Here is a 115,343-nt window from a genome sequence, read left to right on the forward strand (position 1 = left end):
CTGCCGGCCGCCCTCCCGCCGCCAGGCCCGGGCGTACAGGTCGTGGGCGAAGGCCGCGGAGGAGGCCAGGGTGAGTCCGGCGACCACCGCCAGGATGGTGGCGAACGCGATCGCCGAGATCACCGCGAACAGCAGCAGGCCCCAGGTGGAGCCGTCGCCGCCGCCGAGGTCCAGGGCGAGCAGCGGCACCGCCGTGTTGCCCGCCGAGTTGGACACCCGGAGGTCGTGCCCGCCGACCACCGCGCCCGCGCCGAGCCCGAGCACGATCGCCATCAGGTAGAAGGAACCGATCAGGCCGATCGCCCACATCGTGGAGCGCCGGGCGGCCCGCGCGGTCGGCACCGTGTAGAACCGGCTGAGGATGTGCGGCAGGCCGCCGGTGCCGAGCACCAGCGCCAGGCCGAGGCTGACGAAGTCCAGCCGGTCGAGGGCGCTGGAGCCGTAGTTGAGGCCCGGCCGCAGGTACGCCTCGCCCGCACCGCTGCGCCGTGCGGCGGTCTCCATCAGCGCGCCCAGGTCGCCGTGGAAGCGGGCCACCACCAGCACCGTGAGCAGCACCGAGCCGCCCACCAGCAGGAAGGCCTTGACGATCTGGATCCAGGTGGTGGCGCGCATCCCGCCGACCGTCACGTAGACGATCATCAGGGCGCCGACCGCGATGATGGTCCATGCCTTGGCGGCACCGCTGTTGGTGCCCAGCAGCAGGGCGACCAGGCTGCCCGCGCCGACCATCTGCGCGATCAGGTACATCAGCGTGACGACCATCGACGACAGACCGGCCGCGGCCCGCACCGGCCGCTGGCGCATCCGCAGCGCCAGCACGTCGGCCAGCGTGTACCGGCCCGCGTTGCGGACCAGTTCGGACACCAGCATCAGCACGACCAGCCAGGCGACCAGGAAGCCGATGCTGTAGAGCACGCCGTCGTAGCCGTACAGCGCGATCAGGCCGGTCACGCCGAGGAAGGAGGCGGCCGACAGGTAGTCGCCGGACAGCGCGAAACCGTTCTGCAACGGGGAGAAGTCGCGTCCGCCGGCGAAGAAGTCCTCGGCGGCGTGGCCGCGGCGGCCGACCCAGACCGTGATGGTCAGCGTCACCGCGACGACGACGGCGAACAGGGCGACGGCGAGGCCGTGGTTGGGGTGGTGAGCAGTCATCGCAGCTGGTCCTGGGTGTCCCAGCGCAGTTCGAGGGCGGCTCGATCGCGCTTGGTGCGGGCATTACGGGCGTAGAGCCAGGTGAGCAGGAAGGTCGAGGCGAACTGGCCGAGGCCGAGCGCCCAGGCCACGTTCAGCGGCCCGGCGATCCGGCGGCCCAGCAGGTCGGGCATGAACGCCTCGGCCGTCACGAACAGCAGGTACCAGGCCAGGAAACCGGCGCAGGCCGGGAACACGAACGAGCGGTAGCCCCGCCGGATCTCCCGGAAGGCCTCGCTCTCCTGGACCTTCCGGTACACCGCGCCGCCGATCCGGTCCTCCGGCGGCGCCGCTTCCGCTTCCACGCTGCGCCGCGGCGCCACCACCCGGGGCTGGGGGGGCGCCCCGACCCACCAGTCGACTCTCTCCTGCTGCGCCACTTTGCCGACACCTCATCATTTCGGTCACTCCGACCGAACCATGATGGAGTGTCACAAACCACACAACGAAACCCGTGGAGAAACGTTCTCCCCAGCAATCAACAGTGCTGTACGCCTACCAACTTTCCGAAATTCCATGCTTGAAGGCGTATGCGACGGCTTGCGCCCGGTCCCTGACCGCCGTCTTGGCAAACAGGTTGTTGATATGGGTTTTCACCGTGGCGGGGCTGACGAACAACCTCTCGGCGATCTCCGCGTTGGACAGCCCGGACGCGATCAGCGCCAGCACCTCGGCCTCCCGCTGGGTCAACCCGTCCGGCAGCGCCGCCCGAACCGGCCGCCCGGCCTCGGGCTTCGCGGGCGCGGCGGCCACCGCCGGCCCCGGTTCCGCGACGGGCTGCGCCGGCTCGGCGGCCGCCGGCGCGCCCGACAGCCGCTCCAGCAGCCGCAGTTGGACCTGCGGGGAGAGCCCGGCCGCACCCGAGCGGACGTCCGCCACCGCGCGGGCGATCTCCTCCGCGCCGGCGTCCTTGGTCAGGAAGCCCCGCGCCCCGGCCTGCAGCGCGGAGAACAGCGAGTCGTCGTCGGCGTACGTGGTGAGCACCACCACCTCGGTGCCCGGGTGCTCGGCACGGACCCGGCGGGTGGCCTCCACCCCGTCGCAGCGCGGCATCCGCAGGTCCATCAGCACCACGTCGGGGGCGTGTTCGGCGACCAGCCGCACCGCCTCCTCGCCGTCCGCCGCCGAGCCGACCACCGTGATGCCCGGCAGCAGGCCGAGCAGCATCACGATGCCTTCGCGGACCACGGTCTGGTCGTCGGCGACCACCACCCGGATCGGCCCGCCCGTCATCTCCGAACCCGTCACGCCGGCACCCGCAGCAGCACGCGCCACCCTCCGTCCTCGGGGCCCGCCAGCAGTTCGCCGCCGAGCAACTCCGCGCGTTCGCGCATCCCGAGCAGACCGTACCCGCTTCCGCTGTCCCCCAGCATCGGGTCCGCCCCGCGCGGGGCGCCCGAGTTGCGCACCGTCAGCTCCACCGCGCCGTCCAGGTAGCCGAGCCGGACCGCGACCCGGCCGCCCGGCGCGTGCTTGCGGGCGTTGGTCAGCGCCTCCTGCGCGGTGCGGCGCACCGCCAGCCCGGCCTCCGCGGGCACCGGCCGGGGCACCCCGTCCACCGTCAGCTCGGCCCCGGACTGGGTGGCCAGCTCGGCCACGAACTCGGCGACGGGGGCGAACTCGCCGCGCAGCGCGGACAGCGCCTGCCGGGTCTCGGCCAGGCCGTCCTGGGCCATCCGCCGGGCGGCGACCACCCGTTCACGGATCTCGGCGCGCTCGGCGCCGGCGTCCAGCATCAGCCGGGCCGCCTCCAGGTGCACCAGCTGCGCGGACAGGCTGTGCGCCAGCACGTCGTGGATCTCCCGGGCGATCCTGGCCCGTTCGGCGAGCGCCGCGGACTCCGCCCGGGCCACCTGCGCGGCCCGCTCCTGCGCCAGCAGGGCGCGCTGCGCGGACCGGGCCTGGCTGTCCAGCCGCAGCAGGTAGCCGAGCAGCCCGAGCCCGCCCGCCACGGCCAGCATCACCAGCAGCGAGTCGCCCGACCGCAGGCCGTAACCGACCAGCGCCGCAGCGGCGGTGGCCAGGCCCGCGGCCAGCGGCAGCCGGATCACCGCGAGCACCGCGAGGCCGCACCAGATCACCGAGGCCAGGGTCCTGGCCCCGCCCTCGTCGGCCAGTTCGGCGAACACCAGCAGCCCGGCCGCGCAGGCCAGTGCGGGCCACAGCCTCCTCGCCCGGCAGGTGACGTACCAGCCGGTGAACAGCCCGGCGGCGGAGGCGATCCAGAGGATCGGCGGCAGCAGCCGCCAGCCCGTGTAGTGCTGTTCGGCGAAGGTGCCGAAGGCCACCGTCGACAGCAGGGCGATCCGGCCGAACAACCACAGCGCCATCCGGGCCCGCGAGCGGCTCTCCCGGATCGGGACGTCTCCGGCCGGCCAACGGGTCCAGCGTTCCAGGGTGCTCACCGGATGATCCTCTCGCAATGCCGGTGCCGCCGGCACCCGATGGGGGTCGGCGGCACGGTGCTGACGCTCCGTCAGGCGGCCAGGGCGTGCTTGTCGTCCAGCCGGTGGGCCCGCCAGCCGACGACCGACGAGCGGACCAGCAGCAGCAGGCCGAGCGACAGCATCAGCACGCTGGTGGACTGGTGGACGTGCAGCGCGGTGCCCAGCGCGTACCAGCCGATCCGGATCGCGATCGCGCCGATCCAGGCGAACACGGTGGCGGTGGAACCCTGGGTCCACAGCGCGCCGTCACCGTCGCGCCAGATCCGCATGGTCCAGCCCCAGGCGCACCCCATGCCGAGCGTGGTGACCAGCGAACCGGCCAGGATCAGCGCGGCGGCGCCCTTGTGGGCCGGGTCGATCAGCACCGGGTCGCGCAGCGCCACCGCGGCGAGGATCACCGGCAGCAGCCAGAACCGACGCTCGGTGTCCAGCCGACGGGCCCGCAGCTGCCGGCCCACCACCAGGACGATCACGGCGACGGCGATCAGGACGTTGGACAGGGCGGTCATTTCGGGTGCCTCCTGGACGGGGTTCTTTCGACACCCCGAACGCTACGGAGAACCGGCCGCCGACTCCTCGGAGCGAGGGTGGAACCCGAAGCCGGAAGGGCTCTCCACCCGTGGGTGGAGAGCCCTTCCGCGCGGCTCGCTCAGGCGTCGATCCGGGAGCGGTCCAGGGTGGCCGCCGAGTCCACGATGAACTCCCGCCGCGGCGCGACGTCGTTGCCCATCAGCAGGTCGAAGGTCTTCTCCGCGGACTCCAGGTCGCCCAGGTTGATCCGGCGCAGGATCCGGTGCCGCGGGTCCACGGTGGTCTCCGCCAACTGGTCGGCGTCCATCTCGCCGAGCCCCTTGTAGCGCTGGATCGGGTCCTTCCAGCGCAGCCCCTTGCCCTGGAACTCCAGCAGGGTGCGCCGCAGTTCGGCGTCCGAGTAGGTGTAGTGGTACTTCTCCTGGCCGCGCTTGGGGTTGGTCAGTTCGATCCGGTGCAGCGGCGGCACCGCGGCGAACACCCGGCCCTGCTCGACCATCGGCCGCATGTAGCGGTGGAACAGCGTCAGCAGCAGGGTGCGGATGTGCGAGCCGTCGACGTCGGCGTCGGCCATGAAGATGACCTTGCCGTACCGGGCCTGGTCGATGTCGAAGGTGCGGCCGGAGCCTGCTCCTATGACCTGGATGATCGCCGCGCACTCGGCGTTCTTGAGCATGTCGCTCACCGAGGCCTTCTGGACGTTCAGGATCTTGCCGCGGATCGGCAGCAGCGCCTGGAACTCGGAGTTGCGGGCCAGCTTGGCGGTGCCCAGCGCCGAGTCGCCCTCGACGATGAACAGTTCGCTGCGGTCCACGTCGTCGCTGCGGCAGTCGGCCAGCTTGGCGGGCAGCGAGGAGGTCTCCAGCGCGGTCTTCCGGCGCTGCGCCTCCTTGTGCTGCCGGGCGGCGACCCGGGTCCGGGCGGCGGCGACGACCTTCTCCAGCACGGCCCGGGCCTGGAGCTTCTCGTCCTTCTTCGCGGAGGTCAGGAAGTTCTTCAACTCCTTGGCCACCACCGCCGCCACGATCCGGTTTGCCGCCGAGGTGCCCAGCACCTCCTTGGTCTGCCCCTCGAACTGCGGCTCGGCCAGCCGGACGGTGACCACCGCGGTCAGGCCCTCCAGCGCGTCGTCCTTGGTGATGTCGTCCTCGGCGACCCGCAGCAGCTTGCTGGACCGCAGCACCTCGTTGACGGTCTTGGCGAGCTGCCGCTCGAAGCCGTTGACGTGGGTGCCGCCCTTCGGGGTGGCGATGATGTTGACGAAGGACCGCAGCGTGCTGTCGTAACCGGCGCCCCAGCGCAGCGCGATGTCCACCCCGAGCTCCCGGGTGACCTCGGTCGGGGTCATGTGCCCGAGCTCGTCGAGCACCGGGACGGTCTCCTTGAAGGTGCCCTCGCCGCGCAGCCGCAGCACGTCGGAGACCGGGCGGTCGGGAGCGAGGAACTCGCAGAACTCGCTGATGCCGCCGTCGAAACGGAAGGTCTCCTCCTGGACCTGCTCGCTCTCGGTCAGCCGCTCGTCACGGACCACGATGGTCAGGCCGGGCACCAGGAAGGCGGTCTGCCGGGCCCGGGCGTGCAGCGACTCCAGCGAGAGCTTGGCGTCCTTGAGGAAGATCTGCCGGTCCGCCCAGTAGCGGATCCGGGTGCCGGTGCGGGTCTTGGCGAACCGGCCCTTCTTGGTCAGGCCGCTGCCGGCCGTGAACTTCCCGTCCGGGCCGTCCTCGGCGAACGCGCCGGGGGTGCCGCGCCGGAAGCTGATCGCGTGCGTGGTGCCGGACCGGTCCACCTCGACGTCCAGCCGGGCGGACAGCGCGTTCACCACCGAGGCGCCGACGCCGTGCAGACCGCCGGAGGCCGCGTACGAGCCGCCGCCGAACTTGCCGCCCGCGTGCAGCTTGGTCATCACCACCTCGACGCCGGACAGCCCGGTCTTGGGCTCCACGTCCACCGGGATGCCGCGGCCGTTGTCCCGCACCTCGACCGAGCCGTCCTGGTGCAGCAGCACATCGATGTGGTCGCAGAAGCCGCCGAGGGCCTCGTCCACCGAGTTGTCGATGATCTCCCACAGGCAGTGCATCAGACCGCGACTGTCGGTCGACCCGATGTACATGCCCGGCCGCTTGCGGACCGCCTCCAGCCCCTCGAGGACGAGCAGATGCCGCGCGGTGTAGTCGGACCCGCCCTCACCGGTCACCAGAGAGGACGGGACGGTCTTTTCTCCACTCACGCTCTGCACTCCTCCATGATGTTGACGGACACCCCGCATGCTCTCAGCAACTGAGACTTCGGCCGCCGAGGCCCGCGCGCCTTGTACGCGCTGCGCGAACACGACTCCCACCGCGGACGCGGCCCCCACCCTGCCATCTCCTGCCGACACCACGGGTCCTGGCGGACCGGGGCGGCCGGAGAGGGCGGCGGAGCTGCTGTGATGCGGTCAAACGGGGTCCGGGACGGGGCTTATGCTCCAACCCAGCGGAGGATTATGCTACGCGGACCTCGCACCCCGGCCCGATCGGGCGTTCGAGGTGATTGGCAGACCATCGGAATCGGTACGCATGAACCACCGGTGCCCGGGGCACGCCCTCATCAACGAGACAGCAGAATCCTCAAAGAGAAAAGCCACGAGCGGGAACGAATTCGACCTGGTTGGATGTTGATCCTGGTACACAGCTCGTCGAGCTAGAGAAGAGGCGACGTGACTACTGTTCTGACCCCTGCGAGCCCGCTCACCGCGGCAGACCGCTGCGACCGTTGCGGCGCTCAGGCCTACCTGCGCGTCGTCCTTTCCAGCGGCGGAGAGCTGCTGTTCTGCGCCCACCACGGGCGTAAGTTCGAGCCCGAGCTCAAGAAGATCGCCGTGGAGATACACGACGAGAGCGACCGCCTCTCCGGCACCGCGGCAACGGCTGCCGAGAGCGAGCGCTGACGCTCCCGCTCGAACCCCGAGCTGCCTGAGCGGCCGGGCGGCCCACCCTTCGGGGTGGGCCGCCCGGCCGTGGCGTTTTCCCGGCCGCCGCGGCAGGTCGTGTCGGGCACGTCACAGCACGTTCTGCACGGACTCCGCCACCGCCGAGATCCGGGTGTACACCCCGGGGTGCTCGGCCTCCGCGCAGCCCGCCCCCCAGGAGACCAGACCGGCCAACCGCCCGCCCACCACCAGTGGGCCGCCGCTGTCGCCCTGGCAGGCGTCCCGGCCGCCGCGCTCCTCCCCCGCGCACACCATGCTGCGCGCGTCGTACGCGCTGTCCCGGCCGCCCGGGTAGGCGTGCCCGCAGTCGGCGTCCGAGATGATCGGCACCGTCACCTGCCGGAGCGTGTTCGAGTAGTTGCCGGTGCCCCGGGTGTCGCCCCAGCCGAACACCGTCGCCGGCGTGCCCGCCGCGTACGGCCGGCTCTCGCCCGGAGCCACCATCTCCAGCACCTGCCGGTCGTTCTGCGGCTCGGCCAGCGTGAGCACCGCCACATCGCGGCTGTTCGCGGCGAAGCTGTAGTTCGGCTCGATCCACACCCCGCTGACCGCCACCTCCCGCCCCGCGCTGCCCCGGAGGTCGTCCCGACCGACGATCACCCGCAGCGAGGGCCGCTGGGTCGGCCGACCGGTGCTCTCGTCGTAGAAGCAGTGCGCGGCCGTCACCACCTTGGTCGGAGTGACCAGCGCCCCACCGCAGAACTGCCCCGAACGGGCCGAGCCGAACTGCGGACGGCTGGACAGCGCCACCATCCACGGATGGTCACCGGTGCTCGCGCCCGTCCCCCCGACGATCCGCCGCTGCGCGACGGCCTGGCCGGCCGCACCCAGCGCGATCAGCGGGACGGGCAGGGCGGCCACGGCGACGAGCGCGACCGCCCGGCGGCGGAGCCGAGGCGCGGACGGGTCCAGGATGGGCACCGGTTCTCCAGGGGTTCGGCGGGCAGGCGTGGGACGTTGCACCGGTCGGAGTGCGACAACCTGCCCAGCGTAGTCATCCGATCACCCAACGTGCCGCGCATGCGCGCACCGGCCACTCCATCGGGCGACGCCCGGACATGCGAACGGGCCCCTCCGCCGGTGGCGAAGGGGCCCGTCCAGGTGACTCGGGCTGACGGAGGATCAGTCCAGGTAGTCGCGCAGCACCTGGGAACGCGACGGGTGGCGCAGCTTCGACATGGTCTTCGACTCGATCTGACGGATGCGCTCGCGCGTCACGCCGTAGACCTTGCCGATCTCGTCCAGCGTCTTCGGCTGACCGTCGGTCAGGCCGAAGCGCATCGAGACCACGCCCGCCTCGCGCTCGGACAGGGTGTCCAGCACCGAGTGCAGCTGCTCCTGGAGCAGGGTGAAGGAGACCGCGTCGGCCGGGACGACCGCCTCGGAGTCCTCGATCAGGTCACCGAACTCGCTGTCGCCGTCCTCGCCGAGCGGGGTGTGCAGCGAGATCGGCTCGCGGCCGTACTTCTGGACCTCGATGACCTTCTCCGGGGTCATGTCGAGTTCCTTGGCCAGCTCCTCCGGGGTGGGCTCGCGGCCCAGGTCCTGGAGCATCTGGCGCTGCACGCGGGCGAGCTTGTTGATGACCTCGACCATGTGCACCGGGATGCGGATGGTGCGGGCCTGGTCGGCCATGGCGCGGGTGATCGCCTGCCGGATCCACCAGGTCGCGTAGGTGGAGAACTTGTAGCCCTTGGTGTAGTCGAACTTCTCGACCGCACGGATCAGACCGAGGTTGCCCTCCTGGATCAGGTCCAGGAACAGCATGCCGCGGCCGGTGTAGCGCTTGGCCAGCGAGACCACCAGGCGGAGGTTGGCCTCCAGCAGGTGGTTCTTGGCGCGGCGGCCGTCCTCGGCGATGATCTCCAGCTCGCGCTTGAGCTTCGGGGCGAGCTTGTCGGCCTGGCTCAGCTTGTCCTCGGCGAACAGGCCGGCCTCGATGCGCTTGGCGAGCTCGACCTCCTGCTCGGCGTTGAGCAGCGGGACCTTGCCGATCTGCTTCAGGTAGTCCTTGACCGGGTCGGCGGTGGCGCCGGCCACCGCGACCTGCTGCGCCGGAGCGTCGTCCTCGTCGTCGTCGGAGAGCACGAAGCCCTGGTCCGACTCCTCCTCGGGGCCCTCTTCCTTGCCGTCGCCGGGCAGGGCCACGTCTTCGAGGAGCTCCTCCTCGCCGACCATGTCCTCGTCGCCCTTGGCGCCGGGCTTGCCGGCCGCGGTCTTCTTGGCGGCGGTCTTCTTCGCGGGAGCGGCGGCCTTCTTGGCCACCGCCTTCTTCGCCGGAGCGGCCTTCTTGGCAGCCGTCCGGGCCTCGGCGAGACCGATGGTCTCGACGACGGTGACCTCACCGGTCGTCACGGCGGCGGCCACGGCCACCGACGGGGACACGGTCGCGTTGGGGGCGATCCGCACCGGGGGCTTGGTCTGGGCGACCGGCGTGCGGGTGGTGACCGCCTTGGTCGCGGTGCGCTTGGTGGTGCTCTTGGCCGCGACGCTCTTGCGCTTGGCGCCGGCCGGCTCGGCCGCGCTGACCATCAGCTCCACCCCCTCCTCAATCAGCACCTGGTTGAGGCTGCGCATGACGTTCTTCCACTTGGTGACCGGGATCTGGTCCGCCTCGAACGCGTGGCGCACGTCGTCACCGGCGATCTGCCCCTGGGCCTTGCCCCGCTCGATGAGCGCCAGCAGTGCCGCGGACTCGGCGATCTCGGGGGGAAGCGAACGGGATGTGCTGGCCGACACGAACAACCTCTCGGACGATGAGTGGACGATCCCGCACCGACCGCCCGAGGAACTCGGGTGGCTGGACGGTGACCGGGGTCTGCAGGACGGCAGCAGCGCCGCGCACCAACACAGCCGTCTGGTCTGTGGTGGTATTCCGGAGCTGCTTCCGCTCCGTACACATCGCTGCCGCCACTCAAGTGTTACGCATGCCCGTCGTGGCGCCCGTCACACCACCCGGCGGCCGGTACGGGCTGCCCCGGGCGGCCTATCGCCGACCGGCTCGCGGGCCGATCTGCCACCGGCCCGCCATCCGCCCGCCATCGGCCTTTCGGGGCCTCTGCGGCCGCTCACTAGCCGGTCCGCGCCCGGCCCGGGCGGGTCCGCTCGGGCCAGCTCGAGCCTCTCCGCTCGGGTCGGCCCGGGTGGGCGACGGGTGTGGCGCGGGCAACTGTGTGGGACGCGACACGCCGATGGCCCCCCGGCTGCGGGTGGAGCAGCAGAAGGGCCATCCGTTCGGAACGGGCTGGGCTGGACCGCTCAGTGCTCCCGCGGGGCGGGGACGGCGTGCTCGACGTCCGGGTGGACGGTGAGCAGCGCGCGGACGGCGGCCTCGGCGGCGGTGCCGTCACCGGTGCCGAGCGCGTCGACCAGCCGGGTGTGCAGGCCGACCGCCGACTCGGACGGGCGCTCGCAGGTGGTGCCGGAACCGCCGGACACCTGGAGCGCGCCGGCCACGATCCCGGACAGGTGCTCCAGCATCCGGTTCCCCGCCATCTGCAGCACCAGGCCGTGCAGCTCGGCGTCGGCGCGGGCGTAGCTGACCAGGTCGCCCTGGCTGCCGGCCTGGCTCATGATCTCGGTCAGCTCGACCAGCCGGTGCTGGACGTCCTCCCGGCCGTGGCCGGCGGCGAGACGGGCGGCCAGCGGCTCGATCGCCCAGCGCAGCTCGAACAGCTCGCGGCGCTGCTCGTCGCGCTGCGGGCCGAAGGCGCGCCACTCGATGATGTCCGGGTCCAGCAGGTTCCAGTCGCTGACCGGACGGACCCGGGTGCCGACGTTCGGCCGGGCCGAGACCAGGCCCTTGGCCTCCAGCACCCGGAGCGACTCGCGCACCACGGTGCGGGAGACCTCGAAGCGCTGGCCGATCTCCTCCGGCACCAGCGGGCGGTCGGCGCCCAGGTCGCCGGAGACGATCATCTGGCCGAGCTGCTGGACCAGCTGGCCGTGCAGGCCGCGGCCGCGGCTGCTGGTGGTCTTCCGACCGGCCCGGGCGAGTTCGTTCTCCGCCCCCTCCCAGCGGGGGGCGGGTGGCATCGGGCGGTCGGCGTACGGGAAGCGGTCCAGCTCGGAGGCGGAGATCGACTCGGCCTGGCGAGCGGCGGTCACGGTGGGGTGCGCAAGGGTACTCACGCCATCCTTTGTCGGCGATCGGCGGAGCCGTCTTGAGCATTCTCCTGAAAAGCACACGAAAGGGTGATCGGCAGTGTCTGGATAATTGACTTCTTATCAGCCAGAAATGCGCATATCGGTCATCCCGGCTTCATCCCGACCCGAATTCGGCGACGGTTCAGGACCGCGCTTCACGGCCCCGGCGTGAGGGTTGACGCCGGGTCGGCGGAGCTTGTCGCACCGTCAGCGCCGGTCACCGAATTCCGCGGTGTGCGAGGCGCCTGGGGGAGGTGCCTGCGGTGCGTGAGGTGCTTGCGGAAGGTGCCTGCGATGCGTGAGGTGCTTGCGGTGCTTGCGGTGCGCAGGCACGCCGGGGTCCGGGGCTGCGGGGATCACTACAGTGCGCGGCGGCGGAGCTGGGCCGCCAGTACGGCCAGCACCAACAGGGCGGCCGGGGCCAGCAGGGCGACGACGACCACTCTGTCCAGTGCCGCCGCCGTCCGGTCGGTGGCCTCGTGGACCAGGTTCAGGCCGTACTGGAAGGGCAGCAACTCCCCCACCCAGAGCGGCCAGTTCCGGCCGAAGTGGTGCAGCAGCAGACCGGCGGTGGGCTCCAGCAGAGCGGGCGTCGCGCAGGTGAGCAGGAACCCCACGACGGCACTGCGCACCAACGCCGCCAGCAGCAGGCCGGCCCAGCCGCCGGCCACCACCAGCGCCAGGTACGCCGGGAGCGGGCGACCGATCCCGCCCACCGCGAACGGACCCGCCGCCGGGGCGGGCGCCAGGCCCGGGAGGGCCGCCAGATCCGCGGGGCGCGGCTGTGCGAACACCGTCGAGGGGTCCACCGTGCCGGGCAGCGCGAACCGGACCAGCAGGGCGTTCACCACCAGCGTCAGCACCGCCAGCAGGACCGCTGCCGCCCCGACCACCACCAGCTTCGCGGCCAGCGCACCGAGCCGGCGTCCCAGGCGCACCCGGGACGCGGCCAGGCCCGGCCAGCGCATCTCGTTGCTGTACGCCAGCGCGCCGAGCGCCGCCGCGGCCAGCGCGGTCAGCGGGAGCGGCAGCCACGGGACCACGCCGGCCATCGCGCGCATCGCCCCCGGCACCGCCAACTTCCCTGCCGGGAAACGCTGGACCGCCACCGCCGCCAGCGCCGCGTTCAGCAGCACCGCCGCCGCGACCACCACCCACGTGGAGCGCACCCCGCGCAGCCGACGCACCTCACAAACCACCAACCGCACGGTCTCACTCACTCCCGTTCTCGTCGCCGACGGCGCGCCTGCGCACCGGACTCGCCCCGCTCTCGCCCGCCACCACCTGCGTCCGACCCACCGCCGGCCCGACCGGCCTGGCCTGGCCCGCCGAACGCAACTCCGCGGCATGGACCGGCCGGAGACGCACATGCGACCGCCCCTGCTCCGGCACCGGCTCCGGCTGCGCCTGCTGCTGCGACTGCGGCTGCGGCTGCGGCTGCGGCTGCGCGGGTGTTCGTCCGGCGGCCCGTCCGGGAGCCGAGGCGTGACCAACTCCGGTGATCCGGGCGGGAGTCAGCAGCTCCGCGTCGGTCGGGTTGGCGGCCAACTGCTCGGCGTCGAGCACGATCGGCGTGGGCGCGACCGGCGCGGGTTCGGCGGGTGCGACCGACCGCTCGAGGGGCACCCGGCGAAGTGGGGAGGCACCCCGAGGCGTCCGGCGGATGAGGTCGACGGGGGCCTCTGCCGGAGCGGACGGGGCGGGTGGCGCGGGCGGGTCGGGGACGAGGGCGGCGGCAGCCCAGCGACCGGTCTGCAGGCCGCGGTGGTCGAGGGTGCGGTGCTCGCCGGTCCGGCGCTCGGCGTCGGGTGCGGCGGCCGGGCGGCCGACGGTGGCGGGCCTCGGGGTGTCGGAGGCCGGGGCCGGGGCTGCTGCCGGGCCGAGGGCGGGAACAGGGCCGGTTCCAGGGGCGGGGGCGATCCGGGGCCGCTCACCGGTGTTCTGACGGACCGTCCGGATCACGACCTCTCCGGAGCGGCCCGAGCCGCTGGGCAGAGCGGCCGGGAACGAGATCGGGCGCTGCACCACCCGGTCGGCCAGCTCGTGCAGCAGGACGCCGTTGCGGTAGGCGAGTTCACCGATCTCGGTGCGGCCGATGCCGCTCACCGCGAGACCGGCTCCGCCCTCCCGCCGGACCTGCGCGCCCTGGGCGACCAGCAGGTCCGCGAGGCGGGCCATCTGCGGGCCGCGGACCAGGACTTCGGGGTGCAGCCGGGTGCGGCGGAACTCCACCACGGGCTGGTCGGCGGCCAGTCGACCGGCGTCCAGGGTGACCACCCGGTCGGCGAGCGCTGCGGCCTCCTCCGGGCTGCGGGTGGACATCAGCACGGTGCCGCCCGTCAGCGCGAAGGACCGCAGGTAGCCGTGCAGCCACTCCTCACTGCGCGGCGAAAGGCCCTCGGTCGGGGCGTCCAGGAGCAGCGTCGTGGGATCGCCGAGCAGGGCGGCGGCCAGGGCGAGCCGACGGTGCATGCCGGGCGAGAAGGTGCCGATCCGGTGGTCGGCGACGGGAGCCAGACGGACCTGCTCCAACAGGTCGTCGGCCCGCCGCACCGGGACGCCGACCGCCCCCGCCAACATCCGCAGGTGCGCCCGGGCCCGCTGGCCGGGGTGCCCGGCCTCCGGCCTGCCGGACGGGACCAGGACGCCGATCTCCCGCTCCGGACGCCGGATCCGCCGGTAGGTGCGGCCGCCGAACAGGGCCAGGCCGCGGCCGCGTTCGAGCTCCACCATCAGCCGGAAGGCAGTGGACTTGCCCGCCCCCTCGTCCCCCAGCAGCGTGGTGACCGTCCCCGGCCGGGCCTCGAAGGTCAGGTCCAGCACCGCCGGGGGATGGCCCCTTCGGTACGTCTTGGTCAGTCCGGTGATTTGGATCATCGCCGCCCGCTCCCTCGCCCGCCGACAGACCGGGGTTCGTCCGCCAGGCCTGAGCCTGCACAGTAGGACGCGGAAGCGTTGAAACCAGGCATTCCGGATGCATCGTGGACGGTGTTAGCGCCTAGCTCACCCGAACAGGGGACAGTGATCTCACGCCACTGACGCCTCCCCCATGAGCCGTCGCCGTCCCGCCCGCACGGAACCGGCCCATCTCATCTCACGAGCAACTCGTCCTCGGCGACGGCGGGTACGGCCCCGCCGAACTCGGGCGTCAGGCCTCGGGGCGGAGCATCGGCGGGTTGAGCACCGTCGCCCCGCCGGCGGTGAACAGCTGGGCGGGACGGCCGCCCTGACGGGTCGTCGTGTCGCCGGAGGGCAGCAGGAAGCCCGGGGTGCCGGTGACCTTGCGGTGGAAGTTCCGCGGGTCCAACACCACGCCCCAGACGGCCTCGTACACCCGGCGCAGCTCGCCGACGGTGAACTCCGGCGGGCAGAAGGCCGTCGCCAGCGAGGAGTACTCGATCTTCGACCTGGCCCGCTCCACGCCGTCCGCGAGGATCTGGCCGTGGTCGAAAGCCAGCAACTCGCCGTCGTTCCGGTCCACACCGAACAGCTCGCTGACCGGCGCCCAACGGGCACTGCTGGCGTCACCGCCCGCACGGGGCGAGGGCAGGTCCGGGGCGAGCACCAGGTACGCGACGCTCACCACCCGCATCCGGGGGTCACGCTGCGGGTGGCCGTACGTGGCCAGCTGTTCCAGGTGCGCACCGAACGGATTCTGCCCGGCCAGCACTTGGCCCGGCGCGGACTGTGCCCGCAGCCCGGTCTCCTCCGCCAACTCCCGGGACGCCGCCTCGGCCAGACCCTCGTCCGGCCGCACGAACCCACCGGGCAGCGCCCAGTAGCCCTGGAACGGCGCCTCGCCACGCTTCACCAGCAGGGCGCACAGCTCATGGTCGCGCACCGTCAGCACCACGAGGTCAACCGTGACTGCGAACGGGGGGAAGGCCGACGGGTCATAACGCGACATGCCGCCGATCTTAGTCGTCTCTCTGACGATAAACACAGACCACAGCCCTGCTCCCGTCTCCTCCGGCGTTCCTTCCCGTCCCCATTCCCGCCCGCCGGACCGTCCGTAGACCGTCCGCAGACTGCCCGTAGACCGCCCGCAGACCGTCCGCAGACTGCCCGTAGACCGCGTCCGTAGACCGCCCGCAGACTGCCCGTAGACCGCGTCCGTAGACCGCCCGCAGATCGTCAGCTGGCGGCCAGTTGCAGGAACGACGGAGCCTCCTCCACCACTGCGACACCGATCCGGCTGACCCGGACCGAGAACGGCTCGCCGGCCACCCGCAGGCCGGTCAGTTCCAGTGCACCCAGGGGTGCGGTGCTCGCCGGGCGGGTGGCCACCCGCCCGGACGGGACGTCGGGCCGGACACCGGCCAGCGAGAGCACCAGGTGAACGGCGGCGGCCGCCGACATGGCGGCCGGACGGCAGGCCGCCGGGTGCGGCACCGGTGGGCAGTCGGCGACCTTCTGCTCACCCGCGTACATCTCCGGCAGCCGGTACTCGAAGTGCGCGGACGCCTCCAGCAGGCCTTCCAGGAGGATCTCGGCCTCCCGCTCGAAGCCCGCGTCCACCAGCCCGCTCACCGCGAGCGCGGTCTCCTGCACCCGCACCACACCGCTGCGGTGGCCGAGCGGGTTGAACCGTGGGGACTTCGCGCTCAACGTCCGCAGGCCCCACCCGCAGTCGAGCTCGGGTGCCACCAGCCGCTGTGCGAGCAGCCTGGTCTGCTCCCGGTCGAGCAGGCCCTCGTGCAACTCGCCCTCGGCGGCCAGACCGACGTCGAACAGGTGCACCAGGGTGGAGGCGAGGGCCGGCACCGGCCGGTCCGACGCCAGCAGCGCGGCCGCCGGGCGGCCTCCTGACAGGTCGTCGATCCAGAACTGCGCGCGGAACCGTTCCCTCAACTCGGCCGCCCAGGCCCGCCACTCCGCCGCTCCGGGACGGTCGAACGCCTCCAGCAGGTCCGCACCCTGAAGCGCCGCGCGGTGCGCCTGCGCCTGAACTTCGCACCTGGCCGGACCGGGCCGCGCGGCCCGCTCCTCCGCCGAACGGCCGAGGTCGGTGACGAACCCGACCGGTCCGTCCGGCCCCTCCGCCACCGCCGCGCGCAGCGCCCCGAGGGCGCGCTCCGCGGCCGGCAGCAGCTCGGCGACCTCGGCCCGGGGCAGTCCCCAACGCCAGGCCTCCGCCAGCACGGTGACGAACAGCAGGGTCGCCTCCGTGGCCGTGCAACTCGCCGGCAGCTCGGGACCGCCGTGCCGCAGCGGCCCAGGGATCACACCGTCCATCGTCTGCGCCGCCGTGCCGCTCTCCGCACCGGGAGCGGGCGAACTGCCCGCTCCCTGGGCCGAGCCGGGCTGCGCTGCCGAAACGCCGCCCGAGCCGCCGGACGACCCACCGGCTCCCGCCGGGCTCCCGGCCTGGGACGGGCCGACCGGCGACAGACTTGACGCACCATCAGCAATGGCGCCCTCGGTCGTCCGGGCGGCACCCGCCGACTGCTGGGGTGCGAGGTGCTGGCGACGAGCCGTTGCGCGGAGCGTTCCGGCGGCGAGCCGGGTGCCGAGCGGCAGCGTCATCCGGGCCGCCCAGAGCGCATCCGCGGCGGTGAGGCCGAAACGCCATGGTGCGCCCGAGGCGGTGTAGAGATCGGTCGGACGGTCCGCGTCCGCGAGCAGCAGCCCGCTCAGTGTGTCCAGGGCACGGCCGACCAGGCGGGCGGCGCGACGGTCGTCTGCCCGGACCTCGGGCTCCGACCAGGGCAGCGGCACACCCGGGCCGCGCCCCGTCGGTGGACGACCCGTCGACGGGCTCTCCAGCTCCACCTGCAGGTCCACGGACCAGCGGGCCCCGGGCTGAACCTCCAAGTCCCACCGGAGCACGCCCGCGCCGGCCAGCACCGCGTGCGGCGACGGGCGAGCGCTGACGGTGGCCGCGCGACCCTGCCCGGCCCAACGCAGGCCCGAGGACTGGACCTGGCCCGGCAGGTCGGCCGAACGTCGGCCCGCCGCGATGTCGGTGAGCTGGCCCAGGTCGGTGCCCAGGGCGATCTCCAGCGGGATCCGGGCCGGCCGGGCACCGGTGTTCCGAACCGTCACTGTCTCCGCACCGTCCGCGTGCCGCAGCCGTTCGACCGTCAGCGCCGGATCCGGATCGAGGTCGCCCGGCACCCGGACCGAGCCGAGGAAGCGCGCCGCCGCCGCGGACGTCAAGGTGCCCTGGAGCGGAACCGGTTCCATGCCACCGAGCCGCAATTCCATCCTGGCCAGAGTCCGCACTCCGTGCCGGAAGAAGCCGTGGAGGTTCTGGCCCCGCAGCTGCCCGTCCGGGCCGGACGCCGCCATGCCCGGGGCGTTGACGCACAGGATGTCGTGCGCCGCCGAGGGCTGCGGCCGCGGCACCGCCGCCGGAGCCGCTTGACGGGCCGTCACCGGCGCGGCCGCACCGGCCACCTGCTCCGACCGAGCACCCGGCCCACCGGGCGACGCTCCGGGGGGAGCTGACGGGTGGTCGGCGCGTGGCGCTGCTCCGCCCCGCCCCGGAGCCGGCGCCCCTGGGCCCGGCCTGGTCGGGGTTCCGTAGGGCGGCGTGGCAGTCCCGTACGGCGGGGTCGGGGTGCCGTACGGCGGAGTCGCGGCACCGTGGGACGGAGCAGCCCCTGGGGCATACGGCGTGGGCGTGGTGAGGGTGCCGTACGGCGGGGTGGCCCCCGGCGCGTACGGCGTGGGCGCGGTGGGCGTGCCGTACGGAGGTGTGCCGAGCAGCACTCCCTGCGGCTGGGCAACGGCGCCCGCAAGTGGTGTGCCGTACGCCGGGGTTCCGGGCCCATGGATGCCGGGGGCAGCGGCACCGGGAACCACCGGGCCCGCGCCGGGCGCCCCAGGGGCGTAGCCGGTGGGTGTCGGCGCACCGGTGGGGGTGCCGTACGGGGGCGTGGCCTGACGGGGGTTCGATGGGCCGGCCGGGTGTGGGGGAACAGGGGGAGCCGATGCTCCGGCGGGTGCCGGAGTGCCGCCCGGTGCGGGCGGGTTGGTGGGCGGCAGCGGGTGGGACGCTGCGTGGGGTGGCCTTGAATCGGTCACCAGGCTCTCCTCCCCTCGGTCGGCCGACGGCTGCGTGCCCGGCCGGCCGCGAGCGTGCTCGATCGCGGACTGTGCTGCTCTGCCGCCGGAACACGCGGCTCTGACCTGGGCAGGACCCGACTGCTGGTGCCCCGCCCCGGCCGGGGTGGTGTCCCGGCCCGGACGCCAAGGTCGCCCGTGGCCCGGTCGCGCCGGGTCGAGCGACACGTGACCGGTGCCCGACACGGTCGCCCTGGCCGCTACTGGCCCGGCGGTGCCGGTTCGAATGGCGGCGTTCCGCAAGTTGAACGCAGCACACCTGTCCCAGGTCACGCCTGTCCGGCGGACCTCCGGTCGAATGCGGCCACGCACCGCCGTCCCTTCGGCGGTCTGCGGCCGACACCCGGGGTGCCCGCTGTGTCGTGGCGCCGTTCGGGGTTCTCCGCATGTGACGGACGGCCCCCGGCGGCTCCTGTCCGCCGTCAGGATACGGTGCGAGCACGACGACGGAACCACCGGTGACCTCGGTGATCTGCGCCGCAACCAGCCTGTGACCAGCTCACACCTAGGAGTTGCATGTCCTCCCTCAGCCGCATCCCCGGGATCGTCACCACGGACCATGTCTTCCGGGTGCCGCTGGACCACGGCACTCCGAGTGGCGAGGCGATCAAGGTCTACGCCCGCGAGGTGGTCGCAGCCGGACGCGAGCACGACGACCTTCCGTGGCTGCTGTACCTGCAGGGCGGACCGGGTGGCAAGGCCAACCGGCCGCTCGGCCGGGACGGTTGGCTGGACCGGGCGCTCGACGACCACCGGGTGCTGCTGCTGGACCAGCGCGGTACCGGCCGCTCCACCCCCGCCAACCGGCAGACGCTCGCCCGGCGCGGCGACGCCCGCCGGCAGGCCGACTACCTGGCGCACTTCCGCGCCGACTCCATCGTCCGGGACGCCGAGCTGATCCGCCGCCAACTGCTGGGCGAGGACGGCCGGTGGAGCCTGCTGGGACAGAGCTTCGGCGGCTTCTGCACCCTCACCTACCTCTCGCTGGCCCCGGAGGGCCTGCGCGAGGCGTTCGTCACCGGTGGCCTCGCCGGTCTCCGGCGCTCGGCGGACGAGGTCTACCGCGCGGCGTACCCGCGGGTCGCCCGCAAGAACGCCGGACACTACGCGCGATTCCCCCAGGACGTGGCGGCGGTACGGCGAATCGCGGCGCACCTGATCGAGCAGCCCGCGACCCTTCCGGACGGCGGGGTGCTCACCGTCCAGGCCTTCCAGGCGCTGGGCATGATGCTGGGCAGCGGCACCGGCTCCTACGTCCTGCACTACCTGCTGGAGGAAGCCTGGGTGGAGGGGCCGGACGGGTCGGAACTCTCCGACACCTTCCTGGCGGGGGCGCAGACGCACCTGTCCTTCGCCCAGGGGCCGCTGTACGCCGTGCTGCACGAGTCGATCTACGGGCAGCGCTCGGTCGATTCCGGCGCCACCGACTGGTCGGCGGAGCGGGTGCGCAAGGAGTTTCCCGAGTTCGACGCCGAGGCGGCGCTGGCTGCGGACCGACCGGTGCTGCTCACCGGCGAGATGATCTACCCCTGGATGTTCGAGACCGACCCGTCGCTGCAGCCGCTGCGCGAGACGGCTCAGCTGCTGGCCGAGCGCACCGACTGGCCCGACCTGTACGACCCGCAGCGCCTGGCTACGAACCAGGTACCGGTGTACGCGGCGGTGTACCACGACGACATGTACGTGGACACGGCACATTCGCTGGAAACCGCGGACGCGGTGGCCGGTGTGCGGACGTGGATCACCAACGAGTGGGAGCACGACGGGGTGCGGGTGAGCGGCCGCCGGGTGCTGGACCGTCTGATGCGAATGGCGCGGGGCGAGATCTAGCCGCTCGCCGCGCGGGCGGGGGATGAACGTACGCATGTCAGCCTCCGAGGAACTGCTGGTGTCGGGGTGCTCTGCTGCGGGCCCTGGGGATTCGTGGCGGTGCGGCCCCGAGCGCGCGCCGTCGGTGCTCACCGCCCGGTCGGCCGAAAGCGGCTGACGCTGCGTCGGGCGCGGAGGTCGGCTGACCGCCGCCTGGGCTGCCGTCCTCACCGGGCTCGGAACTGCCCGGCCCGGGCTCGGAGCACTCCCGGCCCGGCCCGGGTTCGCCCGGCCCCGCCTCGGCGGCTCGCACCGGCTCGATACTGTCGCGGGGTGTGGGCCCGGGCCGGACGGCGGGTGCTCCCGAGGGGCCGCCGGGCCGTTCGGCTCCTGTCCGCCCGCCGGGCGGCGGGAGTTCGGGGGCCGACGGGAGCCCCGCCCCGCGCAACCGGGTGGTGCGTTCGCTCCGGACCACCCGGAGCAGAGCCTCCGGGGCGATTCCGGAGTTCAGCGATTCGTAGAGCAGCTGGGCCAGGGTGTAACCGGGATCCAGTTCCAGTGCTCTGGCCAGCACGACCCTTGCCGTGGCGGGGTCGCCGGCCAACCAGGACGTCCAGGCCAGCAACGTCATCGGCGGGGCGGCCAGGTGCTCGAACGGGTCGACGCAGCGTTGGATGAGATAGCGCCACAGTTTCTGAGCGGTGGCGAGTTCGTGCGGTTCGGCGTATTCGGCGGCGCGATCGCGGCCCAGTTTGTCCTGCAGGCCGATCAGGAGACGGGCCGTGCGCTTGGTGTCGAGCTCCCGGGCGCCGTTGCGGAACTCGGCCATCGCGCTGGCCAGCAGCTCGTCCGTACGCTCTACCGCCGCATGGCGGCCGTCGGGGCCGGCCAGCTCACGGATGAACGGCGGCCCGGCGTCCTCCAAGGCGCGACGCTGCACCTCTCGGAGCGGCGGGCCCACCGGTGCCAGGCCGGCCACGATCGCCTTGCGGCTGCCCCGTGGGGCCAGGCCCGCGAAGGTGGCCGCGACGGCGAGCGAGCTGGGCTGGTGGGCAGCGCGGACCGGAGTGCCGTCCGGCGGACAGCAGTCGACTCCGGTGCACAGGAAGGACCACCAGCGGCTCGCGGAGACGCACAGCGCCTCCTTGACGATCACCTGCTCGTTCTGGAAGGCCTGAGTGAGTGCGGCCGCCAGTGGGCGGAGCTCCGCCAGTACGGCCTGAGCGCCCTCGGGCGCGGGCGTGCCGTCGGCGGGATCCCGGCACAGGTAGAGCAGGACTTGAACGGGGCGGCGGTCGCGCTGTTCGGACAGCTCGACCAGTAGCCGGGCGGATTCCTCGGCGGTGCGCTCCCAGGACTCCGGATCGGTCGGAATGTCGATCCGGATCACCCCGCCCTGGTCGAGCGAGGGGCCCTGCAGGCCCACCGCGACGATGCTGTCGTCGGGGAAGAAGCCCAGCAGGTAGGGGAGCATCTCCGCCATGTCGGCGGGGCCGCGCAGCCGGACCGGGAGGTGGCCGGGGAGCGGGGAGTGCTTGGTGGTGCGGTCGTCTGCGGTCATGGCGGAAAGCCTGGACCCGATTCCGCCACCACTGCGGATATTTCGTCTGCCCTGTGGATAAACCGGGGGGTTCAGCATCAGCTCCCCCGAATGGCGGACAATTCTGGCCCGAACAGCGCGATCCGGAGGCATATCACCGGATAAAAGCCAGGTTGTCCACAGCCTGGCATTCGCGGTCCGTCCGTGGAGCACGGTATCCATGACCTCATGCAGACGCGCGAACTCCACCTGACCACTCCAGCCGACCGCGACGCCGTCCGGGCCGCCGCGGAAGCGGTGCTGCACGACCTCGCCGGGCCCGCCGCGAGGCTGCGCGAGGACCAGTGGAAGGCGATCGAGGCCCTGGTGGTGGACAGTCGCCGCGCCCTGGTGGTGCAGCGCACCGGCTGGGGCAAGTCCGCCGTCTACTTCATCGCCACGGCACTGCTCCGCGCGCGCGGCGCCGGCCCGACGGTGATCGTCTCGCCCCTGTTGGCGCTGATGCGCAACCAGGTCGAATCGGCCGCCCGGGCGGGCATCCACGCCCGAACGATCAACTCGGCCAACCCGGAGGAGTGGGAGGAGATCCAGCAGGAGGTCGCCGACAGCCGCGTCGATGTCCTGCTGGTCAGCCCGGAGCGGCTCAACAACCCCGACTTCCGCGACCACGTGCTGCCCAAACTGGCCGCCTCCACCGGCCTGCTGGTGGTGGACGAGGCGCACTGCATCTCCGACTGGGGCCACGACTTCCGGCCCGACTACCGACGGCTGCGCACCATGCTCGCCGAGCTCTCCCCCGGCGTCCCGGTGCTGGCGACCACGGCGACCGCGAACGCCCGGGTCACCGCGGACGTCGCGGATCAGCTCGGCACCGGCGTCGGCGACGCGCAGGCCCTGGTGCTGCGCGGCCCGCTGGACCGGGAGAGCCTCAGCCTCTCGGTGCTGTCGCTGCCCGACCCGGCGCAGCGCCTGGCCTGGCTGGCCGACCATCTGGCCGATCTCCCCGGATCCGGCATCATCTACACCCTGACGGTCGCCGCCGCCGAGGAGGTCACCGAGTTCCTGCGCGAGCGCGGCTATCCGGTCGCCTCCTACTCCGGCCGGACCGAGGACGCCGAACGCCGCGAGGCCGAGGCCGCCCTGCTGGGCAACCGGGTCAAGGCCTTGGTCGCCACCTCCGCGCTCGGCATGGGCTTCGACAAGCCGGATCTCGGCTTCGTGGTCCACCTCGGCTCGCCGAGCTCCCCGATCGCCTACTACCAGCAGGTTGGCCGTGCCGGCCGTGGCGTCGACCGCGCCGAGGTGCTGCTGCTCCCGGGCCGGGAGGACGAGGCGATCTGGCGGTACTTCGCCTCGGTCGGCTTCCCCGCCGAGGAGCAGGTCCGTCGCACTCTGACCGCACTGGCCGAGGCCGGCCGCCCGCTCTCCACGGCGGCGCTGGAGACCTCGGTCGACCTCCGCCGCACCCGGCTGGAGACCATGCTCAAGGTGCTCGACGTGGACGGCGCGGTCCGCCGCGTGCGCGGTGGCTGGGAGTCCACCGGCCAGCCATGGCGATACGACGCCGAGCGGTACGCCAAGGTCGCCCGGGCCCGCGAGGCCGAGCAGCAGGCGATGCGGGAGTACGTCGCGACCGAGGGCTGCCGGATGGAGTTCCTGCGCCGCCAGCTCGACGACCCGGAGGCGGCCCCGTGCGGCCGTTGCGACCGGTGCACCCATGCCCGGCACTCGACCGAGGTGTCGGCCGAAGCCACCGGTGCGGCCCGCGCCGCCCTCGGCCGCCCCGGAGTCTCCTTCGAGACCAGGCGGATGTGGCCGACCGGCATGGAGTCCCTCGGCATCCCATTGAGGGGACGCATCCCTGCCACCCAGCAGGCCGAGCCGGGGCGCGCGTTGGGCCGGCTCTCCGACATCGGCTGGGGCAGCCGGCTGCGCACCCTCTTCGACGAACGCTCCCCGGACGGCCCGCTGCCGCGCGAGGTACTGGACGCCGTGGTCGGCGTGGTGGCGGACTGGGCACGCGGCCCGGGCGGCTGGGCCGGGCCGGCCGGTCCGGACGGCACCCGGTTGGAGCGCCCGGTCGGCGTGGTCGCCCTCGAGTCCTCCACCCGCCCACAGCTGCTGTCCGACCTCGCCGGCGGCCTCGCCTCGATCGGCCGGATGCCGCTGCTCGGCCGGGTCCAGTACGCCACCGGGGAGCCCCCGCACGGGCCGCGCAGCAACAGCGCCCAGCGACTGCGCTCGGTCGCCGGTGCGCTCGTGCTCTCCCCAGGGCTGGCCGACGCGCTGGCCGCAGCCCCCGGCCCGGTCCTCCTGGTCGACGACCTGGTGGATTCGGGCTGGACGCTGACGGTCGCGGCCCACCTGCTCCGTCAGGCCGGTGCCACCGCCGTGCTCCCCCTCGTCCTGGCCGTCCGGGGGTGAGGGCGATTCGGTCGAGCTCAGTGCCAGGCGCGGCGCACAGGCAGGCCTGGACGCCAGGTTCCGTTCACCGGACGGTTTCTGCCCGTACATGCCACGTACACCGCAAGGTCAGCCGGATGGCTCCACCTCAAGGTCGGGACATATCCGGCAGTTAGGCGGGTTCCGGGCGGCGTTTGTCACTTCATCATTGCCGCTCGGCCGCTCGCGCCCGAGAATTGGAAGGTATCCAGCGCCCGGTCCGTCGGACCCGGCCTTCGGCGTACGCCCGCACACCTTCGGGAGCGCGGGCACGGGAAGGAGGATCGTGATCAACGGCATCGACCGAGGTCCTTCCCACTACGACGGCCACCGGACCATCACGTTGCAGGAGTGGGAGCGCCTCGGCGTACCCCTCCTTCGCGCACCGCGAGAGTTCGTCACCGAACTTCACCAGCGGCACCTCCCGCAACCGGGCACCACCGTGGTCGCGGTGCTCGACCCCGAGCACCGGGTGGTGGCTTCCGCCTCCTTCGGCGTCCGCCCGCAGTTCAGCGACGGCTGGGACCACCGCAACGCCCTGCTCGGCCACCTCCGCCGGGTCACCCCGCACGACCTGAAGCGCATATCGCCGAGTCGCACCGCCGTCCTGCTGCGCTGCCGGGAAGGCGGGCCGGACTGGACCGAACAGGACGGGGCCTGGATGTGGGCCCTGCGCGCCGCCGCCGAACTGCACGGGCTGCGCTGCGGCTCCTACCTGACGCTGACTCCCGCCGGTTGGCGGTCCCTCGGCGACGGCCGACGCGGGCGCAACCCGCACTCCGGGTCGTGGGCGCTCGGCCCGGTCCACACCGTCACCGAACTGCCGCCGCGCGTCCCGTCCGACACCGACTCCGAGTCCGAGCGATCCGCATCGTCGCTCGCGGCGATACCGTCAGCGCCATCGGCACCGTCGGAGCCGCCGGTCGCCCCGGTCACGTCTCTGGAGGCGATCCGCGCCCTGGAGGCCGCCCGCGACAACCGGGCGATCCGCCGAACCGCCGCCCGCTGAGCAGTCGTTCGTCCACAGCGACCACTCGCCGAACCGGACGGCCGGGCCTCCAGGCCCGCGACACGAACACCCCAGCGCCCCGTAGGCGCCAAGGCACTCCGACGCCGCGGCACGACGACATCAGGACACGGCTACGCCCCGGCCCCGCCCGTAGGCGGAGCCGGACCGGTACGACGGGCGGACGGTCAGGCGAACAGCGGGGCGACGGTGTCCGTCTCTCCGCAGACCACCAGCAGCTTCGCGGCCCGCTCCAGCGCCTTGCGCGCCGCAGCGGTCACCCGCCCTGTGTGGTTCTCGTTGACCACCAGCACCACCACGTCCCGGCGCAACGTCCGGGTGGTGGCGGCGTCGGCGTAGAACACGTCTCCGCCGTCGGCGAGTTGAGCCCAGTAGCTCTCCTCGCCGAAGCTCAGCTCGTGTTCCTGCCAGGGGTGCGCGGCACCGACCGTCAGGACCAGCACGTCGCCGGGGCGGCGGCCGGACTCCAGCAGCGCGTCGACCGCTTCGTCGGCACGGTCCAGTGCCTCGGTCACGGCGACGGACAGGAGTTGGACGGTCGGCCGGCCCGGGCGCGACGCGGGGCCGGGCTTGGGTCGGGGTGCGGGCCGCTGACCGGGAATCGGGCGGTCCGCACGGGGCGGCGTGGGGCGCGGCGGACCGGGGCGAGGGCCCGGGACCGGAGCGGCGACGGCGGTGGAGGAAGGCATACGGGGGGCAGGTGCGTCCGACTTGTGGGGAAGGGGAACGCCGGGGCCCGGGATCGTCTCGTGAATCTCCGGCTCCTCGGGGAAGACAGGCATACCCGGATTCCTATCAAATGCCGGTCGGATGCGCACGGGCACCCCACCACTTGGAAGTCTGGCCCTCCGCACGCGGGCACACGACAACGTTCGAGTGACGGATGGATGAATGTTGACGAACCGTCAGAAACTGCAGAGGAGGCTACCCTCACGAGCCCCAGGAGGCCCGTGGGGGACTCCCGAGAATCACGGCGAACCATCGGATTGTTCGACCGCGCGAGGGCGCGTTGGGCCGCCGGAGTGCACGGCGCGCAGAGACGCCCGGGCCGCAGTACGGGGCCGATGGTGCAGGCGCGAAACCGAGGGCGCGCCGCGAGCGACACCGAAAGCGGTCAGAAGCCGAGCGAGAGCTGCTCGCCGGTATCGACCGGGACCCGCTGCCGCTTGAGGTGGCTCCAGCGCGGCAGGGCATCCATGTAGGCCCAGGAGAGGCGGTGGTGCTCGGTGGGACCGAGCTCCTCCAGTGCGGCACGGTGGGTCGGCGAGGGGTAGCCGGCGTTCTCCTCGAACGCGAACGCCGGGTGGTCCACCCCGAGTTCGGCCATCAGCGCGTCCCGCCGGACCTTGGCCAGCACCGAGGCGGCGGACACGCAGACGCACGACTGGTCGCCCTTGATCACCGTGCGAACCCGCCACGGGCCGCCCAGGTAGTCGTGCTTGCCGTCCAGGATCACCGCGTCGGGCTGCACCGGCAGCGCCTCCAGGGCGCGGACGGCGGCCAGCCGCAGCGCGGCCGTCATGCCGAGGTCGTCGCACTCCCGGGGCGAGGCGGCGCCGATCGCGTAGGCGGTCACCCAGTCCTCCAGGATCGGGACGAGCGCCTCCCGACGCCGCTCGGTGAGCAGCTTGGAGTCGGTGAGCCCCTCCGGCGGGCGGCGCAGCCCGGTGACGGCGGCACCGACCATGACCGGCCCGGCCCAGGCACCACGGCCCACCTCGTCCAGCCCGACGACCAGGCCGGCTCCGGCCCGGCGCAGGGAACGCTCGACCGAGTGCGTCGGAGGGTCGTACGGCATCGAAGGTTCCTTCACTGGACAGATCGACAGCCGGGCCCGCGCACGAGCACGCCCCGACTGCTTTCAGCCTACGCCGCCGCCCGGACAGCCTGGCCGCCCCGACCTGCCCGAGCAGGGCCCACACACGGCCCGCGAAGAGCCAGAACGCGCAGGACCCGAGCCACAACCCGGGCAGGGCCCGCGCAAGCCCCACACAGGCCCCAGAGCCGGTGCCGACCGACCCGAGGCTCACCGCCCGGCCGCGCCCGCGCTGCTCCACCCCGTGCGCGCTACGGTCTGACCATCGGCAGCAGCACCTGCCCGAGCAGCTCCTCGCCGAACTCCTCGTCGCACACCCCACCACAGAACTTGGCCCGGTACAGCAGCATCGCCGGCATCACGTCGGCGACCGTCGACACCGCGGCGCCCTTGCGGACATCGCCCCGGGCCTCGCCGCGGCGCAGGATGCCGAGGATGCCTGCGGCAGTCGGTTCGACCACCCGCTCGTGCAGGAAGCCCTTGAAGAACTCGGCGCGCTCGTGGTCGAGTTCACCCATCAGGGTGCGAACGGCCGCACCGAGTCGGGAGTTCAGCACCACGATGTAGCCCTGGACGACGTGCCGCAGCTCGGCCTCCGCGGAGCCGAGGTCGGGGATGCCGGTGGGGGGCGGCATGGCGGCGACCAGCGCGTCCATCACCAAGTCCGCCTTGGAGGCCCAGCGCCGGTAGAGCGCGGCCTTGCCGGTCTGCGCGGCGCCGGCCACCCCTTCCATGGTCATCCGGGCGAACCCGCCGGACGTGAGCTGGTCGAGCGCGGCCTCGAAGATCGCGGCCTCCAGCGCCTTGCCGCGCCTGCGCAGCGGAGCTCCCCCCGCGGGGCCGTCGGCCGACTGTCGCCGGTCCGGCTGATCCATCGTCATCCACCCTAAAAGACGGTTGCGTTCACTATCGGTGCCGACTAATGTCCCCCGCAGTGAACGAGACCGTTCACTATCTGCATCGCCGAGCACCTTACCGAAACAGCAACCGATAGCAGTAGCCAGCAGGGGGCACAACAGTGGCTATCTCCGACACGCTCAGCAAGTCGGCTCCGCCGGGGGCCGGTCGCGACCAACGCAAGGGCATCACGCTCACGGTCATCGCGGCCACTCAGCTCATGGTCGTCCTCGACGCGACCATCGTGAATATCGCGCTTCCCCACATCCAGGACGCGCTGAAGTTCTCCACCACGGACCTGTCCTGGGTGATCAACGCCTACACGCTGACGTTCGGCGGCCTGCTGCTGCTCGGCGGCCGGGCCGGTGACATCCTCGGCCGTCGGCGGGTGTTCGTCGTGGGCGTGGTGCTGTTCGGCCTGGCCTCGCTGCTCGGCGGTTTCGCACAGAACGGCGGCATGCTGCTGGCCGCCCGCGCACTGCAGGGCATCGGCGGTGCGATCTGTTCACCCACGGCGTTCGCGCTGATCGCCACCAACTTCAAGGAGGGGCCGGAGCGGAACCGAGCCTTCGGTGTCTTCTCGGCGGTGGCCGGTTCGGGTGCCGCGATAGGTCTGCTGGCCGGCGGTGTGCTCACGGAGTACATGAACTGGCGCTGGGTGTTCTTCGTGAACGTGCCGATCGCCGTGCTGATCGCCATCGCCGCACCGCGCTACATCAACGAGTCCGAGCGGCACCCGGGCACGTTCGACCTGCCCGGCGCCCTCACCTCCACCCTCGGTCTGGTCAGCCTGGTCTACGGGTTCATCCACGCCGCAGACCCGAAGGCCGGCTGGGGTGACAGCGTGACGATCGGCTCGTTCGCCGTCGGTGCCGTCCTGCTGGTCGCGTTCGCGGTGATCGAACAGCGCACCGCCCAACCGATCACCCCGCTGCGGCTGCTGCGGAACCGGAACCGCACCGGCGGCCTGATCATGATGCTCTGCCTGGCCGCGGCCATGTTCGGCATCTTCTTCTACGTCACGCTCTTCGTTCAGCGCGTCCTCGGCTACAGCGCGCTCAAGGCGGGTGTGGCCTTCCTCCCGATCAGCGTCGCGATCATCGTCGCCGCGCAACTCGCCTCGGTCTTCCAGGCGAGGCTCGGGCCCAAGCCGTTCCTGGCCACCGGCAGCGTTCTGGTGACGATCGGGCTGAGCTGGCTGACGCAGACCGACGTGAGCAGCAGCTACCTGCTCGGCGTCCTCGGCCCGACGGTCACCTTCGGCTTCGGCATGGGTCTGATCTTCGTCCCGGTGATGCTGATGGCGGTCTCCGGGGTCGCCGCCCACGAGACGGGCGCCGCCTCGGGCCTGCTCAACTCGGTGCAGCAGATCGGTGGTTCGGTCGGCCTGTCGATACTCACCACGGTCTTCGCCAAGGCCGCCACCTCCGAGGGCAACCGCCAACAGCCGGACTTCCTCGCCCACGCCACCCCGACCGACCTGCAGTACGCCCAGCAGCACCAGACCTTCCCGCCCGGCAGCAAGTGGGCCAACGAAGTGCTGGCCTACGCCGTCTCGCACGCCTTCGTGGTGGGTGTGGCGTTCGCAGCCGTCGCGCTGCTGTCCGCGCTGTTCGTGGTCAAGGCGAAGGCCTCCGACCTGCCCGCCGAAACCCCGGCCGGAATAGCGATATGACGCCGCGCCGATCAGGCTGACGCCCCGGAGGGTGGGGGCGGAGCTCAGCCCCTCCCCCGCCCTCGCTCGGCACCCGCAACCGCACCCGGCACCCGCGCCCGGCACCGGCAGTCAGCGCCCGCGCCCGGCACCGGCAGTCAGCACCCGCCAAGCAGCGGCCACCAACCGCCAAGCCGAGCCAGCCGACCAACCGGCCCCCACCCTCCCACCGCCACCGACCGTCAGCGGTACTCGCTCCCCGCCTCGACCAGCCCGACCCGTCGGCAGGCCTGGCCGCGGTCCCAGACCACGGGGTGCGCCGCGAGGATCTCGCGGGCGCGGGCCTCGGCCCGGCTCATGGCGTACCAGGAGGGCGCGGGCTCGTCGGCCAGCTCGGCGGCGATCGGCTGGAGCGCGCAGGTGCGCAGGTCGTCGGGCAGTTGGTCCAGCACGGGCACGGCATCGACGGAGAGGCCGCGCAGGTAGGCGAGGTCGAGGCGGGCCGCCGAGGTGCGGTAGCGGTCGACGTTCTGCTCGGCGATCAGGCCGTCGGTCCGCAGCAGGCCGAACAGCGCCACGGCCAGCGCCGCGCTGAGCACGACCGCACGGGGCAGCCAACGGCGGGAGGAGAGCACCGAGCCGCACAGCACCATCAGGAAGACCAGGCCGAGCCAGATCTCCACCGCGGCGACGTTCACCCGCAGGCGGGTGAGTCCGAAGGCGTCCATGTACAGGCTCATCCGGACCAGCGCGGTGCCGACCACGACCAGGGTGAGTGTGCAGAGCAGTCCGAGCATCACCTTCACCAGCCGCCGGTCGCCCGCGTTGCTGCGCGGCGCCCAGTACTTGGCGAGCGCGACCACCACGAGGGTGAGCACGGCGATCCAGAGCAGTTGCCAGAAACCCTGGCGGGCGTACGCGGCAGGGGTCATCCCGGTGCGGCGCATGATCGAGCCGTAGCCGCCGATCAGGACCACCAGCTGCACCACCACGAAGGTGCCGAACAGCAGGTTCATCACCGCCAGCGGCATCGCCCACTCCAGCCGTCCGCGTTCCTTGCCGGCGCGGATCTCGGTCCGGTCCCAGCGGCGCGGGGCGGCGGCGGCGTGCGCGGCGCCCAGGGCCAGCAGCACTCCGCCGGCGAAGAACACGAAGCGCAGCGGGGTCTCCCCGGGCTCCACCGAGGGGACGAGGTGCGCGAGCAGGTCGGCGACGGTGGAGTCGGCGCCGGCGAACAGCGTGCCGAAGACCACCAGCAGCAGCAGCGAGACGCCGACGGCCTTGACCACCTGCCCGACGCGGGCCCTGGCCGGGAAGCGGCGCTCCTTCAGCGTCCGGAGTCCCCAGGCGAGCCCGGGCATGAAGTGCGCCCAGAGTCCGATGGATCCCATCGCCACCCCGATCCAGCGGGCGCCGCCGTGCAGGGTGAGCGAGCCGAGGCAGATCGCGGAGAGCACGGCGAGCATCACCGCCCCGTCCGCACCGCTGACGGCCGGCACCACGCAGAGCAGCAGCGCCGCCACGGCGAACACCAGGTGCCACGGCTTGATCCGCCGTCCGGTGCCCAGTGCGGTCATCCCGGCGCCGGCCGCGCCCGCAGCGGCGCAGAGCAGCAGGTTGATGCCGAGTCCGTCGCCGAGCACCAGCGCGCTGACCAGACCGGACACCGCGGCCGCGATCAGTACCCGCAGACGGGCGGGCGCAGCGGCCCGGGGCTTGCTGGGCCGCAGCCACTCCGGTTCGGGCAGCGGATCCACCGGCCGGTACTGGTACGGGTTGCCGCCTGTCACAGGCCCGGCAGCAGCCCCGACCGGTGCTCCCTTCGCGAACGCCCCGGGCCGCGGCACCGCTCCCACTCCGGCTGTCGGGGGCGGCGCGAACGGGTCGAACGGCCGCGGCCCCCCGCTCGCCCCCGCCCCGGACTGCGGCCGGCCACCGGAACCGCCAGAGCTGCCGGAGCTGCCTACACCGGCGGAACCACCGGAGCCGCCGACACCGGCAGTGCCGCCAGGGCCACCAACACCGGCAGTGCCGCCAGGGCCACCAACGCCGGCGGTGCCGCCCGATCCTCCGGAACCGGTGCTGTCGCTGGAGTCGGACGACTGCGACATGAAACCCCCTCAGAATGCGGGCGCGCGCCGACCTTCGGCCAGCCGCACGCCTGTTCGTGCCGGTGACTCTAGGACCCGGGCACCACTTCTGAACAGGTTCAAAAAGCCGCCGGAGCGGCTTGGTCACAGAGTTGTGACACAAACCGCCCCGGCAGCGGGAGTACAGCCAGGGACAACGGTCCCGCTCAGCAGGTCCCGCTCAGCAGGTCCCGCTCAGCAAGCGCCGATCAGCAAGCGCCGATCAACAGCTGCCGATCAGTAGGTGCCGTACAGCGAGTACACGAGGTTGTCCTTCACGGCGGTTCCGAAGCTCGCCGGGAAGGTCCCGAACGGGACGCTCGCGCTGCTGTAGACGCCGGACCCGGCGGGGCCGGAGCTGTAGTGCATGTTGTTGACGGTGGAGCTGGTGCCGTTGGAGTTGTAGACCAGCCAGTAGGTCGTGTTGGCGGCCAGGGTGTAGCTGATGGTCGCGCTGTTCCAGGCGTTGGAGCTCAGCACGCCGACCGAGCTGGTGGCCAGCAGGGCGTCCGGCGAGCCGCCGTTGTCGCTGTAGACGGCGATCTGGAACTGGTTGTTGGGCGAGGCGCTGGTCTGGCCGATGTGCGCGTTCAGCGAGGTGAGCGCGATCGGCGCGGCGCCGGTGGTGATCTTCGAGCCGTTGAGGTGGTTGGAGTTGGTGTCGTCGAGCTGGGTGCCGATGGCGTTGTTGCCGATGGTCTGCGGCGGGGCGCCGGCGGTGGTGAAGGCCGCGGAGTAGGCGGCGGCCTGGGTGTTGCCCGCCAGGTCCTTCACGTTGGCGATGCCCAGCGTGTAGCCGGTGTTGAGCGCGAGGGCCGCGGTCGGGGTGAAGGTGACGGTGTTGGTCGCGGCGTCCAGCGCGACGGTGCCGGCCACCGCGGTACCACCGGTGGTGGTCTTCAGGGTGACGTTGGCGGAGGTGACGGTCGCGGCCTGGACCGGCTCGCTGAAGGAGGCCTTCACCGGGGCGGTGGCGGCGACGCCGGTCGCGCCGTTGGCCGGGACGGAGCCGGTGACCGTCGGCGGGACGGTGTCGGTGCCGTAGGTCGCGGTGTAGGAGCCCACGTTGCCGTCGAAGAAGGCGTACGTGATGCCGTGGATGGTCTCGATCCGGTAGTTGACGGCCGTGGTGCCCTGCTTGATGCCGGTGAGGGTGCCGCCCGCCGAGTTGACCGGGACCATGGCCCGCAGGCCGTTCGCGCCGCCGGTGATGCTGAAGCTCAGCGTGTTCGCGTTCCACGCCATCCCGGAGAACGCGGAGCCGTTGCGGAAGTCCAGCCAGTTCAGCAGCTGCCGGCCGGAGACCACGGGGGTTCCGTGCGCCTTGGCCGCGGCGATGACCTGGTCGGACGCGGTGGAGGCGGCGTAGTCGGTGTGGATGTTGGCGGTCAGGACGGTGTAGTAGCCCTTGGCGTTGTAGGCGTTGTCCAGCAGCGTGTTGACGGTGCCCGGCATGGACTGCCCGGACTCGTCGGTGAGCTGGGTGGTGGCCTGGTACTCGTTGATGGTGGCGCCGTTGGTGTCCGCGTACTTCATCGGCAGGCCGGTGCCGTTGAAGTAGCCGGGCCGGTCCTGCACGAAGCTGCCCGGGTAGTAGTAGTAATCGGTGTCCAGCCGGATGCCGTTGGCGAGCTTGGTCTTGGCCTGGCTGGCCCAGTCGTCCCACTCGACGCAGTGGGTGCGGGTGCTGTCCGGGTTGGGCAGCGAGGGGAACTTGGCCTTCCAGGCGGCGATCTGGGTGGTGTAGACGTTCGCCAGGTCGGTGGGCGTGCCCCACGGGGTGCAGCTGGTGGTGATGTGCGTGCCGATCTCGAAGCCCTGGTCGGAGTAGGCCTTGGCCTGGGCGTCGGTCATCGGTCCGCTGGCGTAGACGTTGGACGAGGCGCGCACGCACTCCCAGTTGGCGACGTTGCAGCCGACCGGGCTCTGCGCGATGTAGCCGTCGAAGCGTCCGGTGGTGCCGCCGATGCCGTGGTCGTCACCGGTCATCACCACGACGGCCTTGACGTCGCGGGGGAAGTACCAGAACTTCGGCAGCGGCTTCTTGGCGGCGTCCATGGTGGTGATCAGGTTGGCGAGCAGGCGCTGCTGCTCGTCGGCGATCGGGATCTGCGCCTTGTCGAGGTTGTTCCAGTTGAGCTGTCCCCCGGTGCCGAAGAACATCTCGCTGGCCTCGATGCCGTCCACGTTGTCGCGCTGCTGGCCGCCCCAGGCGATGTTGCCCTGGCGGGTCTGCACCACGGACTTGGCGAGGTCGAAGGTGAACGCGGCGGCCTGGCCGGTGCCGGCGGTGCGCAGCGTGACGGCCGGGTTGGTGGTGGCCACGGCGGTGTCGCTGTACAGGGTGGCGACGGCGGTGGCGCCGTTCAGCGTGTACTTGTCGGCGGTGCCGTGGTAGCCGATGGTGTCGGAGGTCAGTCCGAGGCCGGGCGCGGCAGTGGTGTCGATCTTCAGGTAGGAGTCGGCCAGCGTGTCGGTGGTGGCGGTGAGGCCGAGCAGCCCGGCGAGCTGCTTGTCGGGCCGCATCGCGACCAGCCGTCCGCCGCCGTTCACCCAGGTGGTGAACATGGTGGTCTGGGCGGCCGTCAGCTGGTTCTCCGCCAGCAGCACCACGTCGTAGGAGGCGAGGGTGGCGGCGGTGACGGTACCGATGTCGGCGGTCTTGTAGTAGTTCAGGCCCTCGGCCTTGAGGATCTCGCCGTAGTACGAGGTGTACGGGTTGGCGGGGTCGGTGACCAGCAGGATCGGGCCCTCGTTGCCGGGGCCGCTGCCGGGCGTGGTGCTGCCGCCGCCGGACGGGGTGTAGGTGGCGTAGATCGAGTAGTTGAGGTTGCCGGTGGAGACGGCGCCGAAGCTGCTGGGCCAGGTTCCGAAGGCCTGGCCGCCGGTGGAGTAGCCGCTCTGGCCGCCGGTGGCGTAGTTGAGGTTGTTGACCGCGGCGGAGACGCCGTTGGAGTTGTACGCCAGCCAGTAGGGCGTGTTGGGCGCCAGGGTGGCGGCGACCGGCAGGGTGTTCCAGGTGTGCGCGGTGAGCGTGCCGGAGGTGGAGGCGCCGAGCAGCGGGCCGGGCTTGCCGGCGACGTCGCCGTACACCGCGACCTGGTACTGGTCGTTCGGCGTGGCGCCGACGGCGCCCACGTACACGCTGACGCTGTTGACCGTTCCGCCGCCGGCGCCGGTCACGAAGCGCGAGGTGTTGATGTAGTTGGAGTCGCCGGAGTCGGTGGCGGTGCCGGTGGCGTTGTTGCCGAGGACGGCGGTGGTGTCCGCGTGTGCCGCGGGCCCCGCCATCAGTCCGGTGGATGCGAGCAGGGCCACGAGCAGCCCGGCGAGCCGTTTTCTGAACCTCACGCCAACCCCCCAAGGTCGGATGACCGGATGAACGGCAGAAGTGCCGTCCTCCGTCCTATCGGCTCCAACCCCGGCGCGTCCGCAGAACCCTCACATCACAGCCACGACTTCCGGCCAACTCGAACGCGAACGCTCCGCATCCGACCAGTATGTCTGCACACCTTCAACACAGCTCAATGTGTTCAACACCTGAATGAACGGCTCAGCCCTTCACCGACCCGGCCAGCAGCCCGCGGACGAAGTAGCGCTGGAGCGCGAAGAACACCGCCAGCGGCACCACCATCGACAGGAAGGCGCCCGCCGACAGCAGTTCCCAGCGGCTGCCGTTCGAGCCGGACAACTGGGCCAGCCGGGAGGTCATCGGTGCGACGGTCGGATTGCCGCCGGCAAAAGTGAGCGCCACCAGCAGGTCGTTCCACACCCACAGGAACTGGAAGATGGCGAACGAGGCCAGCGCGGGGGCGCTCAGCGGCAGCACGATCGAGCGGAAGATCTTGAAGTGCGAGGCCCCGTCCACCACGGCGGCCTCCATCAGGTCGCGGGGCAGCTGGGCGATGAAGTTGTGCAGCAGGAAGATCGCCAGCGGCAGCGCGAACATCGTGTGGGTCAGCCACACCGGCAGGTACGTGTCCTTCAGGTTGAGTGCCGGGATCACCGTCACCGACCCGAGGTGGGCGCCGCCGGAGAACAGCCGCAGCAGCGGGATCAGCGCCATCTGCAACGGCACGATCTGCAGCGCGAAGATCACGAAGAACAGGGTGTCGCTCCCCTTGAACCGCACCCAGGCCAGCGCGTACGCCGCCATCGCGGCCAGCACCAGTGGGAAGACGGTGGCGGGGATGCTGATCGCCACCGAGTTGACCAGGTACGGCATCAGGCCGCCGGAGGTGCCGAAGGAGTTGTCGAACAGCACCGACCGGTAGTTCTCCAGGCCGAGGTCGGGGTGGACGAACGCCTCCCACCAACCGGTGGCGGCGACGTCGCCCTTGGGGCGCAGCGAGGTGACCAGCAGGCCGACGGTCGGGATGGTCCACAGGGCGGTCACGGCGACCACCAGGGCGCTCGCCAGCGGGCTGCTGAAGGACCGTCGGACGGCCTTCGCGGGCGGCAGTTCGGGCTTCGCGGCCTCGGTGGGGGCCAGGGCGGGCTGGGCGCTCATCTGGTCGCACGCTCCTTGCGCAGCAGGGCGATGTTGTAGACCACCAGCGGGGCCACCGCGAGGAAGAGGATCACCGCGAGGGCGCTGCCGCGGCCGTAGTTGTACTGCTCGAAGCTCTGCGAGTACATCTCGTTGGCGAGCACCTGGGTGCCGAAGTTGCCGCCGGTCATGGTGCGGACGATGTCGAAGGCCTTCAGCGTGATGATCATGATGGTGGTGAGCACCACCACCAGCGTGGTGCGGATCATCGGCACGGTGACGTGTCGGAACAGCCGCAGCCCGGTGGCCCCGTCGAGCCGGGCGGCCTCGGTGATCTCGTCCGGGATGGCCTTGATCGCGGCGGACAGCACCACCATGGCGAAGCCGGTCTGCACCCAGACCAGGACGGCCATCAGCAGGAAGTTGTTCAGCGGCTGGGACAGGATCCAGTTCGGCGGGTCGTCCCAGCCGAGCGCGACGGCGAGTTGGCTGAGCAGGCCGACCTGGTTCTGGCCGGCGCCGCGCGACTCGTACACCAGCTTGAAGACGATCGAGGCGGCCACCAGGGAGACCGCCATCGGCATGAAGATCAGCGACTTGTAGATCGCCTGCCCGCGCATCCGGTCCACCATCAGGGCCAGCGCGAGGCCGAGCCCGGTGGCCGCGAGGGGGGCGATCACCAGCCACAGCAGGGTGTTCAGCAGCACCCCGTGGATGGGTGAACTGGTCAGCGCCCAGCCGTAGTTCTTCCCGCCGACGAACTTCGCACTGTCGGCGTCCAGGAAGCTCAACGCGACGGTGCGCAGCAGCGGCACCACCAGGCCGGTGAGCAGCAGCACGATCGCCGGGCCGAGCATCAGCACGATCGCCAGCGGCCGGGAGAACCGTCCGGTGGCGCGGCCGGCGGCGAAGAAGACGGCCAGCAGGAGGCCGGCGAAGCCCAGTACGGCGCCGGCGGTGTTGCCGAACTTGACTGCCGCGTCCTGCCAGAGCGAGTCCGCGAGGTGGAGCGCCGGCCCGGCGAGCCGGGTGTCGGTGGGCATGCGCGGGGTCCTTCCTCAAGACCTGGTGATCTCAGGGCGTTCGGGTGGCCGCAGGGCGTGGGGAGGGCAGCGCGGGCGGACGGCTCCGCCCGCGCTGCCCGGGGTTCCCGGGCTACTGCGGCCAGGCGGCGTCGATGTCGGCGGCCGTCTTCTGGATCGACTGGCCCTCGGCGAACCAGGCGGTGAGCGCCTTCCACTCGGCGCCGGCGCCGATGGCGGCGGGCATCAGGTCGGAGGCGTCGAAGCGGAAGGTGGCCGCCGGGTCGGTGAGCGCGTCGGCGGACAGCTTGTCGATCGGGTCGGTGTAGAGGCTCTTGTCGACGCCCTGGTTGGCGGACACCCATCCGGGCGAGACCTTCACCCGGCTGCTCGCCCAGTCGGAGCTGGACAGGTAGTTCTGCACGGCCTGCACCTCGGGCCGGTCGGAGAACGCGGCGGCGAACTCTCCGCCGCCCTCGACCGGGCTGGTGACCTGCGGGTTCACCGCCGGCAGGCGGAAGGCGAAGATGTCGCCGTCGGGGCTGATGTCGGTGCCCTTGGGCCACTGCGCCCGGTAGAAGGACGCCTGCTGGAGCATCCCGCACTTGTTCTGCAGGATCGGGGTGCCGGCGTCCTGGAAGGTGGTGGTGGCGATCGACTTGACGTCGCCGAAGCCGGCGTTGACCCAGGCCGGGTTCTGCATCCAGTCGGCGACGGTCTTCATCGCGGTGGTGATCTTCTCGTCGGAGAACTTCACCTTGTGGCTGACCCACTGGTCGTAGACGTCGCCGCCGTAGCTGCCGAGGACGACCTCCTCCAGCCAGTCGGTGGCCGGCCAGCCGGTGGCGGTGCCGGAGCCGATGCCGCCGCACCAGGGCTTCATGGCCCCGGCCCTGGCGATCTTGTCGCTGAGCGCCATCAGGTCGGCCCAGGTCTTCGGGACCTCGTACCCGGCGGCCTTGAACGCCTTCGGGGAGTACCAGACCAGGGACTTCATGTTGGCGCTCATCGGCGCCGCGTAGAACGTGCCGTTGACCGACCCGTAGGTCTTCCAGATCGGCGACCACTTGTTCTCCTGGTCGACGGTCTGCTGCGGGGGCTTGACCACCTTGCCGCTCTTCACCATCTGGGCGAGCAGTCCGGGCTGCGGGATGATCGCCAGGTCGGGGGCGTTGCCGCCGGCCACCCGGACCGGCAGCTGCGACTCGAAGTCGTTGGAGCCCTCGTAGACGATCTTGATGCCGGTGCACGAGCTGAAGTCGGCCCAGGACTTCTCCAGCGAGTCCGACTCCGGCGCCAGGATCGACGCGTACATCGACACCTTGGTGCCCGAATGGCCCGCGTACGCCTGGTACTTGGCGCAGTCACCGGTGAGCGCGGCGGCCGACGAGCCGCTCCCGCCGCCGGACGAGGAGCTGTTGGAGCAGGCGGCTGTCAGTGCCAGTGCCAGAACGGCCGGGACAGCCAGTAGCCGCCGGCGTCCAGTGGTCACAGGGGTGGTCAATGCGGTCCTCCTTGCCAGGGCATGGACATGCCAGCCGTAAGACGAACACAACACTGCGCTGTACCGGAGATGTGGGTGTACCCAGCTGATCGCTGGCTCAAAGACGTTAACCCACGGGTCACCCCACGCCAAGGAGCGCGTTCGACCTTCATCGACCGGCGCCCCACTTGTGACCGCGCTGTGCTACGAGGCCTCGGCCCGACCGTCCGCCGCCATCGCCTCGGCCTCCCGCTCCAGGTCCGCCAGGTCCACACCCCGCTCGCGCAGCAGCCGCACGGCCATGCCGCCGCCCTCGCGGATCAGGCCGAGCAGCAGATGGCCGGTCTCGATCCGCCGCACCCGCCCGTCGGCCGCGGCCCGCATCGACAGCGCCATCACCCGCTTGGCCCGGTCGGTGAACCGCGGCCCGCTCCACCGCGAGCGCCCGCCGGCCGGCGGGGCGTCCAGCGCGCCCGGGCCGAACGTCGACTCGACGGCCTCGCGCACCGCCGCCAGGTCGATGCCGATCGTCGCCAGCGCGGCGCCGTCGCGCTCGGGGTCCGGGCCGCCCAGCGCGCGGGCCACCGCGAGCCGGCCGGCGTCCAGGTCCAGGCCGAAGCGGCCGAGCAGCCGGGCGGTCGGATCCTGCGGCTGGGCCAGCAGGCCGAGCAGCAGGTGCTCGGTGCCCAGGTGGCGGTGGCCCAGCCGCTGCGCCTCGTCGCCCGCCAGCGTCACCGTGCGACGGGCCTCCGTCGCGAACCGTTCGAACATCTCAGTCCCCTCCGCGTTCCGTCGTCCGCTTGGCGTACTTCTTGTGCACCGCCTGCCTGGTGACGCCCAGGCAGACCGCGATGTCGTGCCAGGACCAGCCCTTGCCCCGGGCGTTGCCGACCTGGAGTTCCTCCAGCCGGTCGGCCAGGTCGCGCAGGGCCCGGACGGCGCGCAGGCCGATCGCCGGGTCGCCGCTGCTCGCGTCGGCCGCGAGCTGTCTCGTCTCGCTCATGGTGTCAACATAGGTTGACACCGATCGGTGCGTCAACCCTGGTTGACGGAAATCAGTACCGCTCCGCCAGGTACTCCGCGAAGGTGATCCGCCCGTCCGCGTGCTCCGGAGCCAGGTTCCCGCCCGCCCGCAGCGCCTTCACCGCCCCGCCCGGCATCGGCACCCGCAGCACCGGCCGCCGACGGCCCCTGGCCTGCAGGAACTCCTCCGCCAGCGACTCCACCGGACGCACCTGCGGGCCGCCGAAGTCCGCCACCCGCCCGGCCGGGGCGGCCTCCGCCAGGTCCGCCAGCCGCTCGGCGACGTCCCGCACGTCCACCGGCTGGAACGCCACGCCGCGCGGCAGCAGCAGCACCGGCGCCTTCGACAGCCCGTCCAGCATCCGCACCAGCAGGTCGTGGAACTGGGTGGCGCGCAGCACCGTCCAGCCGAGACCGGACTCGGCGACCAGCCGCTCGCACTCCGCCTTCGCCCGGTAGTAGCCGAGCGGCACCGCGTCCACACCGACGATCGACACGTACACCAGGTGCGGGACGCCGGCCTCGCGGGCGGCCCGGACCAGCCGCCGGGTGGCGTCCACGTCCCGCCTGCCGTTGGTGGTCGCGCAGTGCACCACCGTGCCGGCGCCCGTCAACGCCGCGCCCAGCCCGCGCCCGGTCACCAGGTCGGCGACCGCCCAGCCGTGCTCCCCCGGCGTGTGCGCCTGCCGGCTCACCACCCGCACCGGGCACCCGCGCGCCAGCAGCCGGCGCACCAGGACCCGGCCCAGCGTCCCCGTCCCGCCCGTCACCACGATCTGCCGCATCGCGTCACCCCTCTCCTCCCCCAGCCTGCCCGCGCCACCCGCCTCCGGCAGCCCGGCCCACGCACCCGGGGGAACGGGGTCGGACCCCGGCGTCCGGCGCCGGCTCCCCGCACCTCCGGCCACCCGAGCGGCGGCGGCAGGTGCAGGAGGGCGAACTGATCGTCCCGGCAAGCGAGTTCGCCCCGGCAAGGGCGACGGCGGCGCTGTGGGCGCGGCCGCATAGAGTGCCCGCCGGTACGGACGAGCAGCTGCGGAAGGACTCCCATGGCCAGAACCACTCCGCCCCGGCCGGTCGACATCGCGGCCCTGTTCCCGGAGTTGGCGCCGCTGGCCCGGCAGGCGGTGCGCCTGCACCCGCGGCCGGGCGAGCCGGGCGTCCACGAGAGTTCGGTGGGCGGCCCGCTGCTGTGGCCGGCCGACGAACAGTGGCCGGTCTGCACGCGGCCGCACGACCACTGGAGCCCGCCCGTCTCGCTCGACGACGTCCGCCGGAGCCGGGCCGTGCTGGAGGCGCAGTGGCTGCGCCCGCGCGAGGCCGGGGAGAACCTGCTCGACCCGGCGCAGCGGGACCTGCTCGACCGGCTCCGGGCCGGGCACCCGCCCCACGCCGGGCCCAATCCGCTGCTTCCCGTCGCCCAGTTGTACCTGCGCGACGTCCCCGGGCTCACCGGCCCCGAGGGGGCGGACCTGCTGCAGGTGCTGTGTGCCCGCTGGACCACGACGACGCGCTGCCCGCCGCCCACCTGGTCTGGCGCGACTCCACGGGCGTCGGCGCGCTGCTCGCCGATCCACCGGCGCCCCTGGACGTCGACCACTACGGCCACTACGTGCCCGAGCCGTGCGCGCTGCACCCGGAGGCGGTGACGGAGTACCCGGCGCCGCTCGAACTGCCCAAGGAACTCGCGGACCGCCTGTACGCGTGGGGCGAGGCCGCGCAGCACCCGGAGGGCGACCGGGGCCCGGGCGGCGCGTACTACCAGTACGAGCTGTCGGTCGCGCCGGGCTGGAAGGTCGGCGGCTGGGGCCCGTGGAGTTTCTGCGACCCCTGGCCGATGGAGTGCGCGGACTGCGGGGCCGCGTACCGGCCGCTGTTCACCGTCGACTCCGGGGAGTGGGACGGCGGGAGCGGCAGCTGGATCCCGCTGGAGGACCGCCGGCCCCCGCCGGACCCGGTCGGGCACCGCCGGCCGTCGGACCCGCCGATGGTGCAGATCGGCCGCGGCTACACCCTGCAGCTCTACGTCTGCCCCACCTCGTTCGACCACCCGCACCACGCCGCCATGCAGTGAGCGGTCCGCCGCAGCACGAACAGGGCGCCCCTCCGGAGGATCCGGGGGGACGCCCTGTCAGGTCAGCTGCTCAGGACGGTTCCTGAGCGACCGTCAGCTGCAGCCGCTGGTGGAGCCGCAGCCCTCGCAGAGGTAGCAGCTGCCGGCGCGACGCATCTTGGTGCCGCAGGAGAAGCAGAGCGGCGCGTCGGCGTTCAGGCCGAGGCGGATCTCGGCGAGCTCCGTGGAGTTGTGCGCGGCGGGCGCCGGCTTGGGCTGCTCGACGACCGGGAGGGCGACGTGCGGCTTCTCGGCGGCGAGCGGCGCGGACTGGGCGAGCGACTCGACGTCGAGCTCCTCCTCGATCGGCTCGTAGGAGCCGGTCTCCAGGTGCCGGGTGCGCTCCTCGACGGAGTGGATGCCGAGCGCGGAGCGGGTCTCGAACGGCAGGAAGTCGAGGGCCAGGCGGCGGAAGATGTAGTCCACGATGGACTGCGCCATCCGCACGTCCGGGTCGTCGGTCAGGCCGGCCGGCTCGAAGCGCATGTTGGTGAACTTGGCGACGTACGTCTCCAGCGGGACGCCGTACTGCAGGCCGACCGAGACGGCGATGGAGAAGGCGTCCATCATGCCCGCGAGGGTCGAACCCTGCTTGGACATCTTCAGGAAGACCTCGCCGAGACCGTCGTCCGGGTAGGAGTTGGCGGTCATGTAGCCCTCGGCGCCACCGACCGTGAAGGAGGTGGTGATGCCGGGACGGCCCTTGGGCAGGCGCTTGCGGGTCGGACGGTACTCGACGACCTTCTCGACCGCGGGGGCCGCGGCCGGGGCCGGGGTGGCGACCGCCGCCGGGGCCTTGGTCTTGGCCGAGAGCGGCTGGCCGACCTTGCAGTTGTCGCGGTAGATGGCGAGCGCCTTGACGCCGAGCTTCCAGGCCTGGAAGTAGATCTCCTCGACCTCCTCGACGGTGGCGTTCTCCGGCATGTTGACGGTCTTGGAGATCGCGCCGGAGATCCACGGCTGGATCGCGGCCATCATCCGCACGTGGCCCATCGGGGAGATCGACCGCTCGCCCATGGCGCAGTCGAACACCTCGTAGTGGGCGGCCTTCAGGCCGGGCGCGTCGATGACGTTCCCGGTCTCGGCGATGTGCGCGACGATCGCCTCGATCTGCTCGTCCTGGTAGCCGAGGCGCTTCAGGGCGCGCGGCACGGTGCCGTTGACGATCTGCATCGAGCCGCCGCCGACCAGCTTCTTGAACTTGACCAGGGCCAGGTCGGGTTCGACGCCGGTGGTGTCGCAGTCCATCATCAGGCCGATGGTGCCGGTCGGGGCGAGCACCGAGGCCTGCGCGTTGCGGAAGCCGTTCTGCGCGCCGAGCCGGACCACGTCGGCCCAGGCGGTGTTGGCGGCGGCCCACACCGGCGCGTCCAGGTCGTCCAGCGGGGCGACCGCGACGGAGGCGTCCGCGTGCTGCTTCATCACCCGCTGGTGCGGGGCGGCGTTGCGGGCGTAGCCGTCGTACGGGCCGACCACGCCGGCCAGTTCGGCGGAGCGGCGGTAGGCGGTGCCGGTCATCAGCGAGGTGATGGCGCCGGCCAGCGCGCGGCCGCCCTCGGAGTCGTAGGCGTGGCCGGTGGCCATCAGCAGCGCGCCGAGGTTGGCGTAGCCGATGCCGAGCTGGCGGTAGGCGCGGGTGGTCTCGCCGATCTTCTCGGTCGGGAAGTCGGCGAAGCAGATGGAGATGTCCATCGCGGTGATGACCAGCTCGACGACCTTGGCGAAGGTCTGCGCGTCGAAGCTGTCGTCGTCGCGGAGGAACTTCATCAGGTTCAGCGAGGCCAGGTTGCAGCTGGAGTTGTCCAGGTGCATGTACTCGGAACACGGGTTGGAGGCGTTGATCCGGCCCGACTCGGGGCAGGTGTGCCAGTGGTTGATCACCGAGTCGTACTGGATGCCCGGGTCGGCGCAGGCCCACGCGGCCTCGGCCATCTTGCGGAACAGGCCCTTGGCGTCGACGGTCTCGATGACCTCGCCGGTCATCCGGCCGCGCAGGCCGAAGCCGGTGCCGTTCTCGACCGCGGTCATGAACTCGTCGTTCACCCGGACCGAGTTGTTGGCGTTCTGGTACTGGACGGAGGCGATGTCGTCGCCGCCGAGGTCCATGTCGAACCCGGCGTCGCGCAGGGCGCGGATCTTCTCCTCCTCCTTCACCTTGGTCTCGATGAAGGCCTCGACGTCCGGGTGGTCGACGTCCAGCACGACCATCTTGGCGGCCCGGCGGGTCGCGCCGCCGGACTTGATGGTGCCGGCCGAGGCGTCGGCGCCGCGCATGAAGGAGACCGGGCCGGAGGCGTTGCCGCCGGAGGAGAGCAGTTCCTTGGAGGAGCGGATCCGGGACAGGTTCAGGCCGGCGCCCGAGCCGCCCTTGAAGATCATGCCCTCTTCCTTGTACCAGTCGAGGATCGACTCCATGGAGTCGTCGACGGACAGGATGAAGCAGGCGGAGACCTGCTGCGGCTGCTGGGTGCCGACGTTGAACCAGACCGGCGAGTTGAAGCTGAACACCTGGTGGAGGAGGGCGTGCGTCAGCTCGTGCTCGAAGATCTCGGCGTCGTCCGGGGACGCGAAGTAGCCGTGCTTCTCGCCGGCGGCGCGGTAGGTGAGCACCACCCGGTCGATGATCTGCTTCAGGCTCCACTCGCGCTGCGGGGTGCCGACCGCGCCGCGGAAGTACTTGCTGGTGACGATGTTCACGGCGTTCACCGACCAGAAGTCGGGGAACTCGACGCCGCGCTGCTCGAAGTTGATGGACCCGTCGCGCCAGTTGGTCATCACGACGTCGCGGCGCTCCCAGGTGACCGCGTCGTACGGGTGGACCCCAGGGGTGGTGTAGATCCGCTCCAGCCGCAGACCGGTCTTGGGGGCCTTGGCGCCCTTCCCGGCCTTCTCCGACTTCGACCCGCGCGCGGAACCGCTCGTGGTGTCTGTCATGCCTTGCTCCTCCTCCTGGGCAAACGCCCGAAGTGCCCTGAAAAGTCCGGGCACGACTGGTTCGTTCTCCTGGTGCGCGGGCAGGCGGAAGCCCGGCCACGGCACACGGGTACTGCGGTGACTTGAATGAAAAAAGTGAAAGGGACCCGGCCGTTACGGCACGGGCACCGGAACCGGGGCCGCGGGCCGCTCGGAGCGCAGCTCCGCGATCGCGGCCTCGAAGTCCTCGAGGTTGTCGAACGCCCGGTAGACAGAGGCGAACCTCAGGTACGCCACCACGTCCAGCTCCTTCAGCGGGCCGAGTATCGCCAGGCCCACGTCGTGGGTGGAGAGCTCGGCGCTGCCGCTGGCCCGCACGCACTCCTCGACCCGCTGCCCGAGCTGGGCCAGCGCGTCCTCGGTGACCGGGCGGCCCTGGCAGGCCTTGCGGACGCCGGAGATCACCTTCTCGCGGGAGAAGGGCTCGGTGACGCCACTGCGCTTGATCACCATCAGAGTGGCGGTCTCGACGGTGGTGAACCGGCGACTGCAGTCCGGGCACTGCCGGCGACGGCGGATCGAGCAACCGTCGTCACTGGCCCGACTGTCCACGACTCGGCTGTCCGGATGCCGGCAGAAGGGGCAGTGCACCTGGAACTCCCTCCCTGCGACCGACGGCGAACGACTCGAACCACTCTACCCGACTCGAAACACAAGACCTGTGCCCGATCGAGGACACTAGCCACTAGATCTAGTGGCGGACGCCGCGCCACGCCGGGCGAACGGGTGAGAGCCGAGGACATCGCAGGCCGGGACCCCATAGACTGTTCGAGTCGAACATGCAATCGACTTACACCCGGAGGCTTGATCACGTCCGGCAACCTCGAATAAATTCACTCGAACGTGTGTTTGGCGCAACCTTTCGATAGAGGCGCCAGTTGAGCTGGACAGTTGGAGCACCAGTCGAGAGGGTCGCCCGCGATGTCCACCCCCAGCACCGCAAGCGTCATGCACACCGTAGAAGCCAAGACCGCCATCCCGGTGCAGGAGCGTTCCGCGCGCACCACTGACCAGGAGAGCATGGATCAGACCATGAGCCGTAGTCAGCCGATCGAGGAGTCCCCGCTCGGTGTGCCCACCCCCGTCGTCCGCGCCCTCCCCGGCCGACCGCCAGGCATCCGCACCGACGAAGCCGGTCTGACGGAGCGCCAGCGCCGCGTCATCGAGGTCATCCGCGATTCCGTGCAGCGCCGGGGCTACCCGCCGTCCATGCGCGAGATCGGCCAGGCCGTCGGCCTGTCCTCCACCTCCTCGGTCGCCCACCAGCTGATGGCCCTGGAACGCAAGGGCTTCCTGCGCCGCGACCCGCACCGCCCGCGCGCCTACGAGGTCCGCGGCGTCGAGGTCGCCCGCCCCGCCGCGGCCGAGACCTCCGGCCGGCCCTCCACCTCCTACGTGCCGCTGGTCGGCCGGATCGCCGCCGGCGGCCCGATCCTCGCCGAACAGACCGTCGAGGACGTCTTCCCGCTGCCCCGTCAGCTGGTCGGCGAGGGCGAGCTGTTCGCTCTGACGGTCAAGGGCGACTCGATGATCGACGCCGCGATCTGCGACGGCGACTGGGTGACGGTCCGCCGGCAGCCGGTCGCCGAGAACGGGGACATCGTCGCGGCCATGATCGACGGCGAGGCGACGGTGAAGCGCCTGAAGCGCGAGGACGGGAAGATCTGGCTGATGCCGCACAACGTGGCGTACGAGCCGATTCCCGGCGACAACGCGACCATCCTCGGCAAGGTCGTGGCGGTCCTGCGCCGGCTGTAGGACGAAGGCAGGCGAGCGCGAAACCGGGGGCGCGAGCAAGGCGACGCACAGCAAGGTCCGGCTGAAGACGGGAGTCCCGTCCTCGGCCGGACCTTGCTGTTGGATGCCCGCTGCCTACCGGGGACGGACCGGCGGCGCCGACTCGTCGATCGAGGCGAGGGACCGGCGGACCTGGTTGCGGTCGGTGGTGTACCAGAAGTCCGGCATGGAGGAGCGGAAGAAGCTCCCGTACCGGGCGGTCGCGAGTCGCGGGTCGAGGACGGCGACGATGCCGCGGTCGTCCGCCGCACGTACCAGGCGGCCGGCGCCCTGGGCCATCAGGAGGGCGGCGTGGGTCGCGGCGACCGCCATGAAGCCGTTGCCGCCGCGGGATTCGACGTCCTTCTGGCGGGCGCTCATCAGCGGGTCGTCGGGGCGCGGGAACGGGATCCGGTCCATGACGACGAGCTGGCAGGCCGAGCCGGGGACGTCGACGCCCTGCCAGAGCGAGAGCGTGCCGAACAGGCAGGTCTGCGCGTCGGAGGCGAAGGTGCGGATGAGCTCGCCGAGGGTGTCCTCGCCCTGCAGCAGGATCGGCACGTCCAGGCGCTCGCGCAGCGCCTCCGCCGCGGCCTGCGCCGCCCGCATCGAGGAGAACAGGCCGAGGGTCCGGCCGCCGGCGGCGCCGATCAGCTCGGTGAGTTCGTCGAGCATCTCCGGCCGGTCGGGTTCCCGGCCGGGCGGCGGCAGGTGCTTGGCGACGTAGAGGATGCCCTGCTTGGGGTAGGTGAACGGGGAGCCGACGTCCAGGCCGCGCCAGTACGGCGGGGCGTCCTCGCCGGTCTCGGCGCTCGGCCCGTCGGGCGTGCGGTGGTCGGGCAGCCTGGTCTCGCCGGGCAGGCCGAGGGACGCGGCGACGCCGAGAAAGTCACCGCCGAGCTTGAGCGTGGCGGAGGTGAGGACGACCGAGCGGTCCTTGTACAGGTTCTCCCGCAGCAGCCCGGAGACGGACAGCGGGGCCACCCGCAGCGATGCGGTGCCCAGGCCGAAGCGGTCGCTGCGCTCGATCCAGACGACGTCGTACTCGGAGCCGGTGAGCAGCCGGTCCGCCGTCTCGTGCAGGGTCTCCGCGGAGGCCATCGCCTGCTTGCGGACGGCGTCCTCGTCGCTGAGGCCCTTGTCGCGGGTCTCGCCGAGCGAGGTGATGACCTGGCGGCAGGCGTCCCGGATGCCGGCCACGGCGTAGCCCAGGTACTCGGGGAGCTCCTCGACCTGGCCGGGCTGCGCGGTCTCCATCAGGCCGTGGAAGTTCTCCGCGGCGGCCTGCAGCGCGTCCACCGCCTTCTCGTTGGCGAGTTTCGCCGCCCGCTTGACGGCCCGGTTGACGGCGCCGACGGTGAGTTCGGCGGTGGCGGCGCCGGTGACCCGGTTCACCAGCTCGTGCGCCTCGTCGATGATCAGCAGGCCGTGTTCGGGGAGGACGGGCGCGCCCTCGATCGCGTCGATCGCCAGCATCGCGTGGTTGGTGACCACCACGTCCGCCAACTTGGCGCGCTCGCGGGCCTGTTCGGCGAAGCACTCCTGGCCGTAGGCGCACCGGGAGGCGCCCAGGCACTCCTTGGAGGTGACGGAGAGCTGGGCCCAGGCCTTGTCGGAGACGCCGGGGGTGAGGTCGTCGCGGTCGCCGGTCTCGGTCTCGTCGGCCCAGTCGCGCAGCCGCAGCACGTCCTGGCCGAGCTTGCCGGTGGGGCCGCCGAGCGCGTCGACCGGGTCGAACAGGCCCTCGCCCTCGTCGCTCGGGGTGCCCTCGTTGGCGCGGTGCAGGCACAGGTAGTTCGAGCGGCCCTTGAGCATCGCGTACAGCGGGCGGCGGCGCAGCGTCGGGTGCAGGGCGTCGACGGTGCGCGGCAGGTCGCGTTCGACGAGCTGGCGCTGGAGGGCGAGCGTCGCGGTGGCGATCACCACGTTGTCGCCGTGGGCGAGGGCGGGCACCAGGTAGGCGAGGGACTTTCCGGTGCCGGTGCCGGCCTGGACGAGGAGGTGTTCGCCCTCGTCGACGGCGGAGGCGACCGCCTCGGCCATCCGGACCTGCCCGGGCCGCTCCACGCCGCCGACGGCGTCGACGGCGGCGTGCAGCAGTTCCGGGATACGGGAGGCGGGGACGGGAGGCGCCGACGCGTCCGGGCCGCCGGGCAGGGGTGCGGTGTCGTTCGTCATGACATTCCCAGCCTACGGGGCCGGGGTGACAATCCGGTGCTGTCGGGTCGGGAGGTGCGCGGTGCTGTGCAGCGGATTGTCGACCTGGCCGTGGACGGCGGCGTGCGGACGGTCCGGGCGGTCGCGGTAGCCGTCGAGCAGCAGCCGGTTGCGGTTCAGGCAGAGCCGGTCGATCCGCGGCGTGAACAGGTCGAACAGCCGGTGCCGGTCGGCGAGTTCCGGGAAGCGCCGCTGGCAGTCCCGGATCCGCTCGGCCAGCAGGTCCCAGAACTCGGTCTCGGGGAGGCCGAGTTGCTCCTCCAGCAGGGGCGCCAGGTAGCGGTAGACGCCGATGAACAGCCCGGAGTGCAGGAACTGGCACAGGTAGTCGGGGTTCTCCCGCAGCAGCACCTCGCCGATCCCGTCGGGCAGGTCGGCGAGTTCCGGCAGCGGCCGGTCGCTGATGTTGACGTCGTCGACGAAGTCCTTGACGGCGAGCCGGACCGGGACGTCCCGCTGGTCGAAGACGATGATCGCGTTCTCGCCGTGCGGGGAGAACACCAGGCCGTAGCGGTACAGGAAGTGCAGCAGCGGCGGCAGCATCACCGCGAACAACCGGTCGACCCAGCTGCGGACGTCCAGCCCGGAGCGGGCGACCAGCTCGGCGGCCAGCGCACGGCCGTCGGAGCCGGTCTGCAGCAGCGCGGCCAGGGTGCGGCCGCGTTCGCCGTCGTCGAGGTGCCGGCCGAGGGGTTCGCGCCAGATCGCGCCGAGCAGTTCCTTGTACTGGTAGGGAGCGTCGGGCAGGTCCCGGTACAGCGGGTGCTCGACGGTGACGGAGGCGATCTCGCCGAGCAGGATCACCCGGCACTCGTCGCGCAGGTACGGGTCCTGGTCGCGCAGCCGCTGGATCCAGGCGGTGACGGCGGGCGCGGCGAGCGCGCGTTCGGTGGGCAGGCCGCGCCAGACCAGGGTGTTGAGGATGGCGAGCGGCAGTTTGACGGTGCACCGGTCGGGTCTGCTCAGGTTGAAGAACGACCGGATGGACTGCTGGGGCAGCCGCAGGTCGCCGTCGCTGGGCAGCGGAATGATCTCGCCGCTGGCGATCCACGGCGCGAACAGGCCGACCACGGTCTCGTCCCACTGCCAGGGGTGCACCGGCAGCAGCCAGAACTCGGCGGCGCGCTCGCCGAGTTGGGCGCGGAACGCGGGGTCGAGCTCGGTGTCGTAGATGGTCTCGTCGCCGCGGAAGGCGGCCAGGTTCTTGTGCACGGCGAGCCACGGCAGGGTGCGCGGCAGCCGGGCCTCGGGGGCCCAGCCGGCCGCGTCGGTGGCGGAGAAGCCGAGCCGGCCCTTGTTGGCCACGATCCACGGGTGGCCGGTCTGTCTGCCCTCCAGCGCGACGTGGTCGAGGTCCGCGAGTTCGGCCGCGCTCAGCGCGGTGGCCCGCAGGTGGGCGTCGGCGATCAGCGTGGCGGTGAGCTCGCGGACCAGGTGGCCGGTGGTGTCGCCGTTCAACTTCAGTGTGTGTCGGGCCTGTTGGAGGAACCGCAGCGGATCGTCGCCGCCCGCTATCGACCCCGGGTCGACCCGCCAGCTGCCGTAGGCGCCCCGGCGGGCGGTGAACCGGTAGTCGGCGTCCGGGAGTTCGAGCAGGTAGTGGTCGCCCTCCGGCCGGGGGTGCAGCAGTTCCTCGTAGGCGAACTCGCCGAGCAGTTTGGCCAGCATGGCGCGTGCGGCGGCCCGCCAGTGCCCGGTGGTGAGCTGGGGCGGCAGGTGGAGTGCGGTGTCAACGGCCGGCTGCGGCACGCTCGTTCCCTTCCTGGGGTCGCGGGAGCACCGGGGCCGTGGCGGGCTCCGGGGCGAAGGTGGTCCAGGCGGTGCGGTGGGGCAGCGGGTGCAGGGTCTTGCCCGCGACGGCGTTCAGGATCACGGCGGCGCGGTGCGCACCGAGCCCGAGGTCCGGGGTGCCGACTCCGTGAGTGTGCAACTCGGCGTTCTGGACGTACAGCCCCCCGGTGAGTTCCGGCCGGGTGGCGACCCGGTGGTCGAGGTCGACCCGGAAGCGGCCCTGTTCGTCCCAGTCGATCAGCTCGGCGATCGGGTCGAGCAGCGCGGGCCGGACCGCCCGGTAGCCGGTGGCGAGCACCACGGCGTCGGTGCGGACCGAGTGGCGGCGGCCGGAGTCGGCGTGCCGGCAGTGCAGTTCGATGCCGCCGCCGGGGCCGGGGGCGGTCTCGGTGACGGCGGTGCCGGGGAGGATCTCCACCGGTTCGGCGTCGATCGGGCGACCCACGGTGCGCTCGTACAGGTGGTCGTGGATCTCGGCGAGGGTCTCCGCGCTGGCCGCCTTGTGCAACTGCCACTGCGCGGGCACCAGGGCGTCCCGGACCGGCTCGGGCAGGCCGTGGAAGTAGCGGGTGTAGTCGGGGGTGAACTGCTCCAGGCCGAGCTTGGAGTACTCCATCGGGGCGAGCGCCCTGGTCCGGGTGAGCCAGCGCACCCGGGTGCCGTCGCCGGCGTGCCGCCGCAGCAGGTCGAGGAACACCTCGGCGCCGGACTGGCCGGATCCGACCACGGTGATGTCCCGTGCCCCGTCGAGCTTCTGCCGCAGCGTCAGGTAGTCGGCCGAGTGCAGCACCGCCGGGTGGTCGCGCAGCGCCGCGAACGCCGCGGGGCGGGCCGGCTCGGTGCCGACGCCGAGCACCAGGTTCCGGGCCGGGTACGTCCGGCCGGCCGCGTGCACCCGGTACTGCCGCCGGTCGGCGTCCCAGTGGACGGCGTCGACGGGGCTGTCGAAGCGGCAGTTGGGGAGCCGGTCGGCGGCCCAACGGCAGTAGTGCTCGTACTCGCGCCGCGGGAGCTGGAAGCGTTCGCTGAAGTAGAACGGGAACAGCCGTTGCTGCTCGCGCAGGTAGTTGAGGAACGACCACGGGTTGGTGGGGTCGACCAGCGAGACCAGGTCGGCGAGGAACGGGACCTGCATGCGGGCGCCGTCCACGAGCATGCCGGGGTGCCAGCGGAACTCGGGTCGGGCGTCGAGGAACAGCGCGCCGACGGTGTCGGCCCGGTCGGCGAGCGCGGCCAGCGACAGGTTGAACGGGCCGATGCCGACGCCGATCAGGTCGTACGGCTCGGGCTGCCGGCCTGTCGTGTCGTCGTGGGGAGTCATGGCGTCCTAGGTCTCGGGCCGCGGGCGGATCATCAGGGCGGCGCGCTTGTCGGGGAGGTCGAGATCGGCGGCCCGGGTGAATCCGGCGGCGGTGAACGCCCGGACGGAGGGCGTGTTGCGGACGTCGGGTTCGGCGAGCACCCGGGTGCAGCGGGGTTCGTCCCGCAGCAGCCGGGCGGCGATCGCGTCGAGCAGCAGGGCGGCCAGCCCCCGGCCGCGGGCGGCGGGGGCGAGCAGCAGGTGCACGCCCAGGTCGTACGGGCGGGCGGGGTAGTGCGCCGCCAGCGGGTCGAGGTCGGCGCGGTACAGCTCGAAGTAGCCGGTGGGTTCGCCGTCGAGCAGGGCGAGGACGGGGCGGCTGCGGCCGTCGCCGTCGAGCTGCCCGGCGAGGTGCGCGGCGGTGGTCTCCGGCGGGCCCGCGAGGGCCCACCAGCGGTCGGTCTCCGGGTCGTTCATCCAGTCGGTGAGCAGCTCCAGGTCGGTGCTGGGCCGGACGGTGCGCAGCACGAGTCCGCCGGCCGCCGTGGGGATGCGGAGCTCGGGTGTCACGCCCCGGCCACCGGGTTGGCGATCTCCACGTACACCGACTGGGTCTCCACCGGCCCGACCAGCTCGTCCAGGCCGTGCAGCCGGGTCAGCAGGTTGGCCTTGCACCGCAGGGTGGGGGTGTCCAGCAGGAGGGCGGGCAGCGCGGAGCCGGTGGCGGTCGCGGCGGGGCCGGCCAGGAAGCGCCGCAGGGCGGCCAGCAGCAGCTGTTCGTCGGCGAGTTGCTGGGAGCCGAAGGCGCCGATCAGGCCGAGCACGTGGTTGATGCCGAGGTAGTAGGCGAAGCGCTCGTCGGCGACCGCGTCGGGGACGAAGGTGTCGCTGTGCGCCCCGAGTCCGGGCAGCATCCGGTGCAGCCGGTCGGCGTGCGAGGTGCGGAAGTAGTAGCCCTGGTTGTCGCGGTAGCGGCCGCCGGTGGGCCAGCCCTGCGCGTCGAGCAGGACCAGGCTGTTCTGCTGGTGGGCCTCCAGCGCGATGCCGGCCTGCCCGTCCAGCCAGAGGGTCGGCAGCACCACGGCGTCCAGGTAGCGCAGGAACCACTCGGTGGCGACGGTCGCCGCGGGGCGGCCGGTGCGGGCGGCGAGTTCGCCGAGCACTTGGGCGAGTTGCGAGCCCGCCGGGTCGACGGGCTGTTCGGCGACCAGGCCGGCCACGCACAGCGCCCGGTCGGCGGGGCCGAACGGCAGCTGCCGGAGCACGGTGTCCAGGCCGTTCGGGTCGCCCAGCGCGGGGTGGTCGACGCCGATCCAGGCCGGGTCGCGGACGATGTCGAAGCCGGGGTGGGCGGCCTGCCACCGCCGGGCCAGCCCGGCCTCCAGCAGGCGGTGCACCTCGACGCCGCGGTGGAGCTCCTTGCGCAGGTTCTCCCGGCGGGAGTTGGTGATCCGCAGGCCCAGCGACAGTTTGAGCATCCACGGGGTGCCGGGCCGGCAGACGGTGCGCACCGAGCTGGTGGGGTGCCAGGGCTCGCCGTGCTGGCCGAGGTCGGTGAGCAGGCCCCGCTCCAGCAGCTCGGCGACGGCCGGACGGAGCGTCAGCTCCCGGGCCTGCCAGGGGTGCAGTGGCAGCGCGGCGGCGCCGTCGGGCAGCGGGCGGCCGTACAGCTTGGCGGTGAGCCGTTCGGCGGGGGCGCCGACGGCGGAGTCCGCGGCGAGCAGGCTGCGGTCGACGGCCCACCAGTGCAGCCGGAACGAGCCGTGCAGTTCGGGCGAGTAGGCGGCGGACTGGGCGGGGCCGAGACCGTCGCGGCTCTTCGGGGTGGGGTGCAGCGGGTGGCCGAGCAGCAGCGACTGCTCGGCGCGCAGGAACGGGTCGCTGGGGGCCGCGGGGGTCCGGCGGCGGTGCGCGAGGATCTCCGCGGTGCGGCCGACCGAGTCGGCCACCCGGGAGGTGAGGTCGGCGAGTTGGCCGGGCTCGGGGCGGCCGGTGGCGCCGGCCACCAGGGCGGCGACCGTCACGGCGTCCACCGGGTGCTCGGCGGCGCCGGTGGAGACGGTGGCGGGGCCGAACCGGTGCCAGCCGCAGGCCGACCAGTGACGGACCGGCGCGGAGAGCTGGGCGGCGCCGCCGAGCACCGGGATGCGCAGCAGGTCGCCGTCGGGGCGTGCGGCGGCGGTCTCCCGGGCCCAGCAGCGCAACAGGCTCTCGGTGGCGGCGTGTTCGGCGGCGACGGCCGGGTCGGGGTGGAGCAGCGGGTCCGTACTGAGGTGTCCGGCCGACGGCCGGGCGACCGGGAGAACGTCGGTGAGGATGGTGGCCAAATCCGCTCCTTGAGCCGCGCGATTGCCTTCGGGTAAGGGTTACCTATCCCTTCGGTGCGGACACAAGATCGGCTCACTCGTTCCGGTGAGCTTCTGCCGATCGTCCCCGTACCGGCGGGCCGGCTGGGATCCTGACGGACCGTCACCATCACGGTTCGATGACCGGACGCCAACAGGACCGCACCGCCCGCCGGTGGCCCGGGCCCGGATGAAAGACTGTCCCCGGGGGAACGGACTGTTTCAGGGGGGTTGAGGGTGAGGGCACGGGGGGTACTGGCCGCGCTGACCGCGGCCGTGCTGCTGGGCGGGGTGTCCGCCTGCGGGTCGACCGGCGACCCGGGCGGGGACGGGAACCCGCACAGCTTCGCCGAGTTGAAGCACTGGGGGTTCGCCGAGTGGGACCGCTGGGCGAAGCGGCACGACTTCCGCAATCCCGCGGTGGCGGGCGTGTGGAGCGCCGAGACGATGGACCAGGCGCCGCCGCAGCAGCCCGCGCCGGCGCCCGACTCGTCGTCGGCGTCGACACCGGCCGCGCCGTCGCCGGCCGCCGGTGAGCCGTCCGCGAGCGGCGCACCGTCCACCACGAGCGCTCCGCCCGCGGTGGCCGCGCAGCCGGTGCCGCGTCCGTACACCAGCTATCCGGCGTCCGGGAAGGTCTTCATGACCGCCCCGAACGGCGGTACCGGCCAGTGCTCGGCCACCGTGGTCGCCGACCCGGCGAACCCGGGCCGCAGCAACCTGGTGTGGACGGCCGCGCACTGCGTCCACGAGGGCAAGGGCGGCGACTGGTACAAGAACCTGGTCTTCGTGCCCGCGTACAACAGCTCGGGCGCGGCCAGCGACCACCAGCGGGCGAAGCTCGCCGAGGTCGCCCCGCTCGGGCAGTGGTGGGCGGACAAGGTGATCACCTCGCCGCTGTGGACCACCGAGGGCACCAGGGGCGGGGACGCCGCGAACCAGTACGACTTCGCGGTGATCAAGGTGCGCGGCCCGGAGGGCGAGAGCCGCTCGCTGGAAGAGGTGATCGGCACTGCCGTGCCGGTCTGGTTCGACGCGCCGCGCGAGCAGCTCGCGATCCAGGCGTGGGGCTATCCGGCCGTCGCGCCGTTCGACGGGCAGGAGTTGGAGCGCTGCGACTCCGGCCGCCCGGGCTCCCGGAGCTTCGACGCGGCCCGCCCGTCGATGCTGGTGATCGGCTGCACCATGACGGCCGGCGCCTCCGGCGGCGGCTGGTTCGCGGACGGCCCGGACGGCCGCCAGCGGCTGGTCAGCAACACCTCGATCGGCACCCAGGCGCACACCGCCCTGAACGGGCCCTACCTGGAGGGCGTGGCCCGCCAGGCCCTCGACTACATCTCGCGGAAGTGACCGCCCGTCACCTCCCGCGACTCTCCATTCGACCGACGACCACGGGGGAACTGCCCATGACCACCCAGCACCGGACGGCGCGCCGCGTACGCTCCGCCGCCGCGGCCGCCCTGGTGACGGTGCTCGCCGTCACCACCGCCGCCTGCCAGAGCCAGAGCCCGAAGCCGAACCCGGCGCCGCCGGGCAGTAGCGGCGCCGCGAAGCCGGGCGTGGACGTGAAGGACATCCAGAGCGCGCTCGCCAAGGTCTCCAGCTGGACCGCCGACGACTGGGCCGACTGGGCCGAGAAGAACGGCTTCAAGCCGGAGGACCTGCAGGCGATCAAGGCGTTCTGGGACCGGGGCAGGCTCTCCGGCGCGAAGGGCGTCGACATCGAGAAGCCGGACACCAAGAAGTGGCCGTCAATGGCGGACGTGAACTTCCCGAAGGCCATCGCGGCCAAGCCCCAGCCGCACCCGTACTCCGCGGACACCGCGGTGGTCGGCAAGATCTTCATCCAGACCCCGGAGGGCGAGGGCCAGTGCTCGGGCACCGTGGTGAGCGACCCGGCCCACCCCGGTAAGAGCAACCTGGTGTGGACGGCCGCGCACTGCGCCCACGGGGGCAAGGGCAAGGACTACTTCCAGAAGATGGCGTTCGTCCCCGCCTACAACAAGAGCGGCGCGTCCAGCAAGGGCAAGGACGCCACCCTCGAACAGGTCGCGCCGCTCGGCGTCTGGGCGGCCCGCGGGATGCTGGTGATGCCGCAGTGGCTCCAGAAGGAGGGCGAGCACGGCAGCTCGGCCAGCCAGTTCGACTTCGCGGTGGTCCGGGTGGCCGCGTCGGACGGCTCCAAGCGTTCGCTGGAGGAGACCGTGGGCGGGTCGATGCCGATCTGGTTCGGCGCCCAGCCGGGCGACATCACCTCGCCCTCCTCGTACGGCTACCCGGCCGCGGATCCGTTCGACGGCGAGGAGCTGGAGCACTGCGACTCCGCCCTGAAGCCGACCCCGTTCGTCTTCGACGCCTCCCGGCCGCCGATGCTCGCCATCGGGTGCACCATGACCGGCGGCTCCTCCGGCGGCGGCTGGTTCACCAAGCACGACGGCAAGACCGTGCTGTTCTCCGACAACTCGATCGGCAACGACTCCTGGATGGCCGGCCCCAACCTCGGCCCGGACGCCAAGCGGATGTTCGACGCCTTCGTCCAGGGCAAGGGCGGGCAGCAGTAGTCCGGACGTGCGAACGGCCCGAGGAGGTCTCCCTCCTCGGGCCGTTCGGCGTTCTGCGCGGTGCCGCGGGCGGCTACGCGGTGACGACCGCGTACCGCTCCAGCTCGGCCGCCAGCACCGCCGCCACCTTGGCGTGCAGCAGCGTGCCCTCCGCGGTGTGCTCGGCGGAGAGCAGCTCGCCCTCCGCGTGCACCCGGGAGACCAGGTCGCCGCGGGTGTAGGGCACCAGGGCCCGGACCTCCACGGCGGGGCGCGGCAGCTCCTCGTCGATCAGGGCGAGCAGCTCGTCGATGCCCAGGCCGCTGCGGGCGGAGACCACGATGGCGTGCGGCTCGCGGCGCAGCAGGCGCTGGAGCACCGCCGGGTCCGCGGCGTCCGCCTTGTTGATCACCACGATCTCGGGCACGTTCTGCGCCTCGACCGAGACGATCACCTCGCGCACCGAGGCGAGCTGCGTCTCCGGCTCCGGGTGGGAGCCGTCCACCACGTGCAGGATCAGGTCGGCGTCGGCGACCTCCTCCATGGTGGAGCGGAACGCCTCGACCAGGTGGTGCGGCAGGTGCCGGACGAAGCCGACGGTGTCGGCCAGCGTGTACAGCCGGCCGCTCGGGGTCTGCGCCCGGCGGACCGTCGGGTCCAGGGTGGCGAACAGGGCGTTCTCCACCAGGACACCGGCGCCGGTGAGCCGGTTGAGCAGCGAGGACTTGCCGGCGTTGGTGTACCCGGCGATGGCCACCGAGGGCACCTGGTGGCGCCGCCGCTCCTGCCGCTTGGTGTCGCGGCCCTTCTTCATCTCGGCGATCTCCTTGCGGAGCTTCGCCATCTTCTCGCGGATCCGCCGCCGGTCGGTCTCGATCTTGGTCTCACCGGGACCACGGGTGGCCATGCCGCCGCCCGAGGTGCCGGAGCCACCGCCACCCATCTGCCGGGACAGCGACTGACCCCAGCCGCGCAGGCGCGGCAGCATGTACTGCATCTGCGCGAGCGAGACCTGCGCCTTGCCCTCACGGGACTTGGCGTGCTGGGCGAAGATGTCCAGGATCAGCGCGGTGCGGTCGACGACCTTGACCTTCACCACGTCTTCCAGGTGGATCAGCTGACCGGGCGTCAGCTCGCCGTCGCAGACCACGGTGTCGGCGCCGGTGGAGGCGACCAGGTCGCGCAGCTCCTGGGCCTTGCCGGAGCCGATGTAGGTGGCCGCGTCGGGCTTGTCACGGCGCTGGATCACACCGTCCAGGACTTCGGAGCCGGCCGTCTCGGCGAGCGCGGCGAGCTCGGCCATCGAGTTCTCCGCCTCCTCCAGCGTGCCGTCCGTCCACACGCCGACGAGCACCACGCGCTCCAGGCGGAGCTGGCGGTACTCGACTTCGGTGACGTCCTGGAGTTCGGTGGAGAGGCCGGCCACGCGTCGGAGCGCGGCGCGCTCGGAGCGGTCGTACTGCTCTCCGTCGTAGTTTCCGAGGCCCTCGTCGATCGCCGCGAGGTCCTCGTCCATCAGGGCTTCCGCCTTGAGGTCGGCGAGGCGGTTGGCCGACTCGCTCGATCGGGTGCGGCTGTCGAACGTGGAGGTCATTTCATCCTTGGATAGATCGGGTGGTGCTCTCGGACAACACGGCGGAGCCGCCGTGAATTCCCCACGATGGTCGCACGCCCGCTGTGCCCGAGTCATCCCTTTTACCAGCCGCCCCGGCGGCCCCCGTCACCGGCCCCGGCACGGCCGGCTCCGCCCCGGTCGGCGCGGCCGCCGCCCGGACCGGCACTTCCTCGGGCCCGCCCGGCCGGTACACGTCGTACACGCCCGAGACCCGGAGCATCGCCCGCATCACCGCGGGCAGCGCGGCGGCGTCGGCGAGTTCCAGGGTGTAGCTGTGCCGCACCCGCAGCTGGCGGGGCGGCTCGACGTCGGCGGAGAAGATCGACACGCCCTCGCCGGAGATCGCGGCGGTCAGATCGGCCAGCAGCCGGGGCCGGTTCAGCGCCTCGGCGTGCAGGGTGGCCCGGTAGCCCCACTGCGGGGCGCCGCCGGGTAGCCAGCGGACCGCGACCGCCCGGCGGCCGCCGCGCAGCATCCGGGTGCCGGTCGGACAGCCCGCCCGGTGCACCGCGACGACCTCGCCGCGCAGCACGATGCCGGTCACCTCGTCGGGCGGCACCGGCGTGCAGCAGCGCGCCAACCGGACGGCGGCGCCCGGCAGTTCCGGTGCGTCGGCGGGCGCGGCGGCGGGTGGCGCGGGCGGTGCTGCGGGCACCGGGGCGCCGGCCGCGGGCAGGCGTTCGGCGGCGGGCGCGGGCAGCGGGCCGGCCGCCAGCCGGCGCTCGATGGCGAGCCGGGCGGCGGGCGTGCGGACGTACTCCAGCCACTCCGGGTCGGGGCCGCTGTCCTCGCCGACGGGGGCGGTGAGCAGGCCGAGCACGTCGCCGTCGCGCAGTTCGGTGGAGAGCGCGGTGAGCCGGCCGTTGATCCGGGCGCCGATGCACCGGTGGCCGGTCTCCTCGCCGATCAGGTAGGCGGCGTCCAGACAGCTGGCCCCGGCGGGCAGGTGCAGGGTGGTGCCGTCCTCGGTGACGGCGGTGATCTCGCGGTCGTCCCGCAGGTCCGCGGTGAGCGCGGACCAGAAGGCGTCCGGGTCGGGGGTGTCCTGCTGCCACTCCAGCAGCCGGGCCAGCCAGCCGGGGCGGGCCGGGTCGGTGCGGTCCTCCGGGTCCTCGGCGGCGCCCTGCCGGTCGGTGCGCGGGTCGCCGAGCGCGACCACCCCGGTCTCGGCCACCTCGTGCATCCGCCGGGTGCGCACCAGGACCTCGACCACCTCGCCGCCGGGCAGCGCCACCGCGGTGTGCAGCGACTGGTACAGGTTGAACTTGGGGGCGGCCACGAAGTCCTTGAACTCGCCGGGCAGCGGCGTCCAGCAGGTGTGCAGTTCGCCGAGCACCGCGTAGCAGTCGGCGTTCTCCTCGACCACCACCAGCAGCCGCCCGAAGTCGGCGGGCCGCAGCCCCGCGCCGTCCGGGCCGGCCCCGCGTTTGATCATCACCCGGTGCAGCGAGACCAGGTGCCGGGGGCGGACGGTGACGGCGGAGGAGATCCCGGCCTCGGCGAGCTGGCGGCCGAGCTCGGCGGCGAACGGGGCGAGCACGCCGTCCGTCCAGCCGCCGGCCACCGCGCCGGTGCGCTCGTACTCCTCGGGGTGCAGGGTGGCGAAGACGATGTCCTCCAGCTCCGCCTTCACCACCTGGATGCCGAGCCGTTCGGCGAGCGGGATCAGCACGTCCCGGGTGACGTTGGCGATCCGCACCTGGCTGGCCGGCTTCATGTGCCGGATGGTGCGCATGTTGTGCAGCCGGTCGGCGAGCTTGATCACCATCACCCGGACGTCGTCGCCGGTGGCGACCAGCATCTTGCGGAAGGTCTCGGGTTCGGCCGCCGCCCCGAAGTCGACCTTCTCCAACTTGGTGACGCCGTCCACCAGGTACGCGACCTCCGGACCGAAGTCCTCGGCGACCTGATCGAGCGTCACTTCGGTGTCCTCGACGGTGTCGTGCAGCAGCGAGGCGACCAGCGTGGTGGTGTCCGCGCCGAGCTGGGCGAGGATCATGGTGACCGCGAGCGGGTGGGTGATGTACGGCTCGCCGCTCTTGCGGGTCTGCCCGCGGTGGCTCTCCTCGGCGACCCGGTAGGCGCGGGCCAGCAGCGCCAGGTCAGCCTGCGGGTGGTGCACCCGGTGCGCCTGCACGATCGGTTCGATGGCGTCGGGGACGGGCGTCCGCCCGGTGGCGAGCAGCGCCGCCCGGCCGGCCCGGCCGAGCGCCGCACGGCTGAAGCGGCTCGCCTGCTGCTTGGACGGCGAGCCCGCCAACTCGGAGCGGATGGTCATCTGCACCTCCGGCAGCAACACCGGAGCGACGGCCGACCCGGTGGTCCATGCTACCGAGCACAGCACGTTCGGCGAGCCCCCACTTCGGCTCTGCCATCGGCATCACCCGAACGGGGGGATTAGCCGGACAGCGGGCTGGGAAGCGGGAGCTGACGATTCGTCGGGCTGACCAGCCGTTACACCAGCACGCCCTCGGCGACGATCACCGCGGGGCCGGTCATCTCGATCCGGCCGTCGGGGAACTCCTCGATCACCAGCCGCCCGCCGGGCAGGTCCACCGTCCAGCTGACGGCCCGTCCGGTGTCCGCCGGGTCCAGTCCGGCCCGCCGGATCGCGGCCACCGCGACCGCGCAGGCGCCCGTCCCGCACGAGCGGGTCTCGCCGGAGCCGCGCTCGTGCACCCGCATCGCCACGTGCCGCTCGCCCCGGTCCACCACGAACTCCACGTTCACGCCCTGCGGGTACACGCCCGCCGGCGCGGTGGCCGGCGCGTCGTACAGGTGCCCGGCGTGCGCGAGGTCCGCAACGAACGCGACCGCGTGCGGATTGCCCATGTTGACGTTCAGCGCGGGCCAGCTGCGTTCGTCGACGGTGACGGTGACGTCGTCCGGGCCGGGCAGCAGCGCGCGGCCCATGTCCACGGTGATCCCGCCCGGGGTGCCGTCGGCGGCGTCCTCGGCGATCCGCACCCGCTTCACCCCGGCCCGGGTGGCGACCGACAGCTCGCCCGGCTTCGCGTGCCCGGCGTGCACCAGGTAGCGGGCGAAGACCCGCACGCCGTTGCCGCACATCTCGGCGATCGAGCCGTCCGCGTTGCGGTAGTCCATGAACCACTCGGCCTGCTCGGCCATCCCCGCCGCCACCGGGTCGGCCGCCGAGCGCACCACCCGCAGCACGCCGTCCGCGCCGATCCCGGCCCGCCGGTCGCACAGGGCGGCGACGGTGGCCGCCGACAGCTCCAGTTCGCCGTCCGGGTCGGGGACGATCACGAAGTCGTTCTGGGTGCCGTGCCCCTTGAGGAAGGCCGTTCCGCTGATTCCGCTGCGCTCGCTCACACCGCCGATGGTAGTGGCCGGCGAGGGCTAACCGCGCAGGTGGACGACCCGCCAGACGGCCAGCGCCAGGACGGCGGCCACCACCAGGGTGTAGAGCACGATGGCCTTCCAGCCGGCCCGCTCGGAGCTGCCCCGGCGCGGCACGCCCGGCCACTTGTAACCGGCCCGGCGGGCGGCCATCGCGCCCCAGCCGACCGAGGCGGCGGTGATCAGCAGGCCGAGCATCCCGATCATCGCGGTCGCGCCCTCGCTGCCGAAGGCCAGCGGGAAGGCGAACATCAGCGAGCCGAACATCACCGACGCGGCGATCGGCAGGATCTGCCACCAGCGCAGCCGACGGCGCGGCCGGATGTCCCGCTCGTGCACCACGCCGGGTGCGGCGGCCAGATCGTCGATCGCGGGCAGCGCCACCGCGTACGAGGTGGTGGGGACGGCCAGTTCGGGCAGCGTCTCGGAACCGTCGGACACGTCGCCCAGCAGCTCATCGGTTTCGGGGCCGGTACCCGTTGACACGCGGCCTCCCCTGATGGCTCGACACGAGCTCCGGAGCTCGCGGGCGGTGAGGCCGGCCCGCGTGCCGGGCCTCGGTGCTACCGATGATGGCACGTGGCAAGACCCGGACAGGGCGTCCCACGGGGTGATCGGGTGATCCGATGCCAGGACGTGATCCGGTCGTGACCGCCGGTACCTCCTGCACCTGCGTCTGCCGGTGCAGCTGCCCGGGCGGCTGGCCGGATCACGCCCCCGGGCAGCCGAAATCCGCCGGTCAGCCGGTGTCGCCGGGACGTTCCGGGCGATTGATCAGTTCCATTGCGCGGCCCAGGAGTTCGACCGGATCGGCCCCCTCGGGACGGTCCAGCCAGTGGATCCGCGCGTCCCGCCGGAACCACGACTCCTGGCGCCGGGCGAACCGCCGGGTGGCCCGCACGGTCTCCTCCCGCGCCTCGTCCTCGGTGCACTCCCCGGCGAAGAACGCCAGCACCTGCTGGTAGCCCAGCGCCCGGCTCGCGGTCAGGCCCTCGCGCAGGCCGACCCGCTCCAGCGCCCGCACCTCGTCCAGCAGGCCGGCCTCCCACATCCGGTCCACCCGCAGCTCGATCCGCCGGTCCAGCTCCGGCCGCGGCACCTGCACGCCGATCTGCACCGCCTCGTACACCGCGCGCTGCGTCGGCAGGTTCGCGGTGAACGGCTGTCCGGTGATCTCGATGACCTCCAGCGCCCGGACGATCCGCCGCCCGTTGCTGGTCAGGATCGCCTCCGCGGCCGCCGGGTCCAGCTCCGCCAGCCGCCGGTGCAGCACCCCCGGGCCGACCTGCTCCAGCTCCTCCTCCAGCCGGGCCCGCACCTCGGGGTCCGTGCCGGGGAACTCCATCTCGTCGATCGCCGCCCGCACGTACAGCCCCGAGCCACCCACCAGCACCGGCACCCGGCCCGCCGCCAGCAGCCGGTCCATCTCGGCCCGGGCGAGGCGCTGGTACTCGGCCACCGAGGCGGCCTCGGTCACCTCCCAGATGTCCATCAGATGGTGCGGGATGCCGCCGCGCTCCGCCTCGGTCAGCTTGGCGGTGCCGATGTCCATGCCCTTGTACAGCTGCATCGAGTCGGTGTTCACCACCTCCCCGCCGAGCTCACGGGCGATCGCCACCGCCAGATCGGACTTGCCGGCCGCCGTCGAACCGACCACCGACACCACCCGGCGCGGACGTACAGAAGAAGAAGAGGAGGAACCGCTCACCCCACCAGTCTCGCAAAACCCGGGCACCTCTCGTGTCGCGGCCTCGTTCACCGGGGAAGATCAGCTATGTCTGGTACCGATCTGACGGGAAAAGCGAGGAATGCACCCCATGAGCCTGATGGACAACCTCAAGGGCAAGGCCGAGGAACTCAAGGACAAGGCCAGCGAACTGGCCGGAAAGCACGGCGACAAGATCGACAACCTGGTGGACAAGGCCGGCGAGACCATCGACAACGTCACCAAGCACAAGTACAGCGACAAGATCGAGAAGGGCGCCTCGGCCGCCAAGCACGCCCGCGACGACTTCGCCGCGAAGCCGAAGGACGACTGACCGCGACCACCGGCCCGGTGGTCTGCTGGCGCACTCAGCGCCAGGAGGCCACCAGGTAGCCGACGCCGTACGGGGCGTCCTCGTACCGCAGCTCGCCACCGAGCGTCGCGCCCTCCGCCGCACCCGCGAGCACCTGCCAGGGGGCCCGGCCCTCCACCAGCAGCTCCGCCGAGAGGTCCGCGTCCAACGCGGCCAGCGCCGACGCGTCCGCGGCGGCCAGCGCCCCCGCCACCGCACGGTCGTAGCCCTCGGCCCGCCCGTCCAGGTACCCAGGGGCCTTCACCGAACGCCGGGCACTGCCGTCGCCCATCACCAGCAGGCCCACCCGATCGGCGACTTCGGCCAACCCCCGGCCCAGGCCCAGCAACCGCTCGGCGGCCGTGTCCGGCCGCACCGCGACGGCGTGCGTCGGCACCCGGACGCCCGCCTCCTCCAGCAGCCACGCCCCCACCGTCAACGCCGGCGACAGCTCCGGGCCGTCCACCCCGCCCAGCGGCAGCTTCACCGCCTTCTGCACCCCGTACCGGCGGAACGACCCCGCCCCGCCCTCCGTCCACACCCCGGCGCGATCGCCCGTCCCCACCACCACGACGAGCTCCACGTCCGCGAGCCCCCGCACCGCGTCCAGACACGCCCCCCGCAACGCCTCCGCCTCCCCCGCGGCCCCCACCGCGACCTCGGGCACGAGCAACGGCGGACAGGGGCACACGGCGGCGGCAACAAGCATGTCGATCACTCTACGCGGTGCGAAAACAGGGGCGTGGGGAACTGCGCGGAGCGGAAGGGCCTAACAGCAAGGTCGCGACGAAGGCAATGACTTGCACTTGATCGCGACCTTGCGGACGTTCACTAGTTGCTCGCGCAGTTCCCCGCGCCCCCGGTCTCGCACCCCACAGCGCTCGGCAGGGGTGCCGGGACGCCGATCGACGGAAGCCCGAGCATGACGCCCGCCGGCTTCGTCTCGGGCGCGGCCTGCCGCTTCTCCCAGGCGTCGCCCGCCCGGGTGCGGCGGACGCCGAGGGCGGGGCCCTCCGCGAGGAGGTGGTGCGGGGCGGCGTAGGTGATCTCGACGGTCACCACGTCGCCGGGGCGCACGCCCGTCTCGGGGCGACTGAAGTGGACGAGCCGGTTGTCCGGGGCGCGGCCGGAGAGACGGTCGGTGCGGTCGTCCTTCTTGCCTTCGCCCTCGGCGACGAGGATCTCCAGCCTGCGGCCGACCTGCTTCTTGTTCTCCTCCCAGGAGATCTCCTCCTGGAGGGCGATCAGCCGGTCGTAGCGCTCCTGCACCACGGCCTTGGGGATCTGGTTGTCCATCTCCGCGGCGGGCGTCCCGGGCCGCTTCGAGTACTGGAAGGTGAACGCGTTGGCGAACCGGGCCTCCCGGACGACGTGCAGGGTCTGCTCGAAGTCCTCGTCGGTCTCGCCGGGGAAGCCGACGATGATGTCGGTGGAGATGGCGGCGTCGGGCATCGCGGCGCGGACCTTCTCGATGATCCCGAGGAAGCGTTCCTGCCGGTAGGAGCGTCGCATCGCGCGCAGCACGGTGTCGGAGCCGGACTGCAGCGGCATGTGCAGCTGGTGCATCACGTTCGGCGTCTCGGCCATCGCGGCGATCACGTCGTCGGTGAAGTCCTTCGGGTGCGGCGAGGTGAAGCGGACCCGCTCCAGCCCCTCGATCTCCCCGCACGCCCGCAGCAGCTTGGAGAACGCCTGCCGGTCGCCCAGGTCGGAGCCGTAGGCGTTGACGTTCTGGCCGAGCAGGGTGACCTCGACGACGCCCTCGGCGACCAGTGCCTCGACCTCGGCGAGGATGTCGCCGGGGCGGCGGTCCTCCTCCTTGCCGCGCAGGGCGGGGACGATGCAGAAGGTGCAGGTGTTGTTGCAGCCGACCGAGATGGCGACCCAGGCCGCGTACGCGGACTCGCGCCGGGTGGGCAGGGTGGAGGGGAAGGTCTCCAGCGAGTCCAGGATCTCGACCTGCGCGGTCCGCTCGATCGCGGCACGCTCCAGCAGCGCGGGCAGGTGGCCGATGTTGTGGGTGCCGAAGACGACGTCGACCCAGGGGGCCTTGCGGACGATGGTCTCGCGGTCCTTCTGGGCGAGGCAGCCGCCGACGGCGATCTGCATGCCGCTGTTGGCCTGCTTGGCGGGGGCGAGCCGGCCGAGGTTGCCGTACAGCTTGTTGTCGGCGTTCTCGCGGACCGCGCAGGTGTTGAAGACCACCAGGTCGGGGTCGGCCTCGGCGGCGGCCTTGGTGTAGCCGGCCTCCTCCAGCAGCCCGGACAGGCGCTCGGAGTCGTGGACGTTCATCTGGCAGCCGTACGTGACGACCTTGTAAGTTCGCAAGCTCTCCTCCATACCCACAGGGCACAAGGGTACGGGCAGCGGCAGGGGCCTCCCGCCGGGCGGTCGGGGCTGGCAGTATCCCTGCCATGGCTGCTTCGAGCGATCCGCCCCGTGCCGGTGCCGTGCTGCGTTCCGCGGTGCGCAGTCCGCTGGTGCGGGTGGTCGTGGTACTGCTGCTGGTGGCGGGGGGCACGGGCGGCTGGTGGGCGTCCTCGGCGCGGGCCGGGTCGGGGCTGCGCGGGGAGGCGGCGTTCGCGACGGGGGTGTCGCGCGGGGTGTACGACCGGTACGGGGTGCTGCTGAAGGACTCGATGCGGTCGGCGATGCCCGGGGTGAAGGTCCGGCTGGACAACTCGGAGGGTTCGTTCGACAACCTGGAGCGGGTGCTGTCGGGCCGGGACGACTTCGCGATAGCGACGGCGGACTCGGTGGCCAGCTTCAAGAATCCGCAGAAGTCGGAGCTGCGGGCGATCGCCCGGCTGTACGACGACTACATGCAGCTGGTGGTGCCCGCGGATTCGCCGGTGCACAAGGTGTCCGACCTGCGCGGCCTGCGGGTGGGGATGGGGCTGGGGAAGTCGGGCGTGAACCTGGTGTCCCGGCGGCTGCTGGAGGCGGCCGGCCTGGACCCGGACAAGGACGTGCGTCCGGTGCCGCTGGGGGTGCTGGAGGCGACGAACGGGTTGCGCGACAAGCAGTTGGACGCGTTCTTCTGGTCCGGCGGCCTGCCGACGGCGGCGCTGACCGACCTGTCGGAGCACACCCCGATCCGGATCGTGCCGATGGGCGACCTGTCGGACCCGCTGCACCAGTTGGAGGGCGGCGGGATGGACGCCTACCGGGCGGCGACCATCCCGGCGGACGCGTACCCGCTGGTGGAGCCGGAGCGGACGGCGGTGGCGACGGTGGCGGTGCCGAACCTGCTGGTGACCCGGGCGAACGTGGACCCGGCGCTGGTGGAGGCGCTGACCCGGGTGGTGATCGACAGCCGGGACCGGATCGGCGGCGAGGTCCACGCGGCGCAGCTGGTGGACCTGCGGACCGCGGTGTACACCGATCCGCTGCCGCTGCACGAGGGCGCGAAGCGCTACTACCAGTCGGTCAAGCCCTGACGTCAGTTCCGCTTCCGGCGGGGCACCGTGAGCAGCACCCGCAGCCCGTGCGGTTCGGCGGGCGCGAAGCGGAGGTCGCCGCCGCCGGCCAGCAGCAGGGTGCGGGCGATGGAGAGGCCGAGGCCGGAGCCGTCGACGTTCTGGTGCCGGGAGGAGCGCCAGAACCGGTCGCCGACCCGGGCGAGCTCCTCCTCGGTGAGGCCCGGTCCGGCGTCGGTGACGATGGCGGTGACCTCGTCCTTGGTGATGGTCAGGCCGACCCGCACGGTGCTGTCGGCCGGTGAGAACTTGAGGGCGTTGTCGAGGACGGCGTCCAGCGCGCTGCCGAAGCCGATCGGGTCGGCCCAGGCGTGCGCCATCGGCGGTCCCTGCCAGTGGAGCCGGACCTGGCGCCGGTCGGCGAGCGGCTGCCAGGCGTCGGTCCGGGTGCGGACCAGCGCCGCCAGGTCGACGGGTTCGGGTTCGGGCCGGGAGCCTTCGGCGGTGGCCAGGCCGAGCAGGTCGTCCAGGACACGGGCGAGCCGGGCGCCCTCCTCGCGGACGGCGGCGATCTCCTCCTCGCTGCCCTCGGGGAGCGCCATCCCGATCAGCTCGACCCGCAGCAGCAGCGCGGCCAGCGGGTTGCGCAGCTGGTGGGAGGCGTCGGCGACGAAGGCCCGCTGCTGGTCGATGGCGAGCACCACGTGGTCGGCCATGTCGTTGAACGAGCGCGCCAGGCGGCGCAGTTCGGGCGGTCCGCCGCTGGGCGCGACCCGGGCGTTGAGTCGACCGGTGGCGATGTCGTGGGTGGCCCGGTCGAGGGTGCGGACGGGGCGCAGCACCCAGCCGGTGAGGCGGACGGCGAGCAGGATGGCGACCATCATGGCGAGCGCCTCGCCGCCGGCCAGCACCAGCCAGCGGTGCAGGATCCGGGCGCGCAGCGGCCCGGTGGGCGATTCGGTGAGCACCACGGCGACCACGTCGCCGTCGCGGACCACGGGCAGGGCGACGGTGAGGGTGCGGTCGGCGGTCCACGGCCACACCTGGGGCGGGTTGTGGCTGCGGCGTCCGGCCAGCGCCTCCCGGTAGGCCTGGCCGCCGGGGCCCTCGGCGGGGGCGCGCCAGTCGTCGGGGGCGACGGCGACGGCGCTGCCGTCGCGCTGGAAGACGCCGATCCGGGCGCCGTACAGCTCGCGGTAGCGGGCGGCCTCGCTGGACAGGGCGTGCAGCCGGCCGCCGTCGCCGGGGCCGGGTTCCGGTTCGCCCTTGACGGCGGTGGCGCTGGCACGGCCCTGGGTGGGCAGGTCCTGGGCGAACCGGGCGGCGTCGTCGATCCGGTCGACGACCACCTTGGACTGCTCGGACGAGGCGATCAGGTAGGCCAGCGGCACTCCGAGGGCGGCGAGCACGCAGGCCATCAGGGCGATCAGGATGCCGAGCAGGCGGTTGCGCACGGGCGGTCAGCGCTCCGCGGCGTCGTCGGCGGACGGGTTGTCGGGGATGAGCCGGTAGCCGACGCCGCGGACGGCCTCGACCAGGCCGGGCAGGCCGAGCTTGGTGCGCAGCGAGCCGATGTGGACCTCCAGGGTGCGGCCGTTGCCCTCCCAGCCGGAGCGCCAGACCTCGCTGAAGATCTGCTCGCGGCGGTAGACCACGCCGGGGCTCTGGGCGAGCAGCGCCAGCAGGTCGAACTCCTTGCGGGTGAGCGGCACATCGCGTCCGTTGACGCTGACCCGGCGGCGTTCGCGGTCGATCTCGACGCCGCGGGAGGCGAGCGGGCCGTCCGGCTCGGGGCTGCCGCCGTCCTCGCCGGCCCTGGGGGTGCCGCGGCGGGCCACCGCGTGGATGCGGGCCAGGAGTTCGCCCATGTCGTACGGCTTGACCACGTAGTCGTCGGCGCCGAGGTTGAGGCCGTGGATCCGGGAGCGGATGTCGGCGCGGGCGGTCACCATGATGACCGGGACGCCGCTGCCGGCCCGGATCCGGCTGCACACCTCGAAGCCGTCGCGGTCGGGCAGTCCGAGGTCGAGCAGCACCACCCGGTAGGGCTCGCTGCCGTCCGGGACGAGCGCGTCCAGGGCTTCGTGGCCGCTGCGGGCGTGCCGGACCTGGAAGCCGTGCCGGCCCAGCACCGCGACCAGGGCGGCGGCGACGCGGTCGTCGTCCTCGACCAGGAGCAGGCGCATCGGGCTCCTTCCTGCGGTGTTCGTCGGGATGCGTACGGGCCGGTGGCGCGGTCGCCGTCGGCGGGTGGTCGGCATGGCGCGGGTCCGACGCGGAACCGGGCCATCCTGGCATCCACTCCCATCCGACGGCTCCAGGTCAACCGCATCGGCCGGTCCGTTACCGCTCCGGTATTCGCGGTGCACGACTACCCGGCGTAGCCGAACCGTGATGCTCAAGTTCAGCTCAGATCGGCTGACGGGGCGGCGTGTACCTGCCTAAAGTCGCCCCGTTCGGGGGCCGAGGGCTCCGCCGGCTCCGGCCCCCGAGCATGAGACGGACCATCACCGGCTCTGCGGACCAAGCGAGTTGGCCCCGGGTTCGGAGGACGAGGGAGCGGACGGCGATGACCGAGAACAGTGCCGAGCTGCGCGACACCGCGCCGCTGGTGGCCCTGCGCGGGGTGAACAAGCACTACGGCGCCCTGCACGTGCTGCAGGACATCGACCTGGAGATCGCCCAGGGTGAGGTCGTGGTGCTGATCGGCCCGTCCGGCTCCGGCAAGTCGACGCTGTGCCGCACCATCAACCGGCTGGAGACCATCGACTCCGGGACCATCGAGGTGGACGGCAGGCCGCTGCCGGCCGAGGGCCGCGAACTGGCCCGGCTGCGTGCCCAGGTGGGCATGGTGTTTCAGTCCTTCAACCTGTTCTCGCACAAGACCGTGCTGGAGAACGTGGTGCTCGCCCAGGTGAAGGTGGGCAAGGTCGCCAAGGCCGAGGCCGAGCGGACGGCCCGTGAGCTGCTGGAGCGGGTGGGCGTCGGCGCACAGGCCGACAAGTACCCGTCGCAGCTGTCCGGCGGCCAGCAGCAGCGCGTGGCGATCGCCCGTGCGCTGGCGATGGACCCGAAGGTGATGCTCTTCGACGAGCCCACCTCCGCCCTCGACCCGGAGATGGTCAACGAGGTGCTGGAGGTGATGCGTTCGCTCGCCGCGCGGGGCATGACCATGGTCGTGGTCACCCACGAGATGGGCTTCGCCCGCTCCGCGGCCAACCGCGTGCTGTTCATGGCGGACGGCCGGATCGTCGAGGAGAACACCCCCGACGCCTTCTTCACCGCGCCGCGCTCCGACCGCGCCAAGGATTTCCTGTCCAAGATCCTGCAGCACTGACTCCCCCAGCCGATCAAGCGTCAGTAGCGTCAATTCGCAGTGGCCCGGAGCCTGCCGTGGCCCCCACCTGAGGAGAAGAACGACCGCATGAAGGCCCGTCGCACTGTTGCCGCTGCCCTGTCCGTGCTCGCCCTGACGGCCGTCGCCGCCTGCGGCAAGGACGGCTCCCCGGCCGAGACCGCCCCCAACGGCTCGGCCGCCCCGCAGCTGCCGACCTACACCGTCAAGACCGACGTCAAGCTGGACGGTTCGCCGGCGTGGACCGAGGCCAAGAAGCGCGGCAAGCTGAAGATCGGCGCCAAGGCCGACCAGCCGTACCTCGGCTTCGAGGACGTGCAGACCACCAAGCGCAGCGGCTTCGACATCGAGATCGCCAAGATGATCGCCGCCGACCTCGGCTTCTCGGCCGACCAGATCGAGTTCTCCACCATCGCGTCCGCCAACCGTGAGACCGCGATCACCGGCGGCCAGGTCGACTACTACGTCGGCACCTACTCGATCACCCAGGGCCGCAAGGACAAGGGCGTCGCGTTCGGTGGCCCGTACTACATCGCCGGCCAGTCGCTGCTGGTGAACAAGGACAACACCGACATCACCGGTTCCGACACCGTCAAGGACAAGTCGGTCTGCACCGCCACCGGCTCGACCTCGATCGCCAACATCCAGAAGTACGGCGCCAAGGTCACCCAGTTCGACACCTACTCGCTGTGCGTGGAGAAGCTGCTGACCAAGGAGGTCGACGCGGTCACCACCGACGACTCGATCCTCAAGGGCTACGCCGCGAAGAACCAGGGCAAGCTCAAGGTCGTCGGCAACCCCTTCTCCGAGGAGCGCTACGGCGTCGGCCTGAACAAGGGCGACGCGGTGCTGCAGAAGGCGATCAACGACGCCCTGAAGGCGCACGAGGACAACGGCGACTGGAAGAAGGCGTACGACGCCACCCTCGGCCTGTCCGGCTCCGCCGCGCCGAGCATCCCCGCCCTGGACCCGATCGCCGGCTGACGCCCGGTCACACCCACTACTGAGAAAGGAGGGCCGCCGGCATGGGACTGATATTCGAGGACGGCAACTTCTCCGCGTTCGCCGAAGGGTTCCTGCGGACGATCGAACTGAGCGCGCTCAGCGCCCTGTTCGCGCTGCTGCTGGGCTTCGTGCTGGCGGCCTTCCGGGTCTCGCCCGTCCCCGTCCTGCGGTGGTTCGGCACCGCCTGGGTGACGGTCTTCCGCAACACCCCGCTGACCCTGCTGTTCTTCGCGGTGACCTTCATCCTGCCGTCGCTGGACGTGCACTTCGAAAGCTTCACGCTCGCGGTGATGGCGCTCAGCGCCTACACCGGCAGCTTCGTCTGCGAGGTGCTGCGGGCCGGCATCAACACCGTGCCGATGGGCCAGGCCGAGGCGGCCCGCTCGCTCGGCATGGGCTTCGGCCAGACCCTGAGCCTGGTGGTGCTGCCGCAGGCCGCACGCTCGGTGATCTCCCCGATGAGCTCGGTGTTCATCGCCCTGCCCCGCAACTCGGCCATCGCAGGCGCCTTCAACGTGCCCGAGCTGTTCAGCTTCCAGAAGGTCCTGAGCGAAAAGGCCTACGACATCTTCGCCATCTTCTTCTGGATCGCGCTCGCCTACCTGGCGATCAGCTTCACCATCAACGCGGCTTTCTCCGCCCTGGAGCGTCGCGTGGCGGTGGCCCGATGAGCATGCGTACCGCCTCCGTCCTGTACGACGTCCCCGGCCCCCGGGCCCGGACCCGCAACCTGATCCTCGGCGTGGCAGGCCTGATCGGCATCGCCGGACTGTTCTGGTTCATCATCAGCAGCCTCTCCGACGCCGGACAGTTCGAGGCCGCGCTCTGGTCGCCGTTCGAGTACACGGCCGTGCAGCAGCGGATCCTCGACGGCGTGCTGTCCACTCTGGAGGCCTTCGGGCTGGCCGCGGCCGGCTCGCTGGTGCTCGGCTCGCTGCTCGCCGCCGGACGGCTCTCCGACCACTTCCCGGTGCGCATCGTCAGCACCGTGGTGGTCCAGTTCTTCCGGGCCATGCCGCTGATCATCATGATCTTCGCGCTGTACCGTGCGGCGTTCGGCGCCCAGCCGATGTGGGCCCTGGTGATCGGCCTGGCCCTGTACAACGGGGCCGTGCAGGCCGAGATCATCCGCTCCGGCATCAACGCCGTCCCGCGCGGCCAGTCCGAGGCCGCCTACGCCCTGGGCATGCGCAAGACCCAGGTGATGGGCATCGTGCTGGTGCCGCAGGCCGTCCGCTCGATGCTCCCGGCGATCATCGGCCAGCTGGTGGTCACCCTCAAGGACACCTCGCTCGGCTACATCATCACCTACCCGGAACTGCTCTGGGAGATGAAGCTGATCGCCTCCAACGCGGACGGCTACCCGTACATCCCGGTGGTCCTGGTCGGCACCCCGATCTACATCGCGCTGTGCCTCGCCCTCGGCGGCCTCGCCCGCTGGATCGAGTCCCGGGGCCGCCGCGGCGCGACCCGGCGCAGCACAACCGCTGCTTGACGGACACCCAGGTGATCTGTTGCATTGCTCTTCGTGACACCACCTGGGAGCTCCCACCCGGCAGCTGACGCAACGGCCGACGATCCCGGCTCGAAGGCCCCGACATGGATCCAGTGATCATCGTCGGGGCCGGGCCGGTCGGCCTCGCCCTCGCCCTCGCCCTGGCCCGCAACGAAGTCCCCAGCGTGGTCCTCGACGAGGGCGCCGGCGTCTGCCCCGAGAGCCCCCGCACCGTCGTCCTCGGCGCCGACACCGCCGCCTTCCTCGCCCGCATCGGCTACACCCGGGTCGGCTCCGACGCCGCCCGCTGGGACGCCTTCACCATCTGGCGCCGCCGCGCCGAGGTGCTGCGCCTGCCGCTGGACGACGAGCCGGTCCTGCACCTCGCCCAGCACCGCCTCCAGCGCGGCCTGCGCGACGCCGCCACCGCCACCCCGCTGATCCGCCTCACTCCGCGGCACCGGGTGGTCGAGCTCACCCAGGACCCCGACGGCGTGACCGTCCGCACCACCTCCCCCGACGGCGAGAACCGCTGGCACGGCAGCCACCTGGTCGGCTGCGACGGCGCCCGCTCCACCGTCCGCAAACTCCTCAGGATCCGCTTCCCCGGCCGACCCGCCGTCGACCGGCACGCCGTCGCCACCGTCCGCGTCGACCTGCCCTTCCCCGGCGAGGCCCGACTGCACCGCGAACCCCCGTGGCGCGGCGACCGCGAAGCCTCCGCCCGCCCGCTGCCCGACGGCCTGTGGCGGCTCGACTGGCGGCTGCCCCCCGGCCGCCCCCAACCCACCGAACCGGTCGACCCGCACGCCACCTGGCCGGGCATCGTCACCGGCGACACCCTGCTCACCCGGGTCACCTCCGCGCTCACCGGCTGGTGCGGCGAACTCCCGCCCCACCAGCTGCTCGCCGCCGCCGACCACACCTACCAGCAGCGCCTCGCCGGACGCTTCCGCACCGGCCGCTGCTTCCTGGCCGGCGACGCCGCCCACCTGCACGGCGCCCTCGGCATGCAGAACCTCGCCGACGGCCTGCGCGACGCCGACAACCTCGCCTGGCGGCTCGCCCTCGCCTGGCACCTGCCGCCCGGCGGCGCCCCCGCCGAGAGCGCCCTGCTCGACGGCTACGAGAGCGAACGCCGCGGCGCGGTCGGCGCCCGACTGCGCGCCGTCGACCAGACCATGCCGCTGCTCCGCCCCCTGCGCGGCTGGGCCCAGACCCGGCGCTCGCTCGTCTCCGGCTCCTTCCGCAAGCACGCCCCGCTGCTCGCCGACGGCCAACTCGGCACCGGCCGCTTCGGCGGCGCCCCCGCCTACCCGGCGACGCCCGCCGGCGTCGCCGTCCGGGTCCCCGAGCAACGCGGCACCGGCCGCGGCACCTCACTCACCGAACAGCTCACCCCCACCACCCCCGGCGTCCAGGTCCCCGACCTGCCGGTGGTCACCGCCGACGGCACCGCCGACACCCTCCGCGCCCGCCTCGGCACCGTCTTCCTGCTCGTCCTGGTCGCCCCCGGCACCACCGTCTGGTCCGCCGAGCACTGGCTCGGCGCCGGCCTGATGCCCCGCCTCACCGAACTCGCCGACGCCCTCCCCGTCCCCACCGAAGTCCTGGTCACCGACGCCTACCCCGGCGCCACCCCCCACACCGTCCTCCTCGTCCGCCCCGACGGCCACCTCCTCGGCACCACCCCGGGCCTCCACCCGGAAACCCTCCACACCCTCACGGCCCCGCTGTCGGCCGCGCCGGGCCTGGAACAGGGAGCCGCAGGCTGAATCAGGCGCGAGCGGAGGGGCGCCGACCAGAGAGCAGGGAGAGCACAACCAGGGGCGCGGGCCCGCTCGCCTGCTACCGCGCGAACTCCGTCGCGCGCGACTCCCGCACCACCGTGATCCGGATCTGCCCCGGGTACGTCAGTTCCTCGCGGACCTGCCGGGCCACCTCCCGGGCGATCTCCTGGGCGCGGAGGTCGTCGACCTTCTCCGGTTGCACCATCACCCGGACTTCGCGTCCGGCCTGCATGGCGTAGACCTTGGTGACTCCGTCGTGGGCCCGGGCGATCTCCTCCAGGCGTTCGAGCCGGCGGACGTACGCCTCCACGGATTCCTTGCGTGCGCCGGGCCGGCCGGCCGAGCAGGCGTCCGCGGCCTGGGTGAGGACGGCCTCGACGGTCTTCGCCTCGATCTCGCCGTGGTGGGCGCCTATTGCGTGGACGACCTCCGCGGACTCCCCGTGCCGGCGGGCGAACTCCGCGCCGGTCAGGGCGTGACTGCCCGCCACTTCGTGGCTGAGCGCCTTGCCGATGTCGTGCAGCAGCGCGGCGCGGCGCACCGGCTCCGGGTCGACGCCCAGTTCCGCGGCCATCATTGCGGCGAGGTGAGCGGACTCCACCAGGTGGCCGAGCACGTTCTGCCCGTAGGAGGTGCGGTAGCGCAACGTGCCGAGGGTGCGGACCAGTTCGGGCGCCATCCCGTCCGCGGTGCCGATGCCGACGGTGAGCAGGGCGTCCTCCCCGGCCCGGACGCAGAGCCGTTCGACCTCGCTGCGGCTGCGCTCGTGCGCCTCCTCGATCCGGGCGGGATGGATCCGCCCGTCGGTGAGCAGCGATTCGAGGGTGAGTCGGGCGCTCTCCCGCCGGACGGGGTCGAAGCAGGAGAGTTGGACCAGCCCGGGGGTGTCGTCGACGATCAGGTTGACGCCGGTGACGGCCTCGAAGGCGCGGATGTTGCGGCCTTCCCGGCCGATCACCCGGCCCTTCATGTCCTCGCTGGGCAGCCGGAGCGTGGTGACCACGGTCTCGGCGGTGTGTTCGGCGGCCAGTCGCTGGACGGACGAGGCGATGATCTCGCGGGCCCGGCCCTCGCCTTCGACGACCGCGCGCCGTTCGATCTCCCGGACGGTCAGCGCGGCTTCGCGGCGGGCCTCGGCCTCAGCGGCACGGACCACTTCGTCCCGGGCCTGGGCGGACGTCAGCCCGGCGGTGCGTTCCAGCAGCAGTCGGCTCTCGGCGCTCTGTTCGGCGAGTTCGCCGCGGATCCGCTCGGATTCGGCGGCGCGGGCGGCGAGTTCGTCCTCGTGCAGGTGCAGGCGCTGGAGCTCGGCGGTCAACCGCTCCTCGCGGCGGTCGAGTTCGGCGCGGCGTTGACGGAGCATCCGGAGCGCGGCGACCAGCACCAGGCCGAGGGCGGCGATCAGGATGCCGGCGGCCAGCAGCAGGGAGGAACCCGTTCCGGTGTTCTGAGCGATCCCCATCCGGGCACTCCCCGTCCTGCGCACGCTGCCGCCGAGGTGACCTCCGCGATCGTCCAGCCACTGAGTGCGAGGCTAGGCGGAGGTTACGAAACGGTCAAGATGCGATCGAGAATTGGCTCCGATGATCCGATCAGCAGTCATCGCCCGCCGTCAGTTCACCTACCAGTCGTCGCCCTCCTCCTGCGGTTCCGCGTCCAGCGCCTCCCGGACCACCCGGAACGCCAGGCCCTCCGAGTAGCCGCGCCGGGCCAGCACTCCGACCAGTCGGCGCATCCGTACGTCCCGGTCCAGCCCTGCGGTGGAGCGCAACTTCCGTTCCACCAGGGCCCGGGCGGCGTCCGTCTCGTCGTCGGCGTCGACCTGGAGCAGGGCGCGTTCCGCGGTCTCCCCGGTGACGCCCTTGGTGCGCAGCTCCTGGGCCAGCGCCCGCCGGGACAGTCCGCGCACCGCGTGTCGGGACTCCACCCACGCCTCGGCGAAGGCGGCGTCGTCGATCAGCCCGACCTCCTCCAGCCGGGACAGCACCTGCTCGGCGACCTCGTCGGGAATCTCCTTGCGGCGCAGCGCATCGGCCAGCTGCTTGCGGGACTTGGCGGCGCCGGTGAGCAGCCGCAGGCAGATGTCCCGGGCCCGGTCCGCCGGGTCCCCCTGCTCGGCGGCGGCCCCCTGCCCGCGCCGCTTGCCCCGCGCCCCGGGCTCGGCCGTCCGCTCCGGCTCGCCCGCCGGCCGCTCGGCCTTCGCCCGCCGCTTCGGCCGGGGCTTCTCCTCGGCCGGTGCCGCGACCGGAAGTTCACCGAGCGCGCTGCGCCGCCGGCGCCGCCCCCCGGCCAGTTCGGACGCCCGCATCAGCCCGGGCAGCTCCTCCACCGGGAGCTCTGCGGACGGCTCCTCGGCCACCGCCGCGAACCAGTCCGGCGGGCCCGGGGCGTCGTCCTCCTCCGCGACGGCCGCGAACCAGTCCGGCGGGCCGAAGGCGTCGTGCTGTTCTTCTCCCGATACGCCCACACCGGGCCCGTCCTCGGACGGACCCGGTGCCGGGTGGTCGATGTGGTGCCGGTGAGTCAACGGATCAGCCCTTGGCGGCGGCCGCCGTCTTCTTGGCGGCGGCCTTGGCGGGGGCGGCCGCGGCCGGGATCTCCACCGCAGGGGCGCCGCCCTCGGCCTCGGCCGGCTTCGGGCCGATGCCCAGCTTGCCCTTGATCTTGGCCTCGATCTCGTCGGCCAGCTGCGGGTTGTCGCGCAGGAAGTTGCGGGCGTTCTCCTTGCCCTGGCCGAGCTGGTCGCCCTCGTAGGTGTACCAGGCGCCGGACTTGCGGATGAAGCCGTGCTCCACGCCCATGTCGATCAGGCCGCCCTCGCGGCTGATGCCCACGCCGTAGAGGATGTCGAACTCGGCCTGCTTGAACGGCGCGGCGACCTTGTTCTTGACCACCTTGACGCGGGTGCGGTTGCCGACCGCCTCGGTGCCGTCCTTCAGCGTCTCGATGCGCCGGATGTCGAGGCGGACCGAGGCGTAGAACTTCAGCGCCCGACCACCGGTGGTGGTCTCGGGGGAGCCGAACATCACACCGATCTTCTCGCGCAGCTGGTTGATGAAGATCGCGGTGGTGTTCGACTGGTTCAGCGCACCGGCGATCTTGCGCAGCGCCTGGCTCATCAGGCGGGCCTGCAGACCGACGTGCGAGTCGCCCATCTCGCCCTCGATCTCGGCGCGCGGCACCAGCGCGGCCACCGAGTCGATGATCACCAGGTCGATCGCGCCGGAGCGGATCAGCATGTCGGTGATCTCCAGCGCCTGCTCACCGGTGTCCGGCTGGCTGACCAGCAGGGCGTCGGTGTCCACACCGAGCTTCTTGGCGTACTCGGGGTCGAGCGCGTGCTCGGCGTCGACGAAGGCGACGGTGCCGCCGGCCTTCTGGGCGTTGGCGGCGAGGTGCAGGGTCAGGGTGGTCTTGCCGGAGGACTCCGGGCCGTAGATCTCGATCACTCGGCCGCGCGGGATGCCGCCCACGCCCAGCGCCACGTCGAGGGCGGTGGACCCGGTGGAGATCACCTCGATCGGCTCGTTCGCCTTCTCGCCGAGGCGCATCACCGAGCCTTTGCCGAACTGCCGTTCGATCTGGGCGAGTGCGGCCTCCAGGGCCTTCTCGCGATCCGTTCCTGCCATGGCTTCCACCCTCGGGTTCTGTGCGTTGCGCTTCATCGTCATCGACGCTAGCGCGTCCCACCGACAATCGGCCCCGGACGGGCTCGGCCTGTGGAAAACTCTGCGCCGAAGCGTACAAAGAACACACGTTCGAATCCAGTCGAAGGCCACCCGACACGCCGCGGCCCCGCCCCCGGAGGACCGGGAACGGGGCCGCGGGAACCGCTTCGGGCGCCTACTCGCTCAGCAGCCTGGTGCCGGCGTCCGGCAGCGCGACGCCGTTCTTGTCGAAGAAGTGCCAGGCGGCGACCTTGAGGCCGGCCCGCTCCGGAACCACCACCATGCGGTACGGGGAGTCCTCGACGACGACCGGCTTCGGCTCGGCGACACCGCCGTCCGACCAGTTCACCACCACCTTGCCGACGTCCGGGCCGATGGCCAGCACCGCGAGCCTGATCGGCAGCGGGCCGGGCGTGCCGGACTTGGCGGAGGGCCCGAGGACGCCGCCGCTGAAGGTGTTCGCCATCCGCGGGTCGAGGTGCCCGGGCGCCGGGTAGCTGCCCTGCCTGTCGTACTTCTGCCGGGCCCCGTCCAGGGTGGCGTAGGTGTTGACGACGTCCTCGGTGGGCTGCCAGTACTGCTGGACGAACGCCTCCGTCGGCTTCTCGATCGACGGGTCGACCGCGTGGCGCTCCTCCCAGACCGCCAGGGCCTGCGCGTACGCCTGCTCCTTCGGGGCGACCGGCCAGAGCGCCTCCCAGAGCTGCCACTCCTTGCCGTCGACGGTGCCCTGTCCGATCACCACCCGGACCGGCTTGAGCGGGTCCCGCACGCCGGTCGCCGTCGTCGTCGCCGCGGCGCCCGGGGCGGCCGACGCCTCCGCGCCCGGCACCAGCGGGAGGGCCCCGCCGCTGCCGCCGGCCTGCAGGGCCTGCGCGGTCGAGCCGCTCCCGGCGAAGCCGTTCAGGCCCGCCACGGTGCCGCCGCCCAGGGCCACCACCGAGGCCAGCGCGAGCGCGCCGACCACCGTGCGGCGGCGGTTCCGGATCCGCCGCCCGCCGGCCAGGATGCCCTCGACCGGCACCGAGCCGATCTTCACGTCCGCCGCCGCTGCCGCGAGCCCGAGCTCGACCGCCATGTCCCCGCCCGGCATCTCGTTGTTCCCCGCGGTCATACCGCACCCCCCACATGTGTCATGTCCGTCAGTTCCTTCAGCCCCGCGGTGTGCCGCAGTCTCGCTATCCCCTTGGCCGCGTGGCTGCGCACGGCCCCGGTCGAGCAGGCCATCGCGGCGGCCGCCTGGCTGTCGGTCAGGTCCTCCCAGTGCCGCAGCACCACGGCCTGACGCTGCCGGGGCGGCAGTGTCGCAAGCGCCGCCATCAGCACCCGGCGCTGGTCGGAGCGGGCGTACCCGTCCTCCCGCCCGGCCGTGTCCGGCACGGACTCCACCAGCACCTCGGGGGCCCGGCGCCGCCAGCGGCGGGCGTGCTGGTTGATCATGATGCGGCGCACGTAGCTGTGCGGGTCGTCGGCGCGGCGCACCTTCGACCAGGCCGCGCAGGTCCGCTCCGCCGCCGATTGGGCCAGGTCCTCGGCCGCGTGCTGGTCGCCGGTCAGCAGGTACGCCGTGCGCAGCAGCCAGGGCCAGGCGCCGACGATGAACGCCCGGAACTCGTCGTCCGGGCCGAGCTGTTTGTCACCCATGAACACCTCCTCGCCCATCAAGAGCCCGGCGGTGGGGCAAACCGCTTACTCCCGCCGCCGGTGGGGCCGGCGGCGGGGTCGCGGCCGTCAGTCCTCGGCCCGCTGCTCCTCCCGTCCGGCCTGCGCCCCGGCCGGGTCGGTCGAACCGCCGGCCACCATCCGGCGCAGTCGCCGCACGGCGTCCCGCCGCCGGGCCCGGCGCTCCTCGCCGCGGTCGATCCGCGGGTCGTCCTCGACCTCGTAGCGGCGCACGTAGGTGCCGACGAAGCCCTGCAGGGTGGCGGCGGCCGGGATGGCGATCAGCGCGCCGACCGCGCCGAGCAGCGCGGCGCCGGCGATCACCGCGCCGAAGGCGACGGCGGGGTGCACGTCGACGGTCTTGGCGGTGATCCGCGGGTGCAGCAGGTAGTTCTCGATCTGCTGGTAGACGATCACGAAGCCGAGCACCCACACCGCGTCCACCGGTCGGCCGGTGAGCGCGACCAGGACGGGCAGCGCGCCCGCCAGGTAGGTGCCGATGGTGGGCACGAACTGCGACATGACGCCGACCCAGACGCTGAGCGCGGCCGCGTACGGCAGTCCGATGATCGTGAAGAACGCCCAGTGTCCGAGCGAGGAGACCAGCGCCAGCACGGCCCGCGAGTACAGGTAGCCGCCGGTCTTGGCGAGCGCGATCTCCCAGGCGCGCAGCACCTCGGCCTGCTTGGAGGGCGGCAGCATCGAGCAGACGGTGCGCCGGACCCGGGGGCCCTCGGCGGTGAAGTAGAAGGTGAACAGGCCGACGGTGAAGGCCTGGAAGAGCCCGCCGACGACGGTGCCGGTGACGCCCCAGACGTTGTCGGCGGCCTGCTGGGCGTACTTCTCGATGGTGCCGGAGTCCTTGAGCACCTGGTGCTGGAGCTGGTCGAGCGACAGCTCGGTGTGGAAGGTGCGGTTGACCCAGTCGATCAGGTCGTGGAGCATCTGCGGCAGTTTCCCGGCGACCTGGGTGACCTGGTCGACCATCAGGGTGCCGAGCGCGGTGAGGAAGGCGGCGACCGCCAGGCCGACACCGATGAACACCAGGAAGGTGCCGAGCCCGCGGCGCACGCCGCGGGCGGCCATCCGGTCGACGGCGGGTTCCATCGCGAGCGACAGGAAGAACGCGACCAGCAGCATCACGAACAGGTCGATCAGCTGGTGGAAGGCCCAGTCGGCGAGCTGGAAGAGGCCGACGCCGACCAGCGCGAGCAGCATCGCCTTGGGCAGCCAGCGCGGCATCGCGCCGCTGCCGGCGGCGCTGCGGCGCAGCTGGCGGGCGCCGGGGTCGGCGGTGTCGCCGCCGCTCTGCCGGCCCGGTTCGGGGCTCGTGGGGAGGTGTTCTTCGGACAGTCGGTCGGGGGTTTCTGCACTGCTGGACACCGGCCAAGTCTCACCCACCGGCTGGCGAATCGGGTCACCTCAGCCGATCTGACACTCCCTGGGTGACGCAGACCACGCGCCACACGTCCTTGGCCTCCCAGCCGGCGTCCAGCGCCTGGCGGACGGTGCGGCCGCCGAGGTCGGCCATCACGTGGTCCTGGGCGAAGGACTCCGCGTAGGTCTCGCCGAAGTGCAGGTACATCCGTCGCCAGAACTCGGTCAGCCTCATGCGCCCCAGTATCGGGCACCGGCGGATCAGCGCGGCAGTGCGAGGATGCCCGCGCCGTAGTAGTCGCGGTCCTGGCAGCCGATCGGGAGGGTCTGGACGCAGTTGCCGTCGGCGGCCTTGGCGAGGGCGGCGGCGATCCGGTCCGGGTCCCAGTCGGGGTGCTGGGCGGCGACCACGGCGACGGCGCCGGTGACGTGGGCGGCGGACATCGAGGTGCCGGCCAGGGCGGCGTACTTGCCGCCGGGCCAGTCGGAGACGACGGCACCGTCGGCGCCGCCGTCGGGGTCGCCGCCGGGTGCGCTGAGGGAGATCCGGCCGCGGCCGTAGTTGCTGTAGGAGGCGGGCAGGCCGTTGCGGTCGACGGCGCCGACGGTGACCACGCCGGGCAGCTCGCCGGGCAGCCGGATGCACTCGGTGCCGAGCTCGCGGTCCTGCGGGGGGCCGCTGGTGCGGTCGTTGGGGCTGCGGTGGTCGGGGCGGGCGCCGGTGAGGTCCTGGGCGTCGTTGCCGGCCGAGGCGACCACCACGGCGCCCTTGCGCTGGGCGTAGGCGACGGCGCGGCCGACGGCGGCGATCAGCGCGGCCTGGTCGGCGTCCTCGGGGCAGTTGTACTTCCACGGGTCGGCGAAGTAGCTGTCGTTGATGGCGCGGGCGCCGTGGTCGGCGGCCCAGAGCATGCCGCAGACGATGTTCTCCGCGTAGTACTGGCCGAGCGGGCCGAGCAGCCGGACGGCGGCGATCCGCACGCCGGGGGCGACGCCGGTGACGCCGTGGCCGTCGCGGGCGGCGCCGACGATGCCGGCGACGTGGGTGCCGTGGCCGCTCTCGTTGACGGCCTCGTCGGGCCGCCAGGCACCGCTGCGGGCATCGGGGCGGCCGTCGGCGCAGGAGGCGGAGGCGGCGGGGTCGACGGCGGCGCGCAGGTCGGGGTGGGTGTCGTCGACGCCGGAGTCGAGCACCGCGACGGTGACCTGGGACAGCTGCTGGGCGGTGGGCAGCGCGCCGGTGCGGTCGGCGGAGCGGTCGGCCGGGCGGTCCAGCGGCGGGTGCAGCAGGGCGGCGCGGCCGGGCGGGCGTTCGACGGCGCCGATCATGGCGAGGTTCCAGTCGTTGTGCTCGCCGGGGTCGGGGACGGTGGCGGTGCTGTCCTCCTGTCCCTCGGCGACGTCGGCGGCCGGGGCCCCGGGGCCGAACGCCGCGCCGGCCAGCGGCCGGGGCGGGGAGGGCACGGGGACGGTGCGGGTGGCGCCGACCGCGGCGGTCCCGGGCCGGCCGCGCAGCTTCTCGGCGAACCGGCCGCCGGCGTAGGCGAGCACGGCGCCGATCTGCGGATAGGCCTGGACGACCTGCCCGCCGGCCGCCCGGACCTGCTCGGCGGCGTGGTCGGCGCCCTGGGCGTCGGCGCGCTCGTCCAGCACCAGGTAGCTGAGGTAGGTGCCGTCGGTGCCGGTGACGTAGGGGACGGCTCCGCCGAGCAGCAGTCCGCAGAGCAGGGTCGCGCCGAACACGCGGACGCTGCGGCGCCGGGGGGCGCTGTCGGGGGCCTGGCTCACCTGCTCCATCGCGTGTTCTCCGCTCGTCGGCCGGGCCGGAGTCCCGTGGTGGGTGGGTCCGATTCCTCACCATATGAGCGATTTGTACGATTTGCTGTGCGGGTTGCGGCAGACGGTGACCGTCCCCCGGCCTGTCAGCCCGTCGGGGCACCATGGGTGCATGGCCACCTCCACCCCCGACGCGCCCGGCAGCCCCAACCCGCTGGACGGCTTCGCCCCGGCCACCCGGTCCTGGTTCACCGGCGCGTTCGCCGCCCCCACCGAGGCCCAGTCCCGGGCCTGGTCGGCGATCCGGTTGGAGACCGACGTGCTGGTGGTCGCCCCGACCGGCTCCGGCAAGACCCTGGCGGCCTTCCTGTCCGCCCTGGACCGGCTGAGCTCCACCCCGCCCCCGGCCGACCCCAAGCGCCGCTGCCGGGTGCTCTACATCTCCCCGCTGAAGGCCCTCGCGGTGGACGTCGAGCGCAACCTGCGCGCCCCGCTCGCGGGCCTGCGGCAGGCCAGCGTCCGGCTCGGCCTGCCCGAGCCCGAGGTGCAGGTCGGCATCCGCTCCGGCGACACCTCCGCCGCCGACCGCCGCAAGTTCGCCACCCACCCGCCGGACATCCTGATCACCACCCCCGAGTCGCTGTTCCTGCTGCTCACCTCCGCCTCCCGGGAGGCCCTGCGCGGCATCGACACGGTGATCCTGGACGAGGTGCACGCGGTGGCCGGCACCAAGCGCGGCGCGCACCTGGCGCTCAGCCTGGAGCGGCTGGACGAACTGCTGGACCGCCCGGCCCGCCGGATCGGCCTGTCCGCCACCGTCCGCCCGGTCGAGGAGGTCGCCCGCTACCTCAGCCCGCAGCGCGGTGCGGCGATCGTCCAGCCCGGCAGCGACAAGCGCTTCGACCTGTCCGTGGTGGTGCCCGTCCCCGACCTCGCCGACCTGCCCGCCACCCCCGCCGAGGAGAGCGACCCGCAGCGGCAGTCCTCGATCTGGCCGCACGTCGAGGAACGGATCGTCGACCTGGTGCAGGCGCACCGCTCGACCATCGTGTTCGCCAACTCCCGCCGCCTCGCCGAGCGGCTGTGCAACCGGCTGAACGAGATCGCCTACGAGCGGGCCACCGGCGCCCCGCTGCCCGAGTCGCACGCCCCCGCCGAACTGATGGGCGGCTCCGGCGCGGCCGCCGGCGCCCCGCCGCTGCTGGCCCGGGCGCACCACGGGTCGGTGTCCAAGGAGCAGCGCTCCCTGGTCGAGGAGGAGCTGAAGGCCGGCCGGCTGCCCGCCGTGGTCGCCACCTCCAGCCTGGAACTGGGCATCGACATGGGCGCCGTCGACCTGGTGGTGCAGGTCGAGTCACCGCCGTCGGTGGCCTCCGGCCTGCAGCGGGTCGGCCGGGCCGGGCACCAGGTCGGCGCGGTCTCCACCGGCGTGGTCTTCCCCAAGTACCGGGGCGACCTGGTGCAGTCCGCCGTGGTCACCGAGCGGATGCGCACCGGCGGCATCGAGGCCCTGCGCGTCCCCCGCAACCCGCTGGACGTCCTCGCCCAGCAGCTGGTCGCTATGACCGCCCTGGACACCTGGGAGGTCGACGAGCTGCTCGCCGTCTGCCGCCGCGCCGCACCGTTCGCCACCCTGCCGCAGTCCGCGTTCGACGGCGTCCTCGACATGCTGGCCGGCCGCTACCCGTCCGACGCCTTCGCCGAGCTGCGCCCCCGGGTGGTCTGGGACCGCGTCGCCGGCACCGTCGCCGGCCGCCCCGGCGCCCAGCGCCTCGCCGTCACCTCCGGCGGCACCATCCCCGACCGCGGCCTGTTCGGCGTCTTCATCGTCGGCGCCACTGGATCCGATTCAAAAACGGGGAAAAAGGGCGGCGGCCGGGTGGGCGAGCTGGACGAGGAGATGGTCTACGAGTCGCGGGTCGGCGACGTGTTCACCCTCGGCACCACCTCCTGGCGGATCGAGGAGATCACCCACGACAAGGTGCTGGTCACCCCCGCCCCCGGCATCCCCGGCCGGCTGCCGTTCTGGAAGGGCGACTCGCTCGGCCGCCCGCTCGAACTCGGCCGCGCGGTCGGCGCGTTCGTCCGCGAGGTCGGCGCGATGGAGCCCGCCGCCGCCACCGCCAGGCTCCGCCAGGCCGGCCTGGACGACTGGGCGTCCGGCAACCTGCTCGCCTACCTCGCCGAGCAGCGCGAGGCCTGCGGCCACCTGCCCGACGACCGCACCATCGTGGTCGAACGCTTCCGCGACGAACTCGGCGACTGGCGGATCGTCGTCCACTCCCCGTTCGGCGCGCAGGTGCACGCCCCGTGGGCACTGGCCATCGGCGCCCGACTGCGCGAGAAGCACGGCCTCGACCCGCAGGTGATGCACGCCGACGACGGCATCGTGCTGCGCCTGCCCGACGCCGACCTGCTGGCCGACTTCCCCTCCGGCATCACCGCCCCGCCCCCGGAGGAGGCCCCGGTCGGCGCCGACGCCGCCGTCTTCGACTCCGGCGACATCGAACAGCTCGTCACCGACCAGGTCGGCGGCTCCGCCCTGTTCGCCGCCCGCTTCCGCGAGTGCGCCGGCCGCGCCCTGCTGCTGCCCCGCCGCAACCCCGGCAGGCGCACCCCGCTCTGGCAGCAGCGCCAGCGCGCCTCCCAACTCCTGGAGGTCGCCGCCGAGTACGGCTCCTTCCCGATCGTGCTGGAAGCCGTCCGCGAATGCCTGCAGGACGTCTTCGACGTGCCCGGCCTGGTCGAGCTGATGCGCGACCTGGAGACCCGCGCCGTCCGCCTGGTCGAGGTCACCACCCCCGAGCCGTCCCCGTTCGCCCGCTCCCTGCTGTTCGGCTACGTCGCCCAGTTCCTGTACGAGGGCGACTCCCCGATCGCCGAACGCCGCGCCGCCGCCCTCTCGCTGGACTCCCAGCTGCTGTCCGAACTGCTCGGCCAGGCCGAACTGCGCGAACTGCTCGACCCCGCGGTGCTCGCCGACCTGGAGGCCGAACTCCAGCGCCGCACCCCCGAGCGCCGCATCAAGGACGCCGAGGGCGTCGCCGACGCGCTGCGCCTGCTCGGCCCGCTCAGCGAGGGCGAACTCACCGACCGCGGCGCCGAAGCGCTGTGGGCCCTGGAACTCGAAGCGGCCCGCCGGATCATCCAGGTCCGGATCGGCGGCGAACTGCGCTGGTCCGCCATCGAGGACGCCGGCCGGCTCCGCGACGCCCTCGGCACCCCGCTGCCGGTCGGCGTCCCCGAAGCCTTCACCGAACCCGTCAAGGACCCGCTCGGCGACCTGCTGGCCCGCTACGCCCGCACCCACGGCCCGTTCACCGCCCACGCCGCCGCCGAACGCTTCGGCCTCGGCACCGCCGTGGTCACCGGCACCCTGCACCGCCTCACCGCCGCCGGCCGCCTGGTCCAGGGCGAGTTCCGGCCCGAGGCCACCGGCACCACCCCCGAATGGTGCGACGCCGACGTCCTGCGCCGCCTGCGCCGCCGCTCCCTCGCCGCCCTGCGCCACGAGGTCGAAGCCGTCCCGCCGAAGGCCCTGGCCGCGTTCCTCCCGCAGTGGCAGCACCTCGCCGGACACCGCCTGCGCGGCGCCGACGGCCTCTACCGGGTGGTCGAACAACTCCAGGGCACCGCCCTGCCCGCCTCCGCCCTCGAAAAACTGGTCCTGCCGGCCCGGCTCACCGACTACTCCCCCGGCCTGCTGGACGAACTGATGGCCGCCGGCGAGATCGGCTGGTCCGGCGCGGGCGCACTGCCGGGCAAGGACGGCTGGATCAGCCTCCACCTGCCGGAGAACGCCCACCTGCTGCGCCCCGAACCGCTGCCGCTCACCCCCGGCCCGATCCACACCGCCCTGTTGGAGGCCCTCACCGGCGGCTACGGCGCGTTCTTCCGCCAGCTCGCCGAACGGGTCCCCGACACCCCGGACGCCGAGATCGTCGAAGCCCTGTGGGACTTGGTCTGGGCGGGCTACGTCACCAACGACACCCTCGCCCCGCTGCGCAACCTCCTCGGCTCCGGCCGCACCGCCGGCGCGACCGCCCACCGGGCGCCGCGCTCCACCCCGCGCGGCCGCTACGGCGGCGCAGCCCGCGGCCTGGCCCGCCCCAGCTCCCGCTCCGGCCCGCCGACGGCGGCCGGCCGCTGGTCGCTGCTGCCCGCCTTCGGCGGCGAACCGACCGTACGCGCCGCAGCCCAGGCACAGGCCCTGCTGGACCGGCACGGCATCCTCACCCGCGGCACCGTCTCCGCCGAACGGATCCCCGGCGGCTTCGCCGGCGTCTACCGCGTCCTGGCCGCCTTCGAGGAACGCGGCAAGGCCCGCCGCGGCTACTTCGTGGAAGGCCTCGGCGGCGCCCAGTTCGCCATGGAGGGCGCCGCGGACCGCCTCCGCTCGGTCAACTCCCGCCTGGAGCGGGCGAACGGCGACTGGTCGGCGACCTCTCCTGCGGAGAGCCCGCAGGCCGTCGTACTGGCCGCCGCCGACCCCGCCAACGCGTACGGCGCGGCGCTGCCCTGGCCGGAGCCCCCGGAGGACACCACCGCCGCCCACCGCCCGGCCCGCAAGGCCGGCTCACTGGTCGCACTGGTCGACGGCGAGTTGGTCCTCTACCTCGAACGCGGCGGCAAGTCCCTGCTCACCTGGTCCACCGAAGGCCCCGCCGTCACCGCAGCCCTCGCCGCCCTGGCCCAACCCCTCACCATCGAACGCGTCAACGGCCACCCGGCCCTCACCAGTCCCCTGGGCCCCCACCTGGAAGCGGCCGGATTCCACGCCACCCCGAAGGGCTACCGGATCAGGTAGAACGAGAGCAGGCAAGCACGAGAACAGGGGCGCGTGGGGGTACCTCCCGGCCCGCCAGGGCTGGGGGAGAACTGCGCGACCAGCGCAAAAGCACGTCCGCAAGGTCGCGATCAAGTGCAGGTCATTCTCCTGCGTCGCGATCTTGCGGTGGGGTGCCTTCCGCTGCGCGCAGTTCCCCGCGCCCCTGTTCTCGTGTCCGCCCCTCGATACGTGCGTGCACGGGAATCAGCCCCATCCCCCACCAGCCCGCCGCGAGCATGCCGAGGGCGGCACCGCCGGAAATCGCGGTGCCGCCCGTGAGCAGCAGTATCAGACCCAGGCCGACCAGTGCCGTCGTGCCCAGCAGCAGCGCACTGCGCATCGCGCGCATTGCGACCCTCCTTCGCCCGGCGCCCCCCGGGAACGGGAGGCGGGTCGAGGTCCGGTCAGGCCGCCACCACGTCCATCGCCGCCTTGGGCGAGATGGATCCGGACCGGTCGACACCGGGGGCCGGCAGCGGAACCGGTTCGAGCACCGGCCTCAGCAGATCACCCTCGGAGAGGGTGGCCATCGCCGCAAGTTCGGCGAGCGCCAGTTCGTCGCTGACCTCGCGCATGACCTCGGACATCCGCACGTCGAGCGCGTCGCAGATGGCGGAGAGCAACTCGGAGGACGCCTCCTTCTGACCCCGCTCGACCTCGGAGAGGTACCCGAGCGAAACCCTGGCGGCTGCCGACACCTCGCGGAGTGTGCGGCCCTGGCGCTGGCGCTGCCGACGCAGCACATCGCCCAGCAGGCGACGGAGCAGAATCATCGGTGCCTCCCTCCTCGGACTGCGGATCGAGATGTCACGACCCCACCGTACCGCCTTGTCCGTGTCCCGTGCGGGGACCGGGGTCGTGTTCACTCTGGGCTGCAAGGCGTCCCCTCCCCTGTTCTTCCCGTTCCGGGCCGTCGAACCACCCGTGACGGGCAGATGTCCGGCTCCGGACGCCCGGTCGACTCCCGGTCGACGCGGGGGCGGTCCGACCGGGGTCGTCCCGGCCGGAGCATCCGGTCTAACACGTTCCTCCATCGGGTGCGGCGGGTTCGCGGGTTTCGGCCCGCGGCCGCCGGCGCTCGGTGATGCTCAGCGGTCGGTGTCCGGTCCGGTCAGCCGGCGCAGCAGCAGGTCGAGCGCGGCTTCCACGGACTGGTGTCGGATCCTGTCACGCCCACCGGACAACCGGAGCGGGAGGGCTTCTGTTCCCCGTACCCCGGCGAGGCCCACGTACACGGTGCCGACGGGCTGTCCGTCCTGCGGGTCGGGCCCGGCGACGCCGGTGGTGGCCAGCGCCCAGTCGGCGCCGAGCAGGTTCCGGACGCCCTCGGCCATCTGCCGGGCCACCACGGGGTGGACCGGTCCGCGGACGTCCAGCAGGCCCTCGTCGACGCCGAGCACGGACGCCTTGAGGTCGGTGGCGTACGCGGTGACCGAGCCCCGGAACACCGCGGAGGCGCCGGGGACGTCGACCAGGGTGGCGGCCAGCAGGCCGCCGGTGAGCGACTCGGCGACGGCCAGCGTGGCGCCGTCGGCCTCGAGCGCCGCGAGCAGGCGGGCGGCGAGCTCACTCACCGCGGCGCTCCCGGGCGATGCCCTCGCGGCGCAGCCGGATCGCCTGGACCACGTAGTCGAGGCCGGTGGCGACGGTGAGGACGACCGCGATCGCCATCATCACGGCGCGGCCGGTGGCCAGCGGGCCGGTGAGCACCAGGACGTACATGCCGACCGCGATGCCCTGGGTGAGGGTCTTCAGCTTGCCGCCGCGGCTGGCCGGGATCACGGCGTAGCGGATCACCCAGAACCGCATCAGGGTGATGCCGAGTTCGCGGGCCAGGATGACCGCGGTGACCCACCAGGGCAGGTCGCCGAGGATCGACAGGCTGATCAGGCCGGCGCCCATGATCGCCTTGTCGGCGATCGGGTCGGCGATCCGGCCGAAGTCGGTGATCAGGCCCTTGCTGCGGGCCAGGGCCCCGTCGAAGACGTCGGTGATCATGGCGACGGCGAACGCCGCCCAGGCGAACGCCCGCCACTTGGGGTCGTGCCCGCCGTCGGCGAACAGCAGGGCGACGAAGACCGGCACCAGCAGCAGCCGGAACATCGTCAGCACGTTGGCGATGTTCCACAGACCGGGCTGCGGCGGGACGGCGGCCGGGGTCGGCCGGGTCTCGGCCGGGGCCCCCGGCCCCTTGGTCATACGTCGGCTCCGAGCAGCGTGATCGCCTCGGCGACCAGGTCGACGCCCTCGGTGCCGACCACGGTGGCCCGGTAGAACTGGCCGATCTCGGCGTCGTCGGCGCCGAGCAGGGTGGTCAGGCCGTCGGTCTCGGGGGCCTGGTGGGCGGCGCGGCCCTCGATCACGCCGTCCTCGATCGACTCGACCAACACGGTGACCTCGCTGCCGACGCGCTGTTCGGCGCGCTGCGCGGTGAGCTCCTCCGCGAGCTTGGAGAGCCGGGTGACGCGGTCGTCGACCACGTCCTGGTCGAGCTTGCCGTCGTAGCCGGCGGCCTCGGTGCCGTCCTCGTCGGAGTAGCCGAAGACGCCGATGGCGTCCAGGCCGGCGTGCGTGATGAACCGTTCCAGCTCCGCGAAGTCCTCCTCGGTCTCACCGGGGAAGCCGACGATGAAGTTGGAGCGGGCGCCGGCCTCGGGGGCCTTGGCGCGGATCGACTCCAGCAGGCCGAGGAACTGCTCGGTGGAGCCGAAGCGGCGCATCCGGCGCAGTACGGCGGGCGCCGAGTGCTGGAAGGACAGGTCGAAGTAGGGCATGACCTTCGTGGTGCCGGTCATCACGTCGATCAGACCGGGGCGCATCTCGGCGGGCTGCAGGTAGCTGACCCGGACCCGCTCGATGCCCTCGACGGCGGCGATCTCGCTGAGCAGGGTCTCCAGCAGCCGGATGTCGCCGAGGTCCTTGCCGTAGGACGTGTTGTTCTCGGAGACCAGCACGACCTCGCGCACGCCCTGGCCGGCCAGCCAGACGGCCTCGTTCAGCACGTCGCTGGGGCGGCGGGAGATGAAGGAGCCGCGGAAGGCGGGGATGGCGCAGAACGAGCAGCGGCGGTCGCAGCCGGAGGCCAGCTTGATCGAGGCGACGGGGGCGTCGTCGAGACGCTTGCGCAGGGTGCGCGGGCCGGAGGCGGGGGCGAGGCCCTCGGGGAGGTCCTCGGGGGTGCCGTGGCCGGGCAGGGCGACCTCGGCCGCGGCGGCCTGCCGTTCGACGGGGGTGAGCGGGAGCAACTTGCGGCGGTCACGGGGCGTGTGGGCCTCGACGTGGCCGCCGGAGAGGATGGTGTTCAGGCGGGTGGAGATGTCGGCGTAGTCGTCGAAGCCGAGGACGCCGTCGGCCTCGGGGAGGGCGTCGGCGAGTTCCTTGCCGTAGCGCTCGGCCATGCAGCCGACCGCGACCACGGCCTGGGTACGGCCGTGGCCCTTGAGGTCGTTGGCCTCCAGCAGGGCGTCGACGGAGTCCTTCTTGGCGGCCTCGACGAACCCGCAGGTGTTGACGACGGCGACATCGGCTTCGCTGGCGTCGTCGACCAGCCGCCAGCCATCGGCCTCCAGTCGCCCGGCGAGTTCCTCGGAGTCGACCTCGTTGCGGGCGCATCCGAGCGTGACCAGGGCGACAGTGCGGGGTTCAGGCATGACGCCAAGATTAACGCGCGCCCCCCGGTGGAGTTCCCCCCGGAGGGCGCGCGGTTCGATCGAGCGGCCGGATCAGCCCGCCTGCGGGTCGCCCGGGGTGTAGGTGAGGTGCACCACCTGGCCGTCCTGACCGGCCGGACCGAGGTCCTTGCCGTTGACGAACAGGTGCACGGCCCCGGCGTTGCCGATCACCAGAGTGATCTTCTTCGGGTCGGTGAAGGTCTGGTCCTGGCCGGCTTCCAGGTTGTTGGAGAACAGCGACTTCCCGCTGCCGTCCTTGGCGGTGACCCAGCTCTTGTCCTGCCCGGCGACCAGCTTGACGGTGACCTTGTCGGCGGGGGCGCCGGCCACCGCCCCGGCGCCCGCCTCGGGGGCGGGCGGCTGCGCGGAGGCCTCCAGGGTGGCCGGGGCGGAGACGCCGGAGGGCAGCGGGGCGCTGGCCGCGCCGGGCCCGTTGCCGGCGGGGGACGAGGAGCCGACCAGGTTGTAGCCGATCAGCACGACCACCGCGACGATCGCGGCGACCATCGCGCCGGTCCAGTTCGGGCGGCGGTGGTCCTTGACCGTGACCGGCCCGACGTCGAACAGCCGGGTGGCGGACGCGCCGCCCCCGCCGTGCTCGGCGTCGTAGCGGGCGACCAGCGCCTCGCCGTCCAGGCCGACCTCGCGGGCCAGCAGCCGCAGGTGGCCGCGGGCGTAGAAGGCGCCGCCGCAGCGGTCGAAGTCGTCGTCCTCGACGGCGTGCACGATCGGCACCCGGATCCGGGTGCGGGTGCTGACCTGGTCGACCGTCAGGCCGGCGTCGATCCGGGCCCTGGCGAGCAGCCGCCCGATGCTCGGCCCGTCGGCGGCGTGACGCTGCTCCGCAGGGTGCTCCGGAGCGGCGGAGCCGGGCGCGGAAGGGCCGGGGGCGGAACGGCGGGGGGACTTGCCGATGGTCACTGGGCACGCCTTTCGAGCGGAGGCCACCTGCTGAGGAACCAGTCTAGGGGTGGTGCCGTAACGTTTCTCAACCGGAGGGGGCCCGAACGTGCCACAGTTCTGCTACTGAAGTTGACGGGTGGTCACCTCGCTCTCCGGCCATCGGGACCACCCGTCGCTCACCCCCGCAGAGTGATCAGCACGCCGTCCAGTTCGTCCGGTTTGACCAGCACGTCGCGGGCCTTGGAGCCCTCGCTGGGGCCGACGATGCCGCGCGACTCCATCAGGTCCATCAGTCGGCCGGCCTTGGCGAAGCCGACCCGGAGTTTGCGCTGGAGCATCGAGGTGGAGCCGAACTGGGTGGTGACGACCAGTTCGACGGCCTGCACCAGCAGGTCGAGGTCGTCACCGATCTCCTCGTCGATCTCCTTCTTCGGGCCGGACCCGACCACCACGTCGTCCCGGTAGCGGGCCGCCAGCTGGTCCTTGCAGTGCTGGACGATCTTGGCGATCTCCGCCTCGGTGACGAACGCGCCCTGCATGCGGACCGGCTTGGAGGCGCCCATCGGCAGGAACAGCGCGTCGCCCTTGCCGATCAGCTTCTCCGCGCCGGGCTGGTCGAGGATGACCCGGGAGTCGGCCATCGCCGAGGTGGCGAAGGCCAGCCGGGACGGCACGTTGGCCTTGATCAGGCCGGTGACCACGTCCACCGAGGGGCGCTGGGTGGCCAGCACCAGGTGGATGCCGGCGGCGCGGGCCAGCTGGGTGATCCGGACCACCGAGTCCTCGACGTCGCGCGGGGCGACCATCATCAGGTCGGCCAGCTCGTCGACGATCACCAGCAGGTACGGGTAGGGGGTCAGCTCGCGTTCGCTGCCCAGCGGCGGCTGCACGGTGCCGGCCCGCACCGCGGCGTTGAAGTCGTCGACGTGCCGGAAGCCGTAGGCTGCCAGGTCGTCGTAGCGCATGTCCATCTCGCGCACCACCCACTGGAGGGCCTCGGCGGCCTTCTTCGGGTTGGTGATGATCGGCGTGATCAGGTGCGGGATGCCCTCGTAGGCGGTCAGCTCGACCCGCTTGGGGTCGACCAGCACCATCCGGACCTCGTCGGGGGTGGCGCGCACCAGCACCGAGGTGATCAGGCAGTTGATGCAGGACGACTTGCCCGCGCCGGTGGCGCCGGCCACCAGCACGTGCGGCATCTTCGCCAGGTTGGCCATCACGGTGTGGCCCTCGACGTCCTTGCCCATGCCGACCACCATCGGGTGGGTGTCCTCGGCGGCACTGCGCGAGCGCAGCAGGTCGCCGAGGGTGACCATCTCGCGGTCCCGGTTGGGGATCTCCACGCCGACGGCGGACTTGCCGGGGATCGGCGAGATGATCCGCACGTCGGGGGTGGCCACCGCGTAGGCGATGTTCTTCGCCAGCGCGGTGATCCGCTCGACCTTGACGGCGGGGCCGAGCTCGACCTCGTAGCGGGTGACCGTCGGGCCGCGGCTGAAGCCGGTGACCTTGGCGTCCACCTTGAACTCGGCGAACACGCCGGTGAGCTGGGCGACGATGTCGTCGTTGACCTGCGAGCGGGCCTTGGCGGGCGCGCCGCGCTCCAGCAGGTCCAGCGACGGCAGGGCGTAGGTGATGTCGCCGGCCAGCTGGAGCTGTTCCATCCGGGCCGGGGCCTCGCCGTGGCCGTCGGGGGCCCGGTCGGCGGGCGCCTCGGACGGCCAGGGCTCCTCGGGCGGCACCGTGTTGTCCTTGACCTGCCCGACCACGCTGGCCACCGCCGGCGAGCCGGCCACCCCGAACAGCAGCGCGCCGTCCACCAGGTCGGCGGCGACGCCGGCGGCCAGGTCGCGGGTCTGGTACGGGTCCTTCTCGAAGGAGACCGGCGCGGACTCCGCCGCGTCCGACTCGGCCTGCTTGCGGCGGCGGCGCCTGGGGCGGGCGTCGTCGTCCTCGATGGTGATCGGCAGCGCGTCCGGGTCGGCGTCCTCCGGCGGGGCGGTGGAGTACTCCCGGTCGTCGGCGCCCGGCTCGGCGTCCTCGAACTCGCCGGGCAGCGGCTCGGCGACGCCCAGGCGGACACCCAGCAGGCGCAGGCGCTGCGGGATGCGCTTGATGGGGGTGGCGGTGACCACCAGCAGGCCGAAGACGGCGAGCAGCAGCAGCAGCGGAACGGCCAGCAGCGGGCCGGCGGCGGCCATCATCGGGGTGGATCCGGCCCAGCCGATCAGGCCGCCGGCCTGCCGGATCCGGGTGGCGCCGGAGCCCATGGCGGGCGCGCCGCAGCCGATGTGCACCAGGCCGAGCACGGCGACCACCAGCGCGGTGAGGCCGATCACTATCCGGCCGTTGGCCTCGGGCATGTCGGGGTGGCGCATCAGCCGCAGCGTCATGGCGCCCAGCAGGAACGGCACCAGCACGTCGAGGCGGCCGAACAGGCCGGAGACCACGGCGGTGGCGGCCTCGCCGAACCAGCCCTGCGGGGTGAACCAGGTGCCGGCGGCGGTCACCAGGGTGAGCGCCAGCAGCAGCAGCGCCACGCCGTCCCTGCGGTGCTCCGGGTGCAGGTTGCGGGCGCCGTGCCCATAACTTCGGAAGACCGCGCCGATGGCGTTGGCCAGGCCCAGCCAGATCCGTCGGACGGCCCGGAAGAGTATCGGCCGGGGCGGCGGCGCGGGTGCCGCGGCCGCCTTCTTGGCCGGGGACTTCTTCGCCGGGGCCTTCTTGGCGGCCGGTTTGGCCGCGGCGGCCTTCTTCGCCGGTGTCTTCTTGGCCGGCCCGGGCTTGCTGGTGCGTGCGGCGGCGCTTCCGGGCGTTCGTGTGGCCATGGAGGGCAGCCTACCGGCGCAACCCGGCCCCGGACATGCGCGGGAGCACTTCGGCGGGTTGCGCCGTCGACGCGCCGTCAGCGGCCCGTGAACCACCCGGACGAGTGACGCTGACGGCCGCTCAGTTCGCGCCGGGGCGCAGTGCGTCCAGGGCCCGGCGCAGGCCGACCAGTTTGCGCTCCAGGTGGGCGGCGGTCGCGGCGGCTCCGGCGCTGTCGGCGGTGGCGTCGAGCTGCTTGGTGAGCGCCTCGGCCTGTTCCTCGACGGCGGCCAGCCGGGCCGACAGCTCGCCGAGCAGCGCCCCGCCGATGGCCGGTTCCTCGTCCGTCTCCAGTTGCAGGCGCAGCAGCGCGGCCTGCTCCTTGAGCTGGGTGTTCTTCTGGTAGAGGTCGACGAAGACGGACACCTTGGCGCGCAGCACCCACGGGTCGAAGGGCTTCGAGATGTAGTCGACCGCACCGGCCGCGTAGCCGCGGAAGGTGTGGTGCGGACCGTGGTTGATCGCGGTCAGGAAGATGATCGGAATGTCCCTGGTCCGCTCGCGACGCTTGATGTGCGCGGCGGTCTCGAAGCCGTCCATGCCCGGCATCTGGACGTCCAGCAGGATGACCGCGAAATCGTCGGTGAGAAGTGCCTTGAGCGCCTCCTCGCCGGAGGAGGCGCGCACCAGTGTCTGGTCGAGCGCGGAGAGGATCGCCTCCAGGGCGAGCAGGTTCTCCGGACGGTCGTCGACCAGGAGGATCTTCGCCTTCTGCACCAGGACCCGCCCTCCTGCCGGTTGTTTCCCCAGAGCGGGCACCTTCGTGCCGCCCATCACTGCCCCGGTCATGCTAGCCGTACCCCCTTGCCCGCCACAGGCCCGGTGCCGGGCGTCACCGTCCGGTCACTGTTGGCAACGACGGGTGACCTTACCGGGTTCCCGGCCGGGGCCGCCAGCGCGGGCGGCCCCGTCGGGCGGCGGTTACCTGACGGGCAGGTGCTGGCGCATCACCGCCAGCAGGTGGTCGGTCTCCACGGGTTTGGTGATGTGGTCCGTGGCGCCGGCCTGCAGGCTCTTCTCCTTGTCGCCCTTCATCGCCTTGGCGGTCAGCGCGATGATCGGCAGCCCGGCGAACCGGGGCATCCGGCGGATCTGCTCGGTGGTCGCGTAGCCGTCCAGCTCCGGCATCATGATGTCCATCAGCACCAGGGCGACGTCCTCGTGCTGTTCGAGCATCTCGATGCCCTCCCGGCCGTTCTCGGCGTACAGCACGGTCAGGCCGTACTGCTCCAGCACGCTGGTGAGGGCGAACACGTTGCGGATGTCGTCGTCGACGATCAGCACCCGCTCGCCGTCGAAGCGGATCGGGGCGCCGGTGTTGGTGCGGACCGGCTCGCCCTGGCGCGGGATGGTCTCCTCGGCCGGGCGCGGGGCCTCCTCGGGGCGCGCGGCGCGGCGGCGCTCCAGGGTGGAGCGGCGGCGCTCCTCGACCAGCCCGCGGGCCTCCTGGGTCCACTGTTCGGCGGGCGTGCGGGAGGGCTCCAGGGCGCGCGGCACGGCGCCGCGCTCCAGGGCCACCGGCTCCGGGCCCTCGCTGCGCAGCGGCAGGTAGAGGGTGAAGGTGGAGCCGCCGCCGAGTTCGCTGGCCACGTGGATCTCGCCGCCCAGCAGCCGGGCGATCTCCCGGCTGATGGACAGGCCGAGGCCGGTGCCGCCGTACTTGCGGCTGGTGCCGCCGTCGGCCTGCTTGAAGGCCTCGAAGATCTCCCGCAGCTTGTTGCCGGGGATGCCGATGCCGGTGTCGGAGACCGAGAAGGCGATCAGCTGCTCGTCGGGGTCGCCGATGGTGCCGGTCTCCAGCAGTTGCTCGCGCACGTGCTGGGGGGTGTCCGGGCCGGACACCGGGCGGATCATCAGCTCGACCGCGCCGGCGTCGGTGAACTTCACCGCGTTGGACAGCAGGTTGCGCAGCACCTGCTGGAGGCGCTGCTCGTCGGTGTGCAGGGTGATCGGCAGGTCCGGGGAGACCCGGACCGCGAAGTCCAGGTTCTTCTCGGCGGTGAGCGGCCGGAACGCGGCCTCCACGTAGTCGACCAGCTGGACCAGGGCGATCCGGGCCGGGCGGACGTCCATCTTGCCGGCCTCGACCTTGGACAGGTCGAGGATGTCGTTGATCAGCTGGAGCAGGTCGCTGCCCGCGCCGTGGATGGTCTCGGCGAACTCGACCTGCTTGGCGGACAGGTTGCCCTCGTTGTTGTCGGAGAGCAGCTTGGCCAGGATCAGCAGCGAGTTGAGCGGGGTGCGCAGCTCGTGCGACATGTTGGCGAGGAACTCGCTCTTGTAGCGGGAGGCCAGCGCGAGCTGTTCGGCGCGCTCCTCGAGGATCTGCCGGGCCTCCTCGATCTCGCCGTTCTTGATCTCGATGTCGCGGTTCTGCTGGGCGAGTTGCTCGGCCTTCTCCTGCAACTCCTCGTTGGTGCGCTCCAGTTCCTCCTGCCGGGCCTCCAGTTCGGCGGAGCGCATCGACAGTTCGGCGGTGAGTCGCTGGGATTCCAGCAGCAGGCCCTCGGTCTTGGTGTTGACCGAGATGGTGTTGACGGTGACGCCGATCTGGTCGGCGATCTGGTTCAGGAAGTCCAGCGCGACGGTGGTGAAGCTGGAGAAGGTGGCGAGTTCGATGACGCCGAGCAGCCGGTCCTCGAACAGCACCGGCATCACCACCACGTGCGCCGGGGAGGACTCGCCGAGGCCGGAGGAGATCTTCAGGTACCCGGGCGGGGTCTCCTTCAGCACGATCGGCCGCTTCTCCACCGCGGCCTGCCCGATCAGGCCCTCGCCGAGCCGGAAGGTGGTGGGCATGGTGCGCCGGTGGTAGCCGTAGGAGCCGATCAGGCGCAGCACGATGTCGTTCTCGTCGTCGTCCTCGGTGACGAGTTCGGCGGTGCGGCCGGCGGGCTGGGCGAGGAAGAACGCGCCGTGCTGGGCGGAGACCACCGGGGTGAGCTCGCTCATGATCAGCGAGGCGACGGCGGACAGGTCCCGACGGCCCTGCAGCAGGCCGGACATCCGGGCCAGGTTGGACTTCAGCCAGTCCTGTTCCTTGTTGGTCCGGGTGGTCTCGCGCAGGTTGGCGATCATCTGGTTGATGTTGTCCTTGAGCTCGTCGAGCTCGCCGGACGCGTCCACGTTGATCCGCAGCGACAGGTCGCCCCTGGTGACGGCGGTGGCGACCTGGGCGATCGCGCGCACCTGCCGGGTCAGGTTGTTGGCGAGTTCGTTCACCGACTCGGTGAGGTCCTGCCAGGTGCCGGCCACGCCGGGGACGCGGGCCTGGCCGCCGAGCCGGCCGTCGGTGCCCACCTCGCGGGCGACCCGGGTGACCTCGTCGGCGAACGCGGACAGCTGGTCGACCATGGTGTTGATGCTGGTCTTGAGCTCCAGGATCTCGCCCCGGGCGTCCACGTCGATCTTCTGCGAGAGGTCGCCGCGGGCCACCGCGGTGATGACGAGCGCGATGTTGCGGACCTGGCCGGTGAGGTTGTTGGCCATCAGGTTGACGTTCTCGGTCAGGTCCTTCCAGATGCCGGCCACGCCCGGCACTCCGGCCTGGCCGCCCAGCATGCCGTCGGTGCCCACCTCGCGGGCGACGCGGGTCACCTCGAAGGCGAACGCCGAGAGCTGGTCGACCATGGTGTTCAGGGTGTCGGCGAGCGCCGCGACCTCGCCGGCCGCGTCGACGGCGATCTTCTTGGACAGGTCGCCGCGGGCCACCGCGGACGCCACCTCGGCGATGTTTCGCACCTGGGAGGTGAGGTTGGACGCCATCAGGTTGACGTTGTCGGTCAGGTCGCGCCAGATGCCGGACACGCCGGAGACCCGGGCCTGACCGCCCAGCATGCCGTCGGTGCCGACCTCGCGGGCGACGCGGGTGACTTCGTCGGCGAACGCGGACAGCTGCTCGACCATGGTGTTGACGGTGGTGACGAGCTCGCGGATCTCGCCCTTGGCGTCGACGGTGATCTTCTTGGAGACGTCGCCGCGGGCCACCGCGGTGGTCACCTCGGCGATCGAACGCACCTGGCTGGTCAGGTTGTTGGCCATCAGGTTCACCGAGTTGGTGAGGTCCTTCCAGGTGCCGGAGACCCCGGGCACGCTGGCCTGGCCGCCGAGGATGCCCTCGGTGCCGACGTCCCGGGCGACCCGGGTGACCTCGTCGGCGAACGCCGAGAGCTGGTCGACCATGGTGTTGATGGTGTTCTTGAGCTCCAGGATCTCGCCGCGCGCGTCCACCTGGATCTTCTGCGACAGGTCGCCCTTGGCCACCGCGGTGGTCACCTGCGCGATGCCGCGGACCTGCGAGGTGAGGTTGTTCGCCATCGAATTGACGTTCTCGGTCAGGTCCTTCCAGACGCCGGCCACGCCCGGCACCTGCGCCTGCCCGCCGAGGATGCCCTCGGTGCCGACCGCCCGCGCCACCCTGGTCACCTGCTCGGCGAAGCCGGACAGCTGGTCGACCATGGTGTTGATGGTGTTCTTGAGTTCGAGGATCTCGCCGCGCGCGTCGACCTCGATCTTGCGCGACAGGTCGCCCTTGGCGACCGCGGTGGTCACTTCCGCGATGTTGCGGACCTGCGCGGTCAGGTTGGCGGCCATGAAGTTCACCGAGTCGGTCAGGTCGCGCCACACGCCGGCGACCCCCGACACCTGCGCCTGACCGCCCAGCCGGCCCTCGGTGCCCACGTCGCGGGCCACCGTGGTGACCTGCGCGGCGAAGGAGTTGAGCTGGTCCACCATGGTGTTGACGGTGTTCTTCAGCTCCAGCATCTCGCCGTCGACGTCGACGGTGACCTTGCGCGACAGGTCGCCGCGGGCCACCGCGGTGGTCACCTCGGCGATGTTGCGCACCTGCGCGGTCAGCCGACCGGCCATGGTGTTGACGGAGTCGGCGAGGTCCTTCCAGGAGCCGGAGACGCTGCGCACCCGGGCCTGCCCGCCGAGCTTGCCCTCGGTGCCGACCTCGATCGCCACCCGGGTCACCTGCTCGGTGAACTCGCTGAGCTGGTCGACCAGTCCGTTCACGGTCCGGCCGACCTTCAGGAACTCGCCGCGCAGCGGGTAGCTCGCGCCGGTGGTGTGCACCGAGCGCAGCTCCATGGTCTGCGTCAGGTCGCCCTCGGCGATCGACGACAGCACCCGGCCGACCTCGGCCATCGGCCGGGCCAGGTCGTCGATCAGCGCGTTGCAGTTGTCGACGGCCGCCATCCAGGCGCCTTCGCCGACGCCGGTCTCCAGCCGCTCCGACAGCCGGCCCTCGCGGCCCACCGCGCGCCGCACCCGGGCCAGTTCACCGGTCAGGTGCTGGTTGCGTTCGGCGACCTCGTTGAACACCGCGGCGATCTCGGCCAGCAGGCCGTCACCGGGAAAGGTCAGCCGGCGGCGGAAGTTGCCGTCGCGCATCGCGGTGAGCGCGGCCAGCAGCTTGCGCAGCTCCGCGGGCTCCGCGCCGCGCCCGGGGCCCTGGCGCCGGCCGCCGGCCCGCGAGGGGGGCGCCGACCGCGTGCCGCGCGCAGCGGCCGTCGTGGTACCGGACACGTCCTTGGTCGCCGAACTCAACGGGGCCCTCCCAGGTCCTCACTGTCACCGCGGCGGAAGGGCCGGCGAACGGCCCGTCGATTCCCCGCCGTCCCCTCGACCGTACTGCGGTGGGCGACGGCACACGGACCCCCCAGTGTGACAGCACTGGCACCCGGTGTCGGACCGGTTGCGGAGGGTTTCCCCGGGCGACCAGGGGAACGACCGGGGAAAGTCGTGAAGGAAATCACCCCCAGGGGCTTGTTTCAGCGCCCCGCCCCCGCGGGGTACCAACCGGAAAGTAGGGTGGAGGGCCGCACCGTGCCGAGGCGACCCCCGCCCCGGCCCGCCGCAGGACCTCATCCACCCGCCGTACCAGCAGCAGAGGAGACGTGGCCGTGGTCACCGCGCGCGCAGCCGCCACCTTCGAACCGGTCGACCGGTCGGCCGCCGCGGCCCGCGGCTTCGTCCGGGACGCCCTGCTCGGGTGGGACCTGCCCGAGGTGGTGGACGACGCCGTGGTGCTGGTCAGCGAACTCGTCACGAACGCCGTGGTGCACGCCGGGACGGCCGCCGAGGTGGCCTGCCTGCGCGAGGAGGAGACCGTCCGGATCGAGGTCAGCGACCGGCACCCGGAGCGCGGCCAGGACTCCTTCGCCAATGTGACGCTCAACTCGGACCGGTACGCCGACCCGGACGGCGAGGGCGGCCGCGGTCTGCTGATGTGCTCGGCGCTGTCCAGCAGCTGGGGCGTCGAGTACGCGGCCGGCCGGAAGACCGTGTGGTTCCGCCTCACCCTGCCCGAGCAGCAGCCCGGCACCCGGTACGCGCTGCCCAGCCTGCCCGGCGGCGAACTGCCCGCCGCGGACGGGCCGGTGCGGGTCGCCGTCGTCCAGCTCGACGACCACGGCCGGATCCGGCACTGGAACGCCGACGCCGAATCGCTCTTCCACCGCCCCGCCGACGCCGTGTTCGGCCGCCCCTGGGCGGAGCTCGCCGTCTGGCCGCAGACCCCCGGCCTCGGGCTCGGCGACACCCTGCGGCTGGCCCGCTGGGAGGGCAGCTACACGGTGCGCGGCGGCGACGGCTCCGCCCGCGAGGTGTACGGCACCCACGTCCGGCTGCGCGACAGCGAGGGCGCGCCGATCGTGCTGTGCCTGCTGGTGCGCGAGTCCGACCGGGCGGTGCTGCGCACCCCGGGCACCGCCACCGCGTCCACCGAGGCCGTCACCACCGCCGTCGAACCGCTCGACCTGCTGGTCGGCCCGGTCTCCCCCGACGACCTGTCCAGCCTGCTGCAGCGGATCGTCGAACGCGCCCGCGACCTGCTCGACGCCGACGCCGCCTACCTGATGCTCACCAGCGAGGACGAGACCGAGTTCGAACTGCGCGCCGCCACCGGCCTGGCCGGCCCGGCCCGCCGCTTCGCCCGGCTGCCCATCGACGGCGGCGGCGGCCGCTTCGACTCGGCCCGGCTCCCGGCCGTCCACGAGGACCTGGCGGTGCGGCCCGGCGCCGCGCCGCTGCTGGCCGGCACCGACCTGCGCTCGCTGATCACCGTCCCACTGAAGGTCGAGGGCCGGCTGACCGGCTCGCTCGGGGTGGCCGCCGCCCCGCCCGGCCGCTACGACAACGAGGACGCGCTGCGCCTGCAGTTCGCCGCCGACCGGATCGCGCTGGCCCTGGAGAGCGCCCGGCTCGGCGAGTTGGAGCGGCTGCGGCGCGGCTCGCTGTCCTTCCTGGTGGAGGCCTCCGACCTGCTCGCGGGCACCCTGGAGCACGAACAGACGCTCGCCCTGATGGCGCAGATGGCGATCCCCACCCTGGCGTCCTGGTGCGCCGTCTACACCACCGCGGACGCCGCCGCGGGCGCCGAACTCGCCTTCGTGCTGCACGAGGACGAGGACCGGATCGACGCGCTGCGCGCCCTGCTCGACAAGTCCCCCGCCCCGGAGGCGGAGTTCAGCCCCGGGGCCTGCCCGTGGACGGCGCCGGCCGACACCGCCCGCGCCCTGGGCCTGGCCGACAGCCCCGAACTGGCCGGCCTGCTCGGCGAGACGGTGGTGCTGCCGCTGTCCGCCCGCAACCGGGTGATCGGCCTGCTGGTGCTCGGCACCCGGCGCGGCGTCCGGTTCCGCCAGGAGATCCTGGAACTCGGCGAGGACCTGTCCCGCCGGGCTGCCCTGGCGCTCGACAACTCCCGCCTCTACTCGGAGCGCACCGCCACCTCGCAGGCCTTCCAGCGCGCCCTGCTGCCGCCGGAGCTGCCGAAGATCCCCGGCGTCGAGGTCGAGGTGTTCTACCAGGCCGCGGGCGAGGGCAACGAGGTCGGCGGCGACTTCTACGACCTGTTCCCGATCCGCGAGGGCACCTACGGCTTCGCCATCGGCGACGTCTGCGGCACCGGCCCCGAGGCCGCCTCGGTCACCGGCCTGGCCCGCAACTCGCTGCGCCTGCTGGCCCGCGAGGGCCTGAGCGCCCCGCAGGTCCTCACCCGACTGAACGCGGCGATCCTCGACGAGGGCAGCCGGGCCCGCTTCCTCACCCTGCTCTACGGCGAGTTGACGCCCCGCGAGGACGGCTCGACCGCGCTGTCGCTGGTCTGCGCCGGCCACCCACTGCCGCTGCGGCTGCGTACCGACGGGCAGGTCGACCAGGCCGCCTCGCCGCAGCCGCTGCTCGGCGTGATGGACGAACTCGATCTGACCGCCGAGGAGTTGGTGCTCGCCCCGGGCGAGGTGCTGCTGTGCGTGACGGACGGCGTCACCGAACGCCGGGAGGGCCGCCGGATGCTCGGCGACGACGGCCTGATCGAGGTGCTGACCGGCTGCGCGGGCCTCACCGCAGGCGCCGTCGCCGCCCGCGTGCACCGCGCGGTGGAGCGCTTCGCACCCGAGCCGCCGTCCGACGACATGGCGATCCTGACCTTGCGCATTCCGACCCAGCGGCTCAACTAGTCACGGTTTGCTCACACTTGCTCGCTCAGGGCGGTTCACAAGGGTACAAGTCCCGGGGGCCGGGTAGACCGTAGGCGCCGGGGGCTTCCACCCCGGAGGGCACCGACCGGTGGCTGAGCCGCCGGTTCTCTCATCTCGCCGCAGCCGCCGCACCCTTCTTCGGTGCGCCCACGACCCGGCACCCGGCACCACCTCGCACACCCCACCCTTCACCGCGATCTCGCCATGCCCTGGCGCAGAGTGAAAGGAGCCTCCGGTGAGCAATGACGCCTCCGGGGCGAACGCCCGATCCGCTGACGCGGGTCCGCTCGGTTACCTGGCCCTCGGTCTCACCCTCCTCGCGTACGGCCTGCTCGGCACCGGTGTCCTCAGCGGCACCACCACCGGCAGCGCCGCCACGCTGGCCCACCTGGTCGGCGGGGTGACGCTGTTCGTCGCCGGCCTGTGGCAGTTCCGCGGCGGCGACCGCTTCAGCGGCACCGCTTTCACCGCCCTCGGCGCCTTCTGGGCGACCTGGGCGGCGGCCGGCCCGGCGGGCCGGCACACCGCGGGCCTGTTCCTGCTGCTGTGGGCGCTGCTCGCGCTCACCCTGACCGCCGCCGCCTGGGGCTCCGGCCTGCTCGCCCGTGCGGTGTACGGCCTGCTGACCCTCGCCCTGGTGCTCAACGCCGTCGGCGTCCTCAGCGGCTCCGGCGGCTGGGGCAAGGTCGGCAGCTGGTTCGCCGCCCTGGCCGGCCTGGCCGCCTGGTACTGGGCCACCGCCACCCTCACCGGCGGACGCTGGGGCCGGGTGGCACTCCCGGTCAAGTAACCGCCGCAGTCCCCGAGGCCCGGACGCCACCCCCACGGCGCCCGGGCCTCGGCATGTCTGCGCCCGTTCGCGTCTCTGCTGGTCAACGCCCTTGCGCAATCCTTTACTTGACGGTCCGTCGGATCATCAGTTCTATAGTGCTAGGAAGCTAGATAAATGAGGTTGCGGTGATCGAGTTCCACATCGAGCCCCGGTCCGGTGTCGCCCCCTACCTGCAACTGGTCCACCAAGTGCGGCAGGCCCTCCGACTGGGCCTGCTGCACCAGGGCGACCGGCTGCCGAAGGTCAAGGACGTCGCGGCGAAGGTCGCGATCAACCCCAACACCGTGCTCAAGGCTTACCGCCAACTGGAGAACGAGGGCCTGGTCTCCCCCAAGCCCGGCGTCGGCACCTTCGTCACCGGCACCCTCGGCGACCCCGCCACGTCCGAACACGAGCCGCTGCGGCAGGAGTTGCGCCGCTGGCTGGCCTCGGCGCGGGCCGCCGGACTGGACCAGGAGTCCATCGAGGCCCTCTTCCAGCAGACCTTCCGAACCACCGTCGAAGAGGAGCGATGACCGCGATCGTCGAAACCCGGGCGCTGACCAAGCGCTACGGCCGCCGCACCGCGCTGGCCGACTGCACCCTGACCGTCCCCGCCGGACGCGTCGTCGGGCTGGTCGGCCCCAACGGCGCCGGCAAGTCCACCCTGCTGCAGCTCGCCTGCGGCCTGCTCACCCCCACCAGCGGCGCCGTCGAGGTGTTCGGCCGGCCCCCGGCCGCCGACAGCGCCCAACTCGCCCGGGTCGGCTTCGTCGCCCAGGACACCCCGACCTACGCCACCCTGACCGTCGCCGACCACCTGCGCCTCGGCGCCCGCCTCAACCCCGACTGGGACGCCGCACTCGCCGACCGCCGCATCCGGCAGCTCGGCCTCGACCCCGCCCAGCGGGCCGGGCGCCTCTCCGGCGGCCAACGCGCCCAACTCGCCCTCACCCTCGCCGTCGCCAAACGGCCCGAACTGCTGCTGCTGGACGAGCCGGTGGCCGCCCTCGACCCACTGGCCCGACGCGCCTTCCTGCAGAGCCTGATGGAGTTCGTCGCCGAATCCGAGTCGCAGGCCACCGTGGTGCTCTCCTCCCACCTGGTCTCCGACCTGGAACGGGTCTGCGACCACCTGATCGTGCTGGCCGACTCCCGCGTCCGGGCCGACGGCGAGATCGACGATCTGCTCGCCACCCACTTCCGGCTCACCACCGCCCGCCGCGACGCCGACACCCTGCCGGCCGGCATGCGGGTCGTGCACGCCGAACACACCGAACGCCAGAGCACCTTCGTGGTCCGCGCCGACGCCGCCGTCGACGACCCGTCCTGGGTGATGGACCCGATCGGCCTGGAGGACCTCGTCCTCGCCCACCTCGAACCCTCCGCCGACTCCCGACCCGCCCTGGAGCCCCAGCGATGACCTGGCTGACCTGGCGTCAGTTCCGCGCCCAGTTCCTGGTGGCCGCGGCCGTACTCGTCGCCGCCACCGCCTACCTGCTGATCTCCGGCCTGGACCTGCGGGACAAGTACCAGGACCTGACGGCCGGCTGCCCCGACGGCGGCTGCGCCGACGGCAGCCAACTGCTCGACATCTACGCCTTCCCCTACTGGACCGGCAGCGCCCTGGTCCTGCTGGTGCCCGCCCTGATCGGGGCGTTCTGGGGCGCGCCGCTGATCGCCCGCGAACTGGAGACCGGCACCTACCGGCTGATCTGGAACCAGGGCATCGGCCGCGGCCGCTGGCTGACCGTCAAACTGCTGCTGGTCGGCGTCACCGCGGTGACCGTCACCGGGCTGCTCAGCCTGCTGGTGACCTGGTTCGCCTCCCCGCTGGACCACCTCAACCGCGACCGCTTCACCCCGCTGCTGTTCGCCTCCCGCGGCATCGTCCCGCTCGGCTACGCCGCGTTCGCGGTCGCCCTCGGCACCTGCCTCGGCCTGTTCCTGCGCCGCACCGTCGCCGCGATGGCCGTCACCCTGGCCGTCTTCGCCGCCGTCCAGGTGCTCGTCCCGCTCGCCGTCCGCCCGCACCTCGAACAGCCCGTGCACAGCGTGGTCGCACTGGACGCCGCCACCCTGAGGTCCACCAAGATGCTCGGCTTCACCGGCTCCCACGGGCCGTCCGCCACCTTCGTCGCCGGCCTCGCCGTGCCCGACGCGTGGATGCTCTCCGACAGTTCGCCGATCCGCGACAGCTCCGAACGCGTCCTCACCTTCGGCACCCAGCCGTGCGCGAACAACAGCCACGACGTCCCGTCCGAGGACTGCCTCGCCCACGCGAACCTGCACGTCGCCGTCGACTACCAGCCCGCCGACCGCTACTGGCCGTTCCAGTGGATCGAGACCGCGATCTTCCTCGCCCTCACCGCTGCCCTGACCGCTCTCACCACCTGGGGCCTGCACCGCCGCCTCGGCTGATCGACATTCAGGTGCGGCCGAAGCCAACGCAACTGGCTTCGGCCGCACCGTCACCTTACGGCCACCACACCACCCGGTCGGGTGGCGAGTGATCCCGCAATCCCCTCCCGTCCCACCGGCCGATTGCTACTGTCTCCGATCGGAGGAGACGCATGGGTCAGTGGCAGGTGAGCACGGAGGCGCTCGTCGCATGCCGTTTTGCCTTCTCGCCGCTGGTCGAGACCGTCGCCACCCTCGGCATCCTCACCGAGATCAGGCCCGAACCCTGGCGCCGCGCCTGGCTCGCCACCCACCGGCCCGCATTCCAGCAGCACCTCGCCGCCGCGCCCCACCTCGACGACTGGCTGCGCGCCCGTACGGCCGCCCGCTGGCCCACCGAGTTCCGGCTGCCCCCGCCCGACCCCGACGCCGCCCCGCACGGACTCGACCTCACCGGGCTCGGCCTGGCCCCCGCGCTCGCCGAACTCCTCGACTGGACCTGGCAGCACGTCGTCCACCCCGAGTGGCCGGCCCGCCTGCGCACCCTCCGCGCCGACGCCACCGCCCGCCGCCGCCTCGCCGACCACCACGGCTGGCCCGCCGCCCTCCCCGCGCTCGGCCCCCGGCACCGCTGGCTGTCCACCGGTCGGCTCCAGCTCACCGTCCCCGACGAGCCCGCGGACGCCGAACTGCTCTTCGTCCCGACCGGCGCCCGCCACGGCTGGATCGCCCAGGACACCACCCGCGTCGCCGTGATCTACCCGATCTCCGCCGCGCCCGTCCCCACCCCGCGCACCCCGCCCGCCAGCCTCGGCCGCCTGCTCGGCAGCGCCCGGGCCGAACTGCTCGCCGGCCTCGACCGCCCGCGCGACACCGTCCAGCTCGCCACCCTCACCGGCCTCAGCCCCGCCGCCGTCGGCGACCACCTCACCGTCCTGCTCGACGCCCGCCTGGTCTCCCACGCCCGTTCCGGCGCCGCCGGCCGCTACTACCGCACCGCCCTCGCCGAAGCCCTGCTCTCCGCCCAGCCCGGCTGAACCCGCCTGAACCCCGTCGCCCTCAGCTCTGCACGGCGCTGGGCTCCCGCTCCTCCGGACGCGCCGTCGCGGCATCCCCCGGCTCCGGCCGACGCCATCCCGTCAGCACCGCCTGCAGCAGGTACACCGTCAGCAGTATCGCCAGCGCCACCACCCCGTCCGCCCAGAAGTGGTTGGCCGTCACCACCACCACCCACACCGTCACCAGCGGATGCAGCACCATCAGCCACCGCCACGGCCCGCGTGCGACGACGATCACCGCCACTGCCGTGATCACGCACCACGCCACGTGCACCGAGGGCATCGCCGACAGCTGGTCCGCCACCACCCCCGCGACCGCGTTGCCGTACACCGACTGCCCGTACTGTGCCGCCAGGTCCACGAACCCGTTCCCCGGCAGCATCCGCGGCGGCGCCACCGGAATGAACTGGACCAGCAGACACACCGCCGTGGTCGCCACCACCGTCGTCCGCACCCACGCGTACCGCTCACGGTGCCGCAGGAACAGCCACAGCAGCACGACCAGCATCACGCCGAAGTGCATCGTCGCGTAGTAGTAGTTCGCCGCCTGCACCAGCCACGGATGCCCCACCACGGCCTGCTGCCAGGACGCCTCGTCCGGCAACCCCAGATCCAGCTCCGTCCGGTGGATCCACGCCGCCCGGTCCAACGCATTGTCCGTCCCCATCAACGACAGGTGCCCGACCACCTGCCACAGCGCGAACAGCGCCAGCAGCGTCCCCGCTTCCCGCAGCACGTCCGCCGCGACCCGCCCCCTCCGCTGCCCACTGCCGGCCCGGCTCGCAGCAACCCGCCCGGCGGCGAACGCCGCCCCGTACAGTGCCGCGGAGGCAGCGGCCGAGGTTTGCCAGGTCAAGGTCAGGTTCTGCATTGGCGAAGGGTATCCGGAAATTTCCGGTCCGGAAACGCGAAGAAGCCCCCTGACATCCCGTCAGGGGGCTTCTTCTGAAAAATTGTTCGGCGGCGTCCTACTCTCCCACAGGGTCCCCCCTGCAGTACCATCGGCGCTGTGAGGCTTAGCTTCCGGGTTCGGAATGTAACCGGGCGTTTCCCTCACGCTATGACCACCGAAACACTATGAAACTGTCGAACCGGAACCCGTTCGATGAACGGGGTTCTGTTCGTGGTTTCAGAACCAACACAGTGGACGCGAGCAACTGAGGACAAGCCCTCGGCCTATTAGTACCGGTCAACTCCACCCCTCACAGGGCTTCCATATCCGGCCTATCAACCCAGTCGTCTACTGGGAGCCTTACCCTCTCAAGGAGGTGGGAGTGCTCATCTCGAAGCAGGCTTCCCGCTTAGATGCTTTCAGCGGTTATCCCTCCCGAACGTAGCCAACCAGCCATGCCCTTGGCAGGACAACTGGCACACCAGAGGTTCGTCCGTCCCGGTCCTCTCGTACTAGGGACAGCCCTTCTCAACACTCCTACGCGCACAGCGGATAGGGACCGAACTGTCTCACGACGTTCTAAACCCAGCTCGCGTACCGCTTTAATGGGCGAACAGCCCAACCCTTGGGACCTACTCCAGCCCCAGGATGCGACGAGCCGACATCGAGGTGCCAAACCATCCCGTCGATATGGACTCTTGGGGAAGATCAGCCTGTTATCCCCGGGGTACCTTTTATCCGTTGAGCGACGGCGCTTCCACAAGCCACCGCCGGATCACTAGTCCCTACTTTCGTACCTGCTCGACCCGTCAGTCTCACAGTCAAGCTCCCTTGTGCACTTACACTCAACACCTGATTGCCAACCAGGCTGAGGGAACCTTTGGGCGCCTCCGTTACTCTTTAGGAGGCAACCGCCCCAGTTAAACTACCCACCAGACACTGTCCCTGATCCGGATCACGGACCCAGGTTAGACATCCAGCACGACCAGAGTGGTATTTCAACGGCGACTCCACCATGACTGGCGTCACGGCTTCAAAGTCTCCCACCTATCCTACACAAGCCGAACCGAACACCAATATCAAGCTATAGTAAAGGTCCCGGGGTCTTTCCGTCCTGCTGCGCGAAACGAGCATCTTTACTCGTAATGCAATTTCACCGGGCCTGTGGTTGAGACAGTCGAGAAGTCGTTACGCCATTCGTGCAGGTCGGAACTTACCCGACAAGGAATTTCGCTACCTTAGGATGGTTATAGTTACCACCGCCGTTTACTGGCGCTTAAGTTCTCAGCTTCGCCCGACCGAAATCGGACTAACCGGTCCCCTTAACGTTCCAGCACCGGGCAGGCGTCAGTCCGTATACATCGCCTTACGGCTTCGCACGGACCTGTGTTTTTAGTAAACAGTCGCTTCTCGCTGGTCTCTGCGGCCACCACCAGCTCAGGGAGCAAGTCCCATCACCAGCAATGGCCCCCCTTCTCCCGAAGTTACGGGGGCATTTTGCCGAGTTCCTTAACCACAGTTCACCCGAACGCCTCGGTATTCTCTACCTGACCACCTGAGTCGGTTTGGGGTACGGGCCGCCATGAAACTCGCTAGAGGCTTTTCTCGACAGCATAGGATCATCCACTTCACCACAATCGGCTCGGCATCAGGTCTCAGCCTTGATGTGAGGCGGATTTGCCTACCTCACGGCCTACACCCTTACCCCGGGACTACCACCGCCCGGGCTGGACTACCTTCCTGCGTCACCCCATCGCTCACCTACTACCCCATTGGGTCACCGGCTCCACCACGTCCCATCGTCCGAAGACTCCGGGCCGGCTTCACGGGCTTAGCATCAAGAGGTTCAGCGTTGGCGCTTCAAAGCGGGTACGGGAATATCAACCCGTTGTCCATCGACTACGCCTGTCGGCCTCGCCTTAGGTCCCGACTTACCCTGGGCAGATCAGCTTGACCCAGGAACCCTTGGTCAATCGGCGCAAGAGTTTCCCACTCTTGTATCGCTACTCATGCCTGCATTCTCACTCGTGAACCGTCCACAACTCGATTCCTCGGCTGCTTCACCCGGCACACGACGCTCCCCTACCCATCACAGCCTCCGTTGGGAGTATTGCTGCAATGACACGACTTCGGTGATGTGCTTGAGCCCCGCTACATTGTCGGCGCGGAATCACTTGACCAGTGAGCTATTACGCACTCTTTCAAGGGTGGCTGCTTCTAAGCCAACCTCCTGGTTGTCTCTGCGACTCCACATCCTTTCCCACTTAGCACACGCTTAGGGACCTTAGTCGGTGTTCTGGGCTGTTTCCCTCTCGACCATGGAGCTTATCCCCCACAGTCTCACTGCCGTGCTCTCACTTACCGGCATTCGGAGTTTGGCTAAGGTCAGTAACCCGGTGAGGCCCATCGCCTATCCAGTGCTCTACCTCCGGCAAGAAACACACGACGCTGCACCTAAATGCATTTCGGGGAGAACCAGCTATCACGGAGTTTGATTGGCCTTTCACCCCTAACCACAGGTCATCCCCCAGGTTTTCAACCCTGGTGGGTTCGGTCCTCCACACGGTCTTACCCGCGCTTCAACCTGCCCATGGCTAGATCACTCCGCTTCGGGTCTTGGGCATGCAACTCTGGCGCCCTGTTCGGACTCGCTTTCGCTACGGCTACCCCACACGGGTTAACCTCGCTACACACCGCAAACTCGCAGGCTCATTCTTCAAAAGGCACGCAGTCACAGCCCGAAGGCTGCCCCCACGGCTTGTAGGCACACGGTTTCAGGTACTATTTCACTCCGCTCCCGCGGTACTTTTCACCATTCCCTCACGGTACTATCCGCTATCGGTCACCAGGGAATATTTAGGCTTAGCGGGTGGTCCCGCCAGATTCACACGGGATTTCTCGGGCCCCGTGCTACTTGGGAGAAGCTCAAGCGAGCCGTACAGATTTCGTCTACGGGGGTCTTACCCTCTACGCCGGACCTTTCGCATGTCCTTCGACTACCCATACGGTTTCTGACTCGCCCAGCCGCCGGCAGACGACTGAAGAACTTTCCCACAACCCCAACATGGCAACCCCTGCCGGGTCTCACACCATGCCGGTTTGGCCTCATCCGGTTTCGCTCGCCACTACTCCCGGAATCACGGTTGTTTTCTCTTCCTGCGGGTACTGAGATGTTTCACTTCCCCGCGTTCCCTCCACACTGCCTATGTGTTCAGCAGCGGGTGACAGCCCATGACGACTGCCGGGTTTCCCCATTCGGACACCCCCGGATCAAAGCTCGGTTGACAGCTCCCCGGGGCCTATCGCGGCCTCCCACGTCCTTCATCGGTTCCTGGTGCCAAGGCATCCACCGTGCGCCCTTAAAAACTTGGCCACAGATGCTCGCGTCCACTGTGCAGTTCTCAAACAACGACCAGACACCCAAACTCGGCAACCCTTGCGGGCGCCTCGCATGAGGCCGGCATCCCAGAAGAAACGATCACTCGTTCCCTCAGGACCCAACAACGTGCCCGACACACCCGACTCCGAACCCGCGTTCCACACCCCGAGGGGCAGTACTTGCGGTCATCACCGTGTGTGCCGAATAGTCAACGTTCCACCCATGAGCAACCAATCCGAGACGTTCGCTCGGATCTGGCTATGCGCTCCTTAGAAAGGAGGTGATCCAGCCGCACCTTCCGGTACGGCTACCTTGTTACGACTTCGTCCCAATCGCTGGTCCCACCTTCGACGGCTCCTCCCCTTACGGGTTAGGCCACCGGCTTCGGGTGTTACCGACTTTCGTGACGTGACGGGCGGTGTGTACAAGGCCCGGGAACGTATTCACCGCAGCATGCTGATCTGCGATTACTAGCAACTCCAACTTCATGGGGTCGAGTTGCAGACCCCAATCCGAACTGAGACCGGCTTTTTGGGATTCGCTCCGCCTCACGGCATCGCAGCCCTTTGTACCGGCCATTGTAGCACGTGTGCAGCCCAAGACATAAGGGGCATGATGATTTGACGTCGTCCCCACCTTCCTCCGAGTTGACCCCGGCAGTCTCCTGTGAGTCCCCGACATTACTCGCTGGCAACACAGAACAAGGGTTGCGCTCGTTGCGGGACTTAACCCAACATCTCACGACACGAGCTGACGACAACCATGCACCACCTGTACACCGACCACAAGGGGGCTGATATCTCTACCAGTTTCCGGTGTATGTCAAGCCTTGGTAAGGTTCTTCGCGTTGCGTCGAATTAAGCCACATGCTCCGCTGCTTGTGCGGGCCCCCGTCAATTCCTTTGAGTTTTAGCCTTGCGGCCGTACTCCCCAGGCGGGGAACTTAATGCGTTAGCTGCGGCACCGACGACGTGGAATGTCGCCAACACCTAGTTCCCAACGTTTACGGCGTGGACTACCAGGGTATCTAATCCTGTTCGCTCCCCACGCTTTCGCTCCTCAGCGTCAGTAATGGCCCAGAGATCCGCCTTCGCCACCGGTGTTCCTCCTGATATCTGCGCATTTCACCGCTACACCAGGAATTCCGATCTCCCCTACCACACTCTAGCCTGCCCGTATCGAATGCAGACCCGGGGTTAAGCCCCGGGCTTTCACATCCGACGCGACAGGCCGCCTACGAGCTCTTTACGCCCAATAATTCCGGACAACGCTCGCACCCTACGTATTACCGCGGCTGCTGGCACGTAGTTAGCCGGTGCTTCTTCTGCAGGTACCGTCACTTGCGCTTCTTCCCTGCTGAAAGAGGTTTACAACCCGAAGGCCGTCATCCCTCACGCGGCGTCGCTGCATCAGGCTTTCGCCCATTGTGCAATATTCCCCACTGCTGCCTCCCGTAGGAGTCTGGGCCGTGTCTCAGTCCCAGTGTGGCCGGTCGCCCTCTCAGGCCGGCTACCCGTCGTCGCCTTGGTAGGCCATTACCCCACCAACAAGCTGATAGGCCGCGGGATCATCCTGCACCGCCGGAGCTTTCCACCCACTCCCATGCAGGAGCAGGTCATATCCGGTATTAGACCTCGTTTCCAAGGCTTGTCCCAGAGTGCAGGGCAGATTTCCCACGTGTTACTCACCCGTTCGCCACTGATCCACCCCGAAGGGCTTCACCGTTCGACTTGCATGTGTTAAGCACGCCGCCAGCGTTCGTCCTGAGCCAGGATCAAACTCTCCGTGAATGCTTCCACGAAAGAGCGGCACAGCAACCACCGGAATAAGGCGGCCCTGCGCACTGCGTCCTCGCTAGTGATACTTCATAAAGGAATCTCCAACCAACCGATATCGGCTGGCCGGGGATGTCAACATATCTGGCGTTGACTTTTGGCACGCTGTTGAGTTCTCAAGGAACGGACACTTCCTTCAGGCGGCCTTCCGACCGGCCCTCCGGGCGCTTCGTTCTTTCGTGTTTCCAGCTTATCAGATGTTTTCCGCTCCGCTTTCCGGAGTTTCATTCAGTCCGACTTGCTTTTGCCTTTCGGCGCTCCCGAACTCTATCAGAGTTTCTCGGCCTGTTTTCCCCGCCCCATTCGAATGAATTCGAATCCGGAGCGAAGCCGCACGACCGTGGGGCAACCCGGAGAACATTACGCACCGGGCTGCCCCAGGTCAAATCAGGTCGGTCAGACCTCGACGACGACCGGGAGGATCATCGGACGGCGCCGGTAGTTGTCGGCGACCCACTTGCCGACGGTCCGGCGGACCAGCTGCTGGACCTGGCGAACCTCCAGGACGCCTTCCCCGGCGGAGCGGACGAGGGCTTCCTCCAGCTTGCCGGTGATGGACGCGAATGCGCTGTCGTCGATGCCGGAGCCGCGGGCCTGGATGGTGGGGCCGCTGACCATCTTGCCGTTCGTGGAGTCGACCACCACGAAGACCGAGATGAAGCCCTCTTCGCCGAGGATCCGGCGGTCCTTGAGCGACGCCTCGGTGATGTCGCCGACCGAGGAGCCGTCCACGTAGACGTAGCCGGCCTGGACCTTGCCCGCGATCCGGGCGACGCCCTTCTCCAGGTCGACGCAGACGCCGTCCTCGGCGATGACCACGCGGTTGCGCGGGACGCCGGTGGCGATGCCGAGGTCGGCGGCGGCGCGCAGGTGGCGCCATTCGCCGT

General features: G+C 71.8%; 84 protein-coding genes and 3 rRNA genes (2 of these 87 only partly in view). 24 read left to right on the top strand and 63 right to left on the bottom strand.

What is annotated here, in order from left to right; all coding sequences use genetic code 11:
- From ACI1MP_RS12765 to ACI1MP_RS12790, 6 genes are all read right to left on the bottom strand, one after another.
- On the bottom strand, positions 1–1,155 hold the 5' portion of the coding sequence (locus ACI1MP_RS12765; RefSeq protein ID WP_100589808.1) for a cation acetate symporter. Its footprint begins 453 nt before the window's first position; the window shows 1,155 of its 1,608 coding nt (coding positions 1–1,155); the start codon lies at positions 1,153–1,155; its stop codon lies beyond the left edge, outside the window.
- Entirely contained in the window at positions 1,152–1,574 is a 423-nt protein-coding gene (locus ACI1MP_RS12770) for a DUF485 domain-containing protein (protein ID WP_043909852.1), read from the bottom strand. The genes ACI1MP_RS12765 and ACI1MP_RS12770 overlap by 4 nt, the downstream gene beginning before the upstream one ends.
- 115 nt (positions 1,575–1,689) lie before the next feature.
- Positions 1,690–2,427 (bottom strand): response regulator transcription factor, encoded by a 738-nt coding sequence (locus tag ACI1MP_RS12775; protein WP_100589839.1) that lies wholly within the window; start codon positions 2,425–2,427, stop codon positions 1,690–1,692.
- Between the two features lie 11 nt (positions 2,428–2,438).
- Positions 2,439–3,599, bottom strand: coding sequence for a sensor histidine kinase (locus tag ACI1MP_RS12780; protein WP_232734345.1), 1,161 nt, complete (start codon positions 3,597–3,599; stop codon positions 2,439–2,441).
- A 71-nt stretch (positions 3,600–3,670) separates the two neighbouring features.
- Positions 3,671–4,150: a CcdC protein domain-containing protein gene (locus ACI1MP_RS12785; protein ID WP_100589807.1), complete on the bottom strand. Its 480-nt coding sequence runs from the start codon at positions 4,148–4,150 to the stop codon at positions 3,671–3,673.
- Positions 4,151–4,290: 140 nt separating this feature from the next.
- On the bottom strand, positions 4,291–6,441 hold the full coding sequence (locus ACI1MP_RS12790; protein WP_388000129.1) for a type IIA DNA topoisomerase subunit B: 2,151 nt from the start codon (positions 6,439–6,441) through the stop codon (positions 4,291–4,293).
- A gap of 429 nt (positions 6,442–6,870) precedes the next feature.
- On the opposite strand from ACI1MP_RS12790, the gene ACI1MP_RS12795 reads away from it, so the two are divergent.
- The gene (locus ACI1MP_RS12795) at positions 6,871–7,101 is read left to right on the top strand and encodes a hypothetical protein (RefSeq protein WP_100589805.1); all 231 of its coding nucleotides are present in this window, start codon (positions 6,871–6,873) and stop codon (positions 7,099–7,101) included.
- Between the two features lie 111 nt (positions 7,102–7,212).
- Here the strand turns inward: ACI1MP_RS12795 and ACI1MP_RS12800 are convergent, their stop codons facing one another.
- The 7 genes from ACI1MP_RS12800 to ACI1MP_RS12830 form a co-directional block, all read right to left on the bottom strand.
- A complete protein-coding gene (locus ACI1MP_RS12800) occupies positions 7,213–8,064 on the bottom strand; it encodes a S1 family peptidase (protein WP_380342303.1) in 852 nt (283 codons plus the stop codon).
- 201 nt (positions 8,065–8,265) lie between these two features.
- Positions 8,266–9,888 carry an RNA polymerase sigma factor gene (locus ACI1MP_RS12805; RefSeq protein ID WP_083462151.1) on the bottom strand — a complete coding sequence of 541 codons (1,623 nt, stop codon included), beginning with the start codon at positions 9,886–9,888 and terminating at the stop codon, positions 8,266–8,268.
- A 513-nt stretch (positions 9,889–10,401) separates the two neighbouring features.
- Positions 10,402–11,274 carry a FadR/GntR family transcriptional regulator gene (locus ACI1MP_RS12810; protein WP_189273865.1) on the bottom strand — a complete coding sequence of 291 codons (873 nt, stop codon included), beginning with the start codon at positions 11,272–11,274 and terminating at the stop codon, positions 10,402–10,404.
- A gap of 374 nt (positions 11,275–11,648) precedes the next feature.
- Complete coding sequence (locus ACI1MP_RS12815) at positions 11,649–12,458, bottom strand: hypothetical protein (protein ID WP_404868705.1); 810 nt, start codon at positions 12,456–12,458, stop codon at positions 11,649–11,651.
- 43 nt (positions 12,459–12,501) lie between these two features.
- Positions 12,502–14,166 carry an ATP-binding cassette domain-containing protein gene (locus tag ACI1MP_RS12820; protein WP_404868706.1) on the bottom strand — a complete coding sequence of 555 codons (1,665 nt, stop codon included), beginning with the start codon at positions 14,164–14,166 and terminating at the stop codon, positions 12,502–12,504.
- A gap of 271 nt (positions 14,167–14,437) precedes the next feature.
- Positions 14,438–15,196, bottom strand: a complete 759-nt coding sequence (locus tag ACI1MP_RS12825) for an NUDIX domain-containing protein (protein WP_404868707.1) — start codon at positions 15,194–15,196, stop codon at positions 14,438–14,440.
- A 227-nt stretch (positions 15,197–15,423) separates the two neighbouring features.
- Positions 15,424–17,667: a glycogen debranching N-terminal domain-containing protein gene (locus tag ACI1MP_RS12830; protein WP_404868708.1), complete on the bottom strand. Its 2,244-nt coding sequence runs from the start codon at positions 17,665–17,667 to the stop codon at positions 15,424–15,426.
- Between the two features lie 1,206 nt (positions 17,668–18,873).
- On the opposite strand from ACI1MP_RS12830, the gene ACI1MP_RS12835 reads away from it, so the two are divergent.
- Positions 18,874–20,187 carry an alpha/beta fold hydrolase gene (locus ACI1MP_RS12835; RefSeq protein ID WP_388000140.1) on the top strand — a complete coding sequence of 438 codons (1,314 nt, stop codon included), beginning with the start codon at positions 18,874–18,876 and terminating at the stop codon, positions 20,185–20,187.
- A 37-nt stretch (positions 20,188–20,224) separates the two neighbouring features.
- Here ACI1MP_RS12835 and ACI1MP_RS12840 read toward each other — a convergent pair whose 3' ends face one another.
- Complete coding sequence (locus ACI1MP_RS12840) at positions 20,225–21,727, bottom strand: DUF4192 family protein (RefSeq protein ID WP_404868709.1); 1,503 nt, start codon at positions 21,725–21,727, stop codon at positions 20,225–20,227.
- Between the two features lie 207 nt (positions 21,728–21,934).
- Here ACI1MP_RS12840 and ACI1MP_RS12845 point away from each other — a divergent pair, with 207 nt between their 5' ends.
- Together ACI1MP_RS12845 and ACI1MP_RS12850 are read left to right on the top strand one after the other, a co-directional pair.
- Positions 21,935–24,130: a RecQ family ATP-dependent DNA helicase gene (locus ACI1MP_RS12845; protein WP_404868710.1), complete on the top strand. Its 2,196-nt coding sequence runs from the start codon at positions 21,935–21,937 to the stop codon at positions 24,128–24,130.
- Between the two features lie 316 nt (positions 24,131–24,446).
- Positions 24,447–25,157, top strand: a complete 711-nt coding sequence (locus tag ACI1MP_RS12850) for a hypothetical protein (RefSeq protein WP_380342380.1) — start codon at positions 24,447–24,449, stop codon at positions 25,155–25,157.
- Between the two features lie 185 nt (positions 25,158–25,342).
- Here ACI1MP_RS12850 and ACI1MP_RS12855 read toward each other — a convergent pair whose 3' ends face one another.
- The 3 genes from ACI1MP_RS12855 to ACI1MP_RS12865 all read right to left on the bottom strand — a co-directional run bounded on the left by ACI1MP_RS12855 (position 25,343) and on the right by ACI1MP_RS12865 (position 27,872).
- Positions 25,343–25,690, bottom strand: a complete 348-nt coding sequence (locus tag ACI1MP_RS12855; RefSeq protein ID WP_404868711.1) for a hypothetical protein — start codon at positions 25,688–25,690, stop codon at positions 25,343–25,345.
- 599 nt (positions 25,691–26,289) lie between these two features.
- Entirely contained in the window at positions 26,290–26,973 is a 684-nt protein-coding gene (locus ACI1MP_RS12860; protein ID WP_380342326.1) for a ribonuclease HII, read from the bottom strand.
- 269 nt (positions 26,974–27,242) lie between these two features.
- Entirely contained in the window at positions 27,243–27,872 is a 630-nt protein-coding gene (locus tag ACI1MP_RS12865; protein WP_189273838.1) for a TetR/AcrR family transcriptional regulator, read from the bottom strand.
- 137 nt (positions 27,873–28,009) lie between these two features.
- On the opposite strand from ACI1MP_RS12865, the gene ACI1MP_RS12870 reads away from it, so the two are divergent.
- Entirely contained in the window at positions 28,010–29,563 is a 1,554-nt protein-coding gene (locus tag ACI1MP_RS12870; RefSeq protein WP_404868712.1) for an MFS transporter, read from the top strand.
- Between the two features lie 221 nt (positions 29,564–29,784).
- On the opposite strand, the gene ACI1MP_RS12875 is transcribed toward ACI1MP_RS12870, so the two are convergent.
- The 8 genes from ACI1MP_RS12875 to ACI1MP_RS12910 all read right to left on the bottom strand — a co-directional run bounded on the left by ACI1MP_RS12875 (position 29,785) and on the right by ACI1MP_RS12910 (position 40,473).
- Positions 29,785–31,332, bottom strand: coding sequence for a DUF4153 domain-containing protein (locus tag ACI1MP_RS12875; protein WP_404868713.1), 1,548 nt, complete (start codon positions 31,330–31,332; stop codon positions 29,785–29,787).
- A 576-nt stretch (positions 31,333–31,908) separates the two neighbouring features.
- Positions 31,909–35,022: an Ig-like domain-containing protein gene (locus ACI1MP_RS12880; RefSeq protein WP_404868714.1), complete on the bottom strand. Its 3,114-nt coding sequence runs from the start codon at positions 35,020–35,022 to the stop codon at positions 31,909–31,911.
- Positions 35,023–35,224: 202 nt separating this feature from the next.
- The gene (locus ACI1MP_RS12885; RefSeq protein ID WP_380342340.1) at positions 35,225–36,181 is read right to left on the bottom strand and encodes a carbohydrate ABC transporter permease; all 957 of its coding nucleotides are present in this window, start codon (positions 36,179–36,181) and stop codon (positions 35,225–35,227) included.
- A complete protein-coding gene (locus tag ACI1MP_RS12890) occupies positions 36,178–37,203 on the bottom strand; it encodes a carbohydrate ABC transporter permease (protein ID WP_380342342.1) in 1,026 nt (341 codons plus the stop codon). The genes ACI1MP_RS12885 and ACI1MP_RS12890 overlap by 4 nt, the downstream gene beginning before the upstream one ends.
- Before the next feature lie 112 nt (positions 37,204–37,315).
- Positions 37,316–38,686, bottom strand: coding sequence for an ABC transporter substrate-binding protein (locus tag ACI1MP_RS12895; protein ID WP_404868715.1), 1,371 nt, complete (start codon positions 38,684–38,686; stop codon positions 37,316–37,318).
- 183 nt (positions 38,687–38,869) lie between these two features.
- Positions 38,870–39,436 carry a Clp protease N-terminal domain-containing protein gene (locus tag ACI1MP_RS12900; RefSeq protein WP_404868716.1) on the bottom strand — a complete coding sequence of 189 codons (567 nt, stop codon included), beginning with the start codon at positions 39,434–39,436 and terminating at the stop codon, positions 38,870–38,872.
- Position 39,437: 1 nt separating this feature from the next.
- The gene (locus ACI1MP_RS12905; protein WP_043909817.1) at positions 39,438–39,668 is read right to left on the bottom strand and encodes a hypothetical protein; all 231 of its coding nucleotides are present in this window, start codon (positions 39,666–39,668) and stop codon (positions 39,438–39,440) included.
- A gap of 52 nt (positions 39,669–39,720) precedes the next feature.
- Positions 39,721–40,473, bottom strand: coding sequence for an SDR family oxidoreductase (locus tag ACI1MP_RS12910; RefSeq protein WP_388000173.1), 753 nt, complete (start codon positions 40,471–40,473; stop codon positions 39,721–39,723).
- A 264-nt stretch (positions 40,474–40,737) separates the two neighbouring features.
- Between ACI1MP_RS12910 and ACI1MP_RS12915 the strand changes: the two genes are divergently transcribed.
- Both ACI1MP_RS12915 and ACI1MP_RS12920 read left to right on the top strand, forming a co-directional pair.
- A complete protein-coding gene (locus ACI1MP_RS12915; RefSeq protein WP_404868717.1) occupies positions 40,738–41,337 on the top strand; it encodes a hypothetical protein in 600 nt (199 codons plus the stop codon).
- On the top strand, positions 41,301–41,762 hold the full coding sequence (locus ACI1MP_RS12920) for a hypothetical protein (RefSeq protein ID WP_404868718.1): 462 nt from the start codon (positions 41,301–41,303) through the stop codon (positions 41,760–41,762). The genes ACI1MP_RS12915 and ACI1MP_RS12920 overlap by 37 nt, the downstream gene beginning before the upstream one ends.
- A 93-nt stretch (positions 41,763–41,855) precedes the next feature.
- Here ACI1MP_RS12920 and ACI1MP_RS12925 read toward each other — a convergent pair whose 3' ends face one another.
- Both ACI1MP_RS12925 and nrdR read right to left on the bottom strand, forming a co-directional pair.
- Positions 41,856–44,735, bottom strand: a complete 2,880-nt coding sequence (locus ACI1MP_RS12925) for a vitamin B12-dependent ribonucleotide reductase (protein ID WP_404868719.1) — start codon at positions 44,733–44,735, stop codon at positions 41,856–41,858.
- A gap of 153 nt (positions 44,736–44,888) precedes the next feature.
- Positions 44,889–45,365 carry a transcriptional regulator NrdR gene (gene nrdR, locus ACI1MP_RS12930; RefSeq protein ID WP_043909810.1) on the bottom strand — a complete coding sequence of 159 codons (477 nt, stop codon included), beginning with the start codon at positions 45,363–45,365 and terminating at the stop codon, positions 44,889–44,891.
- 441 nt (positions 45,366–45,806) lie between these two features.
- Here nrdR and lexA point away from each other — a divergent pair, with 441 nt between their 5' ends.
- Positions 45,807–46,532 carry a transcriptional repressor LexA gene (gene lexA / locus ACI1MP_RS12935; RefSeq protein ID WP_198520699.1) on the top strand — a complete coding sequence of 242 codons (726 nt, stop codon included), beginning with the start codon at positions 45,807–45,809 and terminating at the stop codon, positions 46,530–46,532.
- A gap of 114 nt (positions 46,533–46,646) precedes the next feature.
- Here lexA and ACI1MP_RS12940 read toward each other — a convergent pair whose 3' ends face one another.
- From ACI1MP_RS12940 to ACI1MP_RS12960, 5 genes are read right to left on the bottom strand one after another with little or no spacing between them, the layout of a single operon-like run.
- Positions 46,647–48,728, bottom strand: coding sequence for an ATP-dependent DNA helicase (locus tag ACI1MP_RS12940; protein ID WP_404868720.1), 2,082 nt, complete (start codon positions 48,726–48,728; stop codon positions 46,647–46,649).
- A 12-nt stretch (positions 48,729–48,740) separates the two neighbouring features.
- The gene (locus tag ACI1MP_RS12945; protein ID WP_380342358.1) at positions 48,741–50,516 is read right to left on the bottom strand and encodes an IucA/IucC family protein; all 1,776 of its coding nucleotides are present in this window, start codon (positions 50,514–50,516) and stop codon (positions 48,741–48,743) included.
- Positions 50,497–51,879: a lysine N(6)-hydroxylase/L-ornithine N(5)-oxygenase family protein gene (locus ACI1MP_RS12950; protein WP_380342361.1), complete on the bottom strand. Its 1,383-nt coding sequence runs from the start codon at positions 51,877–51,879 to the stop codon at positions 50,497–50,499. The genes ACI1MP_RS12945 and ACI1MP_RS12950 overlap by 20 nt, the downstream gene beginning before the upstream one ends.
- Positions 51,880–51,885: 6 nt before the next feature.
- A complete protein-coding gene (locus tag ACI1MP_RS12955; RefSeq protein WP_404868721.1) occupies positions 51,886–52,428 on the bottom strand; it encodes a GNAT family N-acetyltransferase in 543 nt (180 codons plus the stop codon).
- On the bottom strand, positions 52,425–54,185 hold the full coding sequence (locus tag ACI1MP_RS12960; protein WP_404868722.1) for an IucA/IucC family protein: 1,761 nt from the start codon (positions 54,183–54,185) through the stop codon (positions 52,425–52,427). Before ACI1MP_RS12960 ends, ACI1MP_RS12955 begins: the two co-directional genes overlap by 4 nt.
- 255 nt (positions 54,186–54,440) lie before the next feature.
- Between ACI1MP_RS12960 and ACI1MP_RS12965 the strand changes: the two genes are divergently transcribed.
- Together ACI1MP_RS12965 and ACI1MP_RS12970 are read left to right on the top strand one after the other, a co-directional pair.
- The gene (locus ACI1MP_RS12965; RefSeq protein ID WP_380342368.1) at positions 54,441–55,553 is read left to right on the top strand and encodes a hypothetical protein; all 1,113 of its coding nucleotides are present in this window, start codon (positions 54,441–54,443) and stop codon (positions 55,551–55,553) included.
- 56 nt (positions 55,554–55,609) lie between these two features.
- A complete protein-coding gene (locus ACI1MP_RS12970) occupies positions 55,610–56,764 on the top strand; it encodes a serine protease (RefSeq protein WP_043909803.1) in 1,155 nt (384 codons plus the stop codon).
- Between the two features lie 73 nt (positions 56,765–56,837).
- On the opposite strand, the gene hflX is transcribed toward ACI1MP_RS12970, so the two are convergent.
- The 5 genes from hflX to miaA form a co-directional block, all read right to left on the bottom strand.
- Complete coding sequence (gene hflX, locus ACI1MP_RS12975) at positions 56,838–58,337, bottom strand: GTPase HflX (RefSeq protein WP_100589777.1); 1,500 nt, start codon at positions 58,335–58,337, stop codon at positions 56,838–56,840.
- Position 58,338: 1 nt separating this feature from the next.
- Positions 58,339–60,636: a RelA/SpoT family protein gene (locus tag ACI1MP_RS12980; RefSeq protein ID WP_404868723.1), complete on the bottom strand. Its 2,298-nt coding sequence runs from the start codon at positions 60,634–60,636 to the stop codon at positions 58,339–58,341.
- Between the two features lie 176 nt (positions 60,637–60,812).
- The gene (gene dapF, locus ACI1MP_RS12985) at positions 60,813–61,691 is read right to left on the bottom strand and encodes a diaminopimelate epimerase (RefSeq protein WP_380343636.1); all 879 of its coding nucleotides are present in this window, start codon (positions 61,689–61,691) and stop codon (positions 60,813–60,815) included.
- Between the two features lie 27 nt (positions 61,692–61,718).
- On the bottom strand, positions 61,719–62,204 hold the full coding sequence (locus ACI1MP_RS12990) for a hypothetical protein (protein WP_100589776.1): 486 nt from the start codon (positions 62,202–62,204) through the stop codon (positions 61,719–61,721).
- Positions 62,205–62,457: 253 nt separating this feature from the next.
- On the bottom strand, positions 62,458–63,426 hold the full coding sequence (gene miaA / locus ACI1MP_RS12995; RefSeq protein WP_380343630.1) for a tRNA (adenosine(37)-N6)-dimethylallyltransferase MiaA: 969 nt from the start codon (positions 63,424–63,426) through the stop codon (positions 62,458–62,460).
- Between the two features lie 109 nt (positions 63,427–63,535).
- Between miaA and ACI1MP_RS13000 the strand changes: the two genes are divergently transcribed.
- Complete coding sequence (locus tag ACI1MP_RS13000) at positions 63,536–63,757, top strand: antitoxin (RefSeq protein ID WP_043909793.1); 222 nt, start codon at positions 63,536–63,538, stop codon at positions 63,755–63,757.
- 34 nt (positions 63,758–63,791) lie between these two features.
- Here ACI1MP_RS13000 and ACI1MP_RS13005 read toward each other — a convergent pair whose 3' ends face one another.
- Positions 63,792–64,484 (bottom strand): hypothetical protein, encoded by a 693-nt coding sequence (locus tag ACI1MP_RS13005; protein ID WP_404868724.1) that lies wholly within the window; start codon positions 64,482–64,484, stop codon positions 63,792–63,794.
- A gap of 122 nt (positions 64,485–64,606) precedes the next feature.
- Positions 64,607–66,115, bottom strand: a complete 1,509-nt coding sequence (gene miaB / locus ACI1MP_RS13010; protein ID WP_404868725.1) for a tRNA (N6-isopentenyl adenosine(37)-C2)-methylthiotransferase MiaB — start codon at positions 66,113–66,115, stop codon at positions 64,607–64,609.
- 74 nt (positions 66,116–66,189) lie between these two features.
- Here miaB and ACI1MP_RS13015 point away from each other — a divergent pair, with 74 nt between their 5' ends.
- The gene (locus ACI1MP_RS13015) at positions 66,190–67,215 is read left to right on the top strand and encodes a TAXI family TRAP transporter solute-binding subunit (protein WP_404868726.1); all 1,026 of its coding nucleotides are present in this window, start codon (positions 66,190–66,192) and stop codon (positions 67,213–67,215) included.
- 2 nt (positions 67,216–67,217) lie between these two features.
- Here ACI1MP_RS13015 and ACI1MP_RS13020 read toward each other — a convergent pair whose 3' ends face one another.
- Complete coding sequence (locus ACI1MP_RS13020) at positions 67,218–68,648, bottom strand: sensor histidine kinase (RefSeq protein ID WP_380343622.1); 1,431 nt, start codon at positions 68,646–68,648, stop codon at positions 67,218–67,220.
- Between the two features lie 6 nt (positions 68,649–68,654).
- Positions 68,655–69,380: a response regulator transcription factor gene (locus ACI1MP_RS13025; protein WP_043909782.1), complete on the bottom strand. Its 726-nt coding sequence runs from the start codon at positions 69,378–69,380 to the stop codon at positions 68,655–68,657.
- A gap of 383 nt (positions 69,381–69,763) precedes the next feature.
- Between ACI1MP_RS13025 and ACI1MP_RS13030 the strand changes: the two genes are divergently transcribed.
- The 5 genes from ACI1MP_RS13030 to ACI1MP_RS13050 all read left to right on the top strand — a co-directional run bounded on the left by ACI1MP_RS13030 (position 69,764) and on the right by ACI1MP_RS13050 (position 74,824).
- A complete protein-coding gene (locus ACI1MP_RS13030; RefSeq protein WP_380343619.1) occupies positions 69,764–70,531 on the top strand; it encodes an amino acid ABC transporter ATP-binding protein in 768 nt (255 codons plus the stop codon).
- Positions 70,532–70,618: 87 nt separating this feature from the next.
- On the top strand, positions 70,619–71,533 hold the full coding sequence (locus ACI1MP_RS13035) for a glutamate ABC transporter substrate-binding protein (RefSeq protein WP_380343616.1): 915 nt from the start codon (positions 70,619–70,621) through the stop codon (positions 71,531–71,533).
- A 41-nt stretch (positions 71,534–71,574) separates the two neighbouring features.
- Positions 71,575–72,225, top strand: a complete 651-nt coding sequence (locus tag ACI1MP_RS13040; protein ID WP_380343614.1) for an amino acid ABC transporter permease — start codon at positions 71,575–71,577, stop codon at positions 72,223–72,225.
- Entirely contained in the window at positions 72,222–73,049 is an 828-nt protein-coding gene (locus tag ACI1MP_RS13045) for an amino acid ABC transporter permease (RefSeq protein WP_380343611.1), read from the top strand. Before ACI1MP_RS13040 ends, ACI1MP_RS13045 begins: the two co-directional genes overlap by 4 nt.
- Positions 73,050–73,153: 104 nt before the next feature.
- Positions 73,154–74,824: an FAD-dependent monooxygenase gene (locus ACI1MP_RS13050; protein WP_380343608.1), complete on the top strand. Its 1,671-nt coding sequence runs from the start codon at positions 73,154–73,156 to the stop codon at positions 74,822–74,824.
- 73 nt (positions 74,825–74,897) lie between these two features.
- On the opposite strand, the gene rny is transcribed toward ACI1MP_RS13050, so the two are convergent.
- The 8 genes from rny to ACI1MP_RS13090 all read right to left on the bottom strand — a co-directional run bounded on the left by rny (position 74,898) and on the right by ACI1MP_RS13090 (position 83,343).
- Positions 74,898–76,301, bottom strand: a complete 1,404-nt coding sequence (rny, locus tag ACI1MP_RS13055; protein WP_380343606.1) for a ribonuclease Y — start codon at positions 76,299–76,301, stop codon at positions 74,898–74,900.
- A gap of 159 nt (positions 76,302–76,460) precedes the next feature.
- Positions 76,461–77,306, bottom strand: a complete 846-nt coding sequence (locus tag ACI1MP_RS13060; protein WP_380343603.1) for a regulatory protein RecX — start codon at positions 77,304–77,306, stop codon at positions 76,461–76,463.
- A gap of 64 nt (positions 77,307–77,370) precedes the next feature.
- On the bottom strand, positions 77,371–78,468 hold the full coding sequence (recA, locus tag ACI1MP_RS13065) for a recombinase RecA (protein ID WP_043909771.1): 1,098 nt from the start codon (positions 78,466–78,468) through the stop codon (positions 77,371–77,373).
- 214 nt (positions 78,469–78,682) lie between these two features.
- A complete protein-coding gene (locus ACI1MP_RS13070) occupies positions 78,683–79,621 on the bottom strand; it encodes a hypothetical protein (protein WP_380343600.1) in 939 nt (312 codons plus the stop codon).
- Positions 79,618–80,151, bottom strand: coding sequence for a SigE family RNA polymerase sigma factor (locus ACI1MP_RS13075; RefSeq protein ID WP_380343597.1), 534 nt, complete (start codon positions 80,149–80,151; stop codon positions 79,618–79,620). The genes ACI1MP_RS13070 and ACI1MP_RS13075 overlap by 4 nt, the downstream gene beginning before the upstream one ends.
- 87 nt (positions 80,152–80,238) lie before the next feature.
- Positions 80,239–81,552, bottom strand: a complete 1,314-nt coding sequence (locus tag ACI1MP_RS13080) for an AI-2E family transporter (RefSeq protein ID WP_380343595.1) — start codon at positions 81,550–81,552, stop codon at positions 80,239–80,241.
- Between the two features lie 34 nt (positions 81,553–81,586).
- Positions 81,587–81,781: a DUF3046 domain-containing protein gene (locus ACI1MP_RS13085; protein WP_043909767.1), complete on the bottom strand. Its 195-nt coding sequence runs from the start codon at positions 81,779–81,781 to the stop codon at positions 81,587–81,589.
- Between the two features lie 26 nt (positions 81,782–81,807).
- Complete coding sequence (locus ACI1MP_RS13090) at positions 81,808–83,343, bottom strand: S8 family serine peptidase (RefSeq protein ID WP_380343592.1); 1,536 nt, start codon at positions 83,341–83,343, stop codon at positions 81,808–81,810.
- Between the two features lie 151 nt (positions 83,344–83,494).
- Between ACI1MP_RS13090 and ACI1MP_RS13095 the strand changes: the two genes are divergently transcribed.
- The gene (locus ACI1MP_RS13095; protein WP_404868727.1) at positions 83,495–88,129 is read left to right on the top strand and encodes an ATP-dependent helicase; all 4,635 of its coding nucleotides are present in this window, start codon (positions 83,495–83,497) and stop codon (positions 88,127–88,129) included.
- Positions 88,130–88,250: 121 nt separating this feature from the next.
- Here the strand turns inward: ACI1MP_RS13095 and ACI1MP_RS13100 are convergent, their stop codons facing one another.
- The 9 genes from ACI1MP_RS13100 to ACI1MP_RS13140 all read right to left on the bottom strand — a co-directional run bounded on the left by ACI1MP_RS13100 (position 88,251) and on the right by ACI1MP_RS13140 (position 100,989).
- Positions 88,251–88,499, bottom strand: a complete 249-nt coding sequence (locus ACI1MP_RS13100) for a hypothetical protein (RefSeq protein ID WP_404868728.1) — start codon at positions 88,497–88,499, stop codon at positions 88,251–88,253.
- A gap of 55 nt (positions 88,500–88,554) precedes the next feature.
- Complete coding sequence (locus ACI1MP_RS13105) at positions 88,555–88,923, bottom strand: helix-turn-helix domain-containing protein (RefSeq protein WP_404868729.1); 369 nt, start codon at positions 88,921–88,923, stop codon at positions 88,555–88,557.
- A 315-nt stretch (positions 88,924–89,238) separates the two neighbouring features.
- Positions 89,239–89,724: a CinA family protein gene (locus tag ACI1MP_RS13110; protein ID WP_404868730.1), complete on the bottom strand. Its 486-nt coding sequence runs from the start codon at positions 89,722–89,724 to the stop codon at positions 89,239–89,241.
- A complete protein-coding gene (pgsA, locus tag ACI1MP_RS13115) occupies positions 89,717–90,349 on the bottom strand; it encodes a CDP-diacylglycerol--glycerol-3-phosphate 3-phosphatidyltransferase (protein WP_380343580.1) in 633 nt (210 codons plus the stop codon). Before pgsA ends, ACI1MP_RS13110 begins: the two co-directional genes overlap by 8 nt.
- Positions 90,346–91,800: a 30S ribosomal protein S12 methylthiotransferase RimO gene (gene rimO, locus ACI1MP_RS13120; protein WP_043909747.1), complete on the bottom strand. Its 1,455-nt coding sequence runs from the start codon at positions 91,798–91,800 to the stop codon at positions 90,346–90,348. The genes pgsA and rimO overlap by 4 nt, the downstream gene beginning before the upstream one ends.
- Positions 91,801–91,872: 72 nt before the next feature.
- Positions 91,873–92,742 carry a helix-turn-helix domain-containing protein gene (locus ACI1MP_RS13125; RefSeq protein ID WP_380343576.1) on the bottom strand — a complete coding sequence of 290 codons (870 nt, stop codon included), beginning with the start codon at positions 92,740–92,742 and terminating at the stop codon, positions 91,873–91,875.
- Between the two features lie 158 nt (positions 92,743–92,900).
- Positions 92,901–95,552, bottom strand: a complete 2,652-nt coding sequence (locus ACI1MP_RS13130) for a DNA translocase FtsK (protein WP_404868731.1) — start codon at positions 95,550–95,552, stop codon at positions 92,901–92,903.
- A gap of 121 nt (positions 95,553–95,673) precedes the next feature.
- Complete coding sequence (locus ACI1MP_RS13135; protein ID WP_043912221.1) at positions 95,674–96,312, bottom strand: two-component system response regulator; 639 nt, start codon at positions 96,310–96,312, stop codon at positions 95,674–95,676.
- A 201-nt stretch (positions 96,313–96,513) separates the two neighbouring features.
- Complete coding sequence (locus tag ACI1MP_RS13140; protein ID WP_380343641.1) at positions 96,514–100,989, bottom strand: HAMP domain-containing protein; 4,476 nt, start codon at positions 100,987–100,989, stop codon at positions 96,514–96,516.
- A 512-nt stretch (positions 100,990–101,501) separates the two neighbouring features.
- Between ACI1MP_RS13140 and ACI1MP_RS13145 the strand changes: the two genes are divergently transcribed.
- The 6 genes from ACI1MP_RS13145 (at position 101,502) to ACI1MP_RS13170 (ending at position 108,329) form a co-directional block, all read left to right on the top strand.
- Entirely contained in the window at positions 101,502–104,060 is a 2,559-nt protein-coding gene (locus tag ACI1MP_RS13145; RefSeq protein ID WP_043912219.1) for a SpoIIE family protein phosphatase, read from the top strand.
- 256 nt (positions 104,061–104,316) lie between these two features.
- Positions 104,317–104,871, top strand: a complete 555-nt coding sequence (locus ACI1MP_RS13150) for a GPR1/FUN34/YaaH family transporter (protein WP_404868732.1) — start codon at positions 104,317–104,319, stop codon at positions 104,869–104,871.
- Positions 104,872–105,038: 167 nt separating this feature from the next.
- Positions 105,039–105,428 (top strand): GntR family transcriptional regulator, encoded by a 390-nt coding sequence (locus ACI1MP_RS13155; RefSeq protein ID WP_043909742.1) that lies wholly within the window; start codon positions 105,039–105,041, stop codon positions 105,426–105,428.
- On the top strand, positions 105,425–106,315 hold the full coding sequence (locus ACI1MP_RS13160) for an ABC transporter ATP-binding protein (protein ID WP_404868733.1): 891 nt from the start codon (positions 105,425–105,427) through the stop codon (positions 106,313–106,315). The genes ACI1MP_RS13155 and ACI1MP_RS13160 overlap by 4 nt, the downstream gene beginning before the upstream one ends.
- The gene (locus ACI1MP_RS13165; RefSeq protein WP_404868734.1) at positions 106,312–107,313 is read left to right on the top strand and encodes an ABC transporter permease subunit; all 1,002 of its coding nucleotides are present in this window, start codon (positions 106,312–106,314) and stop codon (positions 107,311–107,313) included. Before ACI1MP_RS13160 ends, ACI1MP_RS13165 begins: the two co-directional genes overlap by 4 nt.
- Before the next feature lie 152 nt (positions 107,314–107,465).
- Positions 107,466–108,329, top strand: a complete 864-nt coding sequence (locus ACI1MP_RS13170) for an ArsR family transcriptional regulator (protein WP_404868735.1) — start codon at positions 107,466–107,468, stop codon at positions 108,327–108,329.
- A 22-nt stretch (positions 108,330–108,351) separates the two neighbouring features.
- Here the strand turns inward: ACI1MP_RS13170 and ACI1MP_RS13175 are convergent, their stop codons facing one another.
- From ACI1MP_RS13175 to ACI1MP_RS13195, 5 genes are all read right to left on the bottom strand, one after another.
- Positions 108,352–109,221, bottom strand: coding sequence for a phosphatase PAP2 family protein (locus ACI1MP_RS13175; RefSeq protein WP_380343556.1), 870 nt, complete (start codon positions 109,219–109,221; stop codon positions 108,352–108,354).
- A gap of 84 nt (positions 109,222–109,305) precedes the next feature.
- Positions 109,306–109,422, bottom strand: a 5S ribosomal RNA gene (gene rrf / locus ACI1MP_RS13180).
- A gap of 87 nt (positions 109,423–109,509) precedes the next feature.
- Positions 109,510–112,615, bottom strand: a 23S ribosomal RNA gene (locus ACI1MP_RS13185).
- A 279-nt stretch (positions 112,616–112,894) separates the two neighbouring features.
- Positions 112,895–114,411 (bottom strand): 16S ribosomal RNA (locus ACI1MP_RS13190).
- The 16S, 23S and 5S rRNA genes sit together here, the layout of an rRNA operon.
- Before the next feature lie 441 nt (positions 114,412–114,852).
- Positions 114,853–115,343, bottom strand: the end of a protein-coding gene (locus tag ACI1MP_RS13195; protein WP_100590071.1) for a ribonuclease J. It continues 1,195 nt past the right edge of the window; 491 of the gene's 1,686 nt are visible here — the last part of the coding sequence; the start codon falls outside the window, past its right edge — the gene reads right to left on this strand; the stop codon is at positions 114,853–114,855.

Source organism: Kitasatospora griseola (genome assembly GCF_044999035.1).
Classification (GTDB): Bacteria; Actinomycetota; Actinomycetes; order Streptomycetales; family Streptomycetaceae; genus Kitasatospora; species Kitasatospora griseola.

Bases quoted from the DNA above. Each gene is read 5' to 3' on its own strand.
- recA (WP_043909771.1), bottom strand. From the start codon at position 78,468: ATGGCAGGAACGGATCGCGAGAAGGCCCTGGAGGCCGCACTCGCCCAG.
- ACI1MP_RS12970 (WP_043909803.1), top strand. From the start codon at position 55,610: ATGACCACCCAGCACCGGACGGCGCGCCGCGTACGCTCCGCCGCCGCG.
- ACI1MP_RS12950 (WP_380342361.1), bottom strand. From the start codon at position 51,879: ATGACTCCCCACGACGACACGACAGGCCGGCAGCCCGAGCCGTACGAC.
- ACI1MP_RS12785 (WP_100589807.1), bottom strand. From the start codon at position 4,150: ATGACCGCCCTGTCCAACGTCCTGATCGCCGTCGCCGTGATCGTCCTG.
- ACI1MP_RS13045 (WP_380343611.1), top strand. From the start codon at position 72,222: ATGAGCATGCGTACCGCCTCCGTCCTGTACGACGTCCCCGGCCCCCGG.
- ACI1MP_RS12940 (WP_404868720.1), bottom strand. From the start codon at position 48,728: ATGACGAACGACACCGCACCCCTGCCCGGCGGCCCGGACGCGTCGGCG.
- ACI1MP_RS13025 (WP_043909782.1), bottom strand. From the start codon at position 69,380: ATGCGCCTGCTCCTGGTCGAGGACGACGACCGCGTCGCCGCCGCCCTG.
- ACI1MP_RS12845 (WP_404868710.1), top strand. From the start codon at position 21,935: ATGCAGACGCGCGAACTCCACCTGACCACTCCAGCCGACCGCGACGCC.
- rimO (WP_043909747.1), bottom strand. From the start codon at position 91,800: ATGCCTGAACCCCGCACTGTCGCCCTGGTCACGCTCGGATGCGCCCGC.
- ACI1MP_RS13005 (WP_404868724.1), bottom strand. From the start codon at position 64,484: ATGCTTGTTGCCGCCGCCGTGTGCCCCTGTCCGCCGTTGCTCGTGCCC.
- ACI1MP_RS13085 (WP_043909767.1), bottom strand. From the start codon at position 81,781: ATGAGGCTGACCGAGTTCTGGCGACGGATGTACCTGCACTTCGGCGAG.
- ACI1MP_RS12790 (WP_388000129.1), bottom strand. From the start codon at position 6,441: ATGCGGGGTGTCCGTCAACATCATGGAGGAGTGCAGAGCGTGAGTGGA.
- ACI1MP_RS13105 (WP_404868729.1), bottom strand. From the start codon at position 88,923: ATGATTCTGCTCCGTCGCCTGCTGGGCGATGTGCTGCGTCGGCAGCGC.
- ACI1MP_RS12860 (WP_380342326.1), bottom strand. From the start codon at position 26,973: ATGCCGTACGACCCTCCGACGCACTCGGTCGAGCGTTCCCTGCGCCGG.
- ACI1MP_RS13100 (WP_404868728.1), bottom strand. From the start codon at position 88,499: ATGCGCGCGATGCGCAGTGCGCTGCTGCTGGGCACGACGGCACTGGTC.
- ACI1MP_RS12915 (WP_404868717.1), top strand. From the start codon at position 40,738: ATGGCCAGAACCACTCCGCCCCGGCCGGTCGACATCGCGGCCCTGTTC.
- ACI1MP_RS13035 (WP_380343616.1), top strand. From the start codon at position 70,619: ATGAAGGCCCGTCGCACTGTTGCCGCTGCCCTGTCCGTGCTCGCCCTG.
- ACI1MP_RS13030 (WP_380343619.1), top strand. From the start codon at position 69,764: ATGACCGAGAACAGTGCCGAGCTGCGCGACACCGCGCCGCTGGTGGCC.
- ACI1MP_RS12775 (WP_100589839.1), bottom strand. From the start codon at position 2,427: ATGACGGGCGGGCCGATCCGGGTGGTGGTCGCCGACGACCAGACCGTG.
- ACI1MP_RS13170 (WP_404868735.1), top strand. From the start codon at position 107,466: ATGGGTCAGTGGCAGGTGAGCACGGAGGCGCTCGTCGCATGCCGTTTT.
- ACI1MP_RS12890 (WP_380342342.1), bottom strand. From the start codon at position 37,203: ATGCCCACCGACACCCGGCTCGCCGGGCCGGCGCTCCACCTCGCGGAC.
- ACI1MP_RS13175 (WP_380343556.1), bottom strand. From the start codon at position 109,221: ATGCAGAACCTGACCTTGACCTGGCAAACCTCGGCCGCTGCCTCCGCG.
- ACI1MP_RS13130 (WP_404868731.1), bottom strand. From the start codon at position 95,552: ATGGCCACACGAACGCCCGGAAGCGCCGCCGCACGCACCAGCAAGCCC.
- hflX (WP_100589777.1), bottom strand. From the start codon at position 58,337: ATGACCTCCACGTTCGACAGCCGCACCCGATCGAGCGAGTCGGCCAAC.
- ACI1MP_RS12865 (WP_189273838.1), bottom strand. From the start codon at position 27,872: ATGACGATGGATCAGCCGGACCGGCGACAGTCGGCCGACGGCCCCGCG.
- ACI1MP_RS12980 (WP_404868723.1), bottom strand. From the start codon at position 60,636: ATGACCATCCGCTCCGAGTTGGCGGGCTCGCCGTCCAAGCAGCAGGCG.
- ACI1MP_RS13165 (WP_404868734.1), top strand. From the start codon at position 106,312: ATGACCTGGCTGACCTGGCGTCAGTTCCGCGCCCAGTTCCTGGTGGCC.
- ACI1MP_RS12925 (WP_404868719.1), bottom strand. From the start codon at position 44,735: ATGACAGACACCACGAGCGGTTCCGCGCGCGGGTCGAAGTCGGAGAAG.
- ACI1MP_RS12825 (WP_404868707.1), bottom strand. From the start codon at position 15,196: ATGTCGCGTTATGACCCGTCGGCCTTCCCCCCGTTCGCAGTCACGGTT.
- ACI1MP_RS13090 (WP_380343592.1), bottom strand. From the start codon at position 83,343: ATGGAGCAGGTGAGCCAGGCCCCCGACAGCGCCCCCCGGCGCCGCAGC.
- ACI1MP_RS12835 (WP_388000140.1), top strand. From the start codon at position 18,874: ATGTCCTCCCTCAGCCGCATCCCCGGGATCGTCACCACGGACCATGTC.
- ACI1MP_RS13160 (WP_404868733.1), top strand. From the start codon at position 105,425: ATGACCGCGATCGTCGAAACCCGGGCGCTGACCAAGCGCTACGGCCGC.
- ACI1MP_RS12910 (WP_388000173.1), bottom strand. From the start codon at position 40,473: ATGCGGCAGATCGTGGTGACGGGCGGGACGGGGACGCTGGGCCGGGTC.
- ACI1MP_RS12900 (WP_404868716.1), bottom strand. From the start codon at position 39,436: ATGTTCGAACGGTTCGCGACGGAGGCCCGTCGCACGGTGACGCTGGCG.
- ACI1MP_RS13075 (WP_380343597.1), bottom strand. From the start codon at position 80,151: ATGGGTGACAAACAGCTCGGCCCGGACGACGAGTTCCGGGCGTTCATC.
- ACI1MP_RS12820 (WP_404868706.1), bottom strand. From the start codon at position 14,166: ATGATCCAAATCACCGGACTGACCAAGACGTACCGAAGGGGCCATCCC.
- ACI1MP_RS12840 (WP_404868709.1), bottom strand. From the start codon at position 21,727: ATGACCGCAGACGACCGCACCACCAAGCACTCCCCGCTCCCCGGCCAC.
- ACI1MP_RS13050 (WP_380343608.1), top strand. From the start codon at position 73,154: ATGGATCCAGTGATCATCGTCGGGGCCGGGCCGGTCGGCCTCGCCCTC.
- ACI1MP_RS13015 (WP_404868726.1), top strand. From the start codon at position 66,190: ATGGCTGCTTCGAGCGATCCGCCCCGTGCCGGTGCCGTGCTGCGTTCC.
- ACI1MP_RS13140 (WP_380343641.1), bottom strand. From the start codon at position 100,989: ATGCGCGACGGCAACTTCCGCCGCCGGCTGACCTTTCCCGGTGACGGC.
- ACI1MP_RS13040 (WP_380343614.1), top strand. From the start codon at position 71,575: ATGGGACTGATATTCGAGGACGGCAACTTCTCCGCGTTCGCCGAAGGG.
- lexA (WP_198520699.1), top strand. From the start codon at position 45,807: ATGAGCCGTAGTCAGCCGATCGAGGAGTCCCCGCTCGGTGTGCCCACC.
- ACI1MP_RS12905 (WP_043909817.1), bottom strand. From the start codon at position 39,668: ATGAGCGAGACGAGACAGCTCGCGGCCGACGCGAGCAGCGGCGACCCG.
- pgsA (WP_380343580.1), bottom strand. From the start codon at position 90,349: ATGACCAAGGGGCCGGGGGCCCCGGCCGAGACCCGGCCGACCCCGGCC.
- ACI1MP_RS13070 (WP_380343600.1), bottom strand. From the start codon at position 79,621: ATGACCGCGGGGAACAACGAGATGCCGGGCGGGGACATGGCGGTCGAG.
- ACI1MP_RS13095 (WP_404868727.1), top strand. From the start codon at position 83,495: ATGGCCACCTCCACCCCCGACGCGCCCGGCAGCCCCAACCCGCTGGAC.
- rny (WP_380343606.1), bottom strand. From the start codon at position 76,301: ATGGGGATCGCTCAGAACACCGGAACGGGTTCCTCCCTGCTGCTGGCC.
- ACI1MP_RS12885 (WP_380342340.1), bottom strand. From the start codon at position 36,181: ATGAGCGCCCAGCCCGCCCTGGCCCCCACCGAGGCCGCGAAGCCCGAA.
- ACI1MP_RS13000 (WP_043909793.1), top strand. From the start codon at position 63,536: ATGAGCCTGATGGACAACCTCAAGGGCAAGGCCGAGGAACTCAAGGAC.
- miaB (WP_404868725.1), bottom strand. From the start codon at position 66,115: ATGGAGGAGAGCTTGCGAACTTACAAGGTCGTCACGTACGGCTGCCAG.